Raw genomic sequence first — 115,343 nt, 5'->3', positions numbered from 1 at the left:
AATCCGCTCGTTCACGGCTCGCCGTCCGATGGCACGAACGACGTCGCTCACCACGGGCTCTTCCAGATGACTAACCTTGCCCGCCGCGTGGATACGCTGCAGCTGGCCATCGGCGCGGCGTGCGCCACTCACCTTCGGAGGATCGACCTCCTTTGCGACCCGAAATACACGGGCCTGCACCCCTTCCTGGCTGAGGACGGTTCAGGTCAGTCAGGGGTGATGATGCTCGAATATGTGGCTGCTGCCGCCGTCGGCCGGATTCGGGCCAACGCCCAGCCGGCAAGCCTGCAGACGGTGGTGCTGTCACTCGGGGCTGAGGAAGATGCAAGCTTCGCAAGCATGGCCACCGCCCAGTTGGAATCGACGGCGGACGCACTGGCCACCGTTGCCGCCGTCGAGCTTGTTTGCGCTTCCCGTGCCCTGCGGCTGCAGGGGCGGCGACCCGAAGAGTTCGCCAGCCCACGGCTGCGCGCCATGATGCAGGCAGGTTTCACGCTGCCGTCCGATGTGGAGGATCGTGACCTTCGCGGTGACCTGGAGATGGCCATCGAGCTCATAAAGGGTTCGTACTGGAGGTAAAAGGTTCGTACTAGAAGCTGTCGACCGAATTACACGGATGACAATGACCCAAAGGAAAACGGCAGGCGGTCCGGAGACTGCCTGCCGTTCTCTACGAACCAGCTATTAATGAGCCGTTTGTCTATGAACCGGGTCTTTAGTAGCCGGCTCAATCTGTCCAGGTATCAGTGCGCCGGAACGGATTCCTTGGCAGCGGCCTTGGGATCCGTCAGCTTCTTGTTGGGCAGGGCGAAGCTGATCAGGAAGGCAATCAGCATGAGCCCCGCAGCCGTGAGCATAACGATATCGATCGCTTGGGCAAAGCCTTCAGTGATGGGCCGTGTCAGTGTGCTGTTGGCCGTGTGAAGCCAGCTGGTGTCGTTCAGCGATTCGTTGTTGGCGCCATTCTTGAAGAAGTCGAAGAGCTTGGCGTTTGCCGGGTCCGATGCCACAGCCGGGTCCGTCATCACGGCTTGGTAGTCAGGGCTGGAAGCGGCGGTCTTCATGCCGTCGGCGATCTTGTCGGCCGCCGTGCTGAACAACATGGAAATGAACACTGCCGTTCCCACAGCCCCGCCCATGGAACGGAAGAACGCCGCAGTGGAAGTGCCTACGCCCATGTCCTTGGGCGGTACGGACACCTGCATGGCGAGCGTGAGCGGCTGCATGCAGAAGCCCAATCCGACGCCGAAGAACACTGCTATCAGGCCGGGAACCCACAGGCCGGTATCGACGCCGAGCACCAAACCCATGACGGTGGCTGCAGCGGCCAGGATGGCCGTACCCAGGATCGGGAAGATCCGGTATACGCCGGATGAAGAAATGGTTCGGCCGGCAGAGATCGACCCGAAGAGGATGCCCACGGTAAACGTGATCATCATCAGGCCAGCCTCGGTAGGAGTGAGCCCCTTCACGAGCTGCAGGTACATAGGCAGCATTGCGATTGCGCCGAACATGCCTATGCCGATGATGAAGTTCAGCAGCGAGGACAACCCGAAAGTGGTGTTCTTGAAAAGACGCAGCGGGATCAATGCGTAGTCCCCGGCACGCTTCTCAGCGAGCAGGAACGCCACAATGCCGATCACACCAAGTCCGTAGCAGAGCCAGGATGCGCCGGAGGCCCAACCCCAAACGCGGCCCTGTTCTGCAACCAGCAGCAGGGGCACAATCGCCAGCGTGATTGCCGCCGCACCCCAGTAGTCGATCTTTTGCTTCACGTGCCGCGCCGGCAGGTGAAGGTACATGAAGACAACTACAAGGGCGGCGAGCCCGATGGGGAGGTTGATGAAGAAGACCCAGCGCCAACCTTCGAAGCCCAGGATGTTGGCCGAGCCCGCGAAGGCCCCGCCGATCACCGGGCCGAGGACGGAAGAAATGCCGAATACTGACATGAAGTAGCCCTGGTACTTCGCCCTGTCCTTCAGCGCCACGATGTCACCGATGATGGTCAGCGCCAATGCCAGCAGGCCACCGGCGCCGAGGCCTTGGATTCCGCGGGCAATGGCGAGCTCCGTCATGGAGTGGACCGATCCCGCGTAAAGGGAGCCAATCAGGAAGATCACAATGGCCACCAGGTAGAGCGGGCGGCGGCCGAATATATCGCTGAGCTTGCCGTAAAGCGGGGTGCTTACCGTCGATGTGATGAGGTACGCCGTGGTGGCCCACGCCTGGAGGGACAGGCCATCGAGATCATTGGCAATGGTGTAGATGGACGTGGACACGATGGTTTGATCCAGCGAGGACAGGAACATGCCGAGCATGAGCCCCACCATGACGGTGAGTGTCTGACGATGCGTCAGGACCTCACCGGCGGCCCGTACGGGCGCAGTTTTGGACATATCTTCTCCAGAGGTGGCAGAAAAGTGGGATAAGCAGGATAGTTGCTTTCAGTAACTATCTTACGGCCCGATTGATTCCCCCCGAGAGAATGTTTCTTCGACTTTTCTTCCAAGTCGGCGCCTTCAAAAGGTTTAGCGCTCCACCAAAATGCCGTCCGTGTCGCAGAAAATCATCACGCCGGGCTGGATCCGCACGCGGTCGATCACCAGTTGAACGTCCACCTCGCCCACCCCTGTCTTGGCACTCTTTTTTGGGTTGCTACCCAGAGCTTTGACGCCCAGGGGCAGGCGGGCGATGGCCTCGCGGTCGCGAATGGCTCCGTTGATTACTACTCCGGCCCAGCCGTTTGCTACGGCACTTTCCGCGATCATGTCACCCATAAGTGCAGTCCTCAGCGACCCCTGGCCGTCAATGACCAGAACGGCTCCGTCCCCGGGAGTGCTCAGGACGGTCTTTACCAGGGCGTTGTCCTCGAAGCATCGAATAGTGCGGACAGGCCCACTGAAGTGTGTGCGGCCACCCAAATTCTGAAACTGAACAGCGATGGACTCCAGTTCCTCGCCGCGTTCGTCGTAGAGATCGGCGGTATTTACTTGCTCGCTCATAGTGCTGCTCCTCTATCGGTTTGAGGCCACACTAACGTGTGCGTCATGGCTGCCGCAGGAGATGTTTCGGCCTATGTGGAAAAAGGCGCGACGGCGGTTCAGTGTCGCTCCACCGCGCTAGGCTGAGTCCAAACATTGAAATGAGGGGGAACCTGCTATGAGCTTGTCCGATCTACCGGGCCCGGTGCCGGATCCAGCCGTAGTCCGCGGAGGTACGGCAACGGCACTGGCTGAACCTGTTACCCGGGTTCGGCCGATCTGGGTCACCGGCGTTGTGCTGGTCAACCTTGGCATCAACGCAGCGTTCTTTGGCCCCCTCCAAGTTCTTCTCGGACAGCAGGCGGCCCACTTCGATGAAGGCCAGAAGGAAGCAATCCTTGCTTTGGTGACAGGCTGTGGTGCCGCTGTTTCCATGGTTGCGAATCCGCTCTTCGGGGCGTTCAGCGACCGCACGACCTCCCGGTTTGGACGCCGTGTCCCTTGGGTCCTGATGGGCGCCATTCTGGGGGCGGTGGCCCTTGTTGCCTTGGCTGGTGCTCCCAACGTCGCAGCGATGACGTTGCTGTGGTGCCTTGTGCAGGCCGGAGCAAACGCCATGTACGCAGCCATCACAGCCGCCGTACCTGACCGCGTCCCGGTTCCCCAACGCGGAACTGTCGGAGGACTGGCCGCAATGGGTCAGACGGTAGGGATTCTGATCGGCGCGGTGATCGCGGCGGTAGTTGTCGGAAACTTTACGGCCGGGTACTGGCTGTGCGCTGCGGCGTTGCTCGCCGGCGTCGTTCTTTACCTCTTTAAGAATGACGATCAGCAGCTTCCCCCCACCGAACGCCCGCCCTTCAACTTGGCAGAGTTCCTCAAGGGCTTCTGGGTTTCGCCTAAACGCTATCCCGACTTCGCGTGGGCTTGGCTGACACGTCTGCTGGTAAGCACTGGTAACCACATGGTCACGTTGTATCTGTTGTTCTTCCTTAGTGATGCTGTGCGCCTGAAGGAAACCGAGGGAATCGAGCCCTCGTTTGGCGTCCTCGTTCTTACTGGCCTGTACGCGGTCTCGGTCATTGTCACTAGCGTGCTCGGAGGGCGGCTGAGCGACAAGATGGGCAAGCGGAAGCCTCTGGTGATCGCGTCGTCGGTCATCATTGCACTTGCATCACTGATCCTCGCTTTCGCACCAACGTGGATCGGCGGGCTCGCCGGTGCGGTGGTGTTGGGGATCGGGTTTGGAGCTTACCTCGCCGTCGACTTCGCGCTCATTACGCAGGTCCTTCCGACCGGGATGGACCGCGGCCGGGACTTGGGCGTCATCAACATAGCCAATTCACTGCCCCAAGTGATCGCCCCTTTGATCGCATCTCCGTTTGTCCTCTACTGGGGCGGCTACGTCTCGCTATATGTGGCCGCGGCAGTGATCGGCCTGCTGGGAGCAGTGTTCGTGGTGAAGATTAGGAGCGTCGCTTAGGCTTGGGGGTCTCCTGAATTAGCTGGACTTGTGAGTCTGGTTGCATGCAGGGACGCGAGCACGCACAACCCGCGGTCCCATCGATAAAAACGTCCTCGATAAACACTGGAAGGCAACCCAGATCCGAGGGAGAATGGGGTCAAGCGGGCGGAATGACCCCGTTGTCGCACCCAAGGGTGCTGACTGGAACACGCCGCTAGACGGCCATTGGTGGCGTTCCGCCCGCCCCAACCATGCCCTTTATTCAGCCGTCTCCTAGAACACCGCGTTCATGACGTTCCAGCCGCTGCCGACAACCGGCTGGCCCTTCCATGTGAGATCAATTGGGATGACACTACCGCCTGCGGGGTCGCTGGCATATAGCTGGCCCTTTTATTGCGAAAACCCCGTCCGGATCGCTCCGAACGGGGTTTTACAACGCCGTGCCCGGAGCCAATAACTAGAACAGGTCCGTGAACCCGCCCCAGCCCCAGCCCACCACTTCAGCACCAGCCCAGCCGGCATTGCCGTTGCCGTAGTAGGCGCGCAGTTGGCCTGAGCCGTCCACGGCAAAGACGTCGAGGCTGCCGTCGGCGTTGATGTCGCCTGCGCTGCCGATCTTGCTCATGCCGTTCCAGCCTTGACCAACAACGGTCATGCCGTTCCAGCCACCGATGCCGTTTCCGCTGTAGAGCCTCAGGTAGCCGGAAGCGTCCCGGGCCAGGACGTCAACGTTTGTGTCGCCGTCGAAGTCTCCGGGGGTGATGATCGCGTTCAGGGCGTTCCAGCCTTGGCCGGCCACGGACCTGGGCAGCCATCCGCCCTCCCCGTCCCCGGGGTAGAGGTAAAGAATTCCGTTGGCGTCGCGGGCCAGGATGTCGTTGGTGCCGTCGCTGTTGAAGTCCCCGGGGGCCACCAACGACGTGAAGATGTTCCAACCGGTGCCGACTTTCCTGGGACCGTTCCAGCCGCCTGAACCATCGCCGCTGTACAGGTAAAGGCCGCCAGCCGAGTCCCGACCCAGGACGTCGTTGCTGCCGTCGCCGTCGAAGTCGCCGGGGGAGAGCACTGTGGGGAAGATGTTCCAGCCGGCGCCGACGGTCCGTGCCGGTTCCCAGCTGTTGAACACGCGCGGGTACATCACTAAGGCGCCGTCGCTGCGGCGGGCCAGGAGCTCGAATGCGCCGCGGCTGGTGAAGCCATTGGGGCGGTTCGAAGCGGAAATCGGTGCAGTTTCCTCGCTGGCAACTTCCAGGCCCTCGCAGGGATGGTTTGCCACCAGGTGCGCTGCGATGGTTTTGCCGCGGTCTTCTTCGCCGAGGAGGTAGTGGGGCCAGGTTGTATGGTCGGCGGCCAACTCGCCGTCGCGAGTCCAGTAGATGCGTGTATCGGGCCCGGAGGCCTGGGCGCAGCCCTTATAGGCCATAGGATCCCATGAAACTGTCAGCGTGGAACCAACATAGGGAGCGCCTGTAATTACTGGAGGTTCAGGGTCCATGTTGGCCATGGCGGGAGCGGGGGCAAGTACTACTGCTGCAAAGATCGCAGCCGCTACTCCGGCAATTGCCCGGCGCATGCCGGACGTAGGGCGTGATGAAGCAAACATTGTGTCCTCCCCAGACTTTATGCGGTTAATGGTACCGCGTCTGGGATTTTCCTAGAAGATTGCTGTGAACCATCCAAAGCCTGCGCCTACAGCCTCGGAGCCCTTCCAGCCGGTCTTTCCGTCGCTGTAGTAGGCAAGCAAGCGGCCTTGCTGGTCCACCCCGTAAACATCGGGGAAGCCGTCCCCGTTGAAGTCGCCGGCGCCGCCTATGAACCTGAGCGCGTTCCATCCGACGCCGACCATCCAGGACCGTGACCAGCCGCCTGCACCGTTGCCTCCGTAAAAGAACAGGTACCCACTGCGGTCACGCGCCAGGATGTCCACATTGCCGTCGCCATTGAAGTCGCCAGGGGTTGCCAATGCGTCCATAACGTTCCAGCCGGTCCCGACGGCGGTTCGAGCCAACCATCCGCCGGCGCCGTTGCCCGGGTAGAGGTAAAGGGCGCCGCCGGGTTCTCTTGCCAGGACGTCGTTGTGGCCATCGCCGTTGAAGTCGCCCGGGCCGATGATGGAGTCGAACACGTTCCATCCATTGCCGATTGACTTGGCCGGTTTCCATCCCCCGGCCCCGTCTCCGCCGAAGAGGTAGAGCCCGCCGACGGAGTCGCGAACTATCACATCGCTTTTGCCGTCGCCGTCGAAGTCGCCCGGGGAGAATGCCGTGTTGAAGATGTTGAAGCCATATCCCACTGTCCGGGCAGGGTCCCAGGCGCTGCCCTTTCGCCCGTAGAGCAATAGCGAGCCGTCATTGGCGCGGGTTAGGAGTTCGAAGCTGCGTCCCGTGAATCCTGCCGCCCGGTTCACGGCGCCAACAGGCTTGGTTTCGTTGCTATGCAGGGATTCTCCGCCGCAGGCCGTTCTGCTGGCCGTGACGTGGGCGGCCATCCGGGAGCCTGTGTCATCGGACTCAAGGAGGTAGCTCCGGGTTGTTTCGCCGGCCACGAGGAAGCCATCCCGGGTCCAGTACACCGTGAAGTCCGGGCCTTTGCCACCCCCGCAGCCATAAAAAGTGTAGGCACCTATGTCAGCTGTCAGCTTTTTGCCCACAAACGCTTCGCCGTTGAGTATGGGGTCTGGTCCGTTGCTGGGCGCGGCCGACGCCGGCAGAGGACAAAGGGCCATGGCCGCCACAGTGGCGGTCAGCAGCGCGGCTGCAATCCGACGTCGTAATGTCCCCATGCGTGTTCCTCCCGGTGCGCCATCAAACCTGCATGAAGTGTATGTGTCTGCAGGGTCGATAGCCGGGAACGGCGTGGCTCATGGGCGCAAAGGGAGCTCTCAGCAAACGGTCATTTTGCTCCCGTATCATTGATGCGATCGGCCAGCCGCGGTCCTTGACCCAGCCGGCCGTTTCCTTGTCAGCCTGCCAAGAGATCGCCGGAAATGCCCGCATCAAACTCACTGGAACCCTACTCCCTTGACCTGACCACGGGGCTGCCCCGTATGGCTGCCGCACCCACCACGCCGCGGCAGCAGCTGCGCTATGCCCGCATCCTGAAGACTGCCGAAGGATTTGCCCAGCGGCAATTCGATACCTTGAGCTTGTCTGACGTTGCTGCCCGCGCTGACATTCCACTTGGCACGCTCTATCGCTACTTTCCCTCTACTGCCCACCTCATGCTGGCCGTCTATCGGCAGCAGCTGCGGGAACTCCGCGACGGCGTCCGATTGCGGGAAGGCAAAGGCCACGCCCTCGCCGGTTTGATGATGGAGATTTTCCATCTGAGGGTCATGCAGCCGGGTGTGGAGCACTGCCTCATCCGGCCCGCGGGCAAGGACGATGACACTGCGCAGCTACTGCGGGAAATAGATGCCCTGTCCGAGGAAGTGGTTGGGTCGCTGAGCAGGGACCCTGGGAAGGATGCCGTCAGGGCCCGGATCCTGTTGCACCTGGTGAGCGGGTTGGTACAAGCCGTCCGCTGCCGCAGGCTATCTCTGTTTGAGGCCGAGAAGGATCTCAAGAAAGCGTGCACGCTCCTCACTGGCGAGGAGTGAAAGTCCTGCTGGTCTAGACCGGCAAGGCGTAAGAACACGTTTTTTGGAATGACGTAGATCACATTTGTCTGTGGTTGAACGTTTTACTCTCGAATCGTCTCTCTTGGTATTGAATCTTGTACCCTCAGCGCTTCCCTAGGCTGGAAACACCGAAGCGGCTAGCAGCCCCCTATCTGCAGAAGCAATGCCGGACCAGTCACCCTTGGTCCGCACCAGCAGTTCTGTTCCTGCCCGAATCGTGCCGTGGGTTCACGGCTAGCCTGAGGAGACAAAGACGTGTCCATTGAGACAATTGCAACTGATATCGACGCCCTGGTACTGAGCGAAGAAGAGATTTTCGCGGCACACGAAGGCGGCAAGCTGACCATCTCCAGCACCGTTCCGCTCAATAACAAGCGGGACCTTTCCATCGCATACACCCCGGGCGTCGCCCAGGTCAGCCGCGCGATCCACGCCAACCCCGAACTTGCCCGCACGCACACCTGGGCTGAACGCCTGGTTGTTGTGGTCAGCGATGGCACTGCCGTTCTGGGTCTTGGCAACATTGGCCCCAGCGCCTCATTGCCGGTCATGGAGGGAAAGTCGGCCCTGTTCAAGTCCTTCGGCGATCTCGACTCCATCCCGCTGGTGCTCAACACCACCGACGTGGACGAGATCATCGAGACCCTGGTCCGTCTCCGCCCGAGCTTTGGCGCCGTGAACCTTGAGGACATCTCGGCTCCGCGCTGCTTCGAACTCGAAGAGCGCCTGATCGAAGCCTTGGACTGCCCGGTTATGCACGATGACCAGCACGGCACCGCCGTGGTGGTTCTTGCCGCCCTGACCAATGCTGCCAAGGTGACTCAGCGCGAACTCACCGGCCTCAAAGTTGTTGTCTCCGGCGCAGGTGCCGCAGGCATCGCCATTGCCGAGATTCTCCTTGCTGTTGGCATCAAGGACGTCATCCTGCTCGACTCCAAGGGCGTGGTCAACGCTGACCGTGCCGACCTCGTGGCCGACCCCGGAAGCGTCAAGGCCCGTATGGCGCAGCGGACCAACCCGCGCGGCATCACCGGTGGTCCGGGTGAAGGTCTGACGGGAGCCGACGTCTTTGTGGGCGTCTCCTCTTCCAAGCTGGATGAAGAACACCTGAAGCTGATGAACGACCAGTCGATCGTGTTCGCCCTGTCCAACCCGGACCCGGAAGTTCTTCCCGAGGTTGCCCGGAACTATGCAGCAGTAGTTGCCACCGGCCGCAGCGACTTCCCGAACCAGATCAACAACGTGCTGGCCTTCCCCGGCATCTTCCGCGGCGCACTCGACGCCAAGGCCCGCCGCATCACGCCGGCCATGAAGATTGCCGCAGCCAACGCCATCGCTGAGCTGGCCGCAGAAGACCTCTCGGCGGACTACATCGTGCCGAGCCCGCTGGACGCCCGAGTGGCGCCGGCCGTCACCGCGGCAGTCGCTGCCGCAGTGACTGAATAGCGGTTACCGACTTCGAACCAACGACGGCGACGCTTCCCCTGCTGGGGAGCGTCGCCGTCGTTTGTGGTTAAGCCGGTCTGGCTGCGCCGCTGGCCGGCCAAGCGGCCCATAGACTTGGGGCCATGAATGCCGAACTTATCGTGACCATCCTGTGCGGCCTGGCCATTGCGGTAGGTGTCGCCGGAACCATCATTCCCGTACTTCCCGGGAGCATCCTCATTGGCGCGAGCCTGCTGGCTTGGGCCATCTGGGGAGGTGCAGGTCAGCTCGGCTGGGTGATCTTCGCCGTCGGAATGGTGTTCGTGGTGGCGGGAATGGCGGCTAGTGCCGTGCTCACCGGAAGGAAACTGAGACAGCACGGTATCCCCAACAGGTCTGTGCTGATCGGCGTGGTCCTGGGTGTTGTGGGAATGTTCGTCATTCCCGTGGTGGGACTCTTTGTTGGGTTCGCCGTCGGACTTCTCCTCAGTGAAGTCCAGCGGACCCGTGACTTCCGTGCAGCTGTGCGTTCGAGCGGCGCTGCGCTAAAAGCGACCGGCATCGGCATCCTGGTGGAGTTCGGACTCGCCTGTGCTGCGGCCAGTACGTGGATCATCGGCGTCTGGATCAACGCCGTGAACGGCTAAACCCCCATAAAACCTTCGCCGAGATGGCAGCTCACCCCCATGTTGCGGTTCAACATGGGGGTGAGCTGCCATCTCGGCGGGAGGGCTAGTGGTGCGCGGGGACGTGGACCTGCGCGGGGCGGAAGCTTGCGCCGGCTCCCGGGAACAATGGAACCTCGATGCGCGCGTGGGTGTGGATTTCCTGCACGGTGTCCTTGGTGTGCTGCGCAATCTCAGCCAGCGTGGTGACCCACATGCCGTCCAGGTCCTTGACCCTCTCGATCAGCTGCTCCAAGGCGACGGCACGGGACGGTCGGCCTGAAATGAACGGGTGGTTGGTCAGGACGAAGCAGCTGCCCTGGGAGTGGTGGGCCTGAGCTTCCAGGGTCCACATTTCCAGCGCCTTGGCCGGGCTCTCGATGACCCCGCTGCCGGTGACTCCCGGGTAGAACCCGTACTGCTCCCAGTCATCCAATGCCCAGTCCACGGGGATCTCCACGATGTCCCGGGAGTCGCCTTCGGCGACCGCCATGCGGTAAGGGGCATCGCCGTCGAGCAGGCTTGAATCATAGAGGAAGCCACGGTCCGCAAGGAGTGCGGGCGACTGCCAATTCAACTCCCACCAAGGTGCCCGATAACCAACCGGCCGGATCCCCGCGACGTTGGCCAGAGCCTTGAGTCCCCGGTCCAGGTAACTGGCCTCGGTTGCAGCGTCGATGCCCTGCATTGGCTCGTGAAGGTAGCCGTGGTGGGCGACTTCGTGCCCTGCATCAGCGATCCTGCGGACGACATCCGGGTAGCTTTCCGCCGTGAAGCCCGGAACGAAGAACGTCCCTTTGATGTCCTGGCGGTCCAGGATCTGAAGCAAGCGCGGCACCGCGATCTTGGGGCCATACGACTGGTGGCTCATGAGGGACATGCGCCGGGTGCTGGAAGGATCGTGCGCGATGGTGCAGGACTCCGCGTCGACGTCGAAAGTGAAGGACGCTGCAGCTTGGTAGCCCTGCGGCCACGTGATCGGGTGGAGCGAATCAGCGAAAGCGGGCTGGTTCATGCTGTGGTCCTTTCGGAAACTACGGGAGCGGGCGCGGCCGGCTGCATGACGGAGACGTGGTTCGAATCCGCTAGAAGGTATTTCTTGTGTGCCCGCGGGCCGAGGACTGCGTAACTCGCAGCGCTGGTGAGGCCACCAGCCAGCCACGAGAGGTCCCAGCCGCCGAGGGCCACGGCGATGGGGCCTTGCATGGCAGGAACCAGTCCGTACATGAACAGCCAGGTGGAAAAGATCCCCACCAGGAGGGACACGATTCCGGCCCAGTTGATGACGGGCAGGCGGTGCGTTCCCACGGCATCGAAGAGACGGTCAACCTTGGCGGGCCAGCGCTTTTCCAGCCAGAAGTAGTGCACCAGCATGACGCCACCCCAGGCGGCCACCCAGGCGACCAGCCCGATCAGCCAGGCGTCGAGCACCGCGGCGAAGTCCTCCTGGAAGATGAAGAATACGACGGCAATCAGCGAGAAGACACCGACGAACAGGTTGAGTTTGCGGCGACTGATCTTGATGTCCAGGGCTTGGGTGGCCACGGAGAAGGTGTAGATGTTCAGGATGTTGGTGGCGATGGGGCCGTGCAGCACCATGAGGAGGACGGGGAGGGCCAGGACGCCGAAGTTCTGGACAATCAGCTTTCCGGGATCGATCTCGCCGCTGTTGGTGGCCAGGCTTGCACCGAGGACGCCCAACCACACTACGGGGATGAACTGGCCGAGAACCGAGGCGAGGTAGACCCTGCGCTTGGGAACCGAAGTGCTGACGAAGCGGGAGTAGTCGGCGGCGTACGTGAACCAGGTAATGCCCCAGCCGATGCCGATGGCGGTCATCACTGCGCTCATGGCTGCGATGCGCTCGGACCCCTCGAGGATGTTGCCTGCGGGTCCTGCATAGCCCCAGTCGATCTTCATGCCGAACCATGCCACGCAAGACATGACGGCCAGAATGATGATGGTGGGCGGGACTGTCCACTTCTCAAAGGCTGCAATGGCCTTGTAGCCGAACCAGGCGATGGCAACCTGCGCTGCCATGATGGCCGTGGCGACGCCGATCTTCCAGGCGTAGTTCTTGGCGTCGGGATCCACCCAGCCAAGGGTTCCGAGCAGGGCCATGACCAGGTCCAGGATGATCCAGGTGTTGACTGCGCACCAACCGATCACCAGCAGGGCTTGGATGGCGGCCGGGAGGTAGTTGCCTTGACGACCGAAAGCGGCGCGGGCGAGCACCATGCCAGTGGCGCCGGTCTTCTGGCCAAGGAGAACGAAGCAGCCGAACAGCAGCATGCCGATCAGGTTACCCAGGACCAGGACGATCACTGTGTCAGCGAAACCGAGGCCGAGGTGGATGCCAAGGGCGCCGAGCACCCAGTTGATGGGTGCGAGGTTGGCGCCCGCCCAGATCCAGAATTGTCCGGAGACTTTGCGGGTACGGTCTGCTTCGGGGATGGGCTGAAGCCAGGCTTCGCTGTCATGGCCCGGCGCCGTTGCCGGACCTGACTGCGATGGGCTTGAAGGCGCAGGGGAGAGGTTGTCTTGCATGGGGAGAGCCTCCGTGTTTGAAAGGGACTCTTTCAGCGTATGTGCCCCGCATCACAGCAACAAGATACGATGTGTATAAGCAAATACTCAATAACCATACGGAGTGTCATGTCCATCGAGTTGGGTGCGGCTTTGGAGTACCAAAGTCTCAAATCCGCAGAACCCCGGTTCCTTACTAACGTGCCGGAAGCGCTGAACCGGCCCGTCCGTTGGGTGCACTCCAGCGAGGTATTGGACATCGCACCGCTCCTCAGTGGCGGCGAGTTGTTGCTGAGTGGAGGCCAGGCTCTCGCCGGCGTCACTGCCGAGCGGCAAGCCGACTACGTTCGCGAATTGGCCGCCCGCGGGGTCGCCGCGTTGGCGCTGGAGACTGGTCCGGCACTGCCGGAAGTTCCGGCGAGCATGCTGGAGGTTGCCGAGGCCGCCGGCTTGCCGGTCATAGAGCTACGCCAGGTGGTCCCGTTCGTGGGAATCATGCAGGAGATCAATTCGCTCTTGGTGAGCGAATCCGTGGAGCACCTTCAGCGCGGTGATCAGGCAAGCCACGCGATGGCCGCCGAACTTGCCCACGGTGGCGGGCTCGACCAACTCCTGGCTGTTTTGTCCGAAAGGACAGGTGCCGGCGCCAGGCTGGTCTCGCCGTCGGGCCTCACCCTGGGCGCCGCCGGATCGTTCGACGACCGTGGCACCGTCACCACGGTGGATGTGCCGGTGCGCGGCGTCCTCGCCGCGAGACTTGAACTGCACATGCCCGACGACGGCGATGGCGGCCTCGCGCGGGTGGCGGGCGAACGTTCCGTGGACATCCTGGGGCTGGCGTTGCTGCAACGCATGCCGCCCGGGCTGAAGGAGTTGGCGGGCATCGAGCTCATGCGTGCCATCAATTCCGGGAGCCAGCAGTGGCAGCTGCAGCAGCTCGGACCGGCCTCGGGATTCCCAGTCAAGGGCGCGGTGGCGGCGGTAGTGATTCGGTCAACCGGCGCCGGGCATCTTCGTCCGGCAGTGGACGCGCTGCTTCGTGAAGGTGTGCCGCACAGCGCCAGCTACGCCAACAATGCGGAACTGATCGCACTCGCGTCGTTGGCCGGAGGTGCGGCGGGGGATGGGGCGGCCACCCGGCGTGCGCTTATGGAATCACTGCGTCAGCTGGAGGTGCCGGCTGGGTCCTTGGTGGCCGTCGGACCTTTGGGCAGGGGAATCGGTGAGGCGCCGTGGTCCTTGGCTGAGGCGCGTCGCGCGCTGGATTTGCCCTCGGCCGGCGGCGGCGGCGGTGTCGTGGACGCTGACACGCTGGCCGTGGAGCTCCTTGCCCAAGAGTTGCTGGACCCGGCCACGCGTGAAGGGTTCGTACAGCGGCAGCTGGGTGCCGTCGTCGAGCATGATCGCTTGAAGAAGTCCGAACTGATGCGGACCCTGGCCGTCTGGCTGGATACCGGGTGCAACACTGCCCAGGCCGCGAGAGAACTGCACCTGGAAAGGCAGTCCCTGCATCACAGGCTCCAACGGATCTTTGAACTGTGCGGCGGGGATCCGCGGGGAACCGGCAGGCTGGCTGCGCTGCATCTGGCAACGCGACTGGCTCGGTTGTAGGTCCTTAAACGCCAATTCGATGGTTCCCTGCACACACCGCCGTTCGCAACAGCGTCTGCGCAGGGAACCATCGAAATGGGTGCTTGCAGGGCCCTACTTCAGCACGATCGTTCTGTTCCCATTCAGGATGATCCGCCCCTCGCAGTGCCAGCGAACGGCGTTGCTGAGGGCCTTGCACTCGGTGTCCCGGCCGGCGGCTACGAGATCGTCCGGCCCGAACGTGTGGTCCACTTCCACTACCTGCTGGGCGATGATGGGACCTTCGTCCAACTCGCCGTTCACGTAGTGGGCGGTGGCGCCCACAGTTTTCACTCCACGCGCGTACGCCTGGTGGTAGGGCTTGGCGCCCTTGAAGCTAGGCAGGAACGAGTGGTGGATGTTGATGGCGCGGCCATCCAGCTTGCGTGCCAGATCGTCGCTGAGGACCTGCATGTACCGGGCCAGGACAATGAGTTCCACGTCCAGTTCGTCGATGATCTCCAGCAGGCGGCCCTCGGCCGCGGGCTTGGTGGCAGCCGTGACAGGGACGTGGAAGAACGGAATTCCGTGCCACTCCGCCAAACCCTGGTGGTCTGTATGGTTGGAGACGACGCCCACCACATCGATGGGGAGCTCTCCGATCCGTGCGCGGAACAAGAGGTCATTCAGGCAGTGCCCAAATTTGGAGACCATGATGAGTACACGGCGCTTGTAGCCCTGTTGCTCCAGTTGCCAGTTCATGCCGTACTTCTCGCCAACGGGAGAAAACGCAGAACGAAGCTCGTCAACAGTGGATTCATCACCGGTCGACGCGAAGTGGACCCGCATGAAGAAGTGGCCCTCAGCGCGATCACCGAACTGCTTGTTGTCGATGATGTCGCAGCCGTGTTCCAGCAGGAAGCCGGACACAGCGTGAACGATTCCGGGACCTTCGGGACAGTCGAGGGTGAGCACGTGCTCCACCGTGGTTTCAGGAGAGGAATCGACGGTTGTTTCAGTTTGGATGGCAGTCATGGCTAGCACTCCACTACGTTGACGGCGAGGCCTCCACGGGAGGTCTCCTTGTATTTGGATTTCATGTCTGCGCCTGTTTCGCGCATGGTCTTGATGGCTTTGTCCAGGGACACTTTGTGGCTGCCGTCGCCGTGCAGGGCAAGGCGGGCGGCGTTGATGGCCTTGACGCTGGCGATCGCGTTGCGCTCGATGCAAGGGATTTGCACCAGCCCGCCCACGGGATCGCAGGTGAGGCCCAGGTTGTGCTCGATGCCCACTTCGGCGGCATTCTCCACTTGCTCGGGCGTTCCGCCGAGGACTTCGCAGAGACCGGCGGCGGCCATGGAGCAGGCGGAACCCACCTCACCTTGGCAGCCCACCTCGGCGCCTGAGATGGACGCGTTGATTTTGAACAGGATTCCGACGGCGGCCGCCGCCAGCAGGAAGCGCACGACACCGTCGTCGTTGGCTCCTGGAACAAACTTTGTGTAATAGTGCAGCACTGCCGGGACAATTCCGGCGGCACCATTGGTGGGTGCTGTGACGATCCTGCCGCCCGCGGCGTTCTCCTCGTTCACAGCCAAGGCAAACAGGTTCACCCATTCCATGGCGAGGAGTGGATCGGCAGAGTGCGCACCGTTCAGGTCTGCGTCAGTTTCGGAGAGCTTCTTGAACAACGACGGCGCCCGTCGCCTGACCTTCAGGCCTCCCGGCAGGATTCCCTCGGCAGAGCAGCCGTTGTCAACGCATTCCTGCATGACGGCCCAGATGCCCAGCAGCCGTTCGCGGAGCTCTTCCTCAGAACGCCATACGAGTTCGTTGGCCAGCATGATGTCCGAGATCGACTTGCCTTCCCGGAGGCAGATGGCCAGCAGTTCGTCGGCAGTGGTGAAGGGGTAGGGCAGTACGGTGTCATCGGCTACCACTTTGTCTGCTCCGGAGACGTCCCCGTCCACCACGAAGCCGCCCCCAACGGAGTAGTAGCTGCGTTCCCGCAGCACGGTGCCCGTGTGGTCCAGAGCGCGGAACGTCATGCCGTTGGGGTGTGCCGGCAAAGACTTGCGGCGGTGCAGGACCACGTCCTCGTCCCAGTTGAAGTCCACCCGGTGGTTGCCGCCCAATCGAAGTTCCGCGTCGAGTGCAGCGGCTGCCACCTGGTCATCCGCGGTGTGGGTATTCACAGTTTCCGGGGAGTGGCCTTGCAGCCCCAGAACCACAGCCTTGTCTGAGCCGTGGCCCCGGCCGGTGGCGCCCAGGGAGCCGAAAAGCTCAGCCTGGACGCGCACCGTAGCCGGGAGCTGGCCGGACGATTCGAGACCGTCCGTGAACTGCTTTGCCGCACGCATGGGGCCTACCGTGTGTGAAGACGACGGCCCGATGCCAACAGAAAACAGGTCAAGCACACTTAGTGCCATTAGGGGACCTCTGGTGAGGCGTACTCCCGCATGGCGTCGAGGAGCCAGCGTCCCAGGAAGTCGGCAAACGAGGCGCTGGGAAAGATCCGGTAGGACTCGTCCGAGGTCTTCCAGAGCATCACCGGAATGTGCGCGAGCTCTGTGGAGACAGCGGTGCCGGCCTTGAAGACGCGAGGGTGGAGGTCTAATGCGCAGGTCTTTTCCAGCACTGCGCGGGCGTGGCTACCGGAGAGCTCGAACGTGGTGCGGTTGGCGGACAAGTCCACCACCTGGCCGGCGTCATTGCCCAGGGCGGTGGTCAGATCGCTGACCAAGGATCCGCCCAGCGAATCGTGGGCTTCTTCCGGGGCCACCACCATGAACTCGGTGGGGCCCAGCCACAGGGTGTTTATGGAACCCGTCCCCGCCACGTCACCGCAAGTGGCAGGCAAGCCGCCGGTCACGGACGCAACTCGGGCACCGGCGTCGGACGTTCGGTCAACCCGAATGCCCACCATGGCCTGGTACGGGATTTCGGTGAGCGTCACCGTGCCCGGCACGGAGCCGGAGGTGAAGGCCTCAGCCAGGTGTTCGGCCGGGCTGCGGCGGGCGCCCCGTACGCGGTTGACTGTTTCTGATGGTGTTGCTGTTTCAGCCATCTTTGCGGGTCCCTTCAGCATCGAAAAGTACGGTTTCGCCAACAACCACGTCCACCAGTTGGTCTCCCAACGAGGCCACCAGGGTCTCGCCGATGCGGTTGCGGCCGTTTTGAATGAGTGCCAGGGCGAAGGAACGGCCCAATGCGGCGCTGTGGTAGCTGGAGGTCACGAAGCCCTCCATGGGAACGGGTCCGTAAGCCGGGTTGACCGGAATGCCCTTTTCCACGAGTTGCGTGCCTTCCGGCAACCTCAGCGAGTGGTCCACGGGAAGCACGCTGACCAGGTGCTTGCGGTCCTCACGGCTTGCGTCCTGGCGGAGGTAGGAGCGCTTGCCGATGAAGTCCTTGGCCTTGGAGACGATCCAGTCCATGCCGGCGTCCTGCGGTGTGACCGTGCCATCGGTATCCTGCCCGACAATCGGGTAGCCCTTCTCGGCGCGGAGAACGTGCATGGTTTCAGTGCCGTAAGGGGTGATGTTGAACTCGGCGCCTGCGGCAGCGACGGCTTCCCACGTGTTGAGCCCATACCAGGACGGGATGTTGATCTCGTACGCCAGTTCGCCGGAGAAGGAGATGCGGCAAACACGAGCCTGCACTCCGGAGGCCAGCGTGGTCTCGCGGAATGTCATGAACGGGAAGGCTTCAGCATCCAGACCACCGTTTTCGGCGAGCTGGGGAGCAACCTTGGCGATCACGGCGCGGGACTTCGGGCCAACAACGGCGATGGTGCTCCACTGTTCGGTGACGGATGTGCAGACCACATCGAGTTCCGGCCACTCCGTCTGGTGCCACTCTTCCAGCCAGTCCAGCACCTTGGCTGCGCCGCCGGTTGAACTGGTCCCCGATTGTTGGACTGGCTAATTGGGATTTTAGGCTGCGAGGGTCTGGGTCCGGTATTGGACCGGGCTCTGACCGTCGAGTTTGGTGGAGATCCTTTCGTTGTTGTACCAGTGGATGTACTCGTGCAGTGCTGTTGCCAGGGCGTCGGTGCTGAGGAACCGGACGTGGTGGAAGAGTTCTTCTTTGAGGTGTCCGAAGAAGTTCTCCATGACCGCGTTGTCGTAGCAGTTGCCCTTGCGGGACATTGACTGGGTGGCGCCGGCTTCGCTGAGTAGCTGGCGCCAGAACAGGTGCTGGTATTGGAAGCCTTGGTCCGAGTGCACCAACGGTTTTTGACCCGGTTCCAGGCAGGTGATGGCCTGACGCAGCGAGGCGTTGGCCAGTTCCAGGTTCGGGGAGTTACCGATGGAATAGGAGATGATTTGCCGGTCGAAAAGGTCCATGACGGGTGAAAGGTAGAGCTTCCGGTCCCCGACGCGGAACTCGGTGACGTCAGTGACCCACTTCTGGTTCGGGGCATCTGCGTCGAACTCCCGGTTCAGCAGGTTCGGTGCAATCACACCCTGCTCGCCTTGGTAGGAGTTGTAGCGTTTCCGCCGCCGGACCTTGCAGCGCAGGGCCAGGGCGCGCATCAGTTTCAGCACGGTCTTCTTCGCCACCGTCCATCCTTGCTTCACCAGCTCGGTGTGGATGCGGCGATGTCCGTAACGGCCGTGGTTGGTCGTGAAGATCGTTGTGATGGCAGTCTTGAGAGCTTCCTTCGGGTCCGGGGACAGGAGCCGGGCCTGATGATAGAAGAACGTCGAGCGTGCCAGGCCCGCGACCTGCAGCAGAACCGGGAGCGGGTAATCAGCCTTGAGGGCAACGAGGGCTTGAACCTTCACCGTCGTTCCTGAGCCCTCAAGGCCCGCAATTTTCCCAAGTAGGCCACCTCAGCCCGTAACAGCTCATTCTCCCGACGCAGTTGCTCAAGTTCCGAGCTTTCCTCAGCCCGTAACGTGGCCCTGGACTTCACCGGAGGCGCGGTCTCGGACTTCCCTGGCGGCACAGCCTTGGACCTCACCGAAGGCAAGGCCTCGGACCTCGCGGATGGCGTGGTCCCGGACTTCAGGGAAGGCGCACCCTGCCCTTTAGCCGACCTGCCTTTCGATTTAGACCGCAAACCGTCCTCGCCCTCCAATCGATAAGCCCTGACCCATGTCTGCAACAGTTGACGCGAAGACAGGCCCGCTTCAACGGCCAGCTCAGAGCCGGTTTCGCCCGCAAGGAACCGCTGCACCAACGCCAGTTTGACCTCGAAAGAGTATGACTTCGGTGTCTTTGTCACCAGCGCTCCTCGCCCATGAATCCTCCAAAGCCCATACAACGACCTCACCGGCACAGGGGGCGCATCTAGGTACCGTGCAGTCGTCCGATACCCAAGACCCCTCTCAAAACACGCTACAGCCGACACGCGCTGCACCACAGACAAAGAACTACGCGAACTCAAAAAACTGCTCCCCTCAAATCGGAACTGAAAATCTCAGTCCAACTTCAGGGGAGCAGTTCACCGCGTGCTTGAGTGGGTCGCTCTCTCATGTCCCTCGGGCTTGAGCCCATCCCTTCTCCCCTTTTGGTGTTTTTAGGGTGCTGCCGCAATCGCCCGCGGGCGCACTTGGGCTGTGGCGTCGATGCTGCTGTTGCCCACCGACGGCGAACTTTCTTCAAGAGTGAGAGGGCGATTGGTTGAAGGGATAGGGATGTGAGAGAGCGTCGAGTGGGGCGTAGATGCATTGAATGCAACTGCAGCACGATGAGCGCAACAGCCGCATCGCGCATCAAAATGACCAGTCCCGCACTATCAACCTCAAAAATCTCTACAAACACCCCTTGACCGTGGCGTCGCTCACACATACTCTGGTGCAACAGCGTTGCGTTGAATGCAACCCCAATGATTTTGGTGGACACATGAGCAATGAATCCTCTGTGGCAGCCGAGCAAGGTGTTTCACCCGCCTCCGGCTCCAACCACGCCCTCAGCCCCAACAACACAGTCAGCAAAGACACTCGACGGCGAGTGGTCACCGCCAGCTTCATCGGCAACTTTGTTGAGTGGTTCGACTACGCCGTTTACGGCTACCTGGCCGGCATCATCTCAACTGTTTTCTTCCCGGAGTCAGACCGGCAGACAGCCCTCCTGGCAACTTTCGGCGTCTTCGCCATCAGCTTCTTCGTGCGGCCGCTTGGTGGTTTCATCTGGGGCCATATTGGTGATCGACTCGGCCGAAAGCAGGCGCTCTCGCTCTCGATCGTGTTGATGTCAGTGGCCACGTTCTGCATCGCACTGATCCCGGGCTACGCCACCATCGGTGTAATGGCGCCGATTCTGCTCCTGCTCGTAAGAGTTGTCCAAGGATTCTCCGCGGCCGGCGAGTACGCAGGGGCGTCCGCCTTCCTGGTGGAATATGCGCCGGCGAATCGCCGCGGACTGTATGCCGCCGTCGTGCCTGCCAGTACCGCAGCGGGACTGCTGCTGGGATCTTTGCTTGCCGCCCTGCTGACGTCAGTACTTAGCGCGGAGCAGCTCAACGAGTGGGGCTGGCGGTTGCCGTTCCTGCTCGCAGCGCCCATGGGCCTGATCGGACGGTACATCCGGACCAGACTGGAGGACACTCCGGCGTTCCGTGAACTGGCCGAGAAGGACGGCGGCGTCAAGGCTCCCGCGTTGGCCATGTTCAAGACGTACCGGAAGCAACTCGTTATCGCCACGGGCGCGGTGCTGCTCAACGCGGTGGGCTTCTACGTGATCCTCAGTTATATGCCCACGTATTTGTCGGAGGAGCTGGGCTTCGGCGCCACGGAGTCGTTCCTCGCCACCACCATTGCCCTGGCCAGCTACATCGGCTTCATCTTCCTGACGGGCATCGCCTCGGACAAGTTCGGCCGCAAGCGCATGCTCATCACCGCGTCGGTCCTGTTCATCCTGCTCACGGTGCCGGCGTTCATGCTCCTGGACACCCGCAACTTCCTGGTGATCGTCCTGGTTCAAATCCTTCTGGGCGGCATGCTCACCCTCAACGACGGCACCCTGCCCAGTTTCCTGGCCGAACTCTTCCCCACGAAGGTCCGGTACACGGGCTTCGCCGTCAGCTTCAACCTCTCCAACGCCTTGTTCGGCGGCACCGCGCCGTTCATGGCCACCCTCCTGATCGGCATGACCGCCAGCAAACTGGCACCCGGCTGGTACCTCGTGGCCGCCGCCATAGTTTCCCTCATCGCAGTCCTGTTCGCCACGGAGACTTCCAAGAAGCCCCTGCTGCAGGACTAGTTCAACCCACCCATTGAAAGGAACCACCATGACCATCACCCAGAACGAGGCCGTCAACGACGTCGCCAAGCTTGAGCGCACCAAGGTCCTCAACAACGGCGAAAAGGTTTCGCTGACCTTCTCCGACGCGGAGTTTGAGCGCCGCCTCAGCGGCCTCCGCAGCATCATGGCCGAGAAGGACCTCGACGCTGTGGTCCTCACCAGCTACCACTCCATCAAGTACTACTCCGACTTCCTCTTCACCTACTTCGGCCGCTCCTACGGCATGGTGGTCACCAAGGAAGACACCGTCACCATCACGGCGAATATCGACGCCGGTATGCCTTGGCGCCGCAGCTACGGCGACAACCTGGTGTACACGGACTGGCGCCGGGATAACTACATCCACGCCATCCAGGAAGTGCTGCGCACTCGCGGTATCAACCCGCGCCGCATCGGCGTCGAAGATGACTCGCTGCCGCTGGACAACCGCAACAAGATCCAGGCAGCCTTCTCAGGAGCCACGCTGGTGGACGTCGCGCAGGCTGCGATGCGTCAGCGCATGATCAAGTCTGACGAGGAAATTGCGGTCATCAAGCATGGTGCCCGCATTGGTGACCTGGGCGGCGAGGCCATCCGCAGCGCCATCACAGCCGGGATCACCGAGTACGAGGTTGCCTTGATCGGCACTGAAGCAATGGTCCACGAGATCGCCCGAACGTTCCCGGACTCTGAAATCCGTGACACGTGGGTTTGGTTCCAGTCGGGCATCAACACCGACGGCGCCCACAACTGGGCCACCACGCGCAAGATTCAGGAACACGACATCCTGTCCCTGAATTGCTTCCCCATGACCAGTGGCTACTACACCGCCCTGGAGCGCACCCTGTTTTACGGCGAACCGGATGCCCGCTCCCTGGAGCTGTGGAACATCAATGTGGAGGTCCACAAGCGCGGCCTTGAGCTGATCAAGCCGGGCGCCGTCTGCAAGGACATCGCCGCCGAGCTCAACGAGATCTACGTCAGTCACGGACTGCTGGCCAACCGCACCTTCGGCTACGGCCACTCGTTCGGCGTGCTGAGCCACTACTACGGACGCGAAGCGGGCCTGGAGCTGCGCGAGGACATCGACACCGTTCTGGAGCCGGGCATGGTGGTATCCATGGAACCGATGATCACGGTCCTGGACGGCCAGCCGGGCGCCGGCGGCTACCGCGAGCACGACATCCTGGTGGTTGGAGATGACGGGGCAGAGAACATCACCAAGTTCCCGTTCGGTCCCGAGTACAACATCATCGGAGCCTAGTGACCCGGCCGGTGGGCACAGCGTGGTGTCCACCGGCCGGTGCGCCTGCCCAAGCGAAATATAGTGAACCCATGACTCCCTCGGAATCCAACGACGCTCCAGAAAACAGCAACGGCAGTGGCGACAGCAAAAGTACCTCCGTCATCGTCAACGCCATCGCCGTGTTGAGGAGCTTCAGCGCCGACGAGCCGCTCCTGGGAGTCACCGAAATCGCGGGCCGCGTTGGCCTGCACAAGAGCACCGTCTCCCGAATCCTCGCGACGCTGGAACAGGAAAACCTTGTAGAGCGCGACGTCGATTCGCGCAGGTTCCGCTTGGGGCTGGGAATGATCGCCATGGCGGGTCCACTCCTGGCGGAACTCGAAGAACGCCGCGTCGCCTACCCTGTGCTGCGCGAACTCACTGAGCGCACGGGGGAGACGAGTGCGCTCATGGTGTGGAACGGTAACGAATCCATGTGCGTGGAACAGATTCCCAGCCGGCACCAGGTCAAACACCTCACTCCGTTGGGGGCGCGATACAACGAGGCCCTCAGTTCGTCGGTGCAGGTGTTCCTTGGCGCGGAGAACGAAGATCGGGTGCGTCAACTGTTGCGCAGCGGCTCGATTACCCTCCCTGGTCAGGACGAGGACGCAATTGAGGGGTACCTCGAGCGGATCGGGGAGTCCTTGAAGCGCGGCTGGGCAGTGAACTTCGGGGAGACCTCCATTGAAGAAGTGGGTGTGGCATCGCCCGTTTATGACCATCGCGGTGACATCGTGGCCTCGGTCCTGATCCCCGCACCAAAATTCCGTGTTTCGCAAGACACCTTGGACAGCCTCGGTGAAGCCTGTGCCGCAGCCGCCGCCAAAGTCACCACGCGCCTGGGTGGCCGCGCCCCGCGCTAGCCGGGCAGCCCGTCGTCGAGCCCTCGAAACCCTCCGCCGAGATGGCAGTTAATGACTATCCGGAGCGCGAACATTGTCATTAAATGGCATCTCGGCGGAAACAAAACGGCGGCCGTTCCCGCATGGGGACAGCCGCCGTCGTTGATTACAAGCCGTGCGGAAGGTCTACATCTTCCGTCGTGCTGTGGTTGTTTCGTCCATGGCATCCCTGCCCAGCCAGGCGCCCAGCCCGATCATGGCAATGCCGAGGATCAGGTGCAGCCAGTTGTCAGCCGTATTGAACGGGACGAAGTTGGCAGCTGTTTCCTGGTTGATGACCAGGCCGTAGATCCAAAGAACGATGTACACGGCGCCGCCGCCCAGGAGGAACAGGCGAGCCATGCGTGCGTTCCTTGCCATGGCCAAGCCGGCCACGCCAAACAGCAGGTGAACGATGTTGTGGAGTATGGATACTTGGAAGATTCCAAGCAGCATGGCGCCGGATTCATGTCCCGCAAAGGTCATGGCGCCGAAATTGGTGGTGATTCCCGGGATGAAGCCCAGGATGCCTACCAGCAGAAATACAATGCCAACGCCCATGGCGGTGTTGCGAAGCGTCAACCCCATCATGTGGTGGTGTTCGGCGGGGTGCGAAGCGGTGGTCATCAAGTCCTCCCTTTCACGCTGTTACCCGGCTCTTCTCATGGAGAGCCGACCTGCGGCAAGGGGTGTCGCAAAACCTTGCCGACGCCGCCATAATACTCCTGAAATGCCTCCGATAGCAGGGGATGAGCCCAGTTCAGCGGCGGTTAGCATGGATTTATGAGCCAAGCTCCAGACGGACGTGTGCATACGATCTTCCATGACACCCGCGATCTCACGCCTTTCCGCGAGGGCTACGTCCGCACGCCGGTCCGTGGCCTGGCCGACGGTGTGAACGATGTGCTTTCCGGCGTCCTCAGCGGCCGCGACCATGCGAGATTGTCCGTGGTGGGGAATGTCCCGCGGTTGAAGATGCTGTCCTCCAAGACTGCCAAAGCCATGCATGAGGCCGTGTTCACTTCCACTGAGCCGGATCGGCTTCTTGCTTTCGGCCGCACCTATCCGGGCTGGGCCGGCTTATGCCACGTGATGGCGGGGCTGCTCACGTACAAGCATGGCGGATTCCTGAGGGCGTCCGAGCTATTGCAGCGCGGTTTAACAACAAGGATCGACGACGACGCCAGCCAGTTCTCGGCTACGTACCTTGGGCAGGTGGTCACCAAAGTCGAGGTAGCCGAACGCATCGAAGTTCCGGTCCTGTTCAGTGAGGAAGCCGTGTTTCTGGCGTTGTCCCATTGTCTCCGGGAAATGGGGATGACCGAGGCGGCATTGGAAGCGGTGGTGACTTTGCCGCCGTCGTTGCCTTCTGCATTGGCGCGGTGCACGGCGGCGTATTCGCTGGAGCGCCACCGCGACGTGGTGCTGTGGACCGAAGGTTTGCTGAACACGGATGACCTGTCGGCCGCGCTGTTGTTGATGCGGGCGCGGTCGCAGCGGGCAAGGGGTGACTTCGAATCGGCCCAGGTTGCCTTGAAGGAAGTCCTCCGGCGTCGGAAAACCAACCTGGCCTTGAAGAATGATGCCTTGACCGACAGGGCGTTGCTGGCGCTTGACCAAGGCCGCCGAACGCTCACTCCGCGATCCAAGCGGCCAGCCCCGCCCGCCGAGCTTGAGACCTTGGAAGTCATCCGCAAGGACGCCGAGATGCGGCGTCTCTGGGAGAACGACTTCAGGCAGCTGGGCGGCGAATAAAACACCCTTGTGCCGTACTCAGGAGAGGCGTATTCTCTTAATCAACCAATCAGTTGATCAACGAGTCAGTTGATTAGCTTTGGTTGAAGAAAGGGTTGAAGCGGAGATGGAACAAGATGCCCTGGGGGCGGAATCCCTGGACAAGGCCTTCATGGCGTTGGCAGATCCGGTGAGACGGGCCATGGTAGCCCGTCTGTCGCGGGGAGACGCCACTGTCAATGAGCTGGCCGAACCCTTCGCCATCACCAAACAGGCGGTTTCGAAACACATTCAAGTCTTGGAGCATGCCGGCTTGGTCACCCGTTCCCGCGACGCCCAGCGCCGGCCGGTTCATTTGGATGCGGCAGCCCTGGAGCGACTGACGGCTTGGATTGACCAGTACAGACTGATCGCCGAGTCACGCTTCCGCCAGTTGGACGAGTTGCTGGGTGTCGGCATCTCCCACCATGAACAAGAGAACACGACAGCAAAGAAGAAAGAGGAACTGAAATGAGCAATCCAACAACAATCACCGCTGATAGTGGCGTCCCGTTCGTTGATACAGTCCGCGAATTCGATGCCCCGGTCAGTGCAGTTTTCAAAGCCCACGTTGACCCGGACCTCTTGGCCAAATGGCTGGGCCCGCGCAGCACGGTCACGAAGATAACCGAATACAACGCCACCACCGGCGGAAGCTGGCGCTACGAAAGCGGCGACGATAGCGGGATGTACGGATTCCGCGGCGTGTTCCACACGGTCGAGGCCGACGCGTTGATCATCCAGACAATCGAGTTCGAAGGAGCGCCGAATCAGGTGGTCATCAGCACCACCACGTTCGAGGAAATCGACGGCAGGACCAGGATGTCGGCGCACGAGGTGTACCCCTCGGTTGAAGCACGCGACATGGCCCTGGCTACAGGGATGGATTACGGCGTGATCGAAGGATACGAGCGGCTGGACGAACTGCTCGCAGCCCAGCCGCTTATCGCTTAGCTGCTTGCAGCCTGGAACTGCGGCAGAAGCGACAGGAGTTGCTCTGACAGCAGCACTGTCCCAAGTCCGATCATGATGACTCCGCTGACCAGGGTCACTACCCGGGCGGCGCCGGGCCGGGAGGCCAGCAGCTTCCTGGAAGTCAATGCGACGGCGGTGTAAACCAACCCGGCGAGGATTACGAAGGTCAGGCCCAGCAAGCCCGATTGGACCGGAACAGGCAGTGCTGCCTCGGGGCTGACGAACTGCGGCACCAGCGCCACAAAGAAGAGCAGGCCCTTGGGGTTGATGCCGCTGGTGCCCATGCCCTGAAGGAAGGTGCGGAGCTGGTTTCCGGACTGCACGACGCCGCCTTCCGCACTAAAGCTGGCAGCTCGCCACGTGCGGAGGGTAGCAATGCCGAGCCAGAGCAGGTAGGCGGCCCCCGCGATGGTCAGCCATCCCAATAGTCCTGGAACTCCGGCCAAGAGGGCGGCCAGTCCTGCAGCCATCAGCAAAGTGTGGATGACGTAACCACTGCATAAGCCGGCGACGGCAGGGACGAAGCTGCGCTGACGGAGGCCCGCCGAAATCGAGTACGCCCAGTCGACGCCCGGTGTGCACGCCAAGCTGACGGCGACGAGCATGAAGGCGAGGAACAGCTGCGGATTCAAGTTTTCTCTCCCAGGCTAGGTGGTAGGAAAACTCTAGGGAAAGTCGGCCCATAAGTGTTCCCGTTTTTAGCCCGGGCGGAGCCGTTTTCGGTAAGATAATTGCGTGATCGACGGGATTGATAGAACTATTTTGCGCCACCTCAAAGAGGACGGCCGGATGACTGCCACAGCCCTTGCTTCCAAGGTGGGTTTGACCGTGGCTCCATGTCATCGGAGGCTCCGCGATTTGGAGTCCTCAGGGGTGATCCGCGGCTACCGTGCAGACATCGATCCTGCCGCGGTGGGCCTGGGCTTTGAAGCGATTGTTTTTGTCACGCTCAAGCAGGTGGAGCGCACCATCATGGCGGAGTTCGAAGAGCGTGTGACTGCCAGTCCCAACATTGTGGAGGCACAGCGGCTCTTCGGATCCCCTGATTACCTGCTCAAGGTCATTGCCGCGGACCTGCCCGCGTATCAGCGCTTCTACGACGACGAACTCGCGGCACTTCCCGCGGTGGAGCGCCTCACGTCAACCCTGGTGATGAAGAATCTGAAAACCAACATAGGACCGCCGGTCTGAGGAGACCTACTCCGCCAGTAGTCCAGTGGTCCGATAGGGAATCACTTCGCGGAGGAACATGCTGGTGGACGTGCGCACGATCCCCGGGCACAGCCGGATTTCCTCGGATACCCGATACAGGTCGTCCGGGCTTTTGGCTACCACCCTGATGATGAGGTCGGTATCGCCGGCGGGAGCATGGCATTCGAGAACTTCGGGGATCTCCCGCAGGGCAGCAATAGCTTCGTTGAGGTGGCTTTGGTCGAGCTCGGCACTGACGGCGGCAGCCACGCCACGTCCCAAGGCCGAGGGCAAGACGCGACTGCTGTTGGGGCGGAGGGCCCCGGACGCCGTCATTCGCTCGAGGCGCGACTGAACTGTGCCCCGGGCGAGGTGAAGTTTCTGGGCCAGCACCATGATGGGCACGCGCGGATCTTCGTCCAAGGCGGCGAGGATCCGACGGTCTGTAGCGTCGAGTTCCTGCAAAGTGACCACTTCCTGTCGAGCTTTTCACTTGAGACTGGTCAGATCGATCAATCAATATGATGTCCGTTGCACCAACTGTATGCCTTCTGCTGAAATGGTGACAACGAAGCAGGTCGCGGCTACCGCCAAACCCCGCAGGCATCAGGAACCCGGAACATCACCCGGAGCCCTGCACAGGTTTCCCGCAAGGAAGCAGCCGCTGATTGACTCTTGTTCACAGCATTGTCATTCTGCACCCGTCCCTTCACTGGGGCGCCACAGCAAGAGCCCCTGAGCTACCGGATCGTTGCGGTAGCTGAGGGGCTCTTGTGTTGCCTGACCCCGGTCTTTGCCTCCCCTGTCCGGCGAATAGGCTTGGATCATGACTGCTGCTGGCCGCTTCGCCCCGAGCCCCTCTGGCGAACTGCACGTAGGCAACCTGAGGACTGCGGTTCTCGCCTGGCTCTTCGCGAAGTCCACTGGCCGCGATTTCCTGCTGAGAGTTGAGGATCTGGACCGCGCCCGCTCCGGCGCTGAGGCGGAGCAGCTCCGCGATCTGCGGGCCGTCGGCGTCAGTTGGGACGCCGCCGTCGTTCGCCAGACTGAACGCGCGGAGCTGTATGACGAAGCGATTGCGCGTCTGGCGGCAGATGGCCGGACCTATGAATGTTTCTGCACGCGACGGGAAATCCAGGAGGCCCCCTCCGCGCCGCATGCTCCGCAGGGCGCTTATCCGGGAACGTGCCGACGGCTTTCCCATGCCGAGCGTGAGATCCGGCGCACCACGCGTCCCGCCTCCATCCGCTTACGGGCGGAGGTTTCGGAGTGGGCTGTTGAGGACCAGTTGCTCGGTAAATATGCGGGCGTCGTGGACGACTTTGTGCTTCGCCGCAACGACGGCGTGACCGCCTACAATCTCGCGGTGGTGGTTGACGACGCCCAGCAGGGAATTGACCAAGTTGTGCGCGGCGATGACCTCCTCCCATCCACGCCGAGGCAGGCCTATTTGGCGACGCTGCTCGGGTTGCCGATCCCTGAATACGCGCACGTTCCGTTGGTTGTTAACCACGACGGCGTGAGGCTGGCGAAGCGCGACAGGGCCGTCACGCTGGGCGACCTCGCCGCCGTCGGAATTCCTGCAGAACGTGTGCGTGACCTACTGCTGGAGTCTCTTGGACTGCCCTCGGGAACCCTGCAGGCGGCCCTGCCGCACTTCACTCCGCGTCACGTGCCAAAGACGCCTTGGGTGTGGAAAACTCCCCGGGCCTGAACTGTGCACCGCGCAGGGCAAGTGCAGCTTAGTTGAGCTGCGCTGCCGGGACTCCGGCCGCCATTCCCGCCCACAATGTGTCGGTTGTAGCGGTGACCACGTACTCCACTGAATTCCCGTCCAGCTGGCCGCCGGCGGCGAGAAGGGCCGTGCCATGAAGGCTCACAAAGCACACCATGGCCAGGGTTTCGGGGTCGCCGGCGGCCAGGACGCCGGCTTGCTGTGCCTCGGCAATCATTGCCCGGGCAACGTGGATGCCTTGCACGCCGGTGCTTCGCAGCTCTTCGCTGGAATCGGGATGGTGCTTGGTGGAGTACATCACCGTCAGCAGGGCGGGGTGCTCAACCGCGAAGTCCACGTAGGCCTTCCCAACATTGACGAAACGCTCCCGGAGATCTTCGCCTGACTGGGCGGCGTCAAGGATGCGGCGGTTCATCGACTCAAAGCCAGCCAGTGCCACGGCGTCGATCAGGGCTTGCTTGTCGCGGAAGTGCTTGGCCGGCGCGCCGTGGCTGACATTCACATCACGGGCCAGTTGCCGCAAGGAGAGCCCGTCCACGCCAGCTTCTTCGATGGTTTCCATGGCGCGGCCCAAGAGTGCTTCCCGGAGTTTGCCATGGTGGTAGGGCTGGTCAGTCATGACTCCATTCTATGCCAATGTAGTCATTGACAACAAAGTAGACACTGCCTACCATGTAGACAGCGACTACATTAGTCTCCGACCCAATTGATTGGATTCCGCCATGACCATGACATACACAGGCACTACTGCACTCATCACGGGCGCCAGCTCCGGCCTGGGCGCCGAGTTCGCCGGACAATTTGCGGCCCGGGGCTCCAACCTTGTCCTTGTGGCCAGGCGTGCAGACCGTCTGGAAGAGTTGGCTCAGGACCTGCGCGCACGCCACCGCGTCACAGTGACCGTCCTCCCCATGGACCTGGGCCACGCAGGAGTGGGACGCGAGCTCCACGACGAACTGGCCGGCCGCGGAATCACCGTCGACACCTTGATCAACAACGCCGGTTTCGGCACCCACGGTCCTTTGGTCAAGGAAGACCCGGACACCATCGCATCCGAGATTTCCTTGAACGTTGCCGCCCTCGTGGACATCACGCGTGCCTTCCTGCCGGACCTGCTAGCCTCCGGGAAGGGTGCCTTGGTGAACGTCGCCAGCACTGCCGCGTTCCAACCCATCCCCGGCATGGCCGTCTACGGCGCCACCAAGGCCTTCGTCCTGAGCTTCACCGAAGCAGTTGCCCACGAAACCAAAAACACCGGACTCAACGTCCTGGCCCTCTGCCCCGGTGCGACGCGTACAGAGTTCTTTGACGTCCTCGGCGGTGAGTCCGCAGCGGTAGGCAAGATGCAGACCTCTGCACAGGTTGTGGGGACTGCCCTCAAGGCGCTCGATCGCAAGGACACTCCCGGCAGCGTCGTCTCGGGTTGGGCCAACCGTGTTGCAGCCGGGTTCGCCCAGCGTTTGCCACGGGCCATTACCGTCGCCATCGCGGCGCGCGCTGTTCAGGACTCTTAGGACCGGCAGGACTGGTAGGACCGGCAGGGCTTTGCGATTGGAGGGGCGGTGCTGCGGGTCCGGGAACAGCGGATAGCCTGAAGGTGAGGACCGATCCCCGTCGGTCCCTCTTCAAGCCGGAGGCCAGCATGACCGAACCACGCTTTACCGTAGAGACAGCCCAGGTTTTGGCCGAGGTGGCTCACAACCGGCAGAAGGACAAGCTCAAACGTCCTTATCGGGAGCACGTTCTGGCTGTGGGCGACGCGCTCGTCGACTTTGACGAGGATATCCAGATCGCAGGGTACCTTCATGACATCGCCGAGGATACGCCCATCACTCGCCAGGCCCTGCTTGAAATGGGAGTGTCCGAGCGGGCGGTAGACATCATCGAACGCGTCACCCGCCGCTTCCACGACGACCCGGATGATTACGACGCCGGCATCCGTTTCGTTGCGGAGGACCACGACGCAACGTTGGTGAAGATCGCGGACAACGCGCACAATTCACTGCCGGAGAGGGTCAAGGCACTAGCTGAAAAGTGGCCGGACAAGCCGCCGGTAACCCGATACGCCGATGCCCGACCCGTGCTCTACACGGCGGTTCCCCGCGAAGAGGTCCGGATGATCCTGGAGCGGATCAACCCGTACCTGCTTCGGGAACTGGACGAGATCGTTCCCGAGTAGCCCACTCGTTGTGAGGCCCGCTCTGCGCACAATGGGACGGACTTGGGGTGCAAAGCGGGCCCCGCAACGCAGGGGGATGCCTTAGCCCGCGGCGGTTTCCAGCCGCCGGAGGGCTGCTGCCCGACCCTTGTGCCCGCGTCGTTCGTCGTAAGCAATGGACAGGCCCAGGACCAGCATCATTGCCAGCATGCAGATGGGCACGGAGGCGCCGGCGGCGGCCAGGGCAATGCTTGCAGCCAAGCCAAGGACCACCAGCGCGGAACTCAGGAAGTGTTCGCGGTCCAGGCCGAGCATGATGCCGTACAGCGTGCTGAGCGAGACCTTGAAAACAATGATGGGAATGGCGATGGAGGCCACCGCGGCGGCCGCAGGAATGTGGGCTTCGTGGTCAATGTAGTAGGCGGCAACATGCAGTCCAGCCCCGGTGGCGGCAATGGCAGCGAAGATCGGCATATGCCCATAGCCGAACACCCAGGAACGGTGCCGCTGGACGTGAAGTGCCGGACCCGAGGGCAGGATGAAGTAGATCCACCACATGGCGAAGGCCAGCCCGGTGCCACTCAATCCAACCAAGGCCGCATCCATGGACCATTGGTGGGTGGCCACAATGGCACGCAGCGTTTCAATGGCACCAATCAAGCATTCACCCAGGGCGATGATGGCCAAAAGGCCGTACCTCTCCGCGATGTGGTGCGCGTGCCACGGGGTACGGATGTTGCGTTCTGCGAAGTACGGTGCCGCCATCTCCATGATGAACAGCGGAGCTGCCATGAGGAAGGTGGTGAGGACGCTCGCATCGACCAAGAGAACCACCACCCATCCGACTTGGACGATCGCCACGTACTTCGCGTAGCGCAAACAGGTTTCCCGGCGTTCGGGATCCTGGCGGGCTGCGCGCAGCCACTGGAAAATCAGGGCCACCCGCATGACGATGTAGCCGAGCACCATGGTGAAGTTATCCACGTGCTTGCCCTCGATGATGGAGTGGAACACCGGCTCGACGCCCATGGCCAGGATGAGGACACCCACCATCTGCACCATCGTGACTACGCGGAACACCCAGTCGTCGGTGTCGTAGGCGCTGGCGAACCATGTGAAGTTGATCCACGCCCAGATCACCGCGAACATGGCGAAGGAGAAGGCGAGGAGACCTGGCCAGAAGTGCGCTTCCGCCACTGCATGGGCGAACTGGCTGCCGGCAACACCGAAAGCGATGACGAAGGTCAGGTCGAAGAAGAGCTCCAGCGGTGTTGCTGTGCGGTGCTTTTCATGGGGATCACGGCCGCCCATGCGGGACAACGCATGGCGAAGGGGATTCGAGGACATGGCACAAAGATTACCGTTGCCCTTGCCTCCACGCCGAGATCGCCGGAATGCGTCGAGACCCCCTGGAATGTTCCCAGCGAGTCCGCAGCGTTCCGGCGAACTCGAGGAAAATGCAGCCCTACACGCGCCCCAACACGTCGATGTCTTCCAGGAAGTCCTGGTGAACTTCGGCGCTGACGGTGGTCCGGGTATCACCGATCGCGTCGAGGTAGTCCTGGGTGGCCGGTCCTTTAGGTCCGTTGGAAGCAAGACCGGAGCCGCCGTCGTCGTACACTGCTTTTTCCAGGGCCCGCTGGGAGGCGCTGCGGGCAGCGAACTCGATGTCCGCGGGGGAGAACCCCTCGGTGCGCTCAACCAGCTGGGCGATATCGACCGAATCCACCACGGTAGCGGGGATGAATCGCTGCCACATGGCTTCGCGGGCGTGAACGTCGGGGAGCCCGATGGGGATGACGTAGTCGAACCGGCCGTGGCGCAGGAAGGCGGTGTCCAGGGCACGGATGAAGTTGGTGGCACAGACCAGCAGTCGGCCGGGTTGTTCGCGGAAAGCCGGGATGATCTTGAGGAGTTCGTTGGTGACTCCCTGCAGCGGCGACGGCGGATCACCGGCGCGCTGCGACGCGATTTCCTCCACTTCGTCGATGAAGACCACGGCGTGTTCCAGCTCGGCGATTTCCAGGAACGTCTCGCGTAGTGCGCCGGCCAGGCCCTTGGGGTCGGCGGCCAGGCGGGACGGGAAGACTTCCACGAACGGCCACTCAAGCCGGGATGCTATGGCTTTGGCGAAGGTGGTTTTGCCGGTGCCCGGAGGGCCGAAAAGGACTACTGCCCGGGGTGGGACAACGCCGTATTCGTCGGCGAGGTCGGCCTCAGCCAAGGGCAAAACCAGCCGCCGCTCCAGCAACTCCTTCTCGCGGCGCATGCCGGCCACGTTCTCCCACAGGTCCCGGGCAAGGATCCGCCCGCCCAGCAGCCCCAATGCGCCCAGCTCCTGTCGCTGCACGGGGATGGTCCGCTCGAAGTAGCGCAGGTTTTTCTTGACCACGAACCCGCGTCCCAGGAAGGCCTCGACACGTGTTTCGGTCTCCGGCATGAGCGCGGAGAGTTTGTTGAGGCCGTGCGGGGCCATGCGGTTCTCGACGGCGGATAGCAGCGAGGTGCCGATGCCGCGCCCGCGGAACTCCGTCAGGGTGGCCAGGAAAACGATCCAGCCTTGGTCATGGGCGGCGCGTCCGACGGCGGCGCCCACCACCTGGTCACCTTGGACGGCCACCACGGCGTGGTCCTTCTCGCAGGATGCCAAGACCTCGGACAATGCGTAGACGGGCTCCACGCCATCTGCCTTGAGTGACTCCCAGAGGTGCAGGATGCCGTCCAAATCGGACGAGTGGAAGTCCCTGATGCGCCAGTTGCTCATGGCTGTATCTCCTGAGTCTGCTAAGTGAGTCGCCGTTGATCTCTTGGAGTTGAGCATAGGCGAAGCACCGCTACAGGAGGTTGCGGGTCCGTTGCGTTACGAAACCCTACGTCTGGTCCGCCCTACTGAAGTACCCCCTAGTCGACCGGACGCAGCCGCAATCCCTGCATGCCGCCGTCGACCGCCAGCGAAGTCCCCGACGTCGACCCCGATAGCGGGCTCGCCAGGTAAGCGACGGCGCCGGCTACCTCAGCTGGGTCGACCATCCGCCCGTGCGGTTGGCGGGCGTTCAGGGCGTCGCGCTCAGCGGCAGGGTCAGCAGCTGAATCGAGCAACCGGCCAACCCAGGGAGTGTCCACGGTGCCGGGGTTCACGCAGTTCACACGGATCCCCTCGCGGACGTGGTCTGCCGCCATGGCGAGCGTTAACGACAAGACCGCGCCCTTCGACGCCGAGTACAGGGCACGCTGAGGAAGCCCGGCAGTCGCGGCAATGGAACACGTGTTAACGATCGCGGCCGCCGGAGACTCACGCAGGTATGGCAAGGCTGCCCGGCTGACACGGGCGATTCCCACCACATTGACGTTGAGGACACGCAACCACTCGTCGTCGTCGTTCGCCGAAATGTCACCCTGTGCGCCGATGCCGGCGTTGTTGATGACGATGTCCAGGCGGCCGAACTGCTGCACAACGTGCTCGACGGCGGCGCGCACGGAGGCGTCATCGGCCACATTGCACTGCACACCGAAGTGCGGGCTGGTTTCCGGGGCGAGGTCCAGGACCGCCACCTCCGCACCGCCGGCGGCGAGACGGTCGGCGATCGCTGCCCCGATTCCGGAGGCGCCGCCGGTGACGAGTGCCGTGAGGCCTTCGAAATCGTTCCCCGCTCGGGTTGCCATGGCCTAAGCGTTGATGTGGGCGGGAGCGGGTGAGCCGTGGTGAGCGCCGGCTTGCGCGGGGAAGTACTCCTGCCGTTGGCGGCCCAGTCCCTCAATCTCCAGCTCCACCACGTCCCCGGGCTGGATGAAGGGGAATCTGCCGGACAGTGCCACGCCCTCGGGAGTGCCCGTGATGATCACATCGCCCGGCTCCAGGACCATGAACTGGCTGAGGTGGTGGACGATCGTGGCGGGGCCGAAGATCATGTCCGAGGTATTGGAGTCTTGCCGGCCTTCGCCATTGACCAAAGTCTGCAGGCGAAGGTTGCCGGCATCGATGTCCGAGGCCGGAACCAGCCACGGACCCAGGGGAGTTGAGCCGGGGAGGGACTTGCCCTTGGTCCACTGTCCCGCAGCGCCGGGGATCTGGTACTCGCGCTCGGAGAGATCGTTGGCCACGGCATAACCGGCGATGCATGCTTCGGCTTCAGAAGTGGAGGAAAGGTATGACGCTTCCTTGCCGATCACGATTGCCAGTTCCACTTCCCAGTCGTACTTTTCCGACGACGGCGGGATGGGGGCTGCGTCGAACGGCCCGGCGATAGTGTTGGTCGGCTTGAGGAACACCACGGGAACCTCGGGCGGCGTAGCACCGGATTCGGCGGCGTGCGCGGTGTAGTTGAGTCCGATGGCCACCACGGCGCCGGGGCGGGCAACGGGTGCGCCGATGCGCAGGCCTTCCGGTGAGATTTCGGGGAGCTCCCCTTTGTCCAGGGCTTCCCGGGTGCGATCAATGCCGTCCGAGGCGAGGAAACCGCCGTCGATGTCGTTGGTCAGGGCCGTAAGGCTGAAGTACTTCTCGGTGCCGTCGGCGTCCTGGGCAATGACGGCCGGTTGTTCGTTTCCGGCCGTACCCAGCCTGGCGAATTTCAAGGTCATGGCTTCCTCCGTGCGTTCGGGACTAACATCCGAGCTCTAGTGTGGTGTTTTCACCCATAATACGGAAATGTGACCCATTGACAAGGCAGACGTCGGATGTTTAGGCTCGGTGGAGAATCGTGACGCACTTCAGGAGCCGCATGAGCACCATCACCGCAATGGATACGTTCGATATCCGCTTTCCAACATCCCTTGAACTGGACGGCTCGGATGCCATGAATCCGGACCCGGACTATTCGGCCGCGTACCTGATCATCCGCACGGATGCCGGGGACGGGCATGAGGGTCACGGCTTTGTGTTCACCATCGGGCGGGGGAACGAGGTGGAGACGGCGGCGATCGAGGCCCTCCGTGGGCACGTTCTTGGCCGCACGGTTGAGGACCTGCTGGCTGACATGGGGGCCACGTGGAAACTGCTGGCCCATGACTCGCAGCTCCGGTGGCTGGGTCCCGAGAAAGGCGTCATGCACATGGCTATCGGCGCCGTCGTCAATGCACTTTGGGATTTGAAGGCCAAACGCGCAGGGCTGCCCCTCTGGGAATTGCTCGCCGGCATGACGCCCGATGAGCTCGTAGCACTCGTCGACTTCCGCTACCTCACGGATGCGCTCACCCCGGACGAAGCCCTGGAAATCCTCCGTGCCGCCGAGCCTGGTCGGGAAGCGCGCAAAGAGGCACTCCGCGCCGAGGGCTACCCCGCGTACACCACGACGCCGGGCTGGCTGGGTTACAGCGACGAGAAACTGACGCGGCTGGCCAAGGAAGCCGTGGCGGACGGATTTGCCCAGATCAAGCTCAAGGTGGGGGCGTCCCTGGATGACGACATCCGCCGCGTGCGGGCCGCCCGTGCTGCCGTTGGTCCCGACGTCAGAATCGCGGTGGATGCCAACCAACGCTGGGATGTGCAGGAAGCCATCGACTGGATGGCCCACCTTGCCCCCTACGACATCGCCTGGCTTGAGGAACCCACCAGCCCGGACGACATCCTGGGCCATGCTGCCATCGCCCGGGGAGTGGCGCCCATCCCTGTGGCCACCGGCGAACACGTCCAAAACCGGGTGGTGTTCAAACAGATGCTCCAGGCTGGTTCACTTCAAGTCCTGCAGATTGACGCGGCCCGGGTAGCGGGAGTGAACGAGAACATCGCCATCCTCCTTCTCGCTGCCAAGTTCGGTGTGAGGGTTTGTCCGCATGCCGGTGGTGTCGGTCTGTGTGAAGCAGTCCAGCACCTGTCCATGTTCGACTTCATTGCGGTGTCCGGGACCAAGGAGAACAGGACCATCGAGTTCGTGGACCACCTCCATGAACACTTCATCACACCTGTGGACGTCCACGACGGCGCGTATTGGCCGCCGTCGGATCCTGGCGCAGGAAACGAAATGCTCAGTGAAACACTGGCCGCGTACAGCTTTCCGAACGGCCCCGTATGGAAGGAATCCCGTTGATCCAGCACGCACCTTGGTTTGAAGAGGCACGTTTTGGGATGTTCGTTCACTGGGGCATCTACGCCCTGCCTGCCCGGCACGAGTGGGTGATGAACCAGGAAGAAATCACTGTGGAGGAGTACTCCAAGTACTTCCGCCGCTTTGACCCGGACCTCTACGATCCCCTTGAATGGGCACGCGCCGCAAAGGACGCCGGGATGAAGTACGTGGTCCTCACCACCAAGCACCATGACGGCTTCTGCCTGTGGGACTCGGCGCTGACGGATTACAAAGCCACCAACACGCCCGCCGGCCGCGACCTGATAGCGCCTTATGTGGAAGCACTCCGGGCCGAGGGGCTGAAGGTCGGCTTCTATCATTCGCTCATCGACTGGCACCACCCCGACTTCACCGTGGACGGCGTACACCCGCAACGGAACGCGGCCGACGTCGAAAGTTTGAACGCCGGACGCGACATGGCGCGCTACCGCGAGTACCTGCACGGCCAAGTGCGTGAACTCCTGAGCAACTACGGCACCATCGATTACCTGTTCTTCGACTTCTCCTACACAGGTGGGCACGAAGAAGACTTCTGGGGCGGCAAGGGCCGTAAAGACTGGGATTCGGAGGCGTTGCTCGCCATGGTGCGGGAACTGCAGCCCGGCATTGTGGTGAATGACCGGTTGGAGATCCCCGGAGACTTTGTCACTCCGGAGCAGTACCAGCCCGCCGGCCCCATAATGGTCGACGGCGAACCCATCACCTGGGAGGCCTGCCAGACCCTCAACGGTAGTTGGGGTTATGACAGGGACAACCTGAACTACAAATCCGTGGACCTACTCATTCGGATGCTCGTGGACGGCGTGTCCAAGGGCGGCAACCTGCTGCTCAACGTTGGCCCCACGGGTAGGGGAAACCTCGATCCGCGGGCGGTGACGTCCTTGAAGGGCATCGGCGAGTGGATGAAGCTGCACTCCCGCGCCATCTACGGGACGGGGGCTTCCCGGTTCACGGCACCGGCGGACGCCCGGTACACGCAGCGTGGAGACAGGCTCTATGTTCACTTGTTCGCCTGGCCGTTCGAGTACGTGCACCTCCCGGACCTCGCCGGGAAGGTCGAATACGCGCAGTTGCTGAACGACGCGTCCGAGGTGTTCGCCAAAGAGGTAGACCCCGGGCAACAGGCCATGAATATGACCCAGGGAGGCCAACCGCCCGGCACCTTGACCATCAAGCTGCCTGTCCAGCGGCCGAACGTTGCCGTCCCGGTGCTGGAACTGTTCCTGACGCCCGAGGCCGTGAATGGTTGAACGCTTCGCCCTGCACACGAAGCTCAGGAATGGTTGAACTTTTGGAGGTCCAGGACGATTACTCGGGGGAGGATGCGGGTATCCAGAAGGTATGGGAGCTGCCATGAACTCACTTGAACTGGGCAAACTGGGCAAACTGGGCTTCGGTGGAGCGGGCATCGGGAACCTTTACCGGGCGATCCCGGACGGGGAGGCGCTCGCCACCGTGCTGGCTGCTTGGGACGCGGGCATCCGCTACTTCGACACCGCGCCCCATTACGGCCTGGGCTTCTCCGAGCAGAGATTGGGCGCCGTCCTCCGTGATAAACCCCGGGACGAATTCGTCATCTCCACGAAGGTGGGCAGGCTACTCCAACCCAATCCCAGTGGCGGCCAGGACCCGGAAGGTTTCGACGTCCCCGCGACGTCACGGCGCGTGTGGGATTTCTCCGAAGCAGGCATCCGGCGCAGCATCGAGGATTCCTTGGAGCGGCTCGGCTTGGGCCATGTGGACATCGCATACCTGCACGATCCCGACGTCCACGATCTTCAGGCAGGAATCTCCCAAGGCCTTCCTGCACTCGAGAAGCTGCGCTCCGAGGGAGTCGTCCGGGCAATCGGAGTGGGCATCAACTCCGCCGAGGCAGCCTTGGAATGTATTGAAGCCGCCGATCTCGATCTTGTGATGCTCGCCGGCCGCTACACCCTGCTTGAGCAGCCCAGCGTGCCGCTGCTTGACCGCTGTGTGGAGCGAAGCACCGGCGTCGTAAGCGTGGGCGCCTACAACTCGGGCCTCCTGGCCCGACCCGACGTTCCGGAAAACGCGCACTACAACTACGATCAAGCACCGCCGGATGTGTTGGAGCGTGCGCGTGCGCTCGCGGCCATCTGCCGGGACTTCGGCGTTGAACTTCCGACGGCGGCACTCCAGTTTCCTTTGCGGCACCCGGCCGTCGTGAACGTGACAGCCGGGGCGACTTCCCCTGAACAGGTGACCGTGAACGCTGCCCGAATGGAGGCAACCGTGCCGGAAGAACTGTGGAACGCGTTGGAGGCGGCCAGGCATGATTGATTCGCACCTGCACCTGTGGACCCTGGATACCTTCGTCACCGGCGGTGTGCGCCACTATCCGTGGCTTGGACCGCAACACGGTGCGCTCTTCCGCAGCTTTGGCGAGGACGAGGCGCGTGAGACGTTGGACGCTGCCGGGGTGAGGGGAGCCGTCCTGGTGCAGGCCGACGACACCGTTGACGACACCGGGAGCATGTTGGCCGTCGCCGCGCGAAATTCCTGGGTGCTCGGAGTAGTGGGCTGGATTAGCTTGGACGCGCCCGCAGAAGCTGAGGAACAGTTGCATCGCTTCACAGCGCATCCCGCCTTCAAAGGAGTGCGGCACTTGGTGCATGACGATCCCAGGGGTGACTTTTTGGATCTTCCCGCTGTTAGGGAGTCACTGGCGTTGGTGGCTCGGCGCGGGCTCACCTTCGACATCCCGGACGCGTTCCCCCGGCATCTGGGGTCCGCGGTTCGGTTGGCCCGCGAGATGCCGGAACTGACGGTTGTGTTGGACCACCTGGGTAAGCCGCCGCTGGCTGATCCTGAGCTCATGGATTCGTGGAGCGCCGATTTCCGGGCGCTCGGGCGGGAGCCGAACTCGGTGGCGAAACTGTCCGGACTGCATTTGCCGGGTGTTGAGTACACCCCGGACGCGTTGCGACCTCTGTTCGAGTCAGCGTTGGAGGCTTTCGGGCCGGAGCGTTTGATGATCGGCTGCGACTGGCCAGTGAGTACCTTGGGCGCCCCCTATGGCCGCACGCTCGATGTCCTGCTGGAACTCGTGTCTACCTTGAGTCCCTCGGAGCAGGACCTGGTGCTTGAGGAGACGGCCATCCGGACCTACGGCCTGGCGGTTACTCCTATCGCCGAAGGTTAGAGCGCCTGCCGCAGCCAGTTCTCGACGCCGCTGATGTGCACGGTGACAAGGGCCCGCACCAGTTCTGCGTCGCCCCGCTCCAAGGCATCGGCGATGGCTTGGTGCTCGGCCAGGGTGTGCGCCACAGCTTTTTCCTGCGTCAGGCCACGCCAGATCCGGGCTCGCACCGTGCTGCTGGACAGGGCTTCCAGGAGGCTCCCCAAGTAATCATTTCCGGCAGCCTCGGTGATGATGCTGTGGAACTCCAGGTCATGGGCCACGAGCTCCTCGACGTCAGTGTTCTCGTCTATGCCCTCCATTGTGTTTCTCAGGGCAAGGAGTTCGTCCGGCGTGATTTTGCCCGCCGCCAAGTGTGCCGTGGCCGGCTCCAGGATTCGTCGGACCTCAAAGAGTTCCAGGATGGACCGGTCCTGGTGCAGGTCCACCACAAAGGCCACGGCTTCGTTGAGCAGCTTCGCATCGAGGCTGGTCACGTAGGTGCCATCACCACGGCGAACATCCAGCACGCGGATCAACTCGAGGGCTTTCACGGCCTCGCGCAACGAACTCCGGGAAAGACCGAGCCGTTCGCTCAGTTCCTTTTCCGGCGGGAGTCGATCGCCGGCCTTGAGTTCGCCGCGGATCAGCATGTCTTTGATCTTGCTGATCGCCTCGTCTGTGACAGCCATGGACCAATAGTAGCCACGATTGATCGGATGTCTGTCTCCGCCGCGTCCTCACCCAACTGAGTCGCAGTTAAGCGCGTTTTGAGCCTTGTAAACGCGCTTAACTGCGACCTACTTGGGGGCGTTAACCGACGACGGCGGCACCTGGGTTCCGATTGTTACGGAACCCGGGTGCCGCCGTCGTGATTTAGCGGTTGTTACTTGATGCCTACTTGTCGCCGCCGGGCAGCGGGCGGTTGGCAATCACCGGGGCGCTGCCGGTGTAGCCGTCGCGGGTGGCAGCAAGCTCATGAATTTGCTTGCGGCACAGGAACCAGCCCCAGACCATGAGTCCGCAGGCAATCGCGGTGACCAGCATGGTCAACGGGGATTCGATGAACACCATGATCAGCACGGCCGCCAGGAAGATCAAGGACAACCAACCTGTGTAGGGGGCGCCAAACATCCGGAAGGACGGGCGCTTCAGCCATCCCTTGTCGGCCCAGCGTTTGAGTTGCATCTGGCACAGGACGATGGTGGCCCAGGTGACGATGATGCCCACGGAAGCGACGTTCAGGACGATCTCGAAAGCGTCGGCCGGAACGAGGTAGTTGAGCGGAACTCCCAGGAGGGAAACGCCGGCGGTAATGGCGATGCCACCGTAGGGGACGCCGGCCTTGTTCATGCGCTGGGCGAACTTCGGGGCCGAGCCGGCTACCGACATGGAACGGAGGATGCGGCCTGTGGAGTAGAGCCCGGCGTTCAGTGAAGACAGTGCTGCAGTGAGCACCACAAGGTTCATGATGACGTCCACACCCTCCACACCGATGGAACCGAAGAACGTCACGAACGGGCTGACGCCCTTCTCGTAAGAGGTGTACGGCAAGAGGAGAGCCAGCAGAATCACCGAGCCAACGTAGAAGAGGGCGATGCGGATGACCACGGAGTTGATGGCCTTGGGCATGATCTTCTCAGGGTTGGCAGTTTCGCCGGCTGCGGTGCCGATGAGTTCAATCGATGCGTAAGCGAAGAGCACACCCTGCATGAGGATGATCATGGGGAGGACGCCGTTGGGGAAGACCCCGCCGTTGTCTGCGATGAGGCTGAAGCCGACTTCCTGGCCCTCCACCGGGGTGCCGAAGATGACGAAGTAGGTGCCCACCAGGAGGAAGGCCACCAGTGCTGCCACCTTGATCAGCGCGAACCAGAACTCCATTTCACCGAAGACCTTCACGGAGACCAGGTTGAGGCACAGCACTACAACCAGCGCAATGAGCGCCCACGCCCACTGCGGAACGGCACCTATCCAGGCGACGTATTTGCCGAAGAACTCCATGTAGAGCGCCGCTGCGGTGATGTCCACGATGGTGGTGGTGGCCCAGTTGATCCAGTAGAACCAGCCCGAAACGAAGGCTGCCTTTTCGCCGTAGAACTCACGGGCGTAGGAAACGAAGGATCCCGACGACGGGCGGTGCAGAACCAGTTCACCGAGTGCGCGGAGGATCAAGAAAGCGAAGAAGCCACAGATTGCGTAGGCGATAACGAGGGAGGGGCCGGCTGCGTTGAGTCGGCCGCCGGCGCCCAGGAACAGTCCGGTGCCGATTGCGCCGCCGATCGCGATCATCTGGATCTGGCGGGGCTTGAGGTCCTTGTGGTAGCCGGAGTCCTCCTTGTGGAGGGCTTTCTCGCTGGCGTGCGCTTGGGCCGGGACCGTGTGGTCCGTGATGGGATTGGTCATTGGAATCCTTAGGGGTGTCCTGTTGGGGGTGTCCTGGGCGCGTCCGGTCGGGGATCCGGGCACGCAGAACAAAGCCTCGTGTGGGTGTGCCTCATGGGCGGGACGACTGGGGGGGCGCGTTTTCAGGCCGGTTGCGGCCTATTTGCTGAGATTTGCCAGACGTTCAGGGCTTAGCAGTTCCTCAAGCTGGGCGGCGGTCAGGAGACCGTGCTCCAACACGAGTTCCGCTACGCCCTTGCCCGTTGCCAGCGCTTCCTGGGCGATGGCGGTGGCGGAGGCGTAACCGATATGGGGGTTCAATGCCGTGACGAGACCGATCGACTGCTCCACGGTAAGCCGTAGCCGTTCGGTGTTTGCAGTAATGCCCCGGACGCAGCGCGCCGTAAGGGTGCGGCACGCTGCTTCCAGGTGGGAGATGCTCTTGTGCAGGCTGTGCACAATGATCGGTTCGAAGGCGTTCAGCTGAAGCTGGCCAGCCTCCGCGGCCATGGTGACGGTGACATCGTTGCCGATGACTTCGTAAGCCACCTGGCTGACCACTTCCGGGATCACCGGATTGATCTTGCCGGGCATGATCGACGAACCGGACTGCACGGCCGGAAGGTTGATCTCGCCCAAACCCGCACGCGGTCCGGAGGACAGCAGGCGGAGGTCGTTACAAATCTTGGAGAGTTTCACTGCCACGCGCTTCAGCACCCCGGACAGGTGAACAAACGCGCCCACATCCTGCGTTGCCTCGATGAGGTCAGCGGCAGTGAGGAGGGGAAGTCCGGTGATTTCGGCCAGGTGGCGGCAGGCAGCTTCGGCGTAGCCGGCGGGGGCGTTCAAGCCGGTGCCAATAGCCGTGGCACCAAGGTTGATTTCGTGGATCAGCATGTGGGACTCGTCCAGACGGGCCCGGTCCTCGCCGATGGTCACGGCGTAACCGCCAAACTCCTGGCCGAGGGTCATGGGAACGGCGTCCTGCAGCTGCGTGCGTCCCATCTTCACCACGGTCCGGAACTCCCGGCCCTTCTCAGCGAAGGCCAGCTCGAGTTCTTCGAGGGCTTCCAGTAGTTCCTTCACGGAGAAGATCGTGGCGAGGTTCACCGCCGTCGGGTAGACGTCGTTGGTGGACTGGCTCAGGTTCACGTGGTCATTCGGGTGCAGCTTGGAGTAGTCGCCCTTGGGGTGGCCCAGGATCTCCAGCGCACGGTTGGCAATGACCTCGTTGGCGTTCATGTTGGAACTGGTGCCGGCGCCGCCCTGGATCACGTCCACCATGAACTGCTCGTGGAGCATGCCGTCCATGATGTCCTGGCAAGCCTGCACAATGGCATCCGCCTTCTCGGCATCCAGCAGGCCAAGCTCGTGGTTGGTGCGGGCCGCGGCCTGCTTCACAGCGGCCAGACCCCTGACGAGGTGCTTGTTGGTGGAGAGCGGCTGCCCGGTGATGGGGAAGTTCTCCATGGCGCGGAGGGTGTGGACGCCCCAGTAGGCATCCGCGGGTACATCGCGGTCGCCCAAAAGGTCGTGTTCGGAACGGAGGGGGATCGCCTGATCGACGGTGGTCATAGCTGTCCTTGGTTTAGTTGCTGAAAATTTGGGCTGCGCGGAGCTCGCCGACCGGAAGGCCGCCGCCCAGCACGGGTGGGCTCTGAAGCGTGTCCAAGCTGCCGCCGTCGACGCCCAACTTGCGGAGGACCTCAACGGTGACGGGCATGCGGGCGCGATCGCCGCCGTCGGAAATCTTCACTGCCACGCCGGTGCCGTTCGGGAGGCCGACAAGCTGGAGTCCCTCAAAGCCGTCCTTCGCGAGGAGTCCCGGGACCGCCCGCATGAGCGCGGTGACGTCGCGGCCTACGCCGGCCACCATCTGCGGGTAGCGGCGCATGGCGTGGGCAACTTTGCCCTCGTCGGTGCTTTCGTCGGCAGCGGCGATGCGGCCGTAAGCGCGCGCCATACCGTGAAGCGAGTGTGCGAACAGCGGAGTGCCGCAGCCGTCAGTGCTGACTGCGGCAGCTTCCTCGCCGGTCAGTTCCGTGATGGTGTCGCGGACCAGGACCTGAAGCGGGTGCTCGGGGTGCAAGTACCCCTCCACAGGCCAGCCGTTGATGACGCAAACTGCGGTCATGGAAGCGTGCTTGCCGGAGCAGTTCTGCGCAATTTGGGTGGGGCTGTTGCCTTGGCGTAGCCACTCTTCACGTTCAGCGACGCCGTAAGGGAGGTCCGTGCTGTTACCCAGGGCCGCTTCGGTGAGGCCGTGCAGCTTCAGGATCTCGGCGGCACCATCGCGGTGCATCTGCGCGCCGGAGTGGCTGGCAGCGGTCAGCGCCAGGAGGTCCTGGGGGATGTCCAAACCGGCCTTGAGCAGAGCAACAGCCTGCAGCGGCTTCAGGCTGGAGCGCGGGTACATGGGGGCATCCGGTTCGCCGGCTTGGATTGCGGTGGCGCCATCTGCGCTGAGGGCGATCAGCGAGCCGTAATGGATGCTTTCGACCAGGCCGTCGCGGGTTACCTCTACGAGCGGGACGTGGTTCGGCGCTTTTTTCTCGTGGGCCTGGGCCGGTGCTTCGGGGGCGGGCATGGTGGCAGTGTCCTTTGGGTGTGTCATTTGCTGAGGATCGTGTCCAGCGCCACGCTGACGGCCTGCAGGTGGGCGGCCATCGCTTTGCTTGCGGCTTCGGAGTCGCCGGCTTCGATTGCGTTGAGCACGGCGACGTGTTCCTCGTCAGAGCGGTGTTGCCGGTCTGCCACGAGGTTCAAGGTTTCGGACTGGTGGGCCAGGGCTTCACGTATATCCGAGACGACGCTGGCAAACACCCGGTTTCCGCTGGCACGGGCCACGGCTGAGTGGAAGCTGGCGTCCAGGTTCACCCAGGCTTCGGGATCGTTCTCCGTGAGCATCTCCTGGACGATGTCCTTGAGGTGCTCCAGCTCTTCCTCTGTCCTTCTTTGGGCCGCGAGGCCGGCCGCCGGGATCTCGATGTGCGGGCGGGCTTCGTTAAGATCACGCGCACTGTACTGACCCAAGGTAAGGTCATTAGCAACCTTGTTGGCCACAATGAATGTGCCTTTGCCGGTCTTGGTTACGGTAAGGCCCAAGGTGTTGCAGGACCTCAACGCTTCCCTGATGACTGAGCGGCTTACGCCGTACTGACCCGCCAGCGTCGCTTCGGAGCTCAGCTTGGTGCCGATATCGAACTGGCCGCCCTCGATGGCGCGTCGCAGTGCCGCAAAGACCGCTTCAGCTGCGGAAATGCGCGAGATGGGCGTATGCCCACCCTGGGGTCCTTGCTGTCCGGCTGTCCGGCTGTCTGACAGGTTCACGTTTCGAATATGGCACGGGTCACAAGTGCCTGTCAACGCTGAAAGGTTTGCTTCAGGCTTTGGCGTCTTTGGGCCTATCGGGGGCGGCCCGCACAATGGACCATGCTCTTCTCCAAAAAGTCACTCACTGAGGACGGGTTCACCGGATTCCGGCCGCTCGACGAACTCGATCCCATGAGGATTCCCCAAGGACCTGGGATCTTCGCAATCCTCCGTCCCGCGGATTTCGAGCCCTCATTCCTCAGCAAGAGCACTGCCGGCACGTTCAAGAAGAAGGACCCCAACCTCAAACGTGAAGACCTGGAGTCCGAATGGATTCCCGATGCTTCTGTGCTGTACATCGGCAAAGCCAGCGCAGGGAGCCAAGGCAATAGGGGGCTCCGCAAGCAGCTCCAAGAGTTCATGGATTACGGCCGTGGACGACCCACCGTCGTCTGGGACGCCCGGCTCATCTGGCAACTCCGCGACGCCCTTGACCTGATCGTTGCATGGAAGGAACTCCCCGCCTCCGAAGTAAACGCCGCCGAGGCCGCCTACCACGCTGACTTTGTTGCCGCCTATGGCCGTCTTCCATTCGCCAACCGGGTTCAGGCCCGCTCCAAGAAGTAGTGCATAACGTACGACGCCGGTACTCAGCTTGCGCCGTCGGCCTGCCGCTGGCCTGGATTCCGGCGCATAATGGCACCCATGACGGACCTTGTCTCCCCTGGAAGCAAACCTCATGGATCCCGCATCACTGTGGAGGTGCCCGTCGTACGCGTCGGTTCCGGATCCTCGGACTATGAGGGTCTCAACCGCTTTGTCGACTCCTTGCGGAAGCCCCAGGGCTTGCACATGACATTGCTGCACGTTGGGATCCTGGACGAGCTGGGAAGGGACATCGTGGCATGGACCAAGGGATTCTCTCCTCCGGAGAAAGTGCTCCCCGAAATCTCCAGTTGGTTGACGGAGTTGCCTGTCCTGCAGGGCTTCCTCGGGAAGTCGGACAAGTTGATTCCTTTGGGCGGTGGGCGCCTTATGGGGCTCGAAGTGGACGTGCCACAGGAGGTTCACGACTACCAAGCACTCTTGGTGCAAGGGCTGCACGTACTTCTTGACGACCTCGGCCTCGACAACATCGACGACTTCATCCTGAGCTCGCCCGCACTTGGTTACAAGTCACCCCGATGGTTGCCGCACATCGCAGTTGGGAAAGCCCGGACCAGGCACGAGCCTGCGATGGAGATCGCGCCTGTGGCCTTGGAATTCGGCGACTCTCGGATCCGCAACCGGGAGGCGCTCCCTTCCCCAGGGTGACTGCGGTTGCACTGATTGACGCGCGAGAAGTTCTACAGCCAGTAAAATATGGCGTGTCTCCCGTTTTCTACCTGAGGACTTCCATGCAGCCCCGCACTTTGTTCCGTACCGTTGCTTTTGCCGAGGCCGTGACATGGACGATGCTATTGATCGGACTGTTCCTTAAGTACGTCACGCGAACCACAGACGTCGGTGTGAGCATCGCCGGAGGTATCCACGGGTTCGTGTTCCTTTGCTACGCCGCGACGGCCGCGTTCACGTGGATCAACCAGAAGTGGACAACCCGCACCGGTCTTCTAGCCATCGCTTCGGCCGTGATCCCGTATGCCACTATCCCCATGGAGAAGTCGCTGGACCGTCGTGGTCTCCTCACCGGTGATTGGCGCTTGGCCGCTGGGGGAGATTCGCCCCAAGGCGGCTTCGAAAAGGCCCAGGCTTGGGTCCTGCGGAACCCGATTCTTGCTGTTGTGGTGACTCTCGTGGCCGTGGGCGCAGTGTTTAGCTTCCTGCTGTTCATGGGTCCTCCAGGTACCTGGTTCTCCTAGGCTTCAGCAGGCGAAAAGCATCAGTTCTTAGAAACTGATGCTTTTCTTCACTTAAGGCGAAGGATCCCTGACTCCATGGGCCGCCACCACCCACTTTGAATCGTGGGTGGTCTCGAGGCACCGTCTTTTTGGTGTGTCGCCAGGACGCGGCAATCAAAGTGGGTGGTGGCGGTACGTGGCGCCGTCCGTCTATCTGCTCTCCGCGCCGGGGCAGCCCCAGGAGTTGGGGTTTTCCTGGCAGGTGTCGGCGACGAGTGCTTTTTCTGTTTTCCAGACCTGGATGGTTTTGGCGGGTGTGGTGATGTCCAGGGTTCCGTTGATGGGTAGTGGTGGTCCGTTGTTGACGGAGTAGGTGCCGGTGAAGCTGGTGGTGAGGGTGGCTTGGTAGTTGCCGGTGTCTGTGTAGGTGTGGCTGGTGCGTGTCTCGTTGTTGAGCCATTCGGCTTCGGGGATGGAGTATCCGGCGGCGGGTGTTGGTCCGAGGACGGTGCCGTCGCCGAAGGTGTAGGTGTAGTTGGCGGGTGTGGCGGTCAGGTGGACTGTTTGGCCGAGGATGGTGACGTCGAAGCCTTGTTCTCCGGTGATGGCGTAGAAGTTGGTGGGTCCGCCTTTGAGGGTGTGGGGGAAGGGCTGGGCTTCCAAGGTTCCCGGGTTCACGGGAAGTTGTCGGAAGTCGGTGAGGATCCTGGCGGCGATGTTGGCCAGGACGTTCTCGGGCTCGGCATCGTAGAGGCAAGTGGGTCCGCTGACGGCTGGGTAGTCGGTCCATGTGGGATTGGTGATGGACTTTGGTGCCTGTCGCCAGATGACAGGTGTGCCTTCTTCGCCTCCCGGTGTCTTGGCCGGGCATTCCATCGTGAGGCAACCCCTATCGGGAGTGTCCGTTCCACCTGATCGGCAGTGCACGTCAGCCATGTACTGATTTGGATCCTCCGAACCTGCAGTGCTGCCTTCAACAAACGGTGTAAAACTGCCGGTGGCAGGGTCCTTGATCCACTGGGTTCCCGTCAGTTTCAGCCCGTTATCGACGTATCCGATGTCTATCTTTGGGTCCTTGGCAACGGCTATACCGCAATGGATGGACATCAAAATGAAGGTGGAGGCTAACAGAGCGGCAGCGATACGCTTGGGATTCTGCATCGGCTAGCGGAGAAGACCAAGGTCGATCAGTAACCAACGCTGATCCTCGAACGTCAGCGCTGCCCTACTTGCCGAGTTCGTTGCGGCTGTCGGCTCTTGATAAAGCGATCCATCTGGCGTCCGAATTTCGATCGGTTCCTGGATGACCTGCACTGCGGCGACTTGGGTGGACACTGTCGGATCAAAGTCAGCCTCAACGCTCGTCGATCTGATTGTGGCCCCGGCGATCCATCGCCCCTCTTGCCAACCGCTCTCGACTCCTCTACGCATCGACGTGCATAAGGCGCACGTCGACCTACTAAGTGGCATCAGTTGCTCAGTCTGCCCGGTCTCGTAGCTGTAGCTCAACTGGGCGTACCAGTACCCAATAAACGCCTCCAGCCCCGCCTTCGAGTTCTCCTTCGCCAGCTCCGGCATCACCGGAACAGGTACGTTCTGGGCCTTACCCTTAGCGTCGGCGGGCTTGTAAACCGCAGGAGAAACGGGAGAACCCGAAGCCGAGGGAACCGAAACGCTCGCGGTGGACGACGCCGTCGTCGAACTTGTTTCTGAAGGTGGGCCGCCAGGCGCCGAGCCACCCTGACAACTGCTCAGAAGCAGCGCAGCGGTCAGAGTCAAAACCGCCGTTCGGACGCGAACGCAAGAAAAAGAAGCAAACGAATGGCGTGACATGACAGGCTCCCCAGCAGCTGTTTGGCGGTGTGCCGGTCAGTCTAGGCGGGGGACGGGTAACCATTCATGTCAGAAAACGCTGCCTGTGGATAAGTGTCAGGCGCGGCCACTCACAAACCACTACCCCCGAAGCTTCTCCATATCCCGGCGGTCCTTCTTGGTGGGTCGCCCGGCGCCGCGGTCACGCTGGGGGAGACCGAGCTTTGGAGCAACGGGACGCGGGGGAGTGTGGTCGGTGAAGCAGTGGGAAGCGGCTTCGGCACCCACACGCTTGGCGATGAGTCGCCGGACTTCGAGGATCCGTTCCCAGCCGGACTCGCGGACCCGGATGGTGTCGCCGATGATCACGCTCTGCGACGCCTTGACAGGGTTTCCGTTGATGCGGATGTGCCCGGCACGGCAGGCAGCGGTGGCGGCCGAGCGGGTCTTGTAGGCGCGGATCGCCCAAAGCCAGGCGTCGACGCGGACATTTGCCGGGGATGATGACGGGATACTCATGGTTGGGAAGAGTCTAACCGGGCCTCGCAAGAGCCGCGAGACCGCCGGAAACGTGCGCGTACACGGGGAAGCTACCGAACACGCCGCAACGCTCCGGCGATCACGCAGCGTTCCGGCGATCTCGGCGAGGCGGGGCCAGCGTTCCAGCGATCTCGGCGGGCCGGGCCGGGCCGTGCCGGGCCGGGCGTCGCCGGAGGCCGGAACCGAAAGAACCTACCGCACCGTCACCTCGACTACCTGCGCCATGTTGTTCCCGATGCCCTGGTAGTTCCACACCTGCTCGGTGGGCTGCAGCGCACCCGACGAATCCATCGCACGGCACCTCAGCACGTGCTCGCCGGGGCTCGCGACCCACACCATGGACCACGAACGCCAAGCAAAGTCGCCCAGCGCCGGTTCCAGGTGCGCCGGCATCCATTCGCCGTCGATTCCTACCTCAACGCGCTCCACCTCGCCGTGCCCGGACCATGCGCGCCCGTGTAGCATCACGGGACCGGCGTCCACCACGCGCCGCCGGGTGTAGAAGTCCGGGATTCCCGGCGGAATCATGAGGGAGCGGACGCGAATATGGCTCACGGGTATGCCTGGGCCGTCAGGACCTTGAAGGTAGTGGTAAGCGACGGCCTGCTGGAACCCCATGAACCGCGACTTCACGGCCTCGATCGACGTCAACCACTTCACACTCGCCATGCCGTACCAACCCGGAACCAGCAGCCTGAGCGGGAACCCGTGCTGGATGGGCAAAGGGTTGCCGTTCATGGCGTAGACAAGCATGACTTCGGGATGCATCGCTTCTGCCACTGAAAGGCTGCGTGCATAAGGCTCTTCGACGCCACCTTGGATGCCGTTGTCGGCGCCGGTAAAAACAAGTTCGACGGCGTCACTCGCCAAACCTGCTTCCTCCAGCAAGGGCGCCAACGGGGTGCCGGTCCACTCGGCTGTGCCCACGGCACCCAGAACCCACGGTTGGCTGACGGGACGGGGTTGCAGAAGGGACCGGCCGTTGCCTGCGCATTCAAGGGTGACAGGCATGGTGACGGCGGGCCGGGCTTTGATGTCCTCAAGACTCAACTCAAGGCTCCGATTAACGGCACCACCCAGGCGTAGTCGCCATCTCTCCGCGGAAACGTGCGGGATATCGAAGTGGATCAGCAGGTAGTGAAGGCCGGCCGGCGTGATGTCGTCGTGCAGGGCCTCAAGTGGCATGGAGTGATTTCGCCCGGAGAGCTGCAGTTCTTCGTGGGTCAGTGGACCTTGGGTCGGCTGACCGGGGTTGGCGGCTTTCGTTGCTCTTTGCTTGAGATGGTGTTTGGACATAGGACGGCGGCGTTCTACTGGAATCTAAACGCTGCGGAGTGCCGCAGCACCTAGGTCAAGGATCACGCCGCGGGCGAACCCCGTCAATAGCTCGTTGTGAGGCCTGCTCTGCGCCCAAAAGCGAGCACATAGCGCGCAAAGCGGGCCTCACAACGCAAGGGGGCTACCGGCGTCGCAATTCCGGGTACTCAAGGTGTGGCGCGACCGTGCCGGCATCGCGCTCCAGGAAGTTCACGGCCGGGGCAACGATGTCGTCGATTTCGTCGAGGATCGCCTCGCTGAGCACCACATCTGCGGCCTTCAAATAGTCGGTGAGGTGGTCCTCGGTTCGCGGCCCGATGACCACGCTGGTGACTGCCGGGTGGTTGAGGGCGAAGCCCACGGCAAGCTGGATAAGGGTCAACCCGTGGCGGGCAGCAAGCTGCGCGAGGGCATCCGCCGCGTGAAGTTTGCCTTGGTTAAAGGGTGCATGGACATCGAAGCGGCCCGGAACCGCAGCCGATCGCGAACTTTCCGGCTGGCCGCCGCCGACGCGATAACCGCCAGCCAGCCACCCGCCGTCGAGCGGTCCGTAACTCAAAACGCCGACGCCGTACTGCTGGGTGATGGGGAAAACGTCCCGTTCGTTAGCCCGCACCAGGAGCGAATACGGAACCTGGTCCACCACAGGCGGCGTCAGGTGGTTGGTGTTGGCGATCCACTGTGCCTCCACAAGATGGGCCGGGCTGAACACGGACGTGCCGTAGTACAAGATCTTGCCCTGCCGGATGAGGTCGTTGAGGGCTGTGATGGTTTCCAACAGGTCGGTGTTGTAGTCCGGGCGGTGCGCTTGGTATAGGTCGATCCTGTCCGTGTTCAGCCGCCGCAAGCTGTCCTCCACAGCCCGGACAATCCAACGGCGCGAGTTTCCCGCGTGCGCAGGGTTGGAGCCCATCTGGCCATGGAACTTGGTGGCGAGGAAAACGTCGTCGCGGCGACTGTGGATGGCCTGGCCAACCACAGTCTCGGCCTCGCCCTGCGAGTAGATGTCAGCGGTGTCAACGCTGGTGATACCGGCGTCAAGGGCGGCCTTAATGATGCGGATGCTCTCCGCTGGACCCGTGGGTGCGGCACCGGTGCCGAAGTTCAAGGTGCCCAGAGTGAGGGGGCTGATCAGGGCGCCAGTGCGTCCAAGCGTTCGTAGCTCGTTGAGGCTCATGTCGGCTTCCTGTGGTGGGACGGTGCTGGTGGGATGTTCAATCGAGGCTACACACGGCCGCCGGAGGCATAAACGCAAATGGTAGAAGTTCTTCGTTTTTCGTCTTGGGAGGTAATGGAAGCGGCCTTACTTCGCGACATTTCTTGACATGCGGCAACACAAATGTCTTTCGAATCAACAAATATTGCCGTTGCCCCCAGCAGGTGAATTATGGAAAGGAACTCAGGCTACGCACGATAGGGGACAGCGGAATGACACAGACCACAGTGGAAGAAACGGCGGCCATCAAGGCAGCATTTGCGCAGTTTCCGTCCGGAGTTGCCGCGTTCAGCGCGATGGTGGATTTCACGCCGGAAGCCCTGGTGGCGTCGTCCTTCACGGTTGGTGTTTCGCTGGAACCGCCGTTGGTGATGTTCGCAGTGCAAAACTCCTCCACCACCTGGCCGAAGCTCCGCCAGGCCCAGCGCCTGGGAGTTTCGGTTCTCGCCGAAGGTCAGGAAGCGGCGGCCCTCCAACTGGCGTCCAAGACGTGCGACCGTTTCGCCGGACTGGACACCAGCGTGAGCGACTCAGGTGCAGTGCTGATCGACGGCGCAGTGCTGGGTTTCGAATGCGAAGTCATCTCCGAGACGCCGGCCGGTGATCACGCGATTGTGGTTCTCGAGGTAAAAGCGACCACCATCAACCTCGAGTCCAAGCCCTTGATCTACCACGGTGCGACGTTCCGGCAGCTGGCAGCGTAGGCGTCAGCTAGGAGTTGCGGCTGGCGCCGCTGAGCGAACCTTTTCGAATCGGGCTCGGCGACTTTCCACTCTTGGAAGTGTTCGGGCCTGGTTTCTTGGCTCCGTTGCTTGATCCAGGGCCTTTGGTATCACCGGGCTGCGCGGAGCCGTTGTCCGGCCTTTTGGGCGGGAAGTCCGGACGCTTGGGAGTCGGAGTTTTGCCATTGGGCGACGGCGTGGGGTCGTCAAGGTCGCGGACAGTCACCTTGATGGCGGGCGGCTGTTGGGCTTTGGCTCGCGCCGCAGCGCGTTCGTCTGCTTCGGCTACAGCATCCGCCCAGTCCTTTGCGAGCACAGGCGGTTCCTTGGCGGCTGCAACGACTATGGGATGGTGGGCGGCCTGGTGTTCCACCACCGATTTCACCTCGGCCGGTTTCGGCAGGTTGCGGGGGTCGACTTTTGCCTTCCACGCGCCTTCCTTGAGCGCGGAAGACGCGCCCGATAGCCGCCGTCGAACGTCTCCCATGAGGTCGCGCTTAGGCGCAGCAGCTGCGGCGGGCACGGTCACCGGGGCATCTGCGGCGGGCTCGGAAACTGCAGCAGGTGCAGGTGTGGGCACCAAAGCAGGCTCCGGGGCGGAAGGCGCGGAATCGTCGGCAGCCACGGGATCAGGCACATGCGCCGGATGCTGGGGAAGGTGAACGATGGGAGTGTGGTCCTTCTTGGGGAAAATCCCCACCATCGCCAAGAGGATGATCGACAGGAGCCGTCCAATTCCGGCGACCACCAGAGTGATGATGATGATCAACCCGAGCCCCAGGAACATCAGGACCGCGAGTCCCAGTGTGCCCAAGTACGTCAGATTGATGGCGAGTGTTGTCGGATCCTCCACGTTAGCCTCCCCTGGCCGTCGTTTTGTGATGCGCCCATTGCCCACCCAGCTTGCATATACAAGCCTAAGGTCCAGCACCGACGGAATCACGCCCCGCCCCACACTCCGGCGGGGTTGTTTCAAAGCTGTTACACGGCGTGGGAAAATATGTTGCCCAGCTCTCATTTTCAGCCTCAGATTGGGACCTCGTGACCCCTGATTCAGCCCGACTCCGCAATGGCGCTTGCCCGTGTCTCTCCGGTGAGCAGTACGTCGATTGCTGCGGACGTTTCCACCGCGGCGAGGCCGACGCGCCCACGGCCGGGCAACTCATGCGCTCCAGGTATGCGGCCTTCGTCGTCCTTGATGCCGGCTACCTCCTGCGCACCTGGCACGCCTCCACACGGCCAGCGTCCATGGACCTCGATCCAGACATGGAGTGGCGCAGGCTGGACATCGTTTCCGCAACGAATGGTGGCCCCTTGGATACGTCGGGCACCGTGGAGTTCGCTGCCCATTACAGGCTCGACGGCGAACGCGGCGTCCAGCGCGAAATCAGCCGCTTTCTGCGGGAAGGGAAGCGCTGGTTCTACGTGGACGGGGACGTTCGCTAATGGCTCACCGGTAGCTGCGGTGCAGGTTCTCCTTGGTTGAGGCGCCCGGCGAGGCATCGCCAATCCAAGGGCCGGTTCCCTCGGACTGGTCCAGGACGCCGGCCTCCAACCAGGCGTAGTCGCCGGCGAGGACCTTGCGCGAAAGGTCGTGATCGCCGTCGTCAGTATTCCTCCACAGCTGATCGAAGTATTCGTCCACCCGCACGCGTGCCTGCTCGCAGAATGCCTCGGCCAGCTCGTACGCGGCAGCGCCCTGTTCGGGGTGGGTCCGGAGCAGCATTTCGGCGCGTGAACAGCATGCGGCCATGGCGAACAGCTCAGCGCCGATGTCAACGATCCTGCCCAGGAACGCCTGCTTGTGCTCAAGCTTGGCCTGCCACCTGCCCATGCCATAAAAGGTCTGCCGGGCAAGCCGACGCGAGGACCTTTCAACGAAGCGCAGTTGCTTGCCCAAACGCCCGAACTCCGCATAGGACCGCGGATCCATCCCGGCGCCGGCTACGAGTTTCGGGAGCCATTTCGCGTAGAAGCCGGAGGCTCCGACGGCGGCCCTCGCCTTGTCCTGCAGGCTCGCATCCGCAGAGGCAAGGTCGCCCGCGGCGGCAAGGTGGGCATCCACGGCTTCGCGGGCAATCAGGAGCTTCATGATTTCGCTGGAGCCTTCGAAGATCCGGTTGATGCGGAGGTCCCGGAGGAGTTGCTCGGCCGGTACTGCCCGTTCGCCGCGGGCCTCCAGGGATTCGGCTGTTTCAAAGCCCCGGCCGCCGCGGATCTGCACGAGTTCGTCAGCGATCCGGCAGCTCAGTTCCGTGGACCACAGCTTGGCCAGCGCGGCTTCGATACGAACGTCCTTTTGGCCGGCGTCAGCCATTTCGGCGGAAAGTTCAAACACTGCCTCCAACGCGAAAGTGGTGGCGGCGATGAAGGCGATCTTTTTGCCTACGGCCTCGTGTTTGCCCACCGGTCGCCCCCACTGGGTCCGTGCGTTGGACCATTCGCGGGAGATTTTCAGGCTCCACTTTCCGGCGGCGACGCACAGGCCAGGGATGGAGAGCCGTCCGGTATTAAGCGTAGTGAGGGCGATCTTGAGACCCTGCCCTTCGCGGCCGAGCCTGTTGGCCGCAGGGACGCGAACCTGGTGGAAGCGCGTCACCCCGTTCTCGATTCCGCGCAGGCCCATGAAGGCGTTGCGGTTCTCCACGGTGATGCCGGGGGAGTCCATTTCCACCACGAAAGCGGAGATACCGCCCTTATGCTCGGTGCCGTCAGCATCGGTGTGTGAAGGCACCCTGGCCATGACCACCACGAGTTCGGCGATCACGCCGTTAGTGGTCCACAGTTTCACGCCGTCCAAAAGGTAAGACTCGCCGTCGTCGGATAGCACTGCAGTGGCGCCCATGCGCGCGGGGTCGCTGCCGACGTCGGGCTCTGTCAGGAGGAACGCGGTAATGGCGCCGGCGGCGCAGCGCGGCAGGTATTCCTGCTTCTGCTCAGAGGTGCCAAATTCTTTTACGGGTTCCGGAACACCAATGGATTGGTGGGCGGAAATGAGGGCGCCGAGGCTCGGATGTACCGACCCCAGCAGGGCAAGGGCGCGGCCGTAATAGACCAGGGACAAGCCCAATCCGCCATATGCGCGTGGAATCTTCATGCCGAATACACCCAGGTCCGCGAGCCCTTTCAGGTATTCGTCGGGAATTTTGGCATCGTGCTCGATGACGCGGCCGGACATGGTTTTGGCGAATGTCACCAAGCGGGCCATGAACTCCTCGCCCCGCTGGACATCGTCAGGACTGGCTTGCGGCCATGGGTGTATCAGGCTGAGGTCGAAGCTGCCCAGGTACAGGCCCTTGGCGAAACTGGGCCGGTTCCATTCTGTTTCCCGGGCAGCCTCGGCAACGGCGCGGGCTTCTTCTGCGGTGGCATTGACGCTTGCAGCGGCGAGACTGTTGTCAGTGGCGGACGTCATGGGGTAACTCCTCTAGCCGGTGGTGCCGGATGGAGCCAGGGTCCGCCTTGGGTGCGAACCCTTCAGCTGTCCCTCAATGCTACCCGCGAGTAGCTACCGGTGCTAGGGGAAACCTGCGGCTGGAATTCGGCAGGAATTTCCACTTGTCCGGCGTGGTGAACCACGCGGTCCCACGCAAAGTTAATTCCGTGGACAAGGCCGCCCAGCACCGCCTTAATGGCGTACCAAGCAATGCCCGCCGCTCCGATAAGAATAATTGTTGCCATTGCTGCTGCGGCGATAAAGGCCACAAGAATTGCAGCGAAAACCAGCGTTCCAATGAATACGTAAGTGGCTGTATCAAGCGCAGTGAAGTCGAAATTCATGGTTCCCCCCGGGGCGACGATGCATGGGTTGACGCGGCGTGGCTGCGTCGATGCTCTGACACTAGGGGCGGGAGTACTTTCCGGCCAGAGCAGAAACGCGTCGTGGCGGCGTTGATATGGGATCGAAACCATACCGGGCGGTAGGTTACGGAATGGTTGCGGCAGGCAAGCTTCCACCAGGTACGGGACGGGTTCGACGGCGGCACGGGAGGCGCGCTTTTCGGTGGCTCTTCGGCGGCTTATCCGCCGCCGGCCGACCCCCCAGTCGGCCAGCGACGGGCCCGTCGGTGGCCCCCGCGACGCTCTGCGTTAACCTTGTACGGGGCAGTTTTCGCTGCCAGCCAGGTTTCGCAGCAGCTGAAGGAGAGTAATTGTCCCGTTCAGCCATGTCCTCCGCCGACGCCATTAGCGCGAGGCTCCGTGACCTCGAACAGTTGACCAAGGGCCCCGCATGGGCTCTGACGCGGTCCGCGCCGTGGGTGATCGCGGTGCTGCAAGCATCCTTTACCCGCACCCGGCCGCAGCTTCCACTCGAAGAGTTCCACGCCGACGTCGACGCTTTCCTTGAGCAGCTCCGCCGGCAGGACCCGGCGTTGGGCGGCCAGCAGAACGGCAAGCTTTTCGGCGACGAATGGACCCGCAAACAATTCCTGACGCGTCGCAACCAATCAGGTCAGATCGTCTACGAAGTTACCGAGCCCGCTGCCCGTGTGCTCGCGTTCCTGGACAGTCTCTCCAGCGAACGTTCCACACTGAACGGTTCGCGGCTTGGCACGCTCCTGGGCGACGTGGAGAAGCTCGCCAACGAGACCAACCCGGATCAGAGCGCGCGATTGGAAGCCCTGGAAGAGGAAATCCAGGAACGCCAACAGCTGGTGGAAGACATCAGCTCAGGCGAGTTTGACGGCCTCCTGGATGATGAGGAAGCCGTTGAAGCGGCCGGCAACATCCTGGATCTCGCGGCCAGCCTGCCTGCCGACTACAAGAAGATGCGTGACCGCATCGAAGAGTTGGTAGGCGAGCTCCGCAACCAGATCATCGAGGAATCCCTGAGCAAGGGCGCCACTATGGCCCAGGTTCTGGAGGCCGACAAGCGCCTGCGGCAAAGCCCCGAGGGCCGCACCTTCCGCTCGTTCACTGCTTTTCTGGAGGATCCGCAGCAGCAATTGCGGTTCCGCTCGGCGATCGGCGAGGTGCTGAGCCGGCAGTTCGCGGACGACCTCTCCCATGAGGACCGTGAAACGCTGAAAAACCTGGTGGCCGAGCTGCGCACGCAGCACAGCCAGATCCAGCGGATCTACGGCAAGCTCTCCGAAAGCCTGAACACTTACATCCAGAGCGACGACGTCAGGCAGTCCGTCAGCCTGCGAAAGGTGCTGGCCGAGGCCGAACAAGCCATCCGATCCATGCCCTACGAACGCGACCGACCCGGCCTGGTCCGCGGACCCGCGCTCTTCAATGCCGGGTTCGAGTCGCTGGCCATGGTCAAACTCTTCGACCCCGACGAATTCGCAACACCACCACGCCTGGCCGATCCCATCGCTTTCAGCGACTCGGACCGGGTGCGGTCAGCGCGAACCGGCAAAGCGCGGCCTGAGGTTGTCCGGGCAGCCATGGCAGGCGCAGCCACGCTGGGCGACGCGTGGGACAACCTGCCTGCCGAAGAGCGGCACATCAACACCGTGCGCACCCTGCTGTCCATGGCACTGCAGACCGGCGCGGCCTTCGACCGGGCCGCCTGGGAACACATCGACTTCGAACAAATCGACGGCAGCATCCGCACCGCGTACCTGCCTGTCGTCTCGCTGAATAAGGATTCTGATGACTGAAGAAATCACGACGACGGACATCACCGAAGCGGACGAGGTCACCGAAGAGGCGACTGACGCCGAGTCTGCTCCTGAAGTCAGCCATACTGACCCGTTCCGTGTCACGCCGAGGGATACGTTCGTGGACGGCGCCGCGCTGTTTCCTGGTGACACGGGAGTGCTGCCCATGAAGGTGCGGCATGCGCTGGTGAAACTGCTCAAGGGCCCGTACATCGACGGTGGCCGCGACGAGAAACTGTGGACCACGCTGCTGGACAACCAGTTGATCCTCCGCAGCCGCCTGTCCGAGCTCTTCCTCAGCCTCCAGCTCGACCACGACCGCAAAATCGCAGTCCTCCGACCCGTTGACCCGGAAGTCGTCGGCGCCAGTTCCCGCTCCAGCATCCTGCGCCAGCAGCGAGCCCTGAGCAGGGTGGAAACCATCGTCCTGCTGCGCCTTCGCCTGCTGCTGGACCGCCACGTCACAGCCCAGACCGACCCGACCATCACCCGCGAGGAAATCGCCGACCTCGTCGCCAACTACACGCCCGCAGGCCAACAGGATGCCCTCCGCGACTCTGACGTTGTCACCCGTACCATCACAAAGCTCCTGGCCCGCCAGCTCATCCTCCCCACCCCGCTGGATGACACGTACACCATCAGCAACGCCCTCCCGCTGGCACTCCCCTTCGAAAACATCGGCGACATCCCGGCCCAAATCGAGGCCCTAATAGCAGTAGCAGCCGACGAATCCGGCACAGAGCCGTTGATCGACCTTGACCCCTCCGCTGAAGACGACGACGCCGATGCCGCCCCCGCCCCTTCGCCGGACAGCACTCGTCCTGCGGACGATGCTGCCGGCTCCGACAGGCCCGATGCCACTCCCGGGGCGGCATCGGCGTCGTCTACCTCGAGCGCGCACGTCACCGACCAAATAGACCTCAATTCAAGCAATCACTCCATAGCGGACAACGTGCTTGACGGTGAAGGTGACGAGTCCGCTGAGGCGAGCGGCGATCCCGGAGACATGCGGCAGCATGCGTCTAAGGTGGGCCCACGGGAGCAGGGTTCCCTGGCCGAGCTTGCGAGGGTAGGGGGCTTCCGGGGAGGCACGAGCGAGCATGCAGAGCATGTGTCCGGCACCGCCGCGGACGCAACCGACGCTGAAGGGATGACCAAATGACCATTGCAAGCATGCTCCCGCTCGGCGAGCTCACGAACCCGGGCCAGATGCGTTTGGCGCTCGTTCAGGTGGTCAACTGGGGCACCTTCCATGGGGCTCACACCATGCACGTGGACCGCAAGGGCACCCTCCTTACGGGTAACTCGGGCGTCGGTAAGTCGACTCTCTTTGATGCGATGCTCCGCGTGTTTGATGCCCGTCCGCGCTCGAACGAGGCTGCGGCCCAGCGATCCGGCGGGGCTGTGGAGGACAAGAGGACCACGTTCACTTACATGCGCGGCAAGGTGGGTGATAAGGCGGTGGGGGATAGCTCGGCGAGTGCCTTCCAGCGCCCCGGTGCCACCTGGTCCGCCGTCGCACTGACGTTTGATAATGCGGCTGGCACGAAGGTGACGGTGTCGGCTCTGTTCGACTTGCCAAAGAATGGCACGGAGTCGAGTGTCGGGCGTTTTTATGTGATTGACAGCAAGCCGTTGGACCTTGAGGCGATCGAGGGCATTGCGCAGAAGCGCTTTACCAAGGGCGCGTTGGAGTCGATCTTCCCCGAGGGCCAGGTCTTCGACGTGCACAAGGCGTTCGCCGAAAGGTTCCGCAGGCTTCTGGGCATCAACTCGGATCAGGCGCTTCCGCTGCTTCGCGTCATCCAGGCCGGTAAGGGCTTGGGCGGCAGCGTGAACACGTTCTTCCGCGACCAGGTACTCGATGCTCCGGCCACGTTGGCTGCCGCCGATGATGTGGTGGAGGAATTCAGCAACCTGATGTCCATCCGGCAGCGGTTGGAGGACGTACGGCAGCAGCGGGACCAGTTGGCACCGGTTCCGGAGCTGAACAAGGAGTACGCGCAGGCGTTGCTGGACGCGAACCGTCTCAGGGAGTTGGCCGGCGAGGAGTTCGAGGCCTACAAACAGCAGCTTGCGGTCACGGTGCACGCCAAGACGCTGGCCCGTTTCAAGGAGTTGGCTCAGTCCAAGGCTCAGGAACTGGCTGCTGAACGCACTGTGCGGGATGCTTTGGCCAAGGAGCTCCGTGACCTTGAGCTGGATTACAACAACCGCGGCGGCAACGCGATTTCGGCGATTGAGCAGTCGTTGGAAAACGCCCGGGTTGGCCTCAAGCTGCGTCAGCAAGTTGAAGATTCCGCCAAGAAGGCGTTGGCCGATGCCGGGCTGAACCTGGAGTGGACCGCCGAGGGCTGGGATCAGGCGCACGAGCAGGCAGCAGCTCGCTCGGCGGAGTTGAAAGACGATTCCGAGGCGCTCAAGGAGCTTCGTTTTGAAGCCTTTGACGGTCACGCGACCAAGAAGCGTGAGCTCGCCGCGGCCCAGCAGGAGCTGCTTTCGTTGCGGTCGCGCAAGTCGTTGCTGCCGCCGTCGAGCATTGAGAACCGGGCTGCTATCGCAGCAGCAACCGGCGTTCCGGAAGAACGGATGCCGTTTGGCGGTGAGCTGATCGATCTGGCAGAGGGCCAGGATCAGTGGCGTCCGGCCGCCGAACGAGCGCTGCGCAACCTCGCCACCACGTTGCTGGTCCCGGGTGAGCATTTCGCCGCTGTGACGCGGTACCTGAACGACAACACCGTCCGGGGCGCGCTTCGCGCTGTCGATGTTTCCAAGCCGCTCGCCGGTGGCGCGCTGGCTGTGGAGGACGTGTCCGACGGCGACCTCTTGACTAAGCTGAGCATTCTCACCTCGGGCGCCAACGCCGACGCCGGGGCGTGGATCCGCGAGCGGATTGCCTTGGACTTCGCGTACCCGTGCGTTGGGGACCCTGACGAGCTTGCTTCGATGGACAAGGGCCTGAGCCTGGGTGGTGTGGTTAAACGCAACCGGCACACCGTGGAGAAGGACGACCGTTTCACGAGCCGGCAGGATTACATCCTCGGTTTCGATAACGCCTCCAAGCTTGAGCTTGTGGCAGCGCGCGTGGGGGAGCTGGAAAACGAGCTCGTGAAGGCCTCGGAACTTGCCCAGAGCCGCGAGGATTCGCATCAGGGTATGGCACGTCAGCTCGAAGCGCTGCGCAGGGTCGCTGAAGATGAGCGGCCATGGGAGCAGGTCTCCGCAGCCGTAGCCGCGGATGAACTTGCCAGGATCGAACAGCGCCTAACAGACGCTCTGGCCGCGCAGGCAGACTTGGAGCCGCTGCGTGCCAACATCGAGAGTGTCCGGGAAAAGCACCAGTCCTCCACAGGTACGGCCGCCGTCCTGCAGAGCGAATACAAGGCGCTGGACCACAAGATGACCACGGCGGACGGCCTGCTCGATGCGGCGAGGTTGAAGCTGGAGCAAGCACCGCCGTCGGCCCCTACCGTCACCGCGCTGGAGCCGTACTTCGACGGCGTCGGTGAAGTCTCCGAACTTTACGAGCTCGACAACCTCGCCAACAGCGTCCGGAATAAGTTGCTCGACGAACTGCATGCTGCGGAATCCCGCGGTCAAGCGACGGCCGAGCGGCTGACCCGCATGTTCGAGGCATTCGTGCGCGACTGGGGAAGTGCCATCAGCGCCGATCACGGCACCTCGATTGGAGCTGCAGGGGACTTCGAATCCCGGTACCACGCGATCGTGAGCGATGGCCTGCCCGCGCAGGAGGCCGAATTCCGGCTGTTCTTCAACCAACGCACGCACGAGTCCTTCAGCACGCTGTTACATCTGCTGGATGAGGAACGGCGAAGCATCACCAGCCGGATCCTGCCCCTCAACGGCATCCTGTCCCAGGTCAATTTCCATGAGGGCAGCTTCCTGGAACTGGACATCAAGCAGACACTGCCGGCCACGGCCAAACAGTTCAAGGATGCGATCCAGAACGCCCTGAAGGCGAAGCACACACGGCCGTCGCGCGGCGCGGCTGCTTCAGCAGGTGCTGGTTCAACGGCAGAAATCGACGACGACGCCGAGCTCACTGCGCGCTACAAGTCGTTGGAGACCCTGGTGAAGCGGCTTGGTTCGCAGACGCCGGAGGATCGGCGCTGGCGGGCTGAGGTGCTGGACGTCCGCGGGCACCTGTTTATTCAGTGCAAGGAACACCGCGAGGTTGCTTCGAAGTCGGGCAAAACCGGCGCCGCGGGAAAGTCCGGCAAGAAGAAGACCGAAGTCTTCATGCATGCCGACACCGGGTCCATGTCCGGCGGTGAGCGCCAGCGATTCACGGCGTTCATCATGGCCGCGGCACTGAGCTACCAGCTGGGAATCGCCGAGCAGGGCTTCACCACGTATGGCACCGTGATGATGGACGAAGCCTTCGTGCTGGCGTCCGAGGAATTCGCGGGTGCGGGTATCAAGGCGCTTCACGAATTCGGGTTCCAGTTGCTCCTGGCCGCACCGGAAAACGTGATTGACCTGTCCAGGCACCTTGGCTCCGTCACGGAAATCCTCCGGGACAAGCGCACTAACCGCTCGGGTGTGCTCACGGCTCCGGTCATCGCCGGGCCTGGGGAACCAGGAGCATGGCGTTCCGAAGCCAACCCGGTGGACATCGTCCTGCGCTGACGTCACCTCTCGTCCGGCGGGCCCAAGTAGGTAGCAGATGATGCCGTTTTGAAGGTTCTAAACGGCACCTGCTGCTACCTACTTGGGCTTGTTCCTGGACTTACTTCGCGCGGACGCGGTCAAGGAACTGTTCAGTCCTGGACTCCAGTCCTGCAATCTGTCGAACAACGACGGCGGCAGGGTCCGGGTTGATCTCGTTGGCGGGCGGTTCCTTGCGCACGTTGGCGCTGCAGCCGAATTCGGCGCAAATCAGCGTCCCCACAGTGTTCCCGTCCTTACCGGATTGTCCGGCTTTCTTGGCAACCCACAAGTAAACGTCGTCCTTCGAAAACACGTCTCGGCAGAGTTCGCAGAGGACTACGCGCCTCTTCCCGGAGCCACCTTCAGGTGCGCGGAGCATGATCCCGGTGAGTTCGCCCCGGTGCGGAACCACGAGGTATCCGCGCTGGGGCATTTTTTCGTCCCGCCAACCCAGGAATTCCAGATTGTCCCAGTTGATGGTTTCGAAGTTGCGGGGGAGGTTGGCCTTGGCTGCCTCGGAGCGGCTGGCGTTGATGAAGGACGAACGGATCTGTTGGGCAGTGATTTTCTGCATGGCAAGCTTCTCTCGGAAATGGTCGACGTCCGCGCTCTGAAGATGTGCACGGAAATGGCAGGATGCGTCGGCCATCGAGGGAAGGAAGGGCACAGCTTTATAGCCCCTACCAAAGGGAAGTGCCTTGAAACCTAGGAAGATGCCGACGTGCGGGGGAGTGCCAAGCAGGCCAAAGCGGCCACCTCGCCAACCATGGCAGCAGCAACTGAAACAGTGCGCACGCTCATCCCCTCGTCGTGATCCTTGGAAGCGGTAGTCCGCTGCCGCTAATACTTTCAAAACTCCGGGGCAGATGTCCACTGCGAGAGCGATCGGGTGAAGGGCGCGGGATGTGCGAGAGCGATCGGTTGAAGGGCGCGGGATGTGAGAGAGCGTGTGACCTGCATCCCATTTCGGCAATGAGTTGGATTAGGTGACGCAAACGTTTCTTAATTCACGGCAGGCTAGGCTAGCCTTACTTAGGTTCGCATCACTTACTTAAGGAGTCCCGTGGCTTCCCTTCTCCCACGCCGCGCCCTGCTGAAAACAGCAGGAACCGCGACGGCCGCTTTGGCCGCCGTCGCTCTTACCCTCACCGGCTGCTCAACTGGCCCCGCAACCTCGGCTCCGGCAACTGAGCAGGCAGCAACGGCAACTTTCCCGGTGACCATCAAGAACGTCTTTGGCGAGACCACCATCAAGGAACAGCCCAAGCGCGTAGTTACCGTCTCGTGGGTCAACGACGACATCGCGATCGCCCTGGGTGTTGTTCCGGTTGGCGTTCCCAAGAACGAGTGGGGCAACAACGACAAGGGCTCTACCCCTTGGAAGGATGCAGCGCTGGAGAAGCTCGGCGCCGGCTTTGGCACCGACAAGGCTCCGGTCCAGTTCTCCGAGGCTGACGGCATCAACTTCACCGAGATCGCCAAGCTCAGCCCGGACGTTATCTTGGCCGCTTACTCCGGCCTGGAAGAGGCTGACTACAAGAAGCTCTCCGAAATCGCCCCCGTTGTGGCGCAGCCTGAGCTCGCTTATGGCACCCCTTGGCAGGAGAGCACCACCCTGATCGGCAAGGCACTGGGCAAGGAAGCCGAAGCCAAGAAGCTGATCGAGGACACCGAAACCACCGTCAAGGACAAGGTTTCCAAGTTCCCGCAGATCAAGGACAAGACCTTCATCTACGGCAACCTCGAACCCGCAAAGGGTGACGGTGCCAACGTCTACACCGCAATCGACAACCGTCCCCGCTTCCTCTCCGAAATCGGCATGAAGCTGGCTCCGGTAGTCACCGAGAACACCAAGACGTCCACGGACTTCTTCATTCCATGGTCCGCCGAGAAGGCCAACGAGCTCGAGTCCGACATCTTCGTGACCTGGGTTCCGGACGCCACCACGGCCGAAGCCATCAAGGCTGATCCGCTCCTCGGCCAAATCCCGGCCGTCAAGAAGGGCGCTTTGGTTGCCGATTCGGACAACACCCTGACACTGTCCATCTCCGCTTCTTCGCCGCTGAGCCTGCCGTGGGCGCTGGACACGTTCCTGCCGCAGCTGGGTAAAGCAGCAGACGCAGCGGGCAAGTAACTGCAATGAAACTGAGTACGACGGCGGCAGTCCAGGGGCGGGGCAACGGCACTTTGGTGTCGGCTGGCTCGGGAGGCATCACCCCTGAAACTGCGGGAACCGGAGGGGGAACCTTCTCCCGCAGCACCGCAGGCAAGCGTGCCGCTTGGCTGCTGGCGGCCGTCGTCGTACTCACCGCAGTGTGCGCTGCATCCTTGGCGATCGGGGCACGCGGCCTTCCCCTTAACACCGTGTGGGAAGCACTCACCAACTTCAATCCGGAGGACGGTAACCACGCTGTGGTGATCGCCCGAATTCCCCGCACCGTGCTGGGACTCCTTGCCGGGGCCGCACTTGGTTTGGCCGGTGCGGCCATGCAAGGCGTTGCCCGCAACCCCTTGGCCGACCCCGGCATCCTGGGACTCAATGCCGGAGCTGCCCTTGCAGTCGTCGTGGGGATCTACGTTTTCGGTATCGGCTCGCTGTCCGGCTACATCTGGTTCGCCTTCATCGGCGCCGCGGCGGCCGCCGTCGTGGTTTACGCCGTTGCTTCCCTGGGCCGTGACGGTGCGACACCCGTCAAACTAGCCCTCGCGGGTGCGGCCCTGAGCGCCGGCCTGTTCTCCCTGATGAACGTCATCCTGGTTTCGAGCCAGGACACTTTCGACCGTTTCCGTTTCTGGCAGGTAGGCACTATTGGTGGACGTGACTGGTCCGTCCTCCTTCCCGCGCTGCCGTTCCTCGCAGTCGGGGCCGTGATTGTCCTGGCCGGCGGTCGCATTCTGAACAGCCTTGCCCTGGGCGATGACATTGCCCGAGGCCTCGGCCAAAACGTCACGCTGGCCCGCAGCATCACAGGGCTGGGCATTGTGTTGCTGTGCGGATCCGCCACTGCCGTAGCCGGGCCGATCGCGTTCCTTGGCCTGGTCATTCCTCACGCCGTCCGCTCGTTGACCGGTCCGGACTACCGGTGGATCCTGCCGTTTTCCGCAGTTGTGGCCCCGATCCTGCTGATCAGCGCCGACATTGTTGGCCGCGTGATCCTTCTCCCCGGTGAAGTCCCTGCGGGCATCATGACCGCCATCATTGGCGCTCCCGTCTTCGTCTGGCTCATCCGCCGCGGAAAGGGGGCCGGACTGTGACCACCGTTCACAAGCTCCCCACCGATTTGGCACTTAACACCAATGATTCCCACAAACATGGGCATCAACTGTCACTTCGGCGCGTGCTCAGCCCCACATTTTTCCTGGGCCTTGCAGTCATCGTCATGTTCGCGGTGTACGTGCTCCTGGGCAGCTACACGGTGACCATCCCGGACTTCTTCACCATCGTCATCAACCACCTGACCGGCGGCGAGAAAATCCCCGGAGCCAGTTTCATCGTGATGGAGCATAAACTGCCCCGCGCCGTCGTTGGAACCATGATCGGCATCGCCTTTGGCCTGGCCGGCGCACTGTTCCAGACCATGCTGCGCAACCCGCTGGCCAGCCCGGACATCATTGGTATCAGTTACGGCGCCAGCGCGGCGGCCGTGACGGCCATCGTCATCTTCGGTGCTTCCGGAGCCGTGGTTTCCGGTGCTGCCCTCGGCGGAGCGCTTGGCGTCGCGGCCATCATCTACGCAATCTCCCGTGGCGGTTCCGGCGCCGGTGGAGGAAGCCGCGGCAACGCTGCAGGCAACCGGCTCATCCTGGCCGGTGTGGGTATCGCCGCTGCACTTCACGCAGTGGTCAACTTCCTCATGACCCGCGCGGACATCCGCACCGCGGCCGACGCCCTCATCTGGCTCAACGGATCCCTGAACTCCGCCACCTGGGACCGGGCAGGCGTCCTCGCAGTCTCATTGCTGATCCTTGTCCCCGCCGTCATTGCCCTTGCCGGCCCCTTGCGCATCCTCGAACTCGGCGACGACGCTGCTGCGGGGCTCGGGATCAGAGTCAACGCCGCCCGGCTGGCACTGGTGCTGACCGCCGTCGGACTTGCCGCCGTCGCAACCGCTGCTGCCGGTCCTGTAGCGTTCGTCGCTTTCCTTGCCGGACCGATCGCCCGCCGCATCGTCCGTAAACCCAGCCTCCCGGCGGCGGCCCTTACCGGCGCCCTGATCGTGTTGCTCGCAGATTTCTTCGCCTCCAACATCGCTCCCGTCATCCTCGACGGAACCGTCCTTCCGGTCGGCGTCATCACCGGCGCCCTCGGTGCCCCCTTCCTGCTGTGGCTGCTGGTCACGTCGAACCGAAAGGAGGCCTGACATGGCCATCCTTAATGCCAAGGACCTCACGCTCCAGTACGAGGCACGCAAGGTGGTGGAGGGACTCACCACCGAGATTCCCGAAGGCAAAGTGACCATGATCGTTGGCGCCAACGCCTGCGGCAAGTCCACCCTCCTGCGCGGACTGTCCCGCCTCCTCAAGCCGGCCCGCGGGGCCGTGACGCTGGACGGCAAGGACATCCACGCCCGCCCCGCCCGCGAACTCGCCCGCACCCTTGGCCTGCTCCCGCAGCACCCCACCGCTCCCGACGGCATCACCGTCCGGGACCTCGTGGGCCGCGGGCGATACCCGCACCAAGGCTTCTTCCGCAGCTGGAGCGCAGCCGACGACGCCGCGGTGCAGCGCGCGCTGAACGCCACCTCAACGCTGGAACTCGCCGAGCGAAGCATCGACGAGTTGTCCGGCGGACAACGCCAGCGCGTCTGGATCGCCATGGCCCTCGCGCAGGAAACAGAAGTCCTGCTGCTGGACGAGCCCACCACGTACTTGGACCTGGCACACCAAGTGGAAGTCCTGGACCTGATCACGGACCTCAACCGCAGCCGCGGAACCACCGTGGCGATCGTGCTCCACGACCTCAACCTTGCTGCACGCTACGCCGACCATGTCATCGCCATGAAAGGCGGGTGCATCGTGGCCGAAGGACCTGCGCCCGTCGTGGTGACAGAAGAACTGGTCTTGAACGTTTTCGGTTTGGAATCCCGAGTGGTTCCGGACCCCATCTCAGGCACACCGCTGATCGTCCCCATCGGACGCCACCACGCACGCCCCGCTTCAACCAACGAACTGGAGATCGCCTCATGAGTGCACAACCGACACAGGCAAAAGCAAGCGCCGCAGTGGAGCCCATGACCCTCGCCTTCGACGTCACCGTGACGGCCGTGCAGGAGCTCAGCCCCAACTTCCGTCGCATCACCTTCGGCGGCTACTCGCTGCGTGACTTCGGCGTTGCAGGGGACACTTTGGACCTCCGCGTGAAGTTGATGATCCCGTCCTTCGACGCCGCCGGACAGCAGATCCCGCTCCCTCCCTTCAAAATGGAAGAAGCCGGCTGGTACCAGGAATGGTTGGCCATGGACCCGTCCGTCCGCGGTGACATGCGCACTTACACGGTCCGGTCTGAACGCCTCGACGCCGTGTACCCCGAGATCGACATCGACTTCGTCATGCACTTCGACGACGCCGGTCACGGCGGACCCGCTGCCAACTGGGCACTTGCGGCGAAACCAGGGGACGCCATCACCATCATCGGCCCCAACAACCGCGCAGCCCAGTGCACCACGGCCGGCGCCTACGGCGGCATCGAATGGCGCCCGGGCCTGGCCCAGCGCGTACTCCTGGCCGGCGACGAAACCGCTGTCCCTGCCATCAGCGCCATCCTGGAAAGCCTTCCAGCCGACATGACCGGCCACGCCTTCCTCGAGGTACCCGAAGCCGGCGACTTCCAAGACATCTCCACCGAAGCCGATATCGAAATCACCTGGCTCGCACGTGGCGCAGCCATCGGACGCTCACGACCCCACGGCGAACTCCTCAAGGAAGCCGTCGCCAAGGCCGTTCCCGTGCCGGGCTGGGTAGGCATCAAGGGCGCAGGCACCGCCGCCGGACCCGAGCCCGAAGACGTCAACGTGGACCAGGACATCCTCTGGGAAACCCCGCAACGCATGGACACCGCAGCCATCGAAGCCACCAAAAACCCCACCGTTCCCGCAGGCGCCCTCCCGTTCTACGCATGGATTGCCGGTGAAGCGTTCGTGATCAAGGAATTGCGGCGGTACCTGGTACGGGACGTTGGTATCGACCGCAAGCAAGTTGCCTTCATGGGTTACTGGCGACGCGGCAAGGCGGAGGGCTAAGCCTCTTCTTCTGGTCCGCCGCAGCGTCGGTTTTGCCGTCGCTTAGACACAACCCATAGGTGGCACTCCGGTCGCCGGGCGACCTCCGCGCCACGATGGGCCGCGATGCGCTCCTACACAAAACTGCCGCTGCGGCACTTGCGCGGGCGTCACCTTCCGACGCTCTCGCACTTCCCGTTGGCTTGTTCACTTTGGGTTGGCTCCGGCGTAACCGGGGGCGGGTAGCGTCGGCTGCGTGCGGGAGGAATTCGGGGACGGGAAAAAGGTTCGACGGCGGTATGTCGCCATCGGAGATTCCTTCACCGAAGGCGTGGGGGACACGAGCAAGATCCTGCCCAACGGGGTCCGCGGATGGGCCGACCGGGTTGCCGAGAAGTTAGCCAAGGCCCAGCCGGGCTGGGAGTATGCCAATTTGGCCGTGCGTAGCAAGCGGCTTCGGCACATCATCGATGAACAACTCGAGCCCGCCCTCGCCATGGAGCCAACGCTCGTCACGCTCTACGCAGGCGGAAACGACATCCTCGACTTCGGCACCGATATGGATGCTCTCCTTAATGACTACGAGTTGCTCGTCGCGCGCCTCAGCGAAACCGGTGCCACTTTGGTCCTGTTTACCGGCTTCGACGTGAAAGTGTCTGCCGTCCTGGAACCCTTCAAGAAACGCAACACCCACTACAACCAGAGAGTCCGCGACATCGCAGCCAAATATGGCGCAGTCCTGGTGGACTACTGGTGCTTCGACGCGTACAAGGACTCGCGGATGTGGGCCCCGGACCGGCTCCACATGTCCAAGGCGGGCCACAAGTATTTGGCTGCCCAGGTTCTGGACCATCTCAACGTCCCGCACAAAATCTCACCGAAAGAATGGGACCCGCCCAGCCGCATGTCCATGCGCGAATGGGAGCGCCGGCAACGCCGCTGGGTCAATGACTGGGTGCTCCCGCTGTTCGGACGCAAATTACGCGGTGTCACTCTTGGGGACTCCATCAGCCCGCGATGGCCGGAGCCCGTGAAGGTTCCACGCAAGGGCGGCTTGAAAAAGCTCATGGAAGACCGGGAGAAAGCGCAATGAAAGACCAGGCCCGGTTTGTGGCCCTCGGCGACTCCTTCACTGAGGGTGTCGGCGACAACGATCTCAGGCTCCCCAACAACTGCCGGGGCTGGGCGGACCGGGTGGCCGAAGAACTGGCAAGACACGACGAAACCGTGCGATACGCCAACCTGGCTGTTCGTGGACGGCGCCTCCATCGGATCATGGACGAACAAATCGAGCCCGCCCTTGCCATGAATCCCACGATTCTCAGCTTCTACGCCGGCGGGAATGATCTCCTCATGGCAAGGCTCAACATGGCCAGGCTCATCCGGGACTACGAAGATGCCGTCAAAAGGATCAAAGCCAGCGGAGCCATGGTCCTGCTCTTCACGGGGTACAACGTTCCTTTGTCGCCCCTGCTTGAGCCGCTCAAATTGCGCACCGCCATTTACAACCGTCACATCCGGCGTATCGCCGCAAAGTACGGAACGCTCTTGGTGGACTACTGGTGCTTCGAGAAGTTTCAGGACCCGCGAATGTGGGCTCCGGATCGCCTGCACATGTCCACCCCGGGCCACAGTTACATGGCCAAGAAAGTCCTCGAAGTCCTCGGGGCCCCCCACTCGCTGAACTCACCAACGCTTGCCGCTCCCCGTCCGCGGACCTTCACCGAAAACATTGCCGACGACGCCGCCTGGCTGAGGCGCGACGTCGGGCCTTGGCTTAAGCGGCGGGTCCGGGGCGTATCGAGCGGTGACCATCTGGGAGCGCGGTGGCCGGAACTGATGCCGGTGGTGTTGCCGGAACGGCTGGGAACCGCTCGGGCAAAACCTCAGCTGTCGAGCAGGTTTTCGTAACCTTCAGCCACGCTGGTGGCAGTGAATTCGATGATCTCGAACTCGGCAACGCCATTGCTGTAGAACGGGTCCTTCGCCAGAGAGGCATCCAGCGTCGCCCTGTCCACTTTGGAGAGCAGAACACCGCCGGTGGCTGGGACGCGGCGTCCGGACGCCAGGAAGGTCCCGGCGTCGAACGCGTCCTTAAGCCAGGCCATATGGCCCGGGCGGTGGAAATCGACAATTTCGTCGGGAACTTTGTAGGTCAATGAGACGACAAACATGCCGCCAGCCTATCGCCTGAGCCCGGGCCGGGACCTAAGGAAGTAGGGAATTCTCATAAGATGGAGGCATGACTCAACCCCGCTGGCTGAATGCCGACGAACGCCGTGCTTGGCTGGCTCTGCTGAGCATCAACACTTTGCTTCCCTCGGCGTTGGACACCCAGCTTCAGTCGGCCGGCAAACTGTCCCTGTTCGACTACAACGTACTTGCGATGCTCTCCGAAACCGAGGGCCGGTACCTTCCCATGAGTGAGCTCGCCGCACGGACAAGTGCCTCGCTGTCGCGACTCTCCCACGTGGTTACCAAGCTGCAGAAACGCGGATGGGTGGAACGGCAAGCGCACCCCGGCGACGCCCGTGTCACCGTAGCGCACCTGACCGACGCCGGCATGTCCACCATCGTGTCCTTGGCCCCGGGACACGTGGAGTCCGTGCGCACGTTGATGCTCGATTCCCTTAGTCCCGAGGATGTCTCGGACCTTGCACGCATCGGCGAGAAAATCGTTGCCCGCTTGGACAACAACCACTGGATCCTGCGCGATTCCTAGCCCTCCTGCTGCAGGCTTTGTGGCGTCAAGCGTTGAAGTGGCAGACTGACGGCATGGATTTTTCTGCCCGTTATGTTGCCCTGGGGGACTCGTTCACCGAGGGTGTTGGAGACGACGATCCCGCCCGCCCCAACGGCGTTCGCGGCTGGGCCGACGTCGTTGCCGGGCAGCTCGCCTACAGCAACCCGGACTTCGGCTACGCCAACTTGGCTATCCGCGGCCGGAAGCTCCGGCAGATCATGGCGGAGCAGGTTGATGCTGCCGTCGCGATGAAACCAACTTTGGTGACGTTGTATGCGGGGGCGAACGACATCCTGCGGCCCAAGATCGATATCGACTCGCTTTTGGAGGAGTACGACGCCGGCATCGCCAAGTTGAGCGCGTCGGGAGCCACAGTGGTCCTCTTCACGGGCTTTGATGCGAAGGGCTCGAAGGTTTTCAGCGCCATGCGCGGCCGCACTGCGATCTACAACGAACTGGTGCGCGAAATCGCCGAAAACCACGGAGCCCTCCTCGTGGACTATTGGCGGTTCGACGAGTACGACGACTGGCGCCTCTGGGGTGAGGATCGCATGCACATGTCCACCGCAGGCCACGTCAACATGGCAAAGCGCGTCCTGGATGTCCTCGAGCACGAGCACGTCATCGAGGTTCCCGAACTGGCGCCGGTCCGACTGATGAACCGCGTTGAGGCATTGAAAGCAAACGCACGATGGTTCCGTGAATCCGCGGCGCCATGGGTTGCCCGCCGCGTGCGTGGAGTGTCCTCCGGCGACGGTTTGAGCCCGAAATACCCGGAGTTGATCCGGCCGCTGTAATCCGGGCTGCCGGGCGACCCGCCAAGGTTGAGTCGGTGTTCCGGCAGTGGACGCCAAGGGCTTATGATGCCGGATTGGTCTTAATTTGGCCTGACCCGTAGAATAGTTAGGCGCTAGGTAGTGCGGATCGTGTGCAATTGCTCCGGTTGGTGGTGACTGTCGGTTTTACTGACGTCCCGGTGGCCGGTAGTTAGGGGCTCAAGTTGCGTGCATTCCTGTATTCGCCCGGTATCCCAGGATCTGTTCAAGTGATTATCACTGCCCGGTCCTGAGGCCAACCTTCTTCGCCGCACTTGCTGTGGAAACTACCGAAATGGTTTGGACCCGGATGCGGACGCTGCCTGTCGCACGGCAACGCAGGAACATCTGCACGCCGTTACATTCAATCTTTGGAGGAGAGTCATGGCAGCACACTGCCAAGTGACCGGAGCCGAGCCGGGCTTTGGACACAGCATTTCGCACTCGCACCGTCGCAACAAGCGTCGGTTCGACCCGAACATTCAGAAGAAGCGCTACTGGGTTCCGTCCCTGCGCCGTAACGTCACGCTGACCCTGTCAGCCCGTGGCATCAAGACAATCGACGTACGCGGCATCGACTCAGTCGTCGCCGACATCCTGGCACGAGGAGTAAAGCTCTAATGGCAAAGGACAAGGACGTACGTCCGATCATCAAGCTGAAGTCCACCGCGGGCACCGGTTACACCTACGTAACCCGCAAGAACCGTCGTAACGATCCTGACCGCCTGGTCTTGAAGAAGTACGACCCCAAGATCCGCCAGCACGTCGAATTCCGAGAGGAGCGCTAAACACATGGCAAAGAAGTCAAAGATTGCTCGCAACGAGCAGCGCAAGGTCATTGTTGAGCGTTACGCTGCCAAGCGTCTCGAACTGAAGAAGACCCTGGTTGACCCCAACGCGACTGACGAAGCACGCGAAGCTGCACGCCTCGGCCTGCAGAAGCTGCCCCGCAACGCCTCCCCGATCCGTCTGCGTAACCGCGACCAGATCGACGGCCGTCCCCGCGGCACGCTCCAGAAGTTCGGTATCTCCCGTGTTCGCTTCCGCGACATGGCTCACCGCGGTGAGCTCCCGGGCATCACCAAGTCTTCCTGGTAATCACGAAGCTCTAAAAGGGCCGGCAACCGTTATGGTTGCCGGCCCTTTTTGCGTTAAGGGTCTTTACTCGGCCCCGTTCCGACGCTCTCTCACTTCCCCCGGGCTTGAGCCCGTCGCTAGCTCACTTGCCTCGGGTTTGCCCGACGCTCGCTCATTTCCCTCGGGTTTGAGTTGAACGTTCGACGGCGGTGGTGAGCCTAGGCGCGCTGCGTTGGGTTGGTGGTTGGCCGGGTCTTGTGACGGGCTTCACGTGGGCTGGTTCTGGCTGGTTTTGATTGGTTTGGGGTCGCAATGGTGGTGTTTGGCCTGTGTTTGCGGGGGTTTCGGGTGGTATTGGGGTGGATTTGTGCCCGAGCTTATGGACGTGTAATGTCTTCTGAGTCGCCGCGAGTGAGACAGCCTGGAGCTGAGAACCGCGGAGGCCGACCCCCTTGATAACAGCCTGGAAAATGGCGCGCTTCTAAGTGTGCCTTGTGCCGGGTGGGGCCGGGACTTGGATCGAAAATCGCGGAAACGCTGATTTGCGAAGATCCGGTTGATCGGGTAAGTTTGAAAAGTTGCTCCGGAGCGATCCTGGCCCCTTGTGTGGGGTTTGGTGGTGCCGGGTGTGTCTGTTGTTTGAGAACTCAATAGTGTGCCAAGTTTGTTGATACCGATTGTTTTATCAATTGGTTGAAATTATGGCTGGATCATTGCGCACCCCCGTGTGTGGTGGTCTGGTTTTCAGCTGGTTTCGAATTTTGTGCAGCCGTGTTCGCCGTTATTTCCGGTGGGTGTGGTTGTGTCTGTTTGGTTTTGTTTTACTTCAACGGAGAGTTTGATCCTGGCTCAGGATGAACGCTGGCGGCGTGCTTAACACATGCAAGTCGAACGATGATCCCAGCTTGCTGGGGGATTAGTGGCGAACGGGTGAGTAACACGTGAGTAACCTGCCCTTGACTCTGGGATAAGCCTGGGAAACTGGGTCTAATACCGGATACGACCATCTGGCGCATGTCATGGTGGTGGAAAGCTTTTGTGGTTTTGGATGGACTCGCGGCCTATCAGCTTGTTGGTGGGGTAATGGCCTACCAAGGCGACGACGGGTAGCCGGCCTGAGAGGGTGACCGGCCACACTGGGACTGAGACACGGCCCAGACTCCTACGGGAGGCAGCAGTGGGGAATATTGCACAATGGGCGCAAGCCTGATGCAGCGACGCCGCGTGAGGGATGACGGCCTTCGGGTTGTAAACCTCTTTCAGTAGGGAAGAAGCGTAAGTGACGGTACCTGCAGAAGAAGCGCCGGCTAACTACGTGCCAGCAGCCGCGGTAATACGTAGGGCGCAAGCGTTATCCGGAATTATTGGGCGTAAAGAGCTCGTAGGCGGTTTGTCGCGTCTGCTGTGAAAGACCGGGGCTCAACTCCGGTTCTGCAGTGGGTACGGGCAGACTAGAGTGCAGTAGGGGAGACTGGAATTCCTGGTGTAGCGGTGAAATGCGCAGATATCAGGAGGAACACCGATGGCGAAGGCAGGTCTCTGGGCTGTAACTGACGCTGAGGAGCGAAAGCATGGGGAGCGAACAGGATTAGATACCCTGGTAGTCCATGCCGTAAACGTTGGGCACTAGGTGTGGGGGACATTCCACGTTTTCCGCGCCGTAGCTAACGCATTAAGTGCCCCGCCTGGGGAGTACGGCCGCAAGGCTAAAACTCAAAGGAATTGACGGGGGCCCGCACAAGCGGCGGAGCATGCGGATTAATTCGATGCAACGCGAAGAACCTTACCAAGGCTTGACATGAACCGGAAAGACCTGGAAACAGGTGCCCCGCTTGCGGTCGGTTTACAGGTGGTGCATGGTTGTCGTCAGCTCGTGTCGTGAGATGTTGGGTTAAGTCCCGCAACGAGCGCAACCCTCGTTCTATGTTGCCAGCGCGTTATGGCGGGGACTCATAGGAGACTGCCGGGGTCAACTCGGAGGAAGGTGGGGACGACGTCAAATCATCATGCCCCTTATGTCTTGGGCTTCACGCATGCTACAATGGCCGGTACAAAGGGTTGCGATACTGTGAGGTGGAGCTAATCCCAAAAAGCCGGTCTCAGTTCGGATTGGGGTCTGCAACTCGACCCCATGAAGTCGGAGTCGCTAGTAATCGCAGATCAGCAACGCTGCGGTGAATACGTTCCCGGGCCTTGTACACACCGCCCGTCAAGTCACGAAAGTTGGTAACACCCGAAGCCGGTGGCCTAACCCTTGTGGGGGGAGCCGTCGAAGGTGGGACCGGCGATTGGGACTAAGTCGTAACAAGGTAGCCGTACCGGAAGGTGCGGCTGGATCACCTCCTTTCTAAGGAGCTGCTAACAACTGGTTGCTGTGCCTGCATGGGTGTGGTGGTGGTTGTCAGTGTTGCCCATTGCGCAGGCGTCTGTTCTGCGGTGGGTGCTCATGGGTGGAATATCAACGAATCAAACTTGTTTGGCATGGCCTTCACCGGTTGTGTCCTGGTGCCAGTACGGCAACCCGTGTCCCCTTTTGGGGGGTGTGGTGTTGTGTGGAACGCGTCGGGGCGTGGTGTGTGTGGGGTTGTGTTTGGCGCACTGTTGGGTCCTGAGGCAACAGGACCTTTTTGCAGCAATGCGGAGAGCATCTTCTGGTGTTTCTTTTGTTCCTGCTTCCGGTACTTACCATCGTGTCCCCGTTCGTGGGGTGGTGGTGGTCTGGTTGACGGGGTTGTTGTTTGAGAACTACATAGTGGACGCGAGCATCTAGAACACACACACGCCTTCGTGTGGGTGTGTGTTCTTACAGCAATTTCTTATGAATGAACCTGGCCCTTGTGGTCATGGTTCTCTCGAGTAAGTTTATTGATCTTGTGTGGTCAAGTTTTTAAGGGCACACGGTGGATGCCTTGGCATTAGGAGCCGAAGAAGGACGTAGGAATCTGCGATAAGCCTGGGGGAGTTGATAACCGAGCGTTGATCCCAGGATGTCCGAATGGGGAAACCCCGCACAACGCTGTGAGGTGATTGTGTGACCCGCATCTGAACACATAGGGTGCGTGGGGGGAACGCGGGGAAGTGAAACATCTCAGTACCCGCAGGAAGAGAAAACAATAGTGATTCCGTTAGTAGTGGCGAGCGAACGCGGATCAGGCTAAACCGTTTCCATGTGTGATAGCCGGCGGGCGTTGCATGGGCGGGGTTGTGGGACTTTCCGTTCTGGTTCTGCCGGACCAGTGAGGTGAGGTGCAGGCATAGGTGAACGGTCTTGAAAGGCCGGCCAGAGAGGGTGTGAGCCCCGTAACCGTAATGTTGTGCACGGCCTGGGGAGTATCCCAAGTAGCACGGGGCCCGAGAAATCCCGTGCGAATCTGTCAGGACCACCTGATAAGCCTAAATACTTCCTAATGACCGATAGCGGACCAGTACCGTGAGGGAAAGGTGAAAAGTACCCCGGGAGGGGAGTGAAACAGTACCTGAAACCGTGTGCTTACAATCCGTCGGAGCCAGTCTGATTCTGGTGACGGCGTGCCTTTTGAAGAATGAGCCTGCGAGTTAGTGTTACGTCGCGAGGTTAACCCGTGTGGGGTAGCCGTAGCGAAAGCGAGTCTGAATAGGGCGAGTGTAGTGGCGTGATCTAGACCCGAAGCGGAGTGATCTACCCATGGCCAGGTTGAAGCGACGGTAAGACGTCGTGGAGGACCGAACCCACTTCAGTTGAAAATGGAGGGGATGAGCTGTGGGTAGGGGTGAAAGGCCAATCAAACTCCGTGATAGCTGGTTCTCCCCGAAATGCATTTAGGTGCAGCGTTGCGTGTTTCTTGCCGGAGGTAGAGCTACTGGATGGCCGATGGGCCCTACAAGGTTACTGACGTCAGCCAAACTCCGAATGCCGGTAAGTCAGAGCGCAGCAGTGAGACTGTGGGGGATAAGCTTCATAGTCGAGAGGGAAACAGCCCAGACCACCAACTAAGGCCCCTAAGCGTGTGCTAAGTGGGAAAGGATGTGGAGTTGCGAAGACAACCAGGAGGTTGGCTTAGAAGCAGCCATCCTTGAAAGAGTGCGTAATAGCTCACTGGTCAAGTGATTCCGCGCCGACAATGTAGCGGGGCTCAAGTACACCGCCGAAGTTGTGGATTTCACATAATGCCCTAGCCTTCGTGGTTCAGGGGTGTGGAGTGGTAGGGGAGCGTCGTGTGGGCAGTGAAGTCGCGGTGGAAACCAGCGGTGGAGCCTACACGAGTGAGAATGCAGGCATGAGTAGCGAAAGACGGGTGAGAAACCCGTCCGCCGAATGATCAAGGGTTCCAGGGTCAAGCTAATCTGCCCTGGGTAAGTCGGGACCTAAGGCGAGGCCGACAGGCGTAGTCGATGGACAACGGGTTGATATTCCCGTACCGGCGAAAAACCGCCCATGCCAAGCGGGGGATACTAACCGCCCGGAGCCTGCCCGCTCACCCTTGTGGTGTTGTGGGTTTTGGCCGAGCGCGGGACCTGATCCCGGGAGGTAAGCGTATTAACAGGTGTGACGCAGGAAGGTAGCCGGGCCGGGCGATGGTTGCCCCGGTCTAAGGATGTAGGGTCAGGGATAGGCAAATCCGTTCCTGTGTGTTTCGAGCACGATCCTGAGATCTGATGGGACCCCCGTATGGGGGGATCCGGTGATCCTATGCTGCCAAGAAAAGCATCGACGCGAGGTTTTAGCCGCCCGTACCCCAAACCGACACAGGTGATCAGGTAGAGAATACCAAGGCGATCGAGAGAATTATGGTTAAGGAACTCGGCAAAATGCCCCCGTAACTTCGGGAGAAGGGGGGCCTGCCCCGTGATGGAGACTTGCTCTCCGTGAGCGGGTGTGGGCCGCAGAGACCAGGGGGAAGCGACTGTTTACTAAAAACACAGGTCCGTGCGAAGTCGCAAGACGATGTATACGGACTGACTCCTGCCCGGTGCTGGAAGGTTAAGAGGACCGGTTAGCCACTTGTGGCGAAGCTGAGAATTTAAGCCCCAGTAAACGGCGGTGGTAACTATAACCATCCTAAGGTAGCGAAATTCCTTGTCGGGTAAGTTCCGACCTGCACGAATGGAGTAACGACTTCCCCGCTGTCTCAACCATAAACTCGGCGAAATTGCAGTACGAGTAAAGATGCTCGTTACGCGCAGCAGGACGGAAAGACCCCGAGACCTTTACTATAGTTTGGTATTGGTGTTCGGAGTGGCTTGTGTAGGATAGGTGGGAGACGTTGAAACCCGGACGCCAGTTCGGGTGGAGTCATCGTTGAAATACCACTCTGGTCACTTTGGACATCTAACTTCGGCCCGTGATCCGGGTCAGGGACAGTGCCTGATGGGTAGTTTAACTGGGGCGGTTGCCTCCTAAAAAGTAACGGAGGCGCCCAAAGGTTCCCTCAGCCTGGTTGGCAATCAGGTGTCGAGTGTAAGTGCACAAGGGAGCTTGACTGTGAGAGAGACATCTCAAGCAGGGACGAAAGTCGGGACTAGTGATCCGGCGGTACATTGTGGAATGGCCGTCGCTCAACGGATAAAAGGTACCTCGGGGATAACAGGCTGATCTTGCCCAAGAGTCCATATCGACGGCATGGTTTGGCACCTCGATGTCGGCTCGTCGCATCCTGGGGCTGGAGTAGGTCCCAAGGGTTGGGCTGTTCGCCCATTAAAGCGGTACGCGAGCTGGGTTTAGAACGTCGTGAGACAGTTCGGTCCCTATCCGCTGCGCGCGCAGGAAATTTGAGAAGGGCTGTCCTTAGTACGAGAGGACCGGGACGGACGAACCTCTGGTGTGTCAGTTGTACTGCCAAGTGCATCGCTGATTAGCTACGTTCGGATGGGATAACCGCTGAAAGCATCTAAGCGGGAAGCTCGCTTCAAGATGAGATTTCCATACACATTATGTGTGAGAGGCCCCCAGCCAGACCACTGGGTTGATAGGCCGGATGTGGAAGCGAGGACTAAAGACTCGTGAAGCTGACCGGTACTAATAGGCCAACAACTTACACCACACACAACACACTGCACGCGTCCACTATGTGGTTCCCGAACAACAACCCGCTTGTTCCAGGAACAAAACACAACTAAATAACAACACCACAGTTGTAACCACCACAGATTTCCCACCCCGAAAAAACGCCCACACCAGGCAAACCACGGGGACGGGTAACAAGGTTACGGCGGTCATAGCGTGGGGGAAACGCCCGGTCCCATTCCGAACCCGGAAGCTAAGACCCACAGCGCCGATGGTACTGCACCCGGGAGGGTGTGGGAGAGTAGGACACCGCCGGACAACCATTAGGTAGAGACCCCCCAACCCACAGGGTTGGGGGGTCTCCCGCATTTAACAACCACCCCAAAACAAAAGCCTCCACCACCACGGAGGCTTCACCCCTTTAACCACCAAACTCACGCCGACACCCAGCAGCCACCTCAAGCAGCCCCAGATAGTGATCAACGCGGCCCAGGTCCACCACGCCACTTCCGGCAGCCCGTTCCTGTCTGGCCGGTTCCAAGGCACCCAACGCCCGGCGGATCACAGAGGGCTCGCCCAGTTCGCTGGCTGCCTGGGCAATGATGCACCAAGTCGCCTCGAGTAAAAGATCCGAGGGGGGATCCGGAAGCCGCCGGAGAGTTTCACTCGCCTCGTGGTACGCGCCAGTCCTCACCAGCAAAAGGGGCCGAACCCAGCGCTCATAGGGGCCAAAGTCGCCGTCGCTCAGTTCAGCATCCTCACCCAACTCGCGGCCAAGGGTCACCAGAGCCTCGATTCCGTCAGTGAAGCCAGGCATCTCTGTCGGCGACGGAGGTGGCTGGCTGTCGCCGAGGAAAGTCCACCGGAACCAGTGGGTGAACACGCTCGCCAACGGTCTCTCGTGCCGCTGGGCCAGCCGGTCCACCGTATCGGCTTCGGTGCTGGCTGAGCTGATGTCATTCATGGCGCACAATGCCTGCATACGAATCAGCCGCCCGTTGATTTCAAAGGTGGGCGAATCGGCGTCGAACGCTGTTGTTATCAGCTCCTGGCCGATTTCGGCGCGATCTGCTGCAAGGCCGGCTGAGGTGAAGGTCTGCATAAACCGGGCGCTCAGGGCGAAACAGAGCAGTTGCGCGTCCCCTAGTCTCCTGGCGATTGACTCCGCTTCGCTGACTTCCGAGTGGCGAGCGCCGGTGCCCCGGGATTCCATGGCTATGGTGGCCAGGAGACGGGCACGGGTTCGGTCGTTGAGGCCTGGGTTGGCGGCAAGCGCATCCTCCGCAGCGGCCATCACGACGGCGGCAGCAACTGGGTCATCCGGGCGCGTCCAAATCCCGGGTATGTCGTAGCCGCCAATGACGCGGGCGGCGAGTGCGGGATCGTTCAGGTCTGCAGCAGCTTGGATGGCCGCTATGCGTTGGGTGCGAGCTGTCTCAAGATTGCCAGCGACTGCCAAGCTGCCCAACACAGCGTTTGAGGCTTCCAGTTGAACTCTCGTGCCGCTTCTGGAATAGGCGGTGGCAGTCATGGCCAAACGGAGGGGTTCCACGTGGTGCAACCCGGGATCCCTGCGGAGCATCCTGCCCTCCAGATCCACGAGCGCGGGGCTTGGGTCCAGCCCCAGTTCGTTGGCATGCTGCGCCCGTGCCCGCCGAAGGACGGCCAATGCATCGCCTTGGCGGTGACTTTGGTACAGCGTCATGGCCAGCAAGCGCCATCCTTCCTCGCGCCAGGGGTTCTCCTCCACCTGTGCTTCCAGCATGGCAACGGCCTCCGCCGGCTGGCCGCAGTCCAGGCACGCGGAGGCAAAGCGTTCGACGGCGGTCTGCCGCAGCCCGGTAAGTCGTTTTACCTCTGGAAGGGCCCAAGGCCGCTCGGCGAATTCATGAAAGGCTGCGCCCCGCCACTCGCCGAGTGCGGTGGACAAGAGTGATTCGGCCTGGTTGGGCGTCGCTCCAACTGCTCGGGACACTGCCGCCCCGAACCTCCAAGCATCAACGGCGTCGAGATCGAGTCGAAGGGCGTACCCATCGCGCACCGTAACGAGCACCGAGGGTGGGGTGCGTGGTAGCCGACGTGGTTCCAGGATGCGGCGAAGCTCACCAACGAAAGTGCGGACTGCTCCGACAGCTCCCGGTGGCGGCTTACCGTCCCACAGTTCATCAATGAGTGACGCCGTTGAGATATCGCGGCCTCGCAGTGCAACGAGCATGCCAAGGATTTCCCTATGCCGGCGCTTGGAGAGTTCCTGCATTTCTCCATCAACACTCACCTGGAGGGGTCCGAGGACACGGATCTGCACAGTACTTCGGATTGACGCAGTAGTCACGTGTCAATCGTAGTGAGGAAGTAAGACAACCAAGGGTGTCCATTGCCTGCCACGGGTCCAGCTGATTCGCTGCTGATTCGGTGGCAGGAGAGTGGGTCTACCACCAATGAATGGAGACTCCATTGACTTTGACACTGCTTCCCGAGGCCACCTATCACCGCGTACCTGTAGCACCTGACGTCGAACTGAACGTCGCAGTGGCGGGGCACGGGCCCGCCGTCGTACTTTTGCATGGCTTTCCGCAGACGCACCTCATGTGGAGGCATATCGCCGCAGACTTGGTGGCGGACCACACGGTCATATGCCCGGACCTTCGTGGCTACGGGGCAAGCGATAAACCGGCAGGGGAAGCGGAGGAAACGTACTCGAAGCGGACGATGGCCGCGGACATCGTCGCGGCCGCCCGGGGCCTTGGGCACCATCGCTTCGCACTGGCGGGTCACGATCGTGGCGCCCTGGTTGCTGTGCGGGCAGGTTTGGACCATCCCGACGCCGTCAGCCACCTGCTGGTCCTGGATGTGCTGCCGACGTTGGATATGTGGGATATCCTCCACGGGGCGGATGCGAAAGTGGCTTGGCACCTTTATCTGATGGCTCAGCCAGCGGGAATCCCCGAGCCCATGATCGAAGCGACTGCAGACTCCTTCTTTGCATCGTTCATCGACGGATGGGCGGCCGATTCTGAAGCGATCCCGCCACGGTATCGGGAGGAGTATCTGAAGGCATCCGGTCAGGCAGTGTGGTCAATCGTTGCGGACTACCGGGCTTCTGCGGGAATCGACGTCGCGCATGATCGCGCCGATAGGAACGGTGCACACACCCTGCCAATGCCAGTGACGGTGATGCAACAGGACTGGGGAGCGCTGCTGGGCTATGACGCCGCTGCCCTGTGGCGTGCTTGGGCGCCGGATCTTAAACACATGACCGTGAACATTGGCCATTTCATGGCTGAGGAGAATCCCGCGGCGGTGGTCGCGGCCATGCGCGAGTTGATGGAGCGCTAAGGAGCAGAGTCCGACGGCGGTTGGTGGGGTTTTGGGGGTGTGTGGGGTGGGGTTGGGGGTGGATTTGCGTTGGGGGTGTGGGGCGTGTATTGTTTTCTGAGTCGCCGGGTGCGAAACGGAAAGCCGGAAGGTGTGTACGGTTCGGTAGGCGGCCAAAAATAACTCTTCTTTTCCAATGGCCCTGTTGGGTGCGCTGCTTTTGTGGTGTGCTGTGGGTGATGTTTTGGGGGGTCTGTTGTTTGAGAACTCAATAGTGTGCCAAGTTTGTTGATACCGATTGTTTTATCAATTGGTTGAAATTATGGCCGGATTGCTGCGCACCCCCGTGTGTGGTGGTCTGGTTTTCAGCTGGTTTCGAATTTTGTGCAGCCGCGTTCTACCGTTATTTCCGGTGGGTGTGGTTGTGTCTGTTTGGTTTTGTTTTACTTCAACGGAGAGTTTGATCCTGGCTCAGGATGAACGCTGGCGGCGTGCTTAACACATGCAAGTCGAACGATGATCCCAGCTTGCTGGGGGATTAGTGGCGAACGGGTGAGTAACACGTGAGTAACCTGCCCTTGACTCTGGGATAAGCCTGGGAAACTGGGTCTAATACCGGATACGACCATCTGGCGCATGTCATGGTGGTGGAAAGCTTTTGTGGTTTTGGATGGACTCGCGGCCTATCAGCTTGTTGGTGGGGTAATGGCCTACCAAGGCGACGACGGGTAGCCGGCCTGAGAGGGTGACCGGCCACACTGGGACTGAGACACGGCCCAGACTCCTACGGGAGGCAGCAGTGGGGAATATTGCACAATGGGCGCAAGCCTGATGCAGCGACGCCGCGTGAGGGATGACGGCCTTCGGGTTGTAAACCTCTTTCAGTAGGGAAGAAGCGTAAGTGACGGTACCTGCAGAAGAAGCGCCGGCTAACTACGTGCCAGCAGCCGCGGTAATACGTAGGGCGCAAGCGTTATCCGGAATTATTGGGCGTAAAGAGCTCGTAGGCGGTTTGTCGCGTCTGCTGTGAAAGACCGGGGCTCAACTCCGGTTCTGCAGTGGGTACGGGCAGACTAGAGTGCAGTAGGGGAGACTGGAATTCCTGGTGTAGCGGTGAAATGCGCAGATATCAGGAGGAACACCGATGGCGAAGGCAGGTCTCTGGGCTGTAACTGACGCTGAGGAGCGAAAGCATGGGGAGCGAACAGGATTAGATACCCTGGTAGTCCATGCCGTAAACGTTGGGCACTAGGTGTGGGGGACATTCCACGTTTTCCGCGCCGTAGCTAACGCATTAAGTGCCCCGCCTGGGGAGTACGGCCGCAAGGCTAAAACTCAAAGGAATTGACGGGGGCCCGCACAAGCGGCGGAGCATGCGGATTAATTCGATGCAACGCGAAGAACCTTACCAAGGCTTGACATGAACCGGAAAGACCTGGAAACAGGTGCCCCGCTTGCGGTCGGTTTACAGGTGGTGCATGGTTGTCGTCAGCTCGTGTCGTGAGATGTTGGGTTAAGTCCCGCAACGAGCGCAACCCTCGTTCTATGTTGCCAGCGCGTTATGGCGGGGACTCATAGGAGACTGCCGGGGTCAACTCGGAGGAAGGTGGGGACGACGTCAAATCATCATGCCCCTTATGTCTTGGGCTTCACGCATGCTACAATGGCCGGTACAAAGGGTTGCGATACTGTGAGGTGGAGCTAATCCCAAAAAGCCGGTCTCAGTTCGGATTGGGGTCTGCAACTCGACCCCATGAAGTCGGAGTCGCTAGTAATCGCAGATCAGCAACGCTGCGGTGAATACGTTCCCGGGCCTTGTACACACCGCCCGTCAAGTCACGAAAGTTGGTAACACCCGAAGCCGGTGGCCTAACCCTTGTGGGGGGAGCCGTCGAAGGTGGGACCGGCGATTGGGACTAAGTCGTAACAAGGTAGCCGTACCGGAAGGTGCGGCTGGATCACCTCCTTTCTAAGGAGCTGCTAACAACTGGTTGCTGTGCCTGCATGGGTGTGGTGGTGGTTGTCAGTGTTGCCCATTGCGCAGGCGTCTGTTCTGCGGTGGGTGCTCATGGGTGGAATATCAACGAATCAAACTTGTTTGGCATGGCCTTCACCGGTTGTGTCCTGGTGCCAGTACGGCAACCCGTGTCCCCTTTTGGGGGGTGTGGTGTTGTGTGGAACGCGTCGGGGCGTGGTGTGTGTGGGGTTGTGTTTGGCGCACTGTTGGGTCCTGAGGCAACAGGACCTTTTTGCAGCAATGCGGAGAGCATCTTCTGGTGTTTCTTTTGTTCCTGCTTCCGGTACTTACCATCGTGTCCCCGTTCGTGGGGTGGTGGTGGTCTGGTTGACGGGGTTGTTGTTTGAGAACTACATAGTGGACGCGAGCATCTAGAACACACACACGCCTTCGTGTGGGTGTGTGTTCTTACAGCAATTTCTTATGAATGAACCTGGCCCTTGTGGTCATGGTTCTCTCGAGTAAGTTTATTGATCTTGTGTGGTCAAGTTTTTAAGGGCACACGGTGGATGCCTTGGCATTAGGAGCCGAAGAAGGACGTAGGAATCTGCGATAAGCCTGGGGGAGTTGATAACCGAGCGTTGATCCCAGGATGTCCGAATGGGGAAACCCCGCACAACGCTGTGAGGTGATTGTGTGACCCGCATCTGAACACATAGGGTGCGTGGGGGGAACGCGGGGAAGTGAAACATCTCAGTACCCGCAGGAAGAGAAAACAATAGTGATTCCGTTAGTAGTGGCGAGCGAACGCGGATCAGGCTAAACCGTTTCCATGTGTGATAGCCGGCGGGCGTTGCATGGGCGGGGTTGTGGGACTTTCCGTTCTGGTTCTGCCGGACCAGTGAGGTGAGGTGCAGGCATAGGTGAACGGTCTTGAAAGGCCGGCCAGAGAGGGTGTGAGCCCCGTAACCGTAATGTTGTGCACGGCCTGGGGAGTATCCCAAGTAGCACGGGGCCCGAGAAATCCCGTGCGAATCTGTCAGGACCACCTGATAAGCCTAAATACTTCCTAATGACCGATAGCGGACCAGTACCGTGAGGGAAAGGTGAAAAGTACCCCGGGAGGGGAGTGAAACAGTACCTGAAACCGTGTGCTTACAATCCGTCGGAGCCAGTCTGATTCTGGTGACGGCGTGCCTTTTGAAGAATGAGCCTGCGAGTTAGTGTTACGTCGCGAGGTTAACCCGTGTGGGGTAGCCGTAGCGAAAGCGAGTCTGAATAGGGCGAGTGTAGTGGCGTGATCTAGACCCGAAGCGGAGTGATCTACCCATGGCCAGGTTGAAGCGACGGTAAGACGTCGTGGAGGACCGAACCCACTTCAGTTGAAAATGGAGGGGATGAGCTGTGGGTAGGGGTGAAAGGCCAATCAAACTCCGTGATAGCTGGTTCTCCCCGAAATGCATTTAGGTGCAGCGTTGCGTGTTTCTTGCCGGAGGTAGAGCTACTGGATGGCCGATGGGCCCTACAAGGTTACTGACGTCAGCCAAACTCCGAATGCCGGTAAGTCAGAGCGCAGCAGTGAGACTGTGGGGGATAAGCTTCATAGTCGAGAGGGAAACAGCCCAGACCACCAACTAAGGCCCCTAAGCGTGTGCTAAGTGGGAAAGGATGTGGAGTTGCGAAGACAACCAGGAGGTTGGCTTAGAAGCAGCCATCCTTGAAAGAGTGCGTAATAGCTCACTGGTCAAGTGATTCCGCGCCGACAATGTAGCGGGGCTCAAGTACACCGCCGAAGTTGTGGATTTCACATAATGCCCTAGCCTTCGTGGTTCAGGGGTGTGGAGTGGTAGGGGAGCGTCGTGTGGGCAGTGAAGTCGCGGTGGAAACCAGCGGTGGAGCCTACACGAGTGAGAATGCAGGCATGAGTAGCGAAAGACGGGTGAGAAACCCGTCCGCCGAATGATCAAGGGTTCCAGGGTCAAGCTAATCTGCCCTGGGTAAGTCGGGACCTAAGGCGAGGCCGACAGGCGTAGTCGATGGACAACGGGTTGATATTCCCGTACCGGCGAAAAACCGCCCATGCCAAGCGGGGGATACTAACCGCCCGGAGCCTGCCCGCTCACCCTTGTGGTGTTGTGGGTTTTGGCCGAGCGCGGGACCTGATCCCGGGAGGTAAGCGTATTAACAGGTGTGACGCAGGAAGGTAGCCGGGCCGGGCGATGGTTGCCCCGGTCTAAGGATGTAGGGTCAGGGATAGGCAAATCCGTTCCTGTGTGTTTCGAGCACGATCCTGAGATCTGATGGGACCCCCGTATGGGGGGATCCGGTGATCCTATGCTGCCAAGAAAAGCATCGACGCGAGGTTTTAGCCGCCCGTACCCCAAACCGACACAGGTGATCAGGTAGAGAATACCAAGGCGATCGAGAGAATTATGGTTAAGGAACTCGGCAAAATGCCCCCGTAACTTCGGGAGAAGGGGGGCCTGCCCCGTGATGGAGACTTGCTCTCCGTGAGCGGGTGTGGGCCGCAGAGACCAGGGGGAAGCGACTGTTTACTAAAAACACAGGTCCGTGCGAAGTCGCAAGACGATGTATACGGACTGACTCCTGCCCGGTGCTGGAAGGTTAAGAGGACCGGTTAGCCACTTGTGGCGAAGCTGAGAATTTAAGCCCCAGTAAACGGCGGTGGTAACTATAACCATCCTAAGGTAGCGAAATTCCTTGTCGGGTAAGTTCCGACCTGCACGAATGGAGTAACGACTTCCCCGCTGTCTCAACCATAAACTCGGCGAAATTGCAGTACGAGTAAAGATGCTCGTTACGCGCAGCAGGACGGAAAGACCCCGAGACCTTTACTATAGTTTGGTATTGGTGTTCGGAGTGGCTTGTGTAGGATAGGTGGGAGACGTTGAAACCCGGACGCCAGTTCGGGTGGAGTCATCGTTGAAATACCACTCTGGTCACTTTGGACATCTAACTTCGGCCCGTGATCCGGGTCAGGGACAGTGCCTGATGGGTAGTTTAACTGGGGCGGTTGCCTCCTAAAAAGTAACGGAGGCGCCCAAAGGTTCCCTCAGCCTGGTTGGCAATCAGGTGTCGAGTGTAAGTGCACAAGGGAGCTTGACTGTGAGAGAGACATCTCAAGCAGGGACGAAAGTCGGGACTAGTGATCCGGCGGTACATTGTGGAATGGCCGTCGCTCAACGGATAAAAGGTACCTCGGGGATAACAGGCTGATCTTGCCCAAGAGTCCATATCGACGGCATGGTTTGGCACCTCGATGTCGGCTCGTCGCATCCTGGGGCTGGAGTAGGTCCCAAGGGTTGGGCTGTTCGCCCATTAAAGCGGTACGCGAGCTGGGTTTAGAACGTCGTGAGACAGTTCGGTCCCTATCCGCTGCGCGCGCAGGAAATTTGAGAAGGGCTGTCCTTAGTACGAGAGGACCGGGACGGACGAACCTCTGGTGTGTCAGTTGTACTGCCAAGTGCATCGCTGATTAGCTACGTTCGGATGGGATAACCGCTGAAAGCATCTAAGCGGGAAGCTCGCTTCAAGATGAGATTTCCATACACATTATGTGTGAGAGGCCCCCAGCCAGACCACTGGGTTGATAGGCCGGATGTGGAAGCGAGGACTAAAGACTCGTGAAGCTGACCGGTACTAATAGGCCAACAACTTACACCACACACAACACACTGCACGCGTCCACTATGTGGTTCCCGAACAACAACCCGCTTGTTCCAGGAACAAAACACAACTAAATAACAACACCACAGTTGTAACCACCACAGATTTCCCACCCCGAAAAAACGCCCACACCAGGCAAACCACGGGGACGGGTAACAAGGTTACGGCGGTCATAGCGTGGGGGAAACGCCCGGTCCCATTCCGAACCCGGAAGCTAAGACCCACAGCGCCGATGGTACTGCACCCGGGAGGGTGTGGGAGAGTAGGACACCGCCGGACAACCATTAGGTAGAGACCCCCCAACCCACAGGGTTGGGGGGTCTCCCGCATTTAACAACAAAACCCACACCGCACTGTTCCTTACCCGGGCTGAAACCCGGCTGAGCTAAGACTCAGCCGGGCAACACTCACTAGCGCCAGAACTCGGTGAGGTGCTCGGCGAGGACCCTGCCCTGGCCGAAGCCGGCTTGGGCAGCAGCCGGCCGCAGCGTCAGATCCATCGCATTGATGCCGAACAGGTGCTCCGCCTCGCTGTCGGGGAAGATTGTCTCAACCCGGCTCCCGCTGCGCCGCAGTTCGTCGACTTGCCCGGATAAGTGCATGCCCCACTCCAACGGAGTCCGAGTCCGGCCGCCAAACGGAGACAGCACCAGTACGCGGCTGTACCCGGCTGCCAGGTCCGCATTCTCAGCGTTGGCCCGGTAGCCGCCGTCGATATAGTGATTGCTGCCGATAGCGTAGGCGAAGCCACTGGCGCAGCTGGCCGCCACGGCGTCAACCAATTCCACTCCGCTATGGCGGTGGAACACCACAGGTTCACCGGTTTCGGCATCAACCGCTGTGAGCAACACCAGTCGTTCCGGCCACTCCTGATGAGGCAGCCGGGCTGCAACGGTTGCGTGCCACCGCGCATTGGAGTCGTCCATAGCTGCAGCCATGTCTATCGCGGCTGCGCCCATCCTGCGGCGCATATCCGCCATATCCGCAGAGGACTCCAGGATTTTGCCTGTTCGCTCCATGTGGTCGGACACGGGCCGGGCTCTGACGGTGGCGCCAACGGTATCAACCATGCCGGAGGGTCTTGGTGGAGCAGCTGCAAGGATGGCGTCAAAGAGCTCGGCGGGGTTTGCCCAAGCAAGCTGGGCCGCCGCCGTCGATCCAGCAGACGTGCCGACGGTGAGGTCCGCGGCGGTCACGTCCAACCCGGCGTCGAACAGTCCAGCGACGACGCCGATCAGCCACGCGTTACCGGTGGAGCCGCCGCCACCGAGGATTAGAGCCCTCTCGCCGTCGGGCACCCGGTGTGAGGCGTCAACCCTTAGCTGAGGCTGGTGCGACCGAGGTTGGTCGGAAGCCGAGGCGGAGGTCAGGGGAGAAGAAGATGTTGTGTTCATGGGAGTCGCCTTTCGCGAATTGCCTGACGGGCGCTCCCAGTGGCGACTAACTCAGTCGCGAGATCGTGGACTGCAGGGGAGCGCCCACTATGGATACTGCGTACATGGGTCTCACCTCCTGGTCTTGGTTCACGATCACCCGAAAACTATCATTCAGCCGACTCACACGCAATCGCCGGGATGGTGGCAGGTAGAGTCTGGAGATGATTCTCACCCGAAGCCTGGACCGCGTCTTAGCGGGCGAAGAGGCTGGTCAGCTTCTCCTGCGCCCGCTGGAACACACAGACGCGGCCGCCCTGGCCGCTGCCTACCGGCGGAACCGTGAGCACCTGGCACCGTGGGAACCAACCCGGGCTGATGAGTTCTACACCACTACAGGCCAGTCGGCGGTGATCCAGGCGAAACTGAATCTCTACGAACAAGGCACTGAGGTGCCTTGGGTGTTGACGACAGCAAAAGGCATCATCGGGATGATCACTCTCTCCGGGATTGTCCGGGGACCCTTCTTGAATGCCAACCTCGGCTACTGGGTGGATGCGGCCTGGACGGGCAAGGGCATAGCATCAGGCGCGGTGGCCGCCGTCGTGGATATGGCCGAAAATGAGCTCTGTCTGCACCGTATCCAAGCCGCTACGCTGGTCCACAATGCGGGCTCCCAAGCCGTCTTGAAGCGGTCTGGTTTCGAGCGGATCGGGATGGCGCCCTCCTACCTGCAGATCGCGGGGGAGTGGCAGGACCACGTACTATTCCAGCGCATTCTGTTCTAGCCGGGGAGGCCCGGCAGGGCGGCGGCTGTCCCTACTGCCGATGCCGTAGGGTACGCCAAGGGCGTAAAGCACCCCTAAAAACCCCGAAAATCCGGTGATTTTGGTCAAAAAGGCGCGGAAACACGCGGAATTTGCTGGCCATGTCAGCCCAAGCTGGTAAGTTTTCGAACAGTGGCTTGCTCGCATTCCGCTTGAAAGCTCAAAAACGTATGAGTCCAGGAGGACGTAAATGGCTAAGAACCGTAGTGAACTCGTTGCAGAGGTAGCAGGCAAGGCTGGCACCAGCCAGGCAGCAGTCAACTCCGTGCTCGATGCACTGTTCGAAGTTTTCGAGACTTCTGTCGCCGCCGGCGAAAAGATCACCATCCCGGGCTGGCTCGCAGTTGAGCGCACCGACCGTGCAGCTCGCACGGGCCGCAACCCGCAGACCGGCGAAACCATCCAGATCGCAGCCGGCCACAGCGTCAAGCTGACCGCTGGCTCCAAGCTGAAGGCTGCTGTCGCCAAGAAGAAGTAACTACTCTTCGGCGAACGCCTTGAAGGGACGGCAACCTTTGGTTGCCGTCCCTTTGCCGTTATTGCTGTTAGTTAATGCACATAGCGCCTCATCCGATTCGCAGCCCGGCGGCAGGTAGCGGACAATGGATAAGTGCCATCAGCAAGAAGCTCCGCTACTGCCCCTTCGCCTGTTCCCAAGCCGGGAGCGCAGGGAGGCACTACAGTCGCGGGCATTTCCTTGCCGTGGCAACTGGCCGGCCTGGCGGTGCTGTTCCTGACTCTTGCGGCGGCCCTCATCTTCTCCGGCGCCTCAGCTGCCCGGCAGGTTTCTGATCCAGGCGAATTGGTCCGTTGGGGCCTTCCTGTGGCGAAAGCCATCCACAACGTGTCAGTGGCAACCGTGGTTGGTGGCCTGATCTTTGCCGTCGGCATCCTGCCCAAGAACCTCGGTGGCTCGCGGTCCCGTGAGAAGGATGCTGATGCGCCCGAACATCCGGCCTTCGCCCGGGCTTTGGCAGTTGCAGCGGCAGCCGGCGCAGCCTGGACTTTGTCCGCGGTGGCGGTCCTTGTACTCACTTACGCAGATGTCGCGGGGCAGGGGCTCTCGGGAGACGCGGAGTTTACGCGCTCCCTGGTCTACTTCATGACGGACATCGAGACCGGCAAAGCTTGGCTCGCGGTCACCATCATTGCCGCTGTCGTCACCACTGCGCTGTTCGGGGTGAGATCCTTGACCGGGCTGGCGTTCACTCTGCTGCTGGCCTTGATCGGCCTCATTCCCACCGCATTGATCGGACACTCCTCCAGTTCCAGCGACCACGAAGGCGCCATCAACTCGCTGGGGCTCCACCTCGTAGGGGTCTCCACGTGGGTTGGCGGCATCATCATGCTTGCGGTCCTCTCCGGCATCCTCACGGGTTCCAGGAGCAAGGGCACACCAGACATCACCGAGCAGACCTTGAGCCGCTTCTCGACACTTGCCGGCTTCGCCTTTGTCCTCGTGTTTGCCTCCGGCGTCATCAATGCCGCCATCCGAGTGACCAACCCCGCGGACCTGTTCGGGTCTCCGTACGGTCAACTCATTGTCGCGAAGTCCTTGGCCACGTTGGTGTTGGGTGGCATCGGCTTCATGCACCGACAGTGGGTTATCCCCCAGCTTGGCAAGAACGGCTCCATGTCGGCCCGCCGCGTGCTGTGGCAGCTTGTGTTGGTTGAGCTTCTGGTGATGGGCGCGACGTCGGGACTCGCCGTCGCGTTGGGACGCTCAGCCCCGCCCCAGCCCACCACCTACGCACCTGATGCATCGCCGTCGTTCATCCTCTCCGGTTACGAGCTTCCACCCGAGCTGACGCCGGAGCGCTGGCTCACGGAATGGCGCTTCGACTGGCTGTGGGTGGGAGTGGCGCTGTTCGGCGCGGTCACCTACATCCTTGGCATCATCAAGGTCCGCCGGCGTGGAGACAAATGGTCCTGGTTCCGGGCAGTCAACTGGATCATCGGACTGCTGGTACTCACTTACATCACCTCGGGCCCGCCCGCTGTCTATGGCCGCGTCCTTTTCTCTGCGCACATGGTGGACCACATGGCCCTGACCATGGTGGCGCCGATCTTCCTTGTCCTTGGCGCCCCCGTAACCCTTGCCTTGCGAGCCCTGCCCGCCAGGGGCGAAGGCGCCCACGGCTCACGTGGCTCGCGCGAGTGGCTGCTGCTGTTTGTGCACTCCAAGTTCTCGCAGATTGTGACGCACCCGCTGTTCGCCGCTGCCAACTTCGCGGGCTCCATCGTCCTGTTCTATTACTCGGACCTGTTCAGCTTGGCGATGCGCGAGCATGTGGGCCACGAGCTCATGAACGTGCACTTCCTTCTGACCGGCTACATCTTTGTGCTGAGCATGATCGGTAGCGATCCCCTTCCCCGCCGCGCCCCCTTCCCCATGCGCCTGCTTCTATTGCTGGCCACCATGGGTTTCCACGCATTCTTTGGTGTGGCCATCATGGGCGGGACCGGGCTGCTGGCCGCTGACTACTTCGGCAACCTGGGCCGGGCCTGGGGTCCGTCGGCCATCGGGGACCAGCAACTGGGCGGTGCCGTGGCGTGGGGTATCGGCGAAGTTCCCACGTTGCTGGTGGCAATCGGCGTGGCTGTCTTGTGGTCGCGATCGGACGAGCGGGAGACCCGACGGGTTGATCGTGCGGCCGACAGGAATAACGACGCCGATCTCAGTGCTTACAACGATATGTTTGCCCGGCTCGCTGACCGCGATGCCAAGATGGCGAACCGCACCACCCAAGCACCCAGGACGCCCCAAGCATCCACGACAGCGCAGGCGGAACGCAGCAACGCCGAACGCCCCACCACAGACTCTGCCGGGCAAACTGAACCGAACACCAAGCTGGAAGGACGCTGATGAGCGAAACCGTACGTACCCAACACCGGGTCCGGGCCTCCGAACTGGAGGGCCGCGGCTGGCTCAACACGGGCGGGAAATCCCTTGACCTCGAGTCCTTGCGCGGCAAGATCGTGCTGCTGGATTTTTGGACCTTCTGCTGCATCAACTGCCTGCACGTGCTGGACGAGCTGCGCCCGCTTGAGGAAAAGTACTCGGACGTACTGGTGACGGTCGGCGTGCATTCGCCCAAGTTCGAACACGAAGCGGATCCCGTAGCTCTGGCATCCGCCGTGGAACGTTACGAGATCCACCACCCTGTCCTGGACGATCCTGAACTCGCAACGTGGAAGGCGTACACCGCCCGCGCATGGCCCACACTGGTGGTCGTTGACCCCGAGGGCTACATTGTTGCCCACCTCTCCGGCGAGGGCCATGCCGACGGCTTGGCCGTCCTCCTTGAGGAACTCGTGGCCGAGCACGAAGCCAAGGGGACCCTCCACCGCGGTAACGGCCCGTATGTGGCTCCCGTGCCGACGTCGGGCACCTTGCGCTTCCCTGGTAAAGCGACTCAGCTCGCCAACGGCAACTACCTGGTAGTGGACTCGGGCCATCACCGCTTGGTGGAACTCCGCCCCGATCTTGAAACTGTGGAGCGCGTCATCGGCTCCGGCACCAAGGGGTACCTCGACGGACAGTCGGAGATCGCCCAGTTCAACGAACCCCAGGGCGTGACCCTGCTGCCGTCGGAACTGGCGTGGAAGCTCGGCTACGACGCGGTGGTTGCCGATACCGTCAACCATCGCCTGCGCGGCGTCACCCTGAGTTCCGGCTACGTTCAGACGCTCGCTGGCAATGGTGTCCAGCGGCTGCTCGACGCCGGTCCTGCCCGGGTGACGGACACCGGCGCTGGCACTTGGTCCGAACACCACGACGGCGGCCCTGCTGACTTCGCTGCCGACGCGATCGATGTTGGGGCGCTGGGTCTGGGAACCGAGGTTTCACTGTCCTCCCCGTGGGACGTGGTCTGGAGCGAAAAGCTGCAGCGGGTTGTGATCGCCATGGCCGGAACCCACCAGATCTTTGCCTTCGACCCCCTGGCCAATGAGGTTTCCATCCTTGCCGGTTCCGGACTTGAGGGCCTTCTGGACGGCAAGGCAGAGGAAGCCTGGTTCGCCCAGTCCTCCGGTCTGGCCATCGATGGTGAAGACAACATCTGGGTGGCAGACTCGGAAACATCCTCCTTGCGTCGCCTGGTGGTCAGCGATTCCGGTGTGAGCGTGGAAACCGCCATCGGCAAGGGCCTGTTTGATTTCGGGTTCCGTGATGGCGAGGCTGCTGAAGCACGCCTGCAGCACCCCTTGGGTGTCACGGTTCTGCCGGACAATTCCGTGGCCATCGCTGATACCTACAACGGTGCCGTTCGTCGCTACGATCCTGCCACCAAGTCTGTATCCACCTTGGCGAGGGGCCTCGCTGAGCCGAGCGACGTCGTCGTGGTTCAGGTAGAAGGCAGCGATCCGCTGCTGGTAGTTGTGGAGTCGAACAAGCACCAACTGGTCCTGGTTCCCATTCCCAAGGAAGCCCAGCAGGTGGACGAGGGAGCATCGCAGACTCACCGTCCCAAGAGCCCGGTAACTCCCGGGAACCTTGAGCTCGCAGTGCGTTTCCAGGCCCCCACCGGCCAGAAACTGGACGACCGTTGGGGCGATCCTACACAGCTGAAGATTTCCTCGACGCCGCCGGAACTGCTGGTCTCCGGTGGAGGCACGTCGGTGGGCTTGCTGCGCACCCTTGAACTGTCTGCTGACGTTCCCGAGGGCATCCTTCACATCACCGCCCGCGCGGCGGCCTGCGATGGCCCCGAGACCGAAGACGGCGAAATCCCCGATCACGCTGCTTGCCATCTCTACCAACAGGACTGGGGCATCCCGGTAGTCTTGCAGGCTGACGGTGAGTCCGAACTGGTGCTGGACCTGCGCGGCATGGACTAAGCCTTGCAAACTGAAATGGCCCGGGTCTGACTCCTTCAGGAGTTGGCCCGGGCCTTTTCGTGCCGTTGGACTGTTCAAAACCGGGCCAGCCCGGGTGAGTGGTTTGTCCAGTATTCAGCGCATCGAGCGTGGAGTTCCGGGTCTTCCCGGTGCGGATCCGGAGCTTGTGGCTGCTTCACAAACCCACCGGTCCCCACTACTGGCAGAGCAACGGGCGACGTGCGGAAGGGTGCATCAGTCATCGGTTGTCCCTGTCTCAGCCCCGGCTGAGCGAGCCTTATGTCGCACTGCCTGACGAGCTTCTACTGCCTCCCTCCGTTAGAAGCACTGGTTATGGTCGAAAGCGCCTACATCCGTCGGGATATCACCCTCGATTACCTGCGCCGCCGTCTACTGGGCAACCGCACTGAGACCCAGGTCTGGAACGACTGCCTTGCTTTTCATCTGGAGCCGCGTCAGTTCAAGAGAGACCGCCGGCGGGACAACGAAGCAATCAGGCAAGGAATGCTGGTGCTGAGGTTCTTCCATGACGACATCGTGTACTCGCCGGAGAATAGGCTCCGGCATGTGCGTGAAGTCCTTGTTCGTGGGCCGGCCCGAACGTGGTCGGACCAGCCCAGTTTAGGGTGGCTCTCATGGCACCGCGGGCCATGAGAGCGGTCGTGGTCCATGGAAGCTGGGCCAGTTCAGCGCGAGGGCAAAAAAAATCAGAAGGTCAGCATGGGGGTGACGGTCACAGTGTCTGCCCCTACGTCCAGCTGGGTGGTGAAGCTGAAGTCGTGCTCCACGTTGAGGTCGTTGACCAGCCCGGTGAAAAGGTTGATCTCCCGGGCAGTGAGGGTGGCCTTCCCGTTGAGCGGAGCCACCACCCATTTACCGCTGAACGGCTCAATGGTGATCTTGGGGTACTCGGTGATTGCCCACTTGATGGTTCCGTCCACCACCCGGGCGTTGCTTGCATGATAGAACGGGCAGTCCGGCTGGAGGCGCTGTTGCTCGGTGGCCTGGGCCGCGCACGTGTCCAGGAATTCCCGGACCTTGCCAGCCACGGCCTCGTTCATGGCAGCGGTGGACCGTGTCTGCAGGTTCAGGGGTGCCTGGCCGCCGTCGCGTGTTGAAACAAGGGCCGATGTCGTAGGGGCTTCGAAGTAGGTGCCATTCAGGCTTGCCTCGTACTTGCCGGGGAAGAACACGGCAAAGTTGTTCCGGCCGTTGGGCATGTTCACGGGTACGCCGTTGAGTGTGGCCTCGCTGGAATTGACCACGGTGACTTCTATGGTGGGAAGCGTTGTGGGCACGAACGCCCATTTAGCGAAGAACAGCCACTGGGTCCCGGTCCGTTCCATCAGGAATTCCGTGTGGAGACGGCTACCGTCCAAGGTGTAGTCCACCGGCACGGCCATGCGGTTGCTGCCCCGGGGTTCGGGGTTTCCAACCTTGATATCGGACATCTTGGAAGCGGCCGTTTGCAAGGCTGTGCCGTCCAACATGGCGGGGTTCGCGCTGGGAACTTTGGCGCGCAGCAAGCCTAGGGCTTCTTCACCTTCACCCTTCTGCAGGGCCTCCAGATATTCCTTGACAGGCTGTTGAGGACTGGCCACCGAGGAGCTCACCAGGTTGATGCAAACGATGGCTCCGGCGGCAGCAAGCATCAGACCGAGCAGCCATCCGGCTGCGGTCTTGACGAACGCTTGACTCAACTGCACGCCCTTTACGTTACCTGCCGCGGCCGCTATCGCCGTGCAGGAAGGCCTCGGAGCGACTTATATCCACCGATTGGAGAAGGCCCGACGCCGGGTGGCAGCAGACGCTGCTGCCGCCCGCCGTCGTGGTTCCGCTGGCAAAACAGTAGTAAAACAGGACTAGCGGCGACGCCGCGAAGACGTGCCGAAGACCCCACGCATGAGATCGCGGCCAAGCTGTGTTCCCATGGATCGGACCATGCTCTTCAGCCCGCCACCCAGCGCTCCACCGAGGGCGCCGGCGATGTCCCCGAACATGCCGTCCTGAGGGGACGGCTGGGGGGAAGACTGCGGCGCTGGAACCGGCGCAGGCGGTGCAGGGAAAGACTCAGGCGACGAGGACCGGGAGCTGGGACGGCCCAGGATTTCTTCCTCAATACGGCGGGCTTCGGCGTCGATGTCGGCCTGCGAATTACCGGAAGACGACGAGGTAGACGCCGGCACCGGCGGCAGCCCGGGCGCTGCGTCTCCGGTAGGAACGGCTGCTTGGCCATTGAGTTTTTCGTAGGCGGAGAGGTTGTCCACCGCGGTGCCGTACTTGACCAGCAGCGAGGACGCAGCAACCGTGCTGCGAATGAGCTCGTCAGCGCTGGGCCCCATCACCGACTCGGGAGCACGGAGGCGGGTCAAGGCAACGGGGGTGGGTGCGCCCTTCTCGTTCATCACAGTGATGACGGCCTCGCCGATGCCAGCGGAGGTGAGGGTCTCTTCGAGGTCGTAGTCGCTGACAGGGAATGTGGACACCGTGGCCTTCAACGCCTTGGCATCCTCCGGGGTGAAGGCTCGCAGGGCATGCTGCACGCGGTTGGCCAGCTGGCCGAGGACGTCGGCCGGAACATCCTTGGGCGTTTGGGTGACGAAGAAGATGCCCACACCCTTGGAACGGATGAGCCGGACCGTGGTGGTGATGGCTTCGAGGAAGGCCTTGGACGCGCCGTTGAACAGCAGATGCGCCTCGTCCAGGAAGAACACGAGCTTCGGCTTGTCCAAGTCGCCGGCTTCAGGCAGGTCCTCGAACAGGTCCGCCAGGAGCCACATGAGGAACGTGGAGAACAACAGCGGCTTGGTCTGCAGCGTGGGAAGCTCCAAGCAGCTGATGACGCCGCGGCCGTCCGGTGCGGTGCGGAGGAGTTCAGCGGTGTCGAACTCGGGCTCGCCGAAGAACTTCTCCATGCCCTGTGCCTCCAGCGTGACCAGCTCACGCAGGATCACACCGGCTGTGGCCTTGGACAGCCCGCCAAGGTTTGCGAGTTCGGCCTTGCCTTCGTCCGAGGTGAGGAACTGGATGACGGCGCGGAGGTCCTTGAGGTCGATCAGCTCCAGGTTGTTCTTGTCCGCGAAGTGGAAGATCAACTGGAGGCTGGATTCCTGGGTGTCGTTGAGGTCCATGATGCGGGACAGCAGGATGGGGCCGAACGAGGTAATTGTGGCGCGGACGGGGATCCCGTGGCCGTCCCCACCGAGCGAGAGGAACTCAACCGGAAAATTCTTCGCAGACCACTCCTGACCCAGCGCCTCGGTGCGTGCCGTCAGCTTTTCACTGCCAGTGGCCGGCGTTGCCAACCCTGACAGGTCACCCTTGATGTCCGCGAGGAAGACCGGAACACCCGCCGTGCACAGCTGTTCGGCGATCATGTGCAGCGTAACCGTCTTGCCGGTGCCCGTGGCACCGGCAACCAGTCCATGCCGATTCATCATGGCCAGTGGCAAGCGGACCTGTGCCTCTTTGTGGATTTCGCCGTCGACGATCGCGGCACCCAGCTCGATGGTGGCACCTTCCAGGGTGTAGCCCTGCTGGATGGTGGCGAGTTTTTCGGCAGTTGTTGCGGTGGGTTTGTTGGCCATGCGCATAGCTTAGCTGTGCACGGCAAGATCCTTGCTGAAGGCCAGATGCTTGATGTCCTCGGGGTCTGCGGCGAGGTCGAACAGCGCTTTGTAGCCTGTGGCGAGGTAGAGGTTTTTCGCCTCGGGCTGGCGCGGACCGGTGGTCAGGTACAGCTTCCGGTAGCCCCGCCGTCGAGCCTCATTTTCCAGTTCGGCCAGCACCAGTCGCGCCAAACCTCGACGACGATGCGCTGAGTGCGTCCAGATCCGCTTCAGTTCGGCGGTGTGCTGGTCGTATCGGCGGAATGCGCCGCCAGCCACGGACTCGCCGTTCTCCTGAATGATGATCAGTGCCCCGTGCGGAGCTTCGAATTCCTCGGCCGGGTACCTGTTCAGTTCCTCCGCAGCGCCGCCGGTTCCGAACAGGTTGCCGTAGCGCGTTTCGTATTCGACGGCGAGCTCGTCCAGGAGCGGGCGGACGCGGGGATCGCGCATGGGCAGGCTGAGGACGGTAAGGCCCGACGTCGGGAGGGTTGGCGTTGCGGTCATGTCAGGCCTTTCGTAGGTGGAACCCAAGTAGGTAGCAATTAACGTCGTTTTGAGGGCTCATAACGACGTTAACTGCGACTCAGTTGGGTGCGTGGCGGCAACTGTGGACAGGATCCGTCGCGCCAGGGCGTCGTTCTCCCGGAAGGGTGCAGCGTTGGTGTTGGGACGGGCGAACGCCCCTGCGCCCCACCCGGACGTCCACGGGCCCACCGCGAACAGACCCTTCTGAGGAGTATCAACAGGGGACAGGACCTCGTGATTCCCGGAGACCAGGAGTTTGCCGGTGGAGTGGGCACCGTCGGAGGTGAGGAGCCTCTGTTCGGTGCCCCATCCGGCGTCGTGCAGGTCAGTCAGAGCGGGATTCGCTGAACGCTCGACTGAAGCGGCGGGCAGCCGCGCCTCGATGAAAGCGGACGCGTCCACCACCACGGGCGACTGGAACGTCCCGGCCACGAACCTGCCAACAGAGTCGTCAGCACGGACCCACATGCCCGGTCCCAGGAACTTCAGGAGCCCGGCCCTGTGCAGCGCGAGCATCTCGCGAAGCCGATGCGCCGGCGGTCCCGAATCCACGAAACTGAAGAAGCCATGCCACCAACCATGGATGGTCTGCTGGGAGCGCGCGTTGAGCCGCTCCTGGGGGACCAAGCGGCCAAGGTCCATATACACGAACAACAAAGCGGTGAACAGGGCCAGGGTCTCGGAATGGTCGGGGCTGGTCCGGAGGTCAAGGTCGTTCTGGATATAGGCGGCCACGGAGCGCTGGACCGATTCATGGCTGGCGAAGGCGCAGCCGCTCAGCGGGTGGTCCAATTTTTCGAGGTCCAAGCGCAGCGCAGGATCCGGCACGGAAAACGCCACCAGCTCTTCCCGGGCGGCGCTGTACCAATCGACGGCGTCGAACCTCGCCTCGAAGCCGGCCCACGTCCCGAGCACCCGCGACGGGTAGCCGGTGAACAGCTCGCGGTAATACGCGTAGCCTGCATCTTTGGCGATCAACGGCCACAAGTGTGCACGGAAGTCGAGTTCCTGGTGCTCTGCGAGCAGGGCATCAACGGCCTCGGCCGTGAAGTAGCGCGGACGGGCGATCGGCTCGCCGCGCAAAACGGAAGAGATCTTGGAGTGGTACGGCACACCGCGTCGTGACCCGGCCCAGACCCGCGGCTCGGCACCGGACGGCACGTACTCGAGTTCGCCGTCGGACCTTTCTTCAAAGCGGCCGCCGCGGCCTTCGAACAACAGCACCATCAGATCCACAAAGGCGAGGCCCATACCGGAAACAATCACGTCCTGCCCGGGCTCAATGGCGGAGTAGTCCACGTCCGTGGTGTACGACGGCGGCGCATGGAACCCGCCGTGCCGGGCTGCGAACTCACTGAGTCCGGCAGATTCGGGGCCAGGCAAGGAATCGGTGTGGCCCAGAGCGTAAACCACGACGTCGGCAACCACCTCGGTGCCGGAAGCCAGCCGCACGTGGTGCGCACCGTCGTCGGGCTCGCCACCCGACGCAGCTGAAGCACCGCCAGCTGAAGCACCACCGCCCGAAGAGCGCACGACGCCGGTGGCCGTGTCGCGGTGCACTGTCACGGTCACGTCCGGGCCAAGGGCGCTCACGGCCCGGCGGAAGAACCACTCAAGGTACTTGCTCTGCAGTTGCCGGGTGGGGAATGACGCGGGAGTCAGTGCGCGGAGTTGGGCGAGCAGGTGCGGCTCGAAAGCTGGAACGTCCCGGATGCTGCCATCCAGCACCCCCGCAGCCCACGTGGAAAGCCCTGGTCCGTCAATCGAAGGCCCGTCGCAGGCAACCGAGGCATCCGTGAACATGGTGACGTCCGCAGCCGTTGAGTTCAGCAGTAGCCCGGGATCCTGGTCATAGCGCCAGATCCTCCCGGAGCCGGGTTCATGCGGTTCGATGACATGGACATGCAGGGGACCGTGGAACAGTGCGGGACGGTTGGCCGCGAGCCGTTCCAGGACGCCGGCCGTGCGCGGGCCGCCGCCGATGAACGCGATAGCGGGTACTCGTGACGGCATGGGATCTCCTGAAAAGCAGTGATTGGTGATGCCCAATCTAAGGACGAAGCAGGCTGCCGGTCGAGGCGGCGGTAACCGCCGTTCACCACACGTCACGCAGCGTTAAGACGCGCAAAACCACGTCTCATTTAACGGTTCGGGAAGGAAATTGTGACGCTGTGCGAACTCCTGCGAAGCCGCGCGAAGTCCAGTGAAGAAGTGCAAATTCCCGCCTTGCTGCCGGGTTTCGCGCGGCCCTAGATTGGCAGCCATCCGATAGACAACAACCGATCTGAAATGAGGTGGCGCATGAGTGCAATCGCACCGCCTGCCACGGCGGAAACGTCACCGCCCACCCCGGACTACTCCGAGTACAAGCTGGTTCCGGCCCGGCATCCATGGCGATGGGTGGGCACCGTACTGGTAGCTGCCGGCGTCGCAGCCATTGCATGGTCGCTGGTCACCAACCCGCGCTGGGAGTGGGGAGTGGTGGCTGAATGGTTCACGGCCCAGTCGGTGGTCAACGGACTCATTGAGACCCTCAAGCTCACAGCCATTTCCGGTGTCCTTGGCTTCGTCCTCGGGTTCATCCTGGCCCTCATGCGCCTGTCCGCCTCGCCGCTGCTGGTCTCGGTGTCCTGGACGTTCTCCTGGATCTTCCGCTCCACGCCGCTGCTGGTCCAACTCCTGCTTTGGTACAACCTCGGTTACCTGTACGAGAAGATCAGCCTGGGCATCCCTTTCACGGACGTCCGCTTCTTCGAGGCACAGACCACCACGCTCATCAGCCAATTCGCCGCGGCCGTCCTGGGACTCACCCTGAATCAGGCGGCCTACTCCGCCGAAATTATCCGCGGCGGCATCCTCTCCGTGGACCAAGGCCAGCTGGAAGCTGCCTCCGCCTTGGGTATCCCGGCGTGGAAGAGGTCCACCAGGATCGTGCTGCCGCAAGCCATGCGCGCTATCCTGCCCAACGCGTTCAACGAGATCATCGGCCTGGTCAAGGGCACCTCCATTGTGTACGTCCTGGCCTACTCCGAACTTTTCTACACGGTCCAGGTCATCTACAACCGGACCCAGCAAGTGCTTCCGCTGCTGCTCGTCGCCACGCTCTGGTATGTGGTGATCACCTCGGTGCTGAGCGTTTTCCAGTACTACATCGAACGCCACTTCTCCAAGGGCGCCCTGCGGACCCTGCCACTCACACCGTTGCAGAAGGCCCGGAAGTTCTTCACTACCCACGTTGCTTCCACTCCCACCAAGGACGCCCGATGAGCACCATCGCTGCACGCAAAGAATCCACGACGACGGCCCAGGCTGGCGGTTCAGCCGGCGCTCCGGCCGGCACTCCTGCCGGCACGACGGCGGCCCGGCCCGCCTCGGCGGACAAGAAGGCCACCCGCGGTCAGGTTGACATCACCAATGTCCGGAAGTCCTTCGGTGCTACCGAGGTCCTCAAAGGCGTGTCGTTGTCCGTGCCGCCGGGCGGCGTTGCCGTGATCGTCGGACCCTCCGGCTCCGGGAAGTCCACCCTGTTGCGCACCATCAACCACTTGGAAAAAGTCGACGGCGGTTACATCACCATCGACGGCGAACTGGTGGGCTACGAGGTCCGCGGCAACAAGCTTCACGAGCTTCGTGAGAAGGACATCCTCAAGCAGCGCACCCATATTGGCATGGTGTTTCAGAGCTTCAACCTGTTCCCGCACCTCACTGCCTTGGAGAACGTCATAGAGGCGCCCATCGTGGCTCAGAAGCGGTCCAAGGCCGAAGCCCGTAAACGCGGTCTTGAGCTCTTGGACAGAGTGGGCCTGAAGGATCGCGCCGACGCTTACCCTCGACAGCTTTCCGGCGGCCAGCAGCAGCGGGTCGCGATTGCCCGGGCACTGGCACTTGATCCCAAAATCCTGCTTTTCGACGAGCCAACCTCCGCGCTGGACCCGGAGCTCGTCAACGAAGTCCTGGACGTCATCCGTGAACTCGCCAAGTCCGGCACCACGCTCATTGTGGTGACGCACGAGATGGGCTTCGCCAGGGATGTCGCGGACACCGTGGTGTTCATGGACCAGGGCCAGATCGTCGAGTCCGGCACTCCTCAGGAGATCTTCGCCAACCCCCGCGAGGAACGCACCCGCAGTTTCTTCTCCAAAGTCATCGAACCAGCTTTCAACATCTAGGACATCCCATGCTTCGCACTACAAAGACCAAGCTCCTGGCACTCGCTGTACTTCCCGCCGTCGTGCTTCCAGTGCTGGCCGGGTGCTCCGACCCTGGGGCGTCGGCAGCCCAACCGGAGTCCGAGGCTGCCAAGAACGGGATCGTCTACAACACGTCAGTGGACCAGAACCGCATCCGCGCCGAGAAAGACGCTGCTGCGGCGGGAGCCGTTCCCGAAGCCATCGCCAAGGACGGCAAGCTGACCGTTGCCACCACAGCTGGTTCAATCCCGCTGTCCTTCCACGCGACCGACGACAAGACGCCGATCGGTGTCGAAGTGGACATCGCCCAGCTTGTGGCCGACAAACTCGGGCTGGAACTGGATCTTCAGGTGACATCGTGGGAGAACTGGCCCCTGAAGACCCAGTCAGGTGATTTCGAGGCAGTCTTCTCCAACGTAGGCATCAACGCCGCCCGCGTGAAGCTGTTCGATTTCTCCACCTACCGGGCTGCCTACATGGGCTTCGAAGCGAAGAAGAGCTCCACGTACGACATCAAGGGTTCTGAGGACATCTCCGGCTTGAAGATCTCCGTGGGCTCGGGCACCAACCAGGAGAAGATCCTCCTGGCCTGGAACAAGGAACTCGAAGCCAAGGGCAAGGCGCCGGCCACACTGCAGTACTACTCCTCTGACGCCGACACCATCCTGGCGCTCTCCTCGGGCCGCACGGACCTGAACCTGGCACCGTTCCCCTCGGTGACCTACCGGGAGAATACGCGTGACGACCTCAAGGTAGTGGGCAAGGTCAACGCCGGATGGCCTGCAGAAACGCTCGTTGCTGCCACCACCCTCAAGGGCAACGGGCTGGCTCCGGCCATCACCGATGCCCTGAACTCCACCATCAAGGACGGCTCCTACGGCAAGGTCCTGGAACGCTGGGGGCTCTCCGAAGAAGCCATCCCGGAATCCAAGACGGTCACAGAGGCCACGTTCGGGACCGGCAAATGAAGTTCCAAGTCCTGGACATCATTCCCCACGTGAAGAAACCGGTCACGGGGGAGATCGTCTCCACCGCTGACCGATTGAACCAGGTGGTGGAGACGGCGCGCCGTGCCGAGAAACTCGGCTTCGACAGCTTCTCCGTAGGGGAACGCCACGCAGGCGAGTTCGTTTCGTCATCCCCGACGACGGTACTCGCCGCGATTGCCGCCGTGACCAGCCGGATCCGGCTCCAAACCGGTGTCACCGTGCTCTCCGTGCTTGACCCGGTGCGCGTGGCCGAAGATTACGCCACTATCGACCAACTGAGCCGGGGCCGCTTGGAACTGGTGATCGGCAAAGGCAACGAAGTCCTGCAGTACCCGCTCTTCGGGCTGTCCCTGGACGACCAGTGGGACCTCCTGGCCGAGAAGTACGCGCTCCTCCGCACGCTGTGGCGCAAGGAAAGTGTCACTTGGTCCGGCCGCTTCAGGTCACCGCTCACCGAGCCAACCACGACGACGCCCCGCCCCTTTGCGGGGTCGCCGCGGATTTGGCACGGCTCAGCTACAACCCTGACGTCCGCTGCGCTCGCCGCCAAATGGGGTGACCCACTGTTTACGGCCAACGCCATCCAGCCCCGCGGAAACTACAAGGTCTTGATCGACCATTACCGCGAAGAGTACGAGCGTCACGGGCACGATCCGCGACACCAATACCTCGGCGCGGGCAGTGGCGCCGGAGGTGTTTTCATCGCGGACACCACTCAGGAAGCCATCCGTCAGTACGGGCCTGTTTATGAAGGGCTGACCGCCAACCGGAACGTCCCCGGCAACAACTCGCCGTTCAGGGACATCGGGCACGCAGTAGCCGAAGGGCCTGCACTTGTGGGCAGCCCGGAGCAAGTGATCGACAAGATCCTCAGCTACCACTCCCTGTATCAACACGACCTTCAGTCGATCTCCTTGCCCACCACGCTGCCTTTCGAACAGCAGCTGGAGATCCTGGAGCGCTTCGCGCTGGAGGTCATTCCGGCCGTCCGGGCTTCTGCGCCGAGCAGCCTGTGGGAAGCCAGCGATCCCTTTGGCGGCCGACCAGAATTCGCCGGAGCCACCGAACCCGACGCTGCAGCAACCGTCACAGCAGACCACGCCTTCAACAGGAGCGATACCGCCCATGTCTTTGCAAACTAAAAGCGCTACGCACACCGCAACCGCCTTCGAATCCTTTGACGAGGAATGGCAGGAGTGGCACGACGCCCATGAGCGGCACCGTGCCCACCCGCACGGCTTCCTCGCCGTGACCCACCTGCATTGGCTTAGCAACGAGGTCACGCGGCTGGAAGGCGTGCCCGGCAGCTGGAGTGCGGACGACGACGTCGTACGCGTTGTCCTCAAGCCGGGCGAAAGCCTGCAGCAGGACGGCGTTGAACTGAACACCGGCAAGGCAGAAACGCTTGAGTTCGGCCCTATCGAGGAGCGCGGCGGCATCAACTTGGTTTCCGGCGATACCGTAATCGAGGTGGCCAAGCGCGGCGGCGAGTACATCGTGCGGCCACGGAACCCGTCCAACGCTCTCTTGAAGGAATACCAGGGCACACCCGCCTATACACCCAATGCCGCGTTTGCCGTAGCCGGTACGTTCGTCCCGTTCGAGGCTCCGCGCCCAACCACGGTGGGTGCCGCCGTCGAGGGCATCCAACACGTCTACGAAGCTCCCGGCGAGATTCGTTTCAAACTGGCCGGTGAGGAACTGGCGCTGACGGCGTTCGACGGCCACGCACCGGGTTCGCTGTCCGTGCTGTTCACGGACCAAACCTCCGGCAAGACAACCTACGCGGCCAACCGCTCACTCTCCGTGGTGCCCGCCGCCGGCGGCTCCGTGCAGCTCGACTTCAACAGGGCCGTCAACCTGCCGTGCGCCTACACCGACCTTGCCACCTGCCCGTTGCCGCCCGCGGAAAACCGTCTTCCGGTGGCTATCGAAGCGGGCGAGAAGATTCCCTACGAACGTCAGGACCAGCAGTGAGCACCTTCGAAGAGCGCAAGGCCGGATTCCTTGCCATTGAACTCGACGACGCGGGGTATGGGAACATTGCCTCCGCCGTCCTCGCGGCCGAGTCGGCCGGTTTCCACGTGGCAACCTTCAAGGACACGCCGGACGCCGGAAGGGTCAACGCCCTGCAGCGTGCGGCTTTCGCCGGACCAGTGACCCGGACCATCGCCGTGGTCCCCGAGGTGGATACCGTCTATACGGAGCCTTTCCACGTCTCCACTCAGCTCGCGAGCCTGGACTACGTGTCGGGCGGCCGGGCCGGGTGGATCGCGACCGCGGCAGAGTCACCCGAGGCTGCTGCCGCCGTCGGACGCTCTTTTGTCCAGGGCGAGGCGCTGGCACAGGAAGCAGCGGCGTCCATCGAGGTTAGCCGGAGGTTGTGGGACTCCTGGGAGGACGACGCCGTGATCCGTGACGTTGCCACCGGGCGTTATATCGACGTCGACAAGCTGCACTACGCGGACTTCGAAACTCCCGCGGACTTTGCTGGACCGGCCTATTCGGTGAAAGGCCCTTCCATCATTCCCCGGCCGTTGCAGGGTCAGTTGCCCGTGTTGGCCGTGGCATCGCTGGTGGGGGAGGGCTTGGTGCCGGTAGAGGCGGTGGACGCCGTGCTGGTGACCGCGCCGACGCCGGAGCTGCTCGCTGCCGAAATCCGCGACGTGCGGGCGCGGCTTGGTTCCTCGGTAGCGATTGTTGCAGAGCTCGACGTCGTCCTGGACGCGCGTGGGCAGGCTGCGGCTTCGCGTTCCGGAGCCGCAGGGGAGACCGGACAGGCGCGGTTTGTCGGCTCTGCTGCGGGTCTCACCGACCTGCTCGACTCGCTCCTCAGGGAAGCCGACGGCGTTCGAATCCACCCGGCCACCCTGGACGTTGAGCTGGAAGAACTTTCACGGCTTGTGCTCCCGGAGCTGCGCCGCCGAGGTTCACTGCGGGCGCCCATCCAGGACGGCACGTTCCGTAATGTGCTGGGCCTTGCTCCGGCGGAGAACCGCTATTCGACCACTGCCGCGGCTACTGTCGCCGCCGGAAAGTAGGGGAACACCATGACACGCCACATTTTCCAGCCAAGCGGCCAGATTCAGTTTGGAATCTTCTTCCAGGGCGTCAACTCCGGCACCATCTGGAAAGCACCCCAAGCGGGCTCGCAGACGGACTTCGAGTCGTTCCGCCACATCGCCCAGACCGCGGAGCGAGGCAAGTTCGCAGCCTTCTTCCTGGGTGAAGGGCTCCGCCTCCGCGAACATCTTGGGCGTCCCCACGCGCTCGATGTTGTGGGCCGGCCCGACGCCCAGACCATGCTTGCCGCATTGGCAGCAGTCACCAGGAACATCGGCTTGGTGGCTACGCAGAACACCACGTACAACGACCCCGCGGACCTCGCACATCGCTTGTCATCCCTGGACCTGATCTCCGGTGGCCGGGCCGCGTGGAACATCGTCACCACCGACAACGCCTGGACGGGTGCGAACTTCCGCCGCGGTGGCTACCTGGACCATGCTGACCGTTACAAGCATGCAGAAGCGTTCGTGGAAACCGCCAAACGTATCTGGGACTCATGGGAAACCCCCACCGGACCTGCGCGGCGAGTACTTCACGAAGGCCAGCACTACACCGTTGACGTCACTCCGCGCCTGCCGCGTAGCGCCCAGTACCGCCCCGTGCTCTTCCAGGCCGGCGATTCACCGGATGGCCGTGACTTCGCAGCCCGCCAGGCAGACGTGATCTTCTCCGCCCACCCCAAATTCGATGACGCCGTTGAGTTCCGCCGCGACATCGTGACACGCTCCATCGCGGCCGGCCGCGGCGCCAACGCCGTGCAGATCATGCCAGCCAGCGAGTTCATCCTGGGCGCCACCGATCAGGAAGCCCAAGATAAGAAGGCCTGGGTCCGGAGCCTGCAGATCGGCCCGCAGCAGGCCATTGCTTATCTGGAACAGTTCTGGGGCCGCGAACTCTCGTCCTACGATCCCGATGGCCCTCTTCCGGAGATCGATCCCGTTGTGGAGGAAACTTCCGAAACCCGAGGCAGTGGCTTCCATGGTGCCAAGGCCCGCCAGCTTGCTGATCAGTGGAGGGCCGAGGCCAAGGACAAGGGCCTCTCCATCCGCCAGTTCGTTACCTCCAAGACGGCACGCATCGACGCCACTTTTACCGGTTCGTACACGGCGGTGGCCGACCACCTCGCGGAGTACGCCCGGGTGGGCGCCGTGGACGGCTTCAACATCTCGCCGTGGCTCATCCCCACAGGCTTGGACGACATCGTCAACCATCTGGTTCCCGAACTTCAGGAACGCGGCGTCTACCCCACGGAATACCGGGGCACAACGCTGCGCGAAAACCTGGGACTGGAAACTCCGGTGCGGTCCGAAGATTCGGTGCGCGTCGGATGAAGGCAGAACGCCTGTTGAAGAACTTGCTGCGTCGGCTTGGCTTGCAGCCGGGCCCACGCGGGACAGAGCCCGACGGCGGCGGCTCCAGTGCCGCCGTCGTCGACGTTTCGCGCGGAACGGTCAGCTTACAGCTGACGGTGTGGGGGCAGGCGCTTTAGCCGGTGCTAGAGGAGTTCCCGGAACACGTTCCAGCCGCTGCCAACCGGCCCTTGGGGCCCGTAGAGGCCGGTGGTCATGGCGCCCGTGGAATAGAGGACAAGGTCGCCGTTGCCATTGACGGCGGCAAGGTTGTTGTATTTCTGATGGGCGTAACTGCCCAGACCCGCCACATCCTGGAAGTCGTTCCAGCCACCGCCCATGAACGCTTGGGCGCCCCAGCCGCCCTGACCGTCGGCGGAGTACAGCTGAAGGCCACCACTATGGTCCCGGCCGAAGATTTCCACCGTGCCGTCACCGTTCATGTCGCCGCCAGGGATGATCTTGTTCATGACCTGCCAACCCCAACCCACCTTGGACGGGGCGAGCCAACCGCCGTTTCCATTGCCCGGGTACAGGAACAGATCGCCGGCCGCGTTCCGCGCCAGGACGTCGTTGGTGCCGTCGCCATTGAAATCTCCGGGTCCCAGGATCGAGTCGAAGACGTTCCAGCCGGCACCGACCTGCCGGGTTGGAAGCCAGCCGCCGTCGCCATCTCCCGGGTACAGGAATAGCTGGCCGGATGTGTTCCTGGCGAGCAGATCGTTGAATCCGTCGCCATCGAAATCCCCGGGGGAGAAGACGATGTTGAACATGTTCCAGCCCGCCCCCACCTGCCGGGGATCATCCCAGGAACCGAAATAGACCGGGCACGGACCCTCGCACATGCCTTTGTAGTAGGTGTAGGTCCGCGGGTACAGGATGAGCCGGCCATCATGCGTGCGGGCGAGGGGCTCAAAGTTGCCGCGGCCTGTCCACCCCATGGCGCGGCTGGACGCCTTGATGGCTTTGGTCTCTGCGCTCAACTGTGACCCGGTGGGGCAGCCTGGTTCGCCGGGTGTGAGCGGGTAAACCCTCAAGGAGATGCGGCTGCCCTGGTCCTCAGGGAGGACACGCAAGGTTTCACCTTGACGCTCGGCGGGGAGTGGCTGGCCATCGCGCAACCATTCCAAGGTAATCGCGTCCCCGGAACCGTCGGGGTTCCTGCAGCCCCAGTAGTCGTAGTTGTACTGGCGTCTCATTTCAGAACCGACGTAAGGGACGCCGTCGATGTACGGTGTCGGCTGGGACGCTGCGGTGGCTGGGCCGGCCCCGAGCAGCCCGGCCACCGGCAGCCCGGAACCCAAGAATCCCATTGCGATTACGGTCGTGACAGAGCGCCTCAACGAGCGCGATCGAAAGTTCCCCATTTTTCCCCCCCGGAAAGTATCGCGTCGTTGCCGCGTGGTGTGTGCTGAGGCTACCGCACTTCCGTCCGTGAGGTCAGGGGTTGACGGGGGCCACCATGAACACATCGATGAGGTCCTCGGATTCCAGCACGAAGCCGTGACGTTCATACAGGCGACGGGCGGCGCTGCCCTGAAGCACGTTCAAACGGAACGGGCGTTCGTCCAAGGAAGCCGACAATACGTGGTGAAGCACGGCACTGCCCAGGCCTCTGCCCTGATGCGCGGGAGCCACATAGAAGTGTTCGATCCACCGGCTGTCCGGCTCAGGTCGGATAGCGATCACACCTGCATCTACGCCGTCCGAATGAATGACGTACGTATGTTCGGGCTGGAAGCCGTTCAAGAAGCGCTCGCGGACCCGCACAGGATCGAAACGCTGCAACCGCTCAAGGTCCGGGCGCATCACTACAGCGCGCAGTTCGGCAATCCAGGCGGCGTCGGTGGCTACAGAGGGGCGGAGGACAAAGTCAGCGGACATGCCATCAAGCCTATGCCGCCCAGTTCGAGGCCGCCCACGAAAACCATAGGATGAAACCGACGAAAGGTGCAGCCACGATGGTCACACGCGAAGAAGTAGAAGCAGCGTACTCACGGACAGCCGGCTGGGTTCGCCATACGCCGCTGGCCGAGAGTGGCAACCAGGAACCGTACCACCTGTGGTTCAAGTGCGAGTATATGCAGCACACGGGCTCCTTCAAGGCCCGTGGCGCCTTCAATCGCCTGCTCACGGCGAAGGAAAGCGGGGAGCTCAATCCGGAGGTGGGCATCGTGGTGGCTTCCGGTGGCAACGCCGGCCTTGCCAACGCTTACGCCGCAGCCAAGCTGGGAGTCCCTGCAACAGTTTTCGTTCCAGAATCGGCTCCGGCAAACAAGGTCCACAAGCTCTACGCAAGTGGCGCGAAGGTAGTCCAAGGCGGCGCTGAGTACGCAGAGGCTTATGCCGCTGCGATCCGCTTCGCCGACGAGAAGGGCGCGGTGTACTGCCATGCCTATGATCAGCCCGAGATCGTGGCTGGCGCAGGTGGCGTCGGGCTTGAGCTCCTGGACGAACTGCCCGACGTCGATACGATCCTCGTTGCTGTAGGCGGCGGCGGGCTGATGGGCGGCATCGCAGCGGCGGTAGAGGGCAAGGCTCGCGTGGTGGGCGTCGAACCCGAAACGGTTCCCACCCTGCACACCGCGTTGGCCAAGGGCGAGCCAGTGGACGTGGCAGTCTCCGGGATTGCCGCGGACTCCCTCGGAGCCCGGCGGATCGGAGAGATCGGCTTTGGAGTTGCCCGGCGTACGGGTGTCCAAAGCCTGCTGGTCACCGACGAGGATATTGTCCAAGCCCGCAGGGCCCTGTGGGAGACGCACCGCATCGTGGTGGAGCACGGCGCAGCCGCAGCCTACGCCGCGCTGCTGTCCGGCGCCTACACCCCACGAGCGGGCGAAACCGTTGCCGTCATTCTCTGCGGCGCCAACACTGACCCCGCGCACTTCTAGCCGCACCCAAGTAGGTCGCAGCAGTGCGCGTTTTGAGCTCTCAAAACGCGCACTGCTGCGACTCAGTTGGGTCAGCGAGCCTACTTCTTGGGCAGGCCTGCCGGGTTCAGCTCAGACGCCGGAATGGCCTCGGAAGAGAGTCCCCAACGGTCCAGGATCTTGCCGTAGCTGCCGTCCTTGATGAGGGTGTTGAGTGCAGCCTGGGCGGCGACGGCGAGTCCGTTGCCCTTTTGGGTGGTGAAGGCAATTTCGGCCTTCAGCGGCCAGCCGCCTTCGAGCGTGCCCACTTCCTTGGTCTTTCCATCTTTCGCAGCCTTGTACGCCGCGGAAGCATTGGGTCCGAACGTCAGGTCCGCACGGCCTGACTGGAGGGCGAGCTGGGAGGCGGAGTCGTCGTCGTAATACTGGAACTCAACCGGCTTCAAACCGTTTTTCTTGTTCTCCTCGTCCCATCGCACCAGGATGGCTTCCTGGTTGGTGCCCGAGCCGACGATGATGCGCTTCCCGGCCACGTCCTTGGTTTCCTTGATGGTGGAGATGTCCGAGTCGGTCTTGGCGTAGAAGCCCAGGAGGTCATTGCGGTACGTGGCAAAATCGAACTTCTCCTTGCGGGCCTCGGTCACAGTGACGTTGGAGAGGACGGCCTCGTACTTGCCGGATTCGACGCCAAGCGGCCAGTCGGCCCACGCCACGGGCAGCACTTCCACCTGAAGGCCCAGGCTCTCACCCACTGCGTAGGCGATGTCCACTTCGCTGCCAATGAGGGTTTTGTTGTCCGTGGCAAACGTGCTCAACGGCGGAGTGCCGCCGGTGGTCACCACGGTCAGCTTGCCGTCCGCTTTGATGGCGTCCGGAACCAATGCGGCCGCGGCTGAGTCCACAGACACCTTGATGCGGTCCTGCTGCGGGGTCAGGTTGAACTCTTTGGTGCTTGATGAAGCGCTCGACGCCGGGGCGGTCGCCCCCGTTGCGGCCGTCGCCTCGGGATCGGAGCAGGCCGCCAGCCCCAGTAACGCCGCAGCGGCCAGCGCCGCGGTGGCGCCGGTCTTGAGAGCAAAGCGTGCCATTATTTCTCCTTGGATTGCCCGAATCGGGAAGTCTGATGCGTCCTTGTGGCTGCAACTATCCGGCAGCTCCTGGGAAGCGGTCAAAGCGATCTGAAACGCTGGGATACAGGGGTTCACGGCGGTTAATCGGGCGTCGAACGGGGTCACAAAACCGTTCCCTGGAACTTGGGTAACCACAGCGCGACGCAACTCACAGAAATAAGCCGGGTGTCGTCGTCGTTGTCGCTAGAGTGCCCGGCAATCAACCGTGCGGGCACAAAAAACGTACCGAAAGGCCTTTCCTGTGACTGTTCCTCTTTCCATCCTCGACCTGGCAACCATCGGGAAGGGCCAGACGGTGGCGGAAAGCCTCGCGGGCAGCGTGGCCATGGCGCAGAAGGCCGAAGAGTTGGGTTATCGCCGGGTCTGGTACGCCGAGCACCACAACATGTCCGCGATTGCCTCCTCCGCTACCAGTGTGCTGATCGCCCACGTCGCCGCCCACACCAAAACCATCCGCCTGGGTGCCGGTGGCGTCATGCTGCCCAACCACTCGCCGCTGACCATCGCTGAGCAGTTCGGCACGTTGGAGACGCTGCACCCGGGGCGGATCGACCTCGGTCTTGGCCGTGCCCCCGGCAGTGACCAAAACACCATGCGTGCGCTGCGCCGCGACCACACGTCCTCGGACAGGTTCCCGCAGGATGTCCTGGAACTGCAGGGCTACCTCAC

96 protein-coding genes, 6 rRNA genes and 2 pseudogenes (2 of these 104 only partly in view) are annotated in these 115,343 nt (G+C 62.0%); 60 read left to right on the top strand and 44 right to left on the bottom strand.

The genetic code is table 11. The annotated features are described in order from the left end of the window. Positions 1–579: the 3' portion of an aromatic amino acid ammonia-lyase gene (locus ACNAOT_RS21220; RefSeq protein WP_420179283.1), read on the top strand. Its footprint begins 876 nt before the window's first position; the window shows 579 of its 1,455 coding nt (coding positions 877–1,455); its start codon lies beyond the left edge, outside the window; the stop codon is at positions 577–579. Positions 580–743: 164 nt separating this feature from the next. On the opposite strand, the gene ACNAOT_RS21215 is transcribed toward ACNAOT_RS21220, so the two are convergent. Both ACNAOT_RS21215 and rraA read right to left on the bottom strand, forming a co-directional pair. Then, positions 744–2,396 (bottom strand): MDR family MFS transporter, encoded by a 1,653-nt coding sequence (locus ACNAOT_RS21215; RefSeq protein ID WP_420179282.1) that lies wholly within the window; start codon positions 2,394–2,396, stop codon positions 744–746. A 132-nt stretch (positions 2,397–2,528) separates the two neighbouring features. Beyond that, positions 2,529–3,002, bottom strand: coding sequence for a ribonuclease E activity regulator RraA (rraA, locus tag ACNAOT_RS21210; RefSeq protein ID WP_017198727.1), 474 nt, complete (start codon positions 3,000–3,002; stop codon positions 2,529–2,531). Between the two features lie 157 nt (positions 3,003–3,159). Between rraA and ACNAOT_RS21205 the strand changes: the two genes are divergently transcribed. After that, positions 3,160–4,464, top strand: coding sequence for an MFS transporter (locus ACNAOT_RS21205; protein WP_420179281.1), 1,305 nt, complete (start codon positions 3,160–3,162; stop codon positions 4,462–4,464). 439 nt (positions 4,465–4,903) lie between these two features. Here ACNAOT_RS21205 and ACNAOT_RS21200 read toward each other — a convergent pair whose 3' ends face one another. Together ACNAOT_RS21200 and ACNAOT_RS21195 are read right to left on the bottom strand one after the other, a co-directional pair. Beyond that, positions 4,904–6,049, bottom strand: a complete 1,146-nt coding sequence (locus ACNAOT_RS21200; protein WP_178993537.1) for an FG-GAP-like repeat-containing protein — start codon at positions 6,047–6,049, stop codon at positions 4,904–4,906. A gap of 51 nt (positions 6,050–6,100) precedes the next feature. Further along, positions 6,101–7,228: an FG-GAP repeat domain-containing protein gene (locus tag ACNAOT_RS21195; RefSeq protein ID WP_420179280.1), complete on the bottom strand. Its 1,128-nt coding sequence runs from the start codon at positions 7,226–7,228 to the stop codon at positions 6,101–6,103. Positions 7,229–7,432: 204 nt separating this feature from the next. Here ACNAOT_RS21195 and ACNAOT_RS21190 point away from each other — a divergent pair, with 204 nt between their 5' ends. From ACNAOT_RS21190 to ACNAOT_RS21180, 3 genes are all read left to right on the top strand, one after another. Further along, the gene (locus tag ACNAOT_RS21190; RefSeq protein WP_091463639.1) at positions 7,433–8,044 is read left to right on the top strand and encodes a TetR/AcrR family transcriptional regulator; all 612 of its coding nucleotides are present in this window, start codon (positions 7,433–7,435) and stop codon (positions 8,042–8,044) included. Positions 8,045–8,320: 276 nt separating this feature from the next. Beyond that, the gene (locus tag ACNAOT_RS21185; RefSeq protein WP_420179279.1) at positions 8,321–9,511 is read left to right on the top strand and encodes an NAD(P)-dependent malic enzyme; all 1,191 of its coding nucleotides are present in this window, start codon (positions 8,321–8,323) and stop codon (positions 9,509–9,511) included. Between the two features lie 122 nt (positions 9,512–9,633). After that, positions 9,634–10,137: a DUF456 domain-containing protein gene (locus ACNAOT_RS21180; protein ID WP_420179278.1), complete on the top strand. Its 504-nt coding sequence runs from the start codon at positions 9,634–9,636 to the stop codon at positions 10,135–10,137. An 85-nt stretch (positions 10,138–10,222) separates the two neighbouring features. On the opposite strand, the gene ACNAOT_RS21175 is transcribed toward ACNAOT_RS21180, so the two are convergent. Together ACNAOT_RS21175 and ACNAOT_RS21170 are read right to left on the bottom strand one after the other, a co-directional pair. Beyond that, entirely contained in the window at positions 10,223–11,170 is a 948-nt protein-coding gene (locus tag ACNAOT_RS21175; RefSeq protein ID WP_420179277.1) for a polysaccharide deacetylase family protein, read from the bottom strand. Then, on the bottom strand, positions 11,167–12,702 hold the full coding sequence (locus ACNAOT_RS21170) for a purine-cytosine permease family protein (protein ID WP_420179276.1): 1,536 nt from the start codon (positions 12,700–12,702) through the stop codon (positions 11,167–11,169). Before ACNAOT_RS21170 ends, ACNAOT_RS21175 begins: the two co-directional genes overlap by 4 nt. A 108-nt stretch (positions 12,703–12,810) precedes the next feature. Between ACNAOT_RS21170 and ACNAOT_RS21165 the strand changes: the two genes are divergently transcribed. Beyond that, positions 12,811–14,292: a PucR family transcriptional regulator gene (locus ACNAOT_RS21165; RefSeq protein ID WP_420179275.1), complete on the top strand. Its 1,482-nt coding sequence runs from the start codon at positions 12,811–12,813 to the stop codon at positions 14,290–14,292. 93 nt (positions 14,293–14,385) lie between these two features. Here ACNAOT_RS21165 and purU read toward each other — a convergent pair whose 3' ends face one another. The 6 genes and pseudogenes from purU to ACNAOT_RS21135 all read right to left on the bottom strand — a co-directional run bounded on the left by purU (position 14,386) and on the right by ACNAOT_RS21135 (position 19,483). Further along, on the bottom strand, positions 14,386–15,285 hold the full coding sequence (gene purU / locus ACNAOT_RS21160; RefSeq protein ID WP_091463620.1) for a formyltetrahydrofolate deformylase: 900 nt from the start codon (positions 15,283–15,285) through the stop codon (positions 14,386–14,388). 2 nt (positions 15,286–15,287) lie between these two features. Further along, entirely contained in the window at positions 15,288–16,679 is a 1,392-nt protein-coding gene (locus tag ACNAOT_RS21155; RefSeq protein ID WP_420179274.1) for an L-serine ammonia-lyase, read from the bottom strand. Then, on the bottom strand, positions 16,679–17,317 hold the full coding sequence (locus ACNAOT_RS21150; protein ID WP_420179273.1) for a sarcosine oxidase subunit gamma: 639 nt from the start codon (positions 17,315–17,317) through the stop codon (positions 16,679–16,681). Before ACNAOT_RS21150 ends, ACNAOT_RS21155 begins: the two co-directional genes overlap by 1 nt. After that, a pseudogene (locus tag ACNAOT_RS21145) lies at positions 17,310–18,155 on the bottom strand (aminomethyltransferase family protein); the annotation flags it as partial. The gene ACNAOT_RS21150 and the pseudogene ACNAOT_RS21145, both read right to left, overlap by 8 nt. Before the next feature lie 30 nt (positions 18,156–18,185). Next, positions 18,186–19,040 (bottom strand): IS3 family transposase, encoded by an 855-nt coding sequence (locus ACNAOT_RS21140; RefSeq protein ID WP_281453350.1) that lies wholly within the window; start codon positions 19,038–19,040, stop codon positions 18,186–18,188. Continuing rightward, positions 19,037–19,483, bottom strand: coding sequence for a helix-turn-helix domain-containing protein (locus ACNAOT_RS21135; protein WP_420178922.1), 447 nt, complete (start codon positions 19,481–19,483; stop codon positions 19,037–19,039). The genes ACNAOT_RS21140 and ACNAOT_RS21135 overlap by 4 nt, the downstream gene beginning before the upstream one ends. 620 nt (positions 19,484–20,103) lie before the next feature. On the opposite strand from ACNAOT_RS21135, the gene ACNAOT_RS21130 reads away from it, so the two are divergent. The 3 genes from ACNAOT_RS21130 (at position 20,104) to ACNAOT_RS21120 (ending at position 23,634) form a co-directional block, all read left to right on the top strand. Further along, complete coding sequence (locus ACNAOT_RS21130; RefSeq protein ID WP_420179272.1) at positions 20,104–21,462, top strand: MFS transporter; 1,359 nt, start codon at positions 20,104–20,106, stop codon at positions 21,460–21,462. A 28-nt stretch (positions 21,463–21,490) separates the two neighbouring features. Beyond that, positions 21,491–22,747, top strand: a complete 1,257-nt coding sequence (locus ACNAOT_RS21125; protein WP_420179271.1) for an aminopeptidase P family protein — start codon at positions 21,491–21,493, stop codon at positions 22,745–22,747. 71 nt (positions 22,748–22,818) lie between these two features. Further along, positions 22,819–23,634: an IclR family transcriptional regulator gene (locus ACNAOT_RS21120; protein ID WP_420179270.1), complete on the top strand. Its 816-nt coding sequence runs from the start codon at positions 22,819–22,821 to the stop codon at positions 23,632–23,634. A 165-nt stretch (positions 23,635–23,799) separates the two neighbouring features. Here the strand turns inward: ACNAOT_RS21120 and ACNAOT_RS21115 are convergent, their stop codons facing one another. Continuing rightward, positions 23,800–24,279: a DUF4383 domain-containing protein gene (locus tag ACNAOT_RS21115; RefSeq protein WP_091463589.1), complete on the bottom strand. Its 480-nt coding sequence runs from the start codon at positions 24,277–24,279 to the stop codon at positions 23,800–23,802. Between the two features lie 156 nt (positions 24,280–24,435). On the opposite strand from ACNAOT_RS21115, the gene ACNAOT_RS21110 reads away from it, so the two are divergent. The 3 genes from ACNAOT_RS21110 to ACNAOT_RS21100 all read left to right on the top strand — a co-directional run bounded on the left by ACNAOT_RS21110 (position 24,436) and on the right by ACNAOT_RS21100 (position 26,379). Beyond that, positions 24,436–25,407 (top strand): hypothetical protein, encoded by a 972-nt coding sequence (locus ACNAOT_RS21110; protein ID WP_420179269.1) that lies wholly within the window; start codon positions 24,436–24,438, stop codon positions 25,405–25,407. 106 nt (positions 25,408–25,513) lie between these two features. Further along, on the top strand, positions 25,514–25,900 hold the full coding sequence (locus ACNAOT_RS21105) for an ArsR/SmtB family transcription factor (RefSeq protein ID WP_420179268.1): 387 nt from the start codon (positions 25,514–25,516) through the stop codon (positions 25,898–25,900). Beyond that, positions 25,897–26,379 carry an SRPBCC family protein gene (locus ACNAOT_RS21100; protein ID WP_420179267.1) on the top strand — a complete coding sequence of 161 codons (483 nt, stop codon included), beginning with the start codon at positions 25,897–25,899 and terminating at the stop codon, positions 26,377–26,379. Before ACNAOT_RS21105 ends, ACNAOT_RS21100 begins: the two co-directional genes overlap by 4 nt. Here ACNAOT_RS21100 and ACNAOT_RS21095 read toward each other — a convergent pair. Next, complete coding sequence (locus tag ACNAOT_RS21095) at positions 26,376–27,032, bottom strand: LysE family translocator (RefSeq protein ID WP_420179266.1); 657 nt, start codon at positions 27,030–27,032, stop codon at positions 26,376–26,378. The two genes, ACNAOT_RS21100 and ACNAOT_RS21095, sit on opposite strands and share 4 nt — an antisense overlap. A 103-nt stretch (positions 27,033–27,135) precedes the next feature. Here ACNAOT_RS21095 and ACNAOT_RS21090 point away from each other — a divergent pair, with 103 nt between their 5' ends. Next, complete coding sequence (locus ACNAOT_RS21090) at positions 27,136–27,591, top strand: Lrp/AsnC family transcriptional regulator (protein ID WP_091463568.1); 456 nt, start codon at positions 27,136–27,138, stop codon at positions 27,589–27,591. A 6-nt stretch (positions 27,592–27,597) separates the two neighbouring features. On the opposite strand, the gene ACNAOT_RS21085 is transcribed toward ACNAOT_RS21090, so the two are convergent. After that, entirely contained in the window at positions 27,598–28,056 is a 459-nt protein-coding gene (locus ACNAOT_RS21085) for an Lrp/AsnC family transcriptional regulator (RefSeq protein WP_024818488.1), read from the bottom strand. A gap of 361 nt (positions 28,057–28,417) precedes the next feature. On the opposite strand from ACNAOT_RS21085, the gene gluQRS reads away from it, so the two are divergent. After that, positions 28,418–29,305: a tRNA glutamyl-Q(34) synthetase GluQRS gene (gene gluQRS, locus ACNAOT_RS21080; RefSeq protein WP_420179265.1), complete on the top strand. Its 888-nt coding sequence runs from the start codon at positions 28,418–28,420 to the stop codon at positions 29,303–29,305. 28 nt (positions 29,306–29,333) lie between these two features. Here gluQRS and ACNAOT_RS21075 read toward each other — a convergent pair whose 3' ends face one another. Beyond that, positions 29,334–29,945, bottom strand: a complete 612-nt coding sequence (locus ACNAOT_RS21075) for a TetR/AcrR family transcriptional regulator (protein ID WP_091463557.1) — start codon at positions 29,943–29,945, stop codon at positions 29,334–29,336. A gap of 103 nt (positions 29,946–30,048) precedes the next feature. Here ACNAOT_RS21075 and ACNAOT_RS21070 point away from each other — a divergent pair, with 103 nt between their 5' ends. Together ACNAOT_RS21070 and ACNAOT_RS21065 are read left to right on the top strand one after the other, a co-directional pair. Beyond that, complete coding sequence (locus tag ACNAOT_RS21070) at positions 30,049–30,840, top strand: SDR family NAD(P)-dependent oxidoreductase (RefSeq protein WP_420179264.1); 792 nt, start codon at positions 30,049–30,051, stop codon at positions 30,838–30,840. 128 nt (positions 30,841–30,968) lie between these two features. Then, entirely contained in the window at positions 30,969–31,505 is a 537-nt protein-coding gene (locus ACNAOT_RS21065) for a phosphohydrolase (RefSeq protein ID WP_420179263.1), read from the top strand. An 81-nt stretch (positions 31,506–31,586) separates the two neighbouring features. Here the strand turns inward: ACNAOT_RS21065 and ACNAOT_RS21060 are convergent, their stop codons facing one another. The 4 genes from ACNAOT_RS21060 to ACNAOT_RS21045 form a co-directional block, all read right to left on the bottom strand. Next, a complete protein-coding gene (locus ACNAOT_RS21060) occupies positions 31,587–32,831 on the bottom strand; it encodes a low temperature requirement protein A (protein ID WP_420179262.1) in 1,245 nt (414 codons plus the stop codon). 118 nt (positions 32,832–32,949) lie between these two features. Continuing rightward, positions 32,950–34,248 carry an ATP-binding protein gene (locus ACNAOT_RS21055; RefSeq protein ID WP_420179261.1) on the bottom strand — a complete coding sequence of 433 codons (1,299 nt, stop codon included), beginning with the start codon at positions 34,246–34,248 and terminating at the stop codon, positions 32,950–32,952. 137 nt (positions 34,249–34,385) lie between these two features. Continuing rightward, a complete protein-coding gene (locus ACNAOT_RS21050; RefSeq protein ID WP_420179260.1) occupies positions 34,386–35,147 on the bottom strand; it encodes an SDR family NAD(P)-dependent oxidoreductase in 762 nt (253 codons plus the stop codon). 3 nt (positions 35,148–35,150) lie between these two features. Then, positions 35,151–36,065, bottom strand: a complete 915-nt coding sequence (locus ACNAOT_RS21045) for a fumarylacetoacetate hydrolase family protein (RefSeq protein ID WP_420179259.1) — start codon at positions 36,063–36,065, stop codon at positions 35,151–35,153. Between the two features lie 140 nt (positions 36,066–36,205). On the opposite strand from ACNAOT_RS21045, the gene ACNAOT_RS21040 reads away from it, so the two are divergent. From ACNAOT_RS21040 to ACNAOT_RS21025, 4 genes are all read left to right on the top strand, one after another. Further along, the gene (locus ACNAOT_RS21040) at positions 36,206–37,510 is read left to right on the top strand and encodes an L-fuconate dehydratase (RefSeq protein WP_420179258.1); all 1,305 of its coding nucleotides are present in this window, start codon (positions 36,206–36,208) and stop codon (positions 37,508–37,510) included. Continuing rightward, the gene (locus ACNAOT_RS21035; protein ID WP_420179257.1) at positions 37,507–38,799 is read left to right on the top strand and encodes an alpha-L-fucosidase; all 1,293 of its coding nucleotides are present in this window, start codon (positions 37,507–37,509) and stop codon (positions 38,797–38,799) included. The genes ACNAOT_RS21040 and ACNAOT_RS21035 overlap by 4 nt, the downstream gene beginning before the upstream one ends. A gap of 103 nt (positions 38,800–38,902) precedes the next feature. Further along, positions 38,903–39,850, top strand: a complete 948-nt coding sequence (locus ACNAOT_RS21030; protein WP_420179256.1) for an aldo/keto reductase — start codon at positions 38,903–38,905, stop codon at positions 39,848–39,850. Beyond that, positions 39,843–40,712 (top strand): amidohydrolase family protein, encoded by an 870-nt coding sequence (locus tag ACNAOT_RS21025; RefSeq protein ID WP_420179255.1) that lies wholly within the window; start codon positions 39,843–39,845, stop codon positions 40,710–40,712. The genes ACNAOT_RS21030 and ACNAOT_RS21025 overlap by 8 nt, the downstream gene beginning before the upstream one ends. On the opposite strand, the gene ACNAOT_RS21020 is transcribed toward ACNAOT_RS21025, so the two are convergent. From ACNAOT_RS21020 to ACNAOT_RS21000, 5 genes are all read right to left on the bottom strand, one after another. Next, positions 40,709–41,380 (bottom strand): FadR/GntR family transcriptional regulator, encoded by a 672-nt coding sequence (locus ACNAOT_RS21020; protein WP_420179254.1) that lies wholly within the window; start codon positions 41,378–41,380, stop codon positions 40,709–40,711. The two genes, ACNAOT_RS21025 and ACNAOT_RS21020, sit on opposite strands and share 4 nt — an antisense overlap. A 205-nt stretch (positions 41,381–41,585) precedes the next feature. Beyond that, on the bottom strand, positions 41,586–43,094 hold the full coding sequence (locus tag ACNAOT_RS21015; RefSeq protein ID WP_091463511.1) for an amino acid permease: 1,509 nt from the start codon (positions 43,092–43,094) through the stop codon (positions 41,586–41,588). 138 nt (positions 43,095–43,232) lie between these two features. Next, a complete protein-coding gene (gene aspA, locus ACNAOT_RS21010; RefSeq protein ID WP_091463509.1) occupies positions 43,233–44,648 on the bottom strand; it encodes an aspartate ammonia-lyase in 1,416 nt (471 codons plus the stop codon). 13 nt (positions 44,649–44,661) lie between these two features. Beyond that, a complete protein-coding gene (locus ACNAOT_RS21005; protein WP_420179253.1) occupies positions 44,662–45,687 on the bottom strand; it encodes an asparaginase in 1,026 nt (341 codons plus the stop codon). Then, positions 45,684–46,403, bottom strand: coding sequence for a FadR/GntR family transcriptional regulator (locus tag ACNAOT_RS21000; RefSeq protein ID WP_014923019.1), 720 nt, complete (start codon positions 46,401–46,403; stop codon positions 45,684–45,686). The genes ACNAOT_RS21005 and ACNAOT_RS21000 overlap by 4 nt, the downstream gene beginning before the upstream one ends. A gap of 102 nt (positions 46,404–46,505) precedes the next feature. Between ACNAOT_RS21000 and ACNAOT_RS20995 the strand changes: the two genes are divergently transcribed. The 3 genes from ACNAOT_RS20995 to ACNAOT_RS20985 all read left to right on the top strand — a co-directional run bounded on the left by ACNAOT_RS20995 (position 46,506) and on the right by ACNAOT_RS20985 (position 48,244). After that, the gene (locus ACNAOT_RS20995; protein WP_420179252.1) at positions 46,506–47,012 is read left to right on the top strand and encodes a hypothetical protein; all 507 of its coding nucleotides are present in this window, start codon (positions 46,506–46,508) and stop codon (positions 47,010–47,012) included. Positions 47,013–47,090: 78 nt separating this feature from the next. Then, on the top strand, positions 47,091–47,699 hold the full coding sequence (locus ACNAOT_RS20990) for a hypothetical protein (RefSeq protein ID WP_420179251.1): 609 nt from the start codon (positions 47,091–47,093) through the stop codon (positions 47,697–47,699). 83 nt (positions 47,700–47,782) lie between these two features. Next, a complete protein-coding gene (locus ACNAOT_RS20985) occupies positions 47,783–48,244 on the top strand; it encodes a DUF3817 domain-containing protein (protein ID WP_420179250.1) in 462 nt (153 codons plus the stop codon). Positions 48,245–48,433: 189 nt separating this feature from the next. On the opposite strand, the gene ACNAOT_RS20980 is transcribed toward ACNAOT_RS20985, so the two are convergent. The 5 genes from ACNAOT_RS20980 to ACNAOT_RS20960 all read right to left on the bottom strand — a co-directional run bounded on the left by ACNAOT_RS20980 (position 48,434) and on the right by ACNAOT_RS20960 (position 53,069). Beyond that, a complete protein-coding gene (locus tag ACNAOT_RS20980; RefSeq protein WP_420179249.1) occupies positions 48,434–49,330 on the bottom strand; it encodes a PKD domain-containing protein in 897 nt (298 codons plus the stop codon). Positions 49,331–49,387: 57 nt separating this feature from the next. Further along, on the bottom strand, positions 49,388–49,801 hold the full coding sequence (locus ACNAOT_RS20975) for a DUF6318 family protein (protein ID WP_420179248.1): 414 nt from the start codon (positions 49,799–49,801) through the stop codon (positions 49,388–49,390). Positions 49,802–50,176: 375 nt separating this feature from the next. Further along, entirely contained in the window at positions 50,177–50,554 is a 378-nt protein-coding gene (locus ACNAOT_RS20970) for an RNA-binding S4 domain-containing protein (RefSeq protein ID WP_018779945.1), read from the bottom strand. Positions 50,555–50,767: 213 nt separating this feature from the next. After that, positions 50,768–51,871: a sulfite oxidase gene (locus ACNAOT_RS20965; RefSeq protein ID WP_420179247.1), complete on the bottom strand. Its 1,104-nt coding sequence runs from the start codon at positions 51,869–51,871 to the stop codon at positions 50,768–50,770. Positions 51,872–52,034: 163 nt separating this feature from the next. Beyond that, a complete protein-coding gene (locus tag ACNAOT_RS20960) occupies positions 52,035–53,069 on the bottom strand; it encodes an aldo/keto reductase (RefSeq protein ID WP_420179246.1) in 1,035 nt (344 codons plus the stop codon). Between the two features lie 251 nt (positions 53,070–53,320). On the opposite strand from ACNAOT_RS20960, the gene ACNAOT_RS20955 reads away from it, so the two are divergent. Next, a complete protein-coding gene (locus ACNAOT_RS20955) occupies positions 53,321–53,812 on the top strand; it encodes a flavin reductase family protein (protein WP_420179245.1) in 492 nt (163 codons plus the stop codon). A gap of 7 nt (positions 53,813–53,819) precedes the next feature. Here ACNAOT_RS20955 and ACNAOT_RS20950 read toward each other — a convergent pair whose 3' ends face one another. Next, the gene (locus tag ACNAOT_RS20950; RefSeq protein WP_420179244.1) at positions 53,820–54,683 is read right to left on the bottom strand and encodes a hypothetical protein; all 864 of its coding nucleotides are present in this window, start codon (positions 54,681–54,683) and stop codon (positions 53,820–53,822) included. Between the two features lie 188 nt (positions 54,684–54,871). Between ACNAOT_RS20950 and ACNAOT_RS20945 the strand changes: the two genes are divergently transcribed. Beyond that, positions 54,872–55,276 carry a YchJ family protein gene (locus ACNAOT_RS20945; RefSeq protein WP_420179243.1) on the top strand — a complete coding sequence of 135 codons (405 nt, stop codon included), beginning with the start codon at positions 54,872–54,874 and terminating at the stop codon, positions 55,274–55,276. Between the two features lie 4 nt (positions 55,277–55,280). Here the strand turns inward: ACNAOT_RS20945 and ACNAOT_RS20940 are convergent, their stop codons facing one another. Beyond that, complete coding sequence (locus tag ACNAOT_RS20940; RefSeq protein ID WP_420179242.1) at positions 55,281–57,245, bottom strand: acyl-CoA dehydrogenase family protein; 1,965 nt, start codon at positions 57,243–57,245, stop codon at positions 55,281–55,283. Between the two features lie 62 nt (positions 57,246–57,307). Then, positions 57,308–57,610, bottom strand: coding sequence for a hypothetical protein (locus ACNAOT_RS20935; protein ID WP_091463474.1), 303 nt, complete (start codon positions 57,608–57,610; stop codon positions 57,308–57,310). Positions 57,611–57,981: 371 nt separating this feature from the next. On the opposite strand from ACNAOT_RS20935, the gene ACNAOT_RS20930 reads away from it, so the two are divergent. The 3 genes and pseudogenes from ACNAOT_RS20930 (at position 57,982) to ACNAOT_RS20920 (ending at position 64,089) form a co-directional block, all read left to right on the top strand. Continuing rightward, positions 57,982–59,439, top strand: coding sequence for a DUF3375 family protein (locus ACNAOT_RS20930; RefSeq protein WP_091463472.1), 1,458 nt, complete (start codon positions 57,982–57,984; stop codon positions 59,437–59,439). After that, positions 59,432–60,259: pseudogene (locus ACNAOT_RS20925) on the top strand (DUF4194 domain-containing protein); the annotation flags it as partial. The gene ACNAOT_RS20930 and the pseudogene ACNAOT_RS20925, both read left to right, overlap by 8 nt. 338 nt (positions 60,260–60,597) lie before the next feature. Beyond that, positions 60,598–64,089: an ATP-binding protein gene (locus ACNAOT_RS20920; RefSeq protein ID WP_420179241.1), complete on the top strand. Its 3,492-nt coding sequence runs from the start codon at positions 60,598–60,600 to the stop codon at positions 64,087–64,089. Between the two features lie 100 nt (positions 64,090–64,189). Here ACNAOT_RS20920 and ACNAOT_RS20915 read toward each other — a convergent pair whose 3' ends face one another. Next, positions 64,190–64,684: an FBP domain-containing protein gene (locus tag ACNAOT_RS20915; protein ID WP_420179240.1), complete on the bottom strand. Its 495-nt coding sequence runs from the start codon at positions 64,682–64,684 to the stop codon at positions 64,190–64,192. A gap of 489 nt (positions 64,685–65,173) precedes the next feature. Here ACNAOT_RS20915 and ACNAOT_RS20910 point away from each other — a divergent pair, with 489 nt between their 5' ends. From ACNAOT_RS20910 to ACNAOT_RS20880, 7 genes are all read left to right on the top strand, one after another. Then, the gene (locus ACNAOT_RS20910) at positions 65,174–66,244 is read left to right on the top strand and encodes an iron-siderophore ABC transporter substrate-binding protein (protein ID WP_420179239.1); all 1,071 of its coding nucleotides are present in this window, start codon (positions 65,174–65,176) and stop codon (positions 66,242–66,244) included. Between the two features lie 5 nt (positions 66,245–66,249). Then, positions 66,250–67,365 carry a FecCD family ABC transporter permease gene (locus ACNAOT_RS20905; protein WP_420179238.1) on the top strand — a complete coding sequence of 372 codons (1,116 nt, stop codon included), beginning with the start codon at positions 66,250–66,252 and terminating at the stop codon, positions 67,363–67,365. Then, positions 67,362–68,471 (top strand): FecCD family ABC transporter permease, encoded by a 1,110-nt coding sequence (locus tag ACNAOT_RS20900; protein ID WP_420179237.1) that lies wholly within the window; start codon positions 67,362–67,364, stop codon positions 68,469–68,471. Before ACNAOT_RS20905 ends, ACNAOT_RS20900 begins: the two co-directional genes overlap by 4 nt. 1 nt (position 68,472) lies before the next feature. Further along, on the top strand, positions 68,473–69,297 hold the full coding sequence (locus ACNAOT_RS20895; RefSeq protein WP_420179235.1) for an ABC transporter ATP-binding protein: 825 nt from the start codon (positions 68,473–68,475) through the stop codon (positions 69,295–69,297). Then, the gene (locus tag ACNAOT_RS20890) at positions 69,294–70,349 is read left to right on the top strand and encodes a siderophore-interacting protein (RefSeq protein ID WP_420179234.1); all 1,056 of its coding nucleotides are present in this window, start codon (positions 69,294–69,296) and stop codon (positions 70,347–70,349) included. The genes ACNAOT_RS20895 and ACNAOT_RS20890 overlap by 4 nt, the downstream gene beginning before the upstream one ends. Before the next feature lie 235 nt (positions 70,350–70,584). Continuing rightward, positions 70,585–71,421, top strand: coding sequence for an SGNH/GDSL hydrolase family protein (locus ACNAOT_RS20885; protein WP_420179233.1), 837 nt, complete (start codon positions 70,585–70,587; stop codon positions 71,419–71,421). After that, positions 71,418–72,239 carry an SGNH/GDSL hydrolase family protein gene (locus ACNAOT_RS20880; RefSeq protein ID WP_420179232.1) on the top strand — a complete coding sequence of 274 codons (822 nt, stop codon included), beginning with the start codon at positions 71,418–71,420 and terminating at the stop codon, positions 72,237–72,239. Before ACNAOT_RS20885 ends, ACNAOT_RS20880 begins: the two co-directional genes overlap by 4 nt. Here ACNAOT_RS20880 and ACNAOT_RS20875 read toward each other — a convergent pair. Then, a complete protein-coding gene (locus tag ACNAOT_RS20875) occupies positions 72,215–72,502 on the bottom strand; it encodes a YciI family protein (protein WP_091463445.1) in 288 nt (95 codons plus the stop codon). The two genes, ACNAOT_RS20880 and ACNAOT_RS20875, sit on opposite strands and share 25 nt — an antisense overlap. Positions 72,503–72,570: 68 nt before the next feature. Here ACNAOT_RS20875 and ACNAOT_RS20870 point away from each other — a divergent pair, with 68 nt between their 5' ends. The 8 genes from ACNAOT_RS20870 to rrf (ACNAOT_RS20835) all read left to right on the top strand — a co-directional run bounded on the left by ACNAOT_RS20870 (position 72,571) and on the right by rrf (ACNAOT_RS20835) (position 81,264). Continuing rightward, positions 72,571–73,050 carry a MarR family winged helix-turn-helix transcriptional regulator gene (locus ACNAOT_RS20870; protein ID WP_091463442.1) on the top strand — a complete coding sequence of 160 codons (480 nt, stop codon included), beginning with the start codon at positions 72,571–72,573 and terminating at the stop codon, positions 73,048–73,050. A 53-nt stretch (positions 73,051–73,103) separates the two neighbouring features. Continuing rightward, positions 73,104–73,868, top strand: coding sequence for an SGNH/GDSL hydrolase family protein (locus ACNAOT_RS20865; RefSeq protein ID WP_091463440.1), 765 nt, complete (start codon positions 73,104–73,106; stop codon positions 73,866–73,868). 402 nt (positions 73,869–74,270) lie between these two features. Beyond that, a complete protein-coding gene (gene rpmB / locus ACNAOT_RS20860) occupies positions 74,271–74,507 on the top strand; it encodes a 50S ribosomal protein L28 (protein ID WP_011776361.1) in 237 nt (78 codons plus the stop codon). Continuing rightward, positions 74,507–74,674, top strand: coding sequence for a 50S ribosomal protein L33 (rpmG, locus tag ACNAOT_RS20855; RefSeq protein WP_003798558.1), 168 nt, complete (start codon positions 74,507–74,509; stop codon positions 74,672–74,674). Before rpmB ends, rpmG begins: the two co-directional genes overlap by 1 nt. Positions 74,675–74,678: 4 nt before the next feature. Continuing rightward, positions 74,679–74,984: a 30S ribosomal protein S14 gene (rpsN, locus tag ACNAOT_RS20850; RefSeq protein WP_011776360.1), complete on the top strand. Its 306-nt coding sequence runs from the start codon at positions 74,679–74,681 to the stop codon at positions 74,982–74,984. Positions 74,985–75,789: 805 nt separating this feature from the next. Continuing rightward, a 16S ribosomal RNA gene (locus tag ACNAOT_RS20845) occupies positions 75,790–77,310 on the top strand. Between the two features lie 530 nt (positions 77,311–77,840). Continuing rightward, a 23S ribosomal RNA gene (locus tag ACNAOT_RS20840) occupies positions 77,841–80,983 on the top strand. Positions 80,984–81,147: 164 nt separating this feature from the next. Beyond that, positions 81,148–81,264 (top strand): 5S ribosomal RNA (gene rrf / locus ACNAOT_RS20835). The 16S, 23S and 5S rRNA genes sit together here, the layout of an rRNA operon. A gap of 103 nt (positions 81,265–81,367) precedes the next feature. Here the strand turns inward: rrf (ACNAOT_RS20835) and ACNAOT_RS20830 are convergent. Next, positions 81,368–83,278 (bottom strand): AfsR/SARP family transcriptional regulator, encoded by a 1,911-nt coding sequence (locus ACNAOT_RS20830; protein WP_420179231.1) that lies wholly within the window; start codon positions 83,276–83,278, stop codon positions 81,368–81,370. A gap of 122 nt (positions 83,279–83,400) precedes the next feature. Between ACNAOT_RS20830 and ACNAOT_RS20825 the strand changes: the two genes are divergently transcribed. From ACNAOT_RS20825 to rrf (ACNAOT_RS20810), 4 genes are all read left to right on the top strand, one after another. After that, entirely contained in the window at positions 83,401–84,282 is an 882-nt protein-coding gene (locus ACNAOT_RS20825) for an alpha/beta fold hydrolase (protein ID WP_420179230.1), read from the top strand. Positions 84,283–84,709: 427 nt separating this feature from the next. Next, positions 84,710–86,230 (top strand): 16S ribosomal RNA (locus ACNAOT_RS20820). A gap of 530 nt (positions 86,231–86,760) precedes the next feature. Continuing rightward, positions 86,761–89,903, top strand: a 23S ribosomal RNA gene (locus ACNAOT_RS20815). A gap of 164 nt (positions 89,904–90,067) precedes the next feature. Then, positions 90,068–90,184 (top strand): 5S ribosomal RNA (gene rrf, locus ACNAOT_RS20810). Positions 90,185–90,315: 131 nt separating this feature from the next. On the opposite strand, the gene ACNAOT_RS20805 is transcribed toward rrf (ACNAOT_RS20810), so the two are convergent. Further along, on the bottom strand, positions 90,316–91,299 hold the full coding sequence (locus ACNAOT_RS20805; protein ID WP_420179229.1) for a patatin-like phospholipase family protein: 984 nt from the start codon (positions 91,297–91,299) through the stop codon (positions 90,316–90,318). Between the two features lie 203 nt (positions 91,300–91,502). On the opposite strand from ACNAOT_RS20805, the gene ACNAOT_RS20800 reads away from it, so the two are divergent. The 4 genes from ACNAOT_RS20800 to ACNAOT_RS20785 all read left to right on the top strand — a co-directional run bounded on the left by ACNAOT_RS20800 (position 91,503) and on the right by ACNAOT_RS20785 (position 96,944). Continuing rightward, a complete protein-coding gene (locus ACNAOT_RS20800) occupies positions 91,503–92,066 on the top strand; it encodes a GNAT family N-acetyltransferase (RefSeq protein ID WP_420179228.1) in 564 nt (187 codons plus the stop codon). Between the two features lie 229 nt (positions 92,067–92,295). Then, complete coding sequence (locus ACNAOT_RS20795; protein WP_011776355.1) at positions 92,296–92,583, top strand: HU family DNA-binding protein; 288 nt, start codon at positions 92,296–92,298, stop codon at positions 92,581–92,583. 132 nt (positions 92,584–92,715) lie between these two features. Beyond that, a complete protein-coding gene (locus tag ACNAOT_RS20790) occupies positions 92,716–94,971 on the top strand; it encodes a cytochrome c oxidase assembly protein (protein ID WP_420179227.1) in 2,256 nt (751 codons plus the stop codon). Further along, positions 94,971–96,944: an NHL domain-containing thioredoxin family protein gene (locus ACNAOT_RS20785; protein WP_364308850.1), complete on the top strand. Its 1,974-nt coding sequence runs from the start codon at positions 94,971–94,973 to the stop codon at positions 96,942–96,944. The genes ACNAOT_RS20790 and ACNAOT_RS20785 overlap by 1 nt, the downstream gene beginning before the upstream one ends. Before the next feature lie 707 nt (positions 96,945–97,651). Here the strand turns inward: ACNAOT_RS20785 and ACNAOT_RS20780 are convergent. The 4 genes from ACNAOT_RS20780 to ACNAOT_RS20765 all read right to left on the bottom strand — a co-directional run bounded on the left by ACNAOT_RS20780 (position 97,652) and on the right by ACNAOT_RS20765 (position 103,093). Next, positions 97,652–98,680 (bottom strand): hypothetical protein, encoded by a 1,029-nt coding sequence (locus ACNAOT_RS20780; protein ID WP_091469704.1) that lies wholly within the window; start codon positions 98,678–98,680, stop codon positions 97,652–97,654. Between the two features lie 126 nt (positions 98,681–98,806). After that, the gene (locus ACNAOT_RS20775; RefSeq protein ID WP_420179226.1) at positions 98,807–100,537 is read right to left on the bottom strand and encodes a helicase HerA-like domain-containing protein; all 1,731 of its coding nucleotides are present in this window, start codon (positions 100,535–100,537) and stop codon (positions 98,807–98,809) included. A gap of 3 nt (positions 100,538–100,540) precedes the next feature. Continuing rightward, a complete protein-coding gene (locus ACNAOT_RS20770) occupies positions 100,541–101,059 on the bottom strand; it encodes a GNAT family N-acetyltransferase (protein ID WP_178995712.1) in 519 nt (172 codons plus the stop codon). A 57-nt stretch (positions 101,060–101,116) separates the two neighbouring features. Beyond that, entirely contained in the window at positions 101,117–103,093 is a 1,977-nt protein-coding gene (locus ACNAOT_RS20765) for an FAD/NAD(P)-binding protein (RefSeq protein ID WP_364308856.1), read from the bottom strand. A 288-nt stretch (positions 103,094–103,381) separates the two neighbouring features. Between ACNAOT_RS20765 and ACNAOT_RS20760 the strand changes: the two genes are divergently transcribed. The 7 genes from ACNAOT_RS20760 to ACNAOT_RS20730 are packed head-to-tail and all read left to right on the top strand — an operon-like array spanning position 103,382 to position 110,656. Continuing rightward, a complete protein-coding gene (locus tag ACNAOT_RS20760) occupies positions 103,382–104,347 on the top strand; it encodes an amino acid ABC transporter permease (protein ID WP_208295833.1) in 966 nt (321 codons plus the stop codon). Next, a complete protein-coding gene (locus ACNAOT_RS20755; protein WP_420179225.1) occupies positions 104,344–105,249 on the top strand; it encodes an amino acid ABC transporter ATP-binding protein in 906 nt (301 codons plus the stop codon). Before ACNAOT_RS20760 ends, ACNAOT_RS20755 begins: the two co-directional genes overlap by 4 nt. A gap of 8 nt (positions 105,250–105,257) precedes the next feature. Then, positions 105,258–106,238 (top strand): ABC transporter substrate-binding protein, encoded by a 981-nt coding sequence (locus ACNAOT_RS20750; protein WP_420179224.1) that lies wholly within the window; start codon positions 105,258–105,260, stop codon positions 106,236–106,238. Further along, positions 106,235–107,401 (top strand): LLM class flavin-dependent oxidoreductase, encoded by a 1,167-nt coding sequence (locus tag ACNAOT_RS20745; protein WP_420179223.1) that lies wholly within the window; start codon positions 106,235–106,237, stop codon positions 107,399–107,401. The genes ACNAOT_RS20750 and ACNAOT_RS20745 overlap by 4 nt, the downstream gene beginning before the upstream one ends. Further along, positions 107,385–108,236, top strand: a complete 852-nt coding sequence (locus tag ACNAOT_RS20740; RefSeq protein WP_420179222.1) for a DUF1684 domain-containing protein — start codon at positions 107,385–107,387, stop codon at positions 108,234–108,236. Before ACNAOT_RS20745 ends, ACNAOT_RS20740 begins: the two co-directional genes overlap by 17 nt. Further along, on the top strand, positions 108,233–109,300 hold the full coding sequence (locus ACNAOT_RS20735; protein WP_420179221.1) for an LLM class flavin-dependent oxidoreductase: 1,068 nt from the start codon (positions 108,233–108,235) through the stop codon (positions 109,298–109,300). Before ACNAOT_RS20740 ends, ACNAOT_RS20735 begins: the two co-directional genes overlap by 4 nt. Before the next feature lie 9 nt (positions 109,301–109,309). After that, complete coding sequence (locus ACNAOT_RS20730; protein ID WP_091469728.1) at positions 109,310–110,656, top strand: NtaA/DmoA family FMN-dependent monooxygenase; 1,347 nt, start codon at positions 109,310–109,312, stop codon at positions 110,654–110,656. A 164-nt stretch (positions 110,657–110,820) separates the two neighbouring features. Here the strand turns inward: ACNAOT_RS20730 and ACNAOT_RS20725 are convergent, their stop codons facing one another. Together ACNAOT_RS20725 and ACNAOT_RS20720 are read right to left on the bottom strand one after the other, a co-directional pair. After that, complete coding sequence (locus ACNAOT_RS20725; RefSeq protein ID WP_420179220.1) at positions 110,821–112,041, bottom strand: FG-GAP repeat domain-containing protein; 1,221 nt, start codon at positions 112,039–112,041, stop codon at positions 110,821–110,823. Between the two features lie 73 nt (positions 112,042–112,114). Beyond that, entirely contained in the window at positions 112,115–112,558 is a 444-nt protein-coding gene (locus tag ACNAOT_RS20720) for a GNAT family N-acetyltransferase (protein ID WP_420179219.1), read from the bottom strand. A gap of 77 nt (positions 112,559–112,635) precedes the next feature. Here ACNAOT_RS20720 and ACNAOT_RS20715 point away from each other — a divergent pair, with 77 nt between their 5' ends. After that, positions 112,636–113,565 carry a threonine/serine dehydratase gene (locus tag ACNAOT_RS20715; protein WP_420179218.1) on the top strand — a complete coding sequence of 310 codons (930 nt, stop codon included), beginning with the start codon at positions 112,636–112,638 and terminating at the stop codon, positions 113,563–113,565. Between the two features lie 80 nt (positions 113,566–113,645). Here ACNAOT_RS20715 and ACNAOT_RS20710 read toward each other — a convergent pair whose 3' ends face one another. Further along, positions 113,646–114,632 carry an ABC transporter substrate-binding protein gene (locus ACNAOT_RS20710; protein ID WP_420179217.1) on the bottom strand — a complete coding sequence of 329 codons (987 nt, stop codon included), beginning with the start codon at positions 114,630–114,632 and terminating at the stop codon, positions 113,646–113,648. A gap of 283 nt (positions 114,633–114,915) precedes the next feature. Here ACNAOT_RS20710 and ACNAOT_RS20705 point away from each other — a divergent pair, with 283 nt between their 5' ends. Beyond that, positions 114,916–115,343: the 5' end (the start) of an LLM class flavin-dependent oxidoreductase gene (locus ACNAOT_RS20705; protein WP_026005610.1), read on the top strand. Its footprint extends 562 nt past the window's final position; only the first 428 of its 990 coding nucleotides appear in the window; the start codon lies at positions 114,916–114,918; the stop codon falls past the right edge of the window.

Origin of the sequence: Paenarthrobacter sp. TA1.8, assembly GCF_048595705.1 — a bacterium.
Classification (GTDB): Bacteria; Actinomycetota; Actinomycetes; order Actinomycetales; family Micrococcaceae; genus Arthrobacter; species Arthrobacter nitroguajacolicus.
The sequence above is the reverse complement of the archived record's forward strand: the minus strand, read 5'-3'. Positions and strand labels throughout refer to the sequence as shown.

Coding starts and splice junctions, on each gene's coding strand:
- ACNAOT_RS20985 (WP_420179250.1), top strand. CDS start 47,783: ATGCAGCCCCGCACTTTGTTCCGTACCGTTGCTTTTGCCGAGGCCGTG.
- ACNAOT_RS20755 (WP_420179225.1), top strand. CDS start 104,344: ATGAGCACCATCGCTGCACGCAAAGAATCCACGACGACGGCCCAGGCT.
- rpsN (WP_011776360.1), top strand. CDS start 74,679: ATGGCAAAGAAGTCAAAGATTGCTCGCAACGAGCAGCGCAAGGTCATT.
- ACNAOT_RS21075 (WP_091463557.1), bottom strand. CDS start 29,945: ATGACTGACCAGCCCTACCACCATGGCAAACTCCGGGAAGCACTCTTG.
- ACNAOT_RS20775 (WP_420179226.1), bottom strand. CDS start 100,537: ATGCGCATGGCCAACAAACCCACCGCAACAACTGCCGAAAAACTCGCC.
- ACNAOT_RS20865 (WP_091463440.1), top strand. CDS start 73,104: ATGGATTTTTCTGCCCGTTATGTTGCCCTGGGGGACTCGTTCACCGAG.
- ACNAOT_RS20715 (WP_420179218.1), top strand. CDS start 112,636: ATGGTCACACGCGAAGAAGTAGAAGCAGCGTACTCACGGACAGCCGGC.
- ACNAOT_RS21150 (WP_420179273.1), bottom strand. CDS start 17,317: ATGGCTGAAACAGCAACACCATCAGAAACAGTCAACCGCGTACGGGGC.
- ACNAOT_RS20970 (WP_018779945.1), bottom strand. CDS start 50,554: ATGAGTATCCCGTCATCATCCCCGGCAAATGTCCGCGTCGACGCCTGG.
- ACNAOT_RS21190 (WP_091463639.1), top strand. CDS start 7,433: ATGCCCGCATCAAACTCACTGGAACCCTACTCCCTTGACCTGACCACG.
- ACNAOT_RS21065 (WP_420179263.1), top strand. CDS start 30,969: ATGACCGAACCACGCTTTACCGTAGAGACAGCCCAGGTTTTGGCCGAG.
- ACNAOT_RS21165 (WP_420179275.1), top strand. CDS start 12,811: ATGTCCATCGAGTTGGGTGCGGCTTTGGAGTACCAAAGTCTCAAATCC.
- ACNAOT_RS20795 (WP_011776355.1), top strand. CDS start 92,296: ATGGCTAAGAACCGTAGTGAACTCGTTGCAGAGGTAGCAGGCAAGGCT.
- ACNAOT_RS20980 (WP_420179249.1), bottom strand. CDS start 49,330: ATGTCCATCCATTGCGGTATAGCCGTTGCCAAGGACCCAAAGATAGAC.
- ACNAOT_RS20730 (WP_091469728.1), top strand. CDS start 109,310: ATGACACGCCACATTTTCCAGCCAAGCGGCCAGATTCAGTTTGGAATC.
- ACNAOT_RS20710 (WP_420179217.1), bottom strand. CDS start 114,632: ATGGCACGCTTTGCTCTCAAGACCGGCGCCACCGCGGCGCTGGCCGCT.
- ACNAOT_RS21155 (WP_420179274.1), bottom strand. CDS start 16,679: ATGGCACTAAGTGTGCTTGACCTGTTTTCTGTTGGCATCGGGCCGTCG.
- ACNAOT_RS20915 (WP_420179240.1), bottom strand. CDS start 64,684: ATGCAGAAAATCACTGCCCAACAGATCCGTTCGTCCTTCATCAACGCC.
- ACNAOT_RS21005 (WP_420179253.1), bottom strand. CDS start 45,687: ATGACACACCCAAAGGACACTGCCACCATGCCCGCCCCCGAAGCACCG.
- ACNAOT_RS21110 (WP_420179269.1), top strand. CDS start 24,436: ATGAGCCAAGCTCCAGACGGACGTGTGCATACGATCTTCCATGACACC.
- ACNAOT_RS20920 (WP_420179241.1), top strand. CDS start 60,598: ATGACCATTGCAAGCATGCTCCCGCTCGGCGAGCTCACGAACCCGGGC.
- ACNAOT_RS20725 (WP_420179220.1), bottom strand. CDS start 112,041: ATGGGGAACTTTCGATCGCGCTCGTTGAGGCGCTCTGTCACGACCGTA.
- ACNAOT_RS20895 (WP_420179235.1), top strand. CDS start 68,473: ATGGCCATCCTTAATGCCAAGGACCTCACGCTCCAGTACGAGGCACGC.
- ACNAOT_RS21195 (WP_420179280.1), bottom strand. CDS start 7,228: ATGGGGACATTACGACGTCGGATTGCAGCCGCGCTGCTGACCGCCACT.
- ACNAOT_RS20745 (WP_420179223.1), top strand. CDS start 106,235: ATGAAGTTCCAAGTCCTGGACATCATTCCCCACGTGAAGAAACCGGTC.
- ACNAOT_RS21030 (WP_420179256.1), top strand. CDS start 38,903: ATGAACTCACTTGAACTGGGCAAACTGGGCAAACTGGGCTTCGGTGGA.
- ACNAOT_RS21180 (WP_420179278.1), top strand. CDS start 9,634: ATGAATGCCGAACTTATCGTGACCATCCTGTGCGGCCTGGCCATTGCG.
- rpmB (WP_011776361.1), top strand. CDS start 74,271: ATGGCAGCACACTGCCAAGTGACCGGAGCCGAGCCGGGCTTTGGACAC.
- ACNAOT_RS20870 (WP_091463442.1), top strand. CDS start 72,571: ATGACTCAACCCCGCTGGCTGAATGCCGACGAACGCCGTGCTTGGCTG.
- ACNAOT_RS21025 (WP_420179255.1), top strand. CDS start 39,843: ATGATTGATTCGCACCTGCACCTGTGGACCCTGGATACCTTCGTCACC.
- ACNAOT_RS21125 (WP_420179271.1), top strand. CDS start 21,491: ATGACCATCACCCAGAACGAGGCCGTCAACGACGTCGCCAAGCTTGAG.
- gluQRS (WP_420179265.1), top strand. CDS start 28,418: ATGACTGCTGCTGGCCGCTTCGCCCCGAGCCCCTCTGGCGAACTGCAC.
- ACNAOT_RS20760 (WP_208295833.1), top strand. CDS start 103,382: ATGAGTGCAATCGCACCGCCTGCCACGGCGGAAACGTCACCGCCCACC.
- ACNAOT_RS20940 (WP_420179242.1), bottom strand. CDS start 57,245: ATGACGTCCGCCACTGACAACAGTCTCGCCGCTGCAAGCGTCAATGCC.
- ACNAOT_RS21120 (WP_420179270.1), top strand. CDS start 22,819: ATGACTCCCTCGGAATCCAACGACGCTCCAGAAAACAGCAACGGCAGT.
- ACNAOT_RS20965 (WP_420179247.1), bottom strand. CDS start 51,871: ATGTCCAAACACCATCTCAAGCAAAGAGCAACGAAAGCCGCCAACCCC.
- ACNAOT_RS21050 (WP_420179260.1), bottom strand. CDS start 35,147: ATGGCAACCCGAGCGGGGAACGATTTCGAAGGCCTCACGGCACTCGTC.
- ACNAOT_RS20990 (WP_420179251.1), top strand. CDS start 47,091: ATGACGGACCTTGTCTCCCCTGGAAGCAAACCTCATGGATCCCGCATC.
- ACNAOT_RS21200 (WP_178993537.1), bottom strand. CDS start 6,049: ATGTTTGCTTCATCACGCCCTACGTCCGGCATGCGCCGGGCAATTGCC.
- ACNAOT_RS21070 (WP_420179264.1), top strand. CDS start 30,049: ATGACCATGACATACACAGGCACTACTGCACTCATCACGGGCGCCAGC.
- ACNAOT_RS20875 (WP_091463445.1), bottom strand. CDS start 72,502: ATGTTTGTCGTCTCATTGACCTACAAAGTTCCCGACGAAATTGTCGAT.
- ACNAOT_RS21020 (WP_420179254.1), bottom strand. CDS start 41,380: ATGGCTGTCACAGACGAGGCGATCAGCAAGATCAAAGACATGCTGATC.
- ACNAOT_RS21170 (WP_420179276.1), bottom strand. CDS start 12,702: ATGCAAGACAACCTCTCCCCTGCGCCTTCAAGCCCATCGCAGTCAGGT.
- aspA (WP_091463509.1), bottom strand. CDS start 44,648: ATGACCACCGTCGATCAGGCGATCCCCCTCCGTTCCGAACACGACCTT.
- ACNAOT_RS20975 (WP_420179248.1), bottom strand. CDS start 49,801: ATGCCGGAGCTGGCGAAGGAGAACTCGAAGGCGGGGCTGGAGGCGTTT.
- ACNAOT_RS21100 (WP_420179267.1), top strand. CDS start 25,897: ATGAGCAATCCAACAACAATCACCGCTGATAGTGGCGTCCCGTTCGTT.
- ACNAOT_RS21015 (WP_091463511.1), bottom strand. CDS start 43,094: ATGACCAATCCCATCACGGACCACACGGTCCCGGCCCAAGCGCACGCC.
- ACNAOT_RS20890 (WP_420179234.1), top strand. CDS start 69,294: ATGAGTGCACAACCGACACAGGCAAAAGCAAGCGCCGCAGTGGAGCCC.
- ACNAOT_RS20935 (WP_091463474.1), bottom strand. CDS start 57,610: ATGAATTTCGACTTCACTGCGCTTGATACAGCCACTTACGTATTCATT.
- purU (WP_091463620.1), bottom strand. CDS start 15,285: ATGACTGCCATCCAAACTGAAACAACCGTCGATTCCTCTCCTGAAACC.
- ACNAOT_RS20770 (WP_178995712.1), bottom strand. CDS start 101,059: ATGACCGCAACGCCAACCCTCCCGACGTCGGGCCTTACCGTCCTCAGC.
- ACNAOT_RS21055 (WP_420179261.1), bottom strand. CDS start 34,248: ATGAGCAACTGGCGCATCAGGGACTTCCACTCGTCCGATTTGGACGGC.
- ACNAOT_RS20750 (WP_420179224.1), top strand. CDS start 105,258: ATGCTTCGCACTACAAAGACCAAGCTCCTGGCACTCGCTGTACTTCCC.
- ACNAOT_RS21045 (WP_420179259.1), bottom strand. CDS start 36,065: ATGACCTTGAAATTCGCCAGGCTGGGTACGGCCGGAAACGAACAACCG.
- ACNAOT_RS20905 (WP_420179238.1), top strand. CDS start 66,250: ATGAAACTGAGTACGACGGCGGCAGTCCAGGGGCGGGGCAACGGCACT.
- rpmG (WP_003798558.1), top strand. CDS start 74,507: ATGGCAAAGGACAAGGACGTACGTCCGATCATCAAGCTGAAGTCCACC.
- ACNAOT_RS21205 (WP_420179281.1), top strand. CDS start 3,160: ATGAGCTTGTCCGATCTACCGGGCCCGGTGCCGGATCCAGCCGTAGTC.
- ACNAOT_RS20740 (WP_420179222.1), top strand. CDS start 107,385: ATGTCTTTGCAAACTAAAAGCGCTACGCACACCGCAACCGCCTTCGAA.
- ACNAOT_RS21060 (WP_420179262.1), bottom strand. CDS start 32,831: ATGTCCTCGAATCCCCTTCGCCATGCGTTGTCCCGCATGGGCGGCCGT.
- ACNAOT_RS21040 (WP_420179258.1), top strand. CDS start 36,206: ATGAGCACCATCACCGCAATGGATACGTTCGATATCCGCTTTCCAACA.
- ACNAOT_RS21115 (WP_091463589.1), bottom strand. CDS start 24,279: ATGACCACCGCTTCGCACCCCGCCGAACACCACCACATGATGGGGTTG.
- ACNAOT_RS20720 (WP_420179219.1), bottom strand. CDS start 112,558: ATGTCCGCTGACTTTGTCCTCCGCCCCTCTGTAGCCACCGACGCCGCC.
- ACNAOT_RS21130 (WP_420179272.1), top strand. CDS start 20,104: ATGAGCAATGAATCCTCTGTGGCAGCCGAGCAAGGTGTTTCACCCGCC.
- ACNAOT_RS20765 (WP_364308856.1), bottom strand. CDS start 103,093: ATGCCGTCACGAGTACCCGCTATCGCGTTCATCGGCGGCGGCCCGCGC.
- ACNAOT_RS20800 (WP_420179228.1), top strand. CDS start 91,503: ATGATTCTCACCCGAAGCCTGGACCGCGTCTTAGCGGGCGAAGAGGCT.
- ACNAOT_RS21175 (WP_420179277.1), bottom strand. CDS start 11,170: ATGAACCAGCCCGCTTTCGCTGATTCGCTCCACCCGATCACGTGGCCG.
- ACNAOT_RS20880 (WP_420179232.1), top strand. CDS start 71,418: ATGAAAGACCAGGCCCGGTTTGTGGCCCTCGGCGACTCCTTCACTGAG.
- ACNAOT_RS21215 (WP_420179282.1), bottom strand. CDS start 2,396: ATGTCCAAAACTGCGCCCGTACGGGCCGCCGGTGAGGTCCTGACGCAT.
- ACNAOT_RS20995 (WP_420179252.1), top strand. CDS start 46,506: ATGCTCTTCTCCAAAAAGTCACTCACTGAGGACGGGTTCACCGGATTC.
- ACNAOT_RS21105 (WP_420179268.1), top strand. CDS start 25,514: ATGGAACAAGATGCCCTGGGGGCGGAATCCCTGGACAAGGCCTTCATG.
- rraA (WP_017198727.1), bottom strand. CDS start 3,002: ATGAGCGAGCAAGTAAATACCGCCGATCTCTACGACGAACGCGGCGAG.
- ACNAOT_RS20960 (WP_420179246.1), bottom strand. CDS start 53,069: ATGAGCCTCAACGAGCTACGAACGCTTGGACGCACTGGCGCCCTGATC.
- ACNAOT_RS20785 (WP_364308850.1), top strand. CDS start 94,971: ATGAGCGAAACCGTACGTACCCAACACCGGGTCCGGGCCTCCGAACTG.
- ACNAOT_RS20805 (WP_420179229.1), bottom strand. CDS start 91,299: ATGAACACAACATCTTCTTCTCCCCTGACCTCCGCCTCGGCTTCCGAC.
- ACNAOT_RS20955 (WP_420179245.1), top strand. CDS start 53,321: ATGACACAGACCACAGTGGAAGAAACGGCGGCCATCAAGGCAGCATTT.